Source organism: Desulfuromonas acetexigens (assembly GCF_900111775.1).
Lineage (GTDB): Bacteria > Desulfobacterota > Desulfuromonadia > Desulfuromonadales > Trichloromonadaceae > Trichloromonas > Trichloromonas acetexigens.
Window position 1 is genome coordinate 115343 of the sequence record NZ_FOJJ01000038.1, and the last position, 110704, is coordinate 226046.

106 protein-coding genes and 1 tRNA gene (1 of these 107 only partly in view) are annotated in these 110704 nt (G+C 60.4%); 48 read left to right on the forward strand and 59 right to left on the reverse strand.

From position 1 onward, the window contains the following. The 8 genes from BQ4888_RS14155 to BQ4888_RS14190 form a co-directional block, all read right to left on the reverse strand. Positions 1-603, reverse strand: the 5' portion of a protein-coding gene (locus BQ4888_RS14155; RefSeq protein WP_092057923.1) for a C-GCAxxG-C-C family (seleno)protein. The gene continues 207 nt to the left of window position 1, outside the view; the window shows 603 of its 810 coding nt (coding positions 1-603); the start codon lies at positions 601-603; the stop codon falls past the left edge of the window. Positions 604-1066: 463 nt separating this feature from the next. After that, positions 1067-1558, reverse strand: coding sequence for a thioesterase family protein (locus tag BQ4888_RS14160; protein WP_092057924.1), 492 nt, complete (start codon positions 1556-1558; stop codon positions 1067-1069). Between the two features lie 46 nt (positions 1559-1604). Beyond that, entirely contained in the window at positions 1605-2705 is a 1101-nt protein-coding gene (locus BQ4888_RS14165; RefSeq protein WP_092057925.1) for an ABC transporter ATP-binding protein, read from the reverse strand. After that, positions 2702-3376, reverse strand: a complete 675-nt coding sequence (modB, locus tag BQ4888_RS14170) for a molybdate ABC transporter permease subunit (protein ID WP_092057926.1) — start codon at positions 3374-3376, stop codon at positions 2702-2704. Before modB ends, BQ4888_RS14165 begins: the two co-directional genes overlap by 4 nt. Next, on the reverse strand, positions 3376-4170 hold the full coding sequence (modA, locus tag BQ4888_RS14175; RefSeq protein ID WP_092057927.1) for a molybdate ABC transporter substrate-binding protein: 795 nt from the start codon (positions 4168-4170) through the stop codon (positions 3376-3378). Before modA ends, modB begins: the two co-directional genes overlap by 1 nt. Positions 4171-4180: 10 nt before the next feature. Continuing rightward, positions 4181-4729, reverse strand: a complete 549-nt coding sequence (msrA, locus tag BQ4888_RS14180) for a peptide-methionine (S)-S-oxide reductase MsrA (RefSeq protein ID WP_205748022.1) — start codon at positions 4727-4729, stop codon at positions 4181-4183. Positions 4730-4883: 154 nt separating this feature from the next. Continuing rightward, the gene (locus BQ4888_RS14185) at positions 4884-6581 is read right to left on the reverse strand and encodes a DUF6178 family protein (protein ID WP_092057929.1); all 1698 of its coding nucleotides are present in this window, start codon (positions 6579-6581) and stop codon (positions 4884-4886) included. Between the two features lie 99 nt (positions 6582-6680). Then, complete coding sequence (locus tag BQ4888_RS14190) at positions 6681-7322, reverse strand: LexA family protein (protein WP_240746354.1); 642 nt, start codon at positions 7320-7322, stop codon at positions 6681-6683. Between the two features lie 155 nt (positions 7323-7477). Here BQ4888_RS14190 and BQ4888_RS14195 point away from each other — a divergent pair, with 155 nt between their 5' ends. The 7 genes from BQ4888_RS14195 to BQ4888_RS17880 all read left to right on the forward strand — a co-directional run bounded on the left by BQ4888_RS14195 (position 7478) and on the right by BQ4888_RS17880 (position 14751). After that, on the forward strand, positions 7478-7783 hold the full coding sequence (locus tag BQ4888_RS14195) for a hypothetical protein (RefSeq protein WP_092057931.1): 306 nt from the start codon (positions 7478-7480) through the stop codon (positions 7781-7783). A gap of 232 nt (positions 7784-8015) precedes the next feature. Continuing rightward, on the forward strand, positions 8016-8750 hold the full coding sequence (locus tag BQ4888_RS14200) for an outer membrane lipoprotein-sorting protein (RefSeq protein ID WP_092057932.1): 735 nt from the start codon (positions 8016-8018) through the stop codon (positions 8748-8750). Between the two features lies 1 nt (position 8751). Further along, complete coding sequence (locus BQ4888_RS14205; RefSeq protein ID WP_092057933.1) at positions 8752-9975, forward strand: ABC transporter permease; 1224 nt, start codon at positions 8752-8754, stop codon at positions 9973-9975. A gap of 1 nt (position 9976) precedes the next feature. Next, positions 9977-11209: an ABC transporter permease gene (locus BQ4888_RS14210; RefSeq protein WP_092057934.1), complete on the forward strand. Its 1233-nt coding sequence runs from the start codon at positions 9977-9979 to the stop codon at positions 11207-11209. A gap of 127 nt (positions 11210-11336) precedes the next feature. After that, on the forward strand, positions 11337-12038 hold the full coding sequence (locus BQ4888_RS14215) for an ABC transporter ATP-binding protein (protein ID WP_092057935.1): 702 nt from the start codon (positions 11337-11339) through the stop codon (positions 12036-12038). Then, the gene (locus BQ4888_RS14220; RefSeq protein ID WP_092057936.1) at positions 12035-13255 is read left to right on the forward strand and encodes a hypothetical protein; all 1221 of its coding nucleotides are present in this window, start codon (positions 12035-12037) and stop codon (positions 13253-13255) included. Before BQ4888_RS14215 ends, BQ4888_RS14220 begins: the two co-directional genes overlap by 4 nt. A 98-nt stretch (positions 13256-13353) precedes the next feature. Beyond that, a complete protein-coding gene (locus BQ4888_RS17880) occupies positions 13354-14751 on the forward strand; it encodes an outer membrane beta-barrel domain-containing protein (protein ID WP_092057937.1) in 1398 nt (465 codons plus the stop codon). 135 nt (positions 14752-14886) lie between these two features. Here BQ4888_RS17880 and BQ4888_RS14230 read toward each other — a convergent pair whose 3' ends face one another. After that, entirely contained in the window at positions 14887-15489 is a 603-nt protein-coding gene (locus tag BQ4888_RS14230; protein ID WP_092057938.1) for a peroxiredoxin, read from the reverse strand. 88 nt (positions 15490-15577) lie between these two features. Then, a complete protein-coding gene (gene xerC, locus BQ4888_RS14235; protein ID WP_092057939.1) occupies positions 15578-16474 on the reverse strand; it encodes a tyrosine recombinase XerC in 897 nt (298 codons plus the stop codon). A 130-nt stretch (positions 16475-16604) separates the two neighbouring features. Here xerC and ppc point away from each other — a divergent pair, with 130 nt between their 5' ends. From ppc to BQ4888_RS14265, 6 genes are read left to right on the forward strand one after another with little or no spacing between them, the layout of a single operon-like run. Beyond that, on the forward strand, positions 16605-19400 hold the full coding sequence (ppc, locus tag BQ4888_RS14240) for a phosphoenolpyruvate carboxylase (protein ID WP_092057940.1): 2796 nt from the start codon (positions 16605-16607) through the stop codon (positions 19398-19400). Between the two features lie 38 nt (positions 19401-19438). After that, on the forward strand, positions 19439-19624 hold the full coding sequence (locus BQ4888_RS14245; RefSeq protein ID WP_092057941.1) for a hypothetical protein: 186 nt from the start codon (positions 19439-19441) through the stop codon (positions 19622-19624). Positions 19625-19673: 49 nt separating this feature from the next. After that, positions 19674-20504 (forward strand): alpha/beta fold hydrolase, encoded by an 831-nt coding sequence (locus BQ4888_RS14250; RefSeq protein WP_092057942.1) that lies wholly within the window; start codon positions 19674-19676, stop codon positions 20502-20504. Then, positions 20501-20896 (forward strand): secondary thiamine-phosphate synthase enzyme YjbQ, encoded by a 396-nt coding sequence (locus tag BQ4888_RS14255; RefSeq protein ID WP_092057943.1) that lies wholly within the window; start codon positions 20501-20503, stop codon positions 20894-20896. Before BQ4888_RS14250 ends, BQ4888_RS14255 begins: the two co-directional genes overlap by 4 nt. After that, positions 20893-22035 (forward strand): DUF362 domain-containing protein, encoded by a 1143-nt coding sequence (locus tag BQ4888_RS14260; protein WP_092057944.1) that lies wholly within the window; start codon positions 20893-20895, stop codon positions 22033-22035. Before BQ4888_RS14255 ends, BQ4888_RS14260 begins: the two co-directional genes overlap by 4 nt. Positions 22036-22064: 29 nt before the next feature. After that, positions 22065-23489: a sensor histidine kinase gene (locus tag BQ4888_RS14265; RefSeq protein WP_092057945.1), complete on the forward strand. Its 1425-nt coding sequence runs from the start codon at positions 22065-22067 to the stop codon at positions 23487-23489. A 102-nt stretch (positions 23490-23591) separates the two neighbouring features. On the opposite strand, the gene BQ4888_RS14270 is transcribed toward BQ4888_RS14265, so the two are convergent. After that, positions 23592-25001 (reverse strand): MBL fold metallo-hydrolase RNA specificity domain-containing protein, encoded by a 1410-nt coding sequence (locus BQ4888_RS14270; protein ID WP_092057946.1) that lies wholly within the window; start codon positions 24999-25001, stop codon positions 23592-23594. A 469-nt stretch (positions 25002-25470) separates the two neighbouring features. On the opposite strand from BQ4888_RS14270, the gene BQ4888_RS14275 reads away from it, so the two are divergent. Continuing rightward, positions 25471-25920: a hypothetical protein gene (locus BQ4888_RS14275; RefSeq protein ID WP_092057947.1), complete on the forward strand. Its 450-nt coding sequence runs from the start codon at positions 25471-25473 to the stop codon at positions 25918-25920. Continuing rightward, positions 25880-27250, forward strand: coding sequence for a PGN_0703 family putative restriction endonuclease (locus BQ4888_RS17410; RefSeq protein ID WP_140396669.1), 1371 nt, complete (start codon positions 25880-25882; stop codon positions 27248-27250). Before BQ4888_RS14275 ends, BQ4888_RS17410 begins: the two co-directional genes overlap by 41 nt. A 175-nt stretch (positions 27251-27425) precedes the next feature. Here BQ4888_RS17410 and BQ4888_RS14290 read toward each other — a convergent pair whose 3' ends face one another. From BQ4888_RS14290 to BQ4888_RS18010, 11 genes are all read right to left on the reverse strand, one after another. Continuing rightward, on the reverse strand, positions 27426-27647 hold the full coding sequence (locus BQ4888_RS14290) for a type II toxin-antitoxin system VapB family antitoxin (RefSeq protein ID WP_092057950.1): 222 nt from the start codon (positions 27645-27647) through the stop codon (positions 27426-27428). A gap of 62 nt (positions 27648-27709) precedes the next feature. Further along, entirely contained in the window at positions 27710-28456 is a 747-nt protein-coding gene (locus BQ4888_RS14295; protein ID WP_092057951.1) for an acyl-[acyl-carrier-protein] thioesterase, read from the reverse strand. Positions 28457-28458: 2 nt separating this feature from the next. Beyond that, positions 28459-28755, reverse strand: a complete 297-nt coding sequence (locus BQ4888_RS14300) for a Smr/MutS family protein (protein ID WP_205748019.1) — start codon at positions 28753-28755, stop codon at positions 28459-28461. Positions 28756-28757: 2 nt separating this feature from the next. After that, positions 28758-29153, reverse strand: a complete 396-nt coding sequence (locus tag BQ4888_RS14305; protein WP_092057952.1) for an NINE protein — start codon at positions 29151-29153, stop codon at positions 28758-28760. A gap of 116 nt (positions 29154-29269) precedes the next feature. Continuing rightward, entirely contained in the window at positions 29270-31558 is a 2289-nt protein-coding gene (locus BQ4888_RS14310; RefSeq protein ID WP_092057953.1) for a serine protein kinase PrkA, read from the reverse strand. Positions 31559-31613: 55 nt separating this feature from the next. Then, a complete protein-coding gene (locus BQ4888_RS14315; protein ID WP_092057954.1) occupies positions 31614-33272 on the reverse strand; it encodes a SpoVR family protein in 1659 nt (552 codons plus the stop codon). A gap of 78 nt (positions 33273-33350) precedes the next feature. Next, the gene (locus tag BQ4888_RS14320) at positions 33351-34529 is read right to left on the reverse strand and encodes a DUF444 family protein (protein ID WP_240746360.1); all 1179 of its coding nucleotides are present in this window, start codon (positions 34527-34529) and stop codon (positions 33351-33353) included. Between the two features lie 134 nt (positions 34530-34663). Further along, on the reverse strand, positions 34664-36733 hold the full coding sequence (locus BQ4888_RS14325) for a serine protein kinase (RefSeq protein WP_092057956.1): 2070 nt from the start codon (positions 36731-36733) through the stop codon (positions 34664-34666). 209 nt (positions 36734-36942) lie between these two features. Continuing rightward, positions 36943-37164 carry a NifU family protein gene (locus BQ4888_RS14330; protein WP_092057957.1) on the reverse strand — a complete coding sequence of 74 codons (222 nt, stop codon included), beginning with the start codon at positions 37162-37164 and terminating at the stop codon, positions 36943-36945. Between the two features lie 129 nt (positions 37165-37293). Next, complete coding sequence (locus BQ4888_RS14335) at positions 37294-38463, reverse strand: class I SAM-dependent methyltransferase (RefSeq protein ID WP_240746355.1); 1170 nt, start codon at positions 38461-38463, stop codon at positions 37294-37296. A 223-nt stretch (positions 38464-38686) separates the two neighbouring features. Then, the gene (locus BQ4888_RS18010; RefSeq protein WP_092057959.1) at positions 38687-39118 is read right to left on the reverse strand and encodes a c-type cytochrome; all 432 of its coding nucleotides are present in this window, start codon (positions 39116-39118) and stop codon (positions 38687-38689) included. Positions 39119-39342: 224 nt separating this feature from the next. Between BQ4888_RS18010 and queF the strand changes: the two genes are divergently transcribed. Beyond that, entirely contained in the window at positions 39343-40167 is an 825-nt protein-coding gene (gene queF, locus BQ4888_RS14345) for an NADPH-dependent 7-cyano-7-deazaguanine reductase QueF (protein WP_092057960.1), read from the forward strand. A gap of 166 nt (positions 40168-40333) precedes the next feature. Here the strand turns inward: queF and BQ4888_RS14350 are convergent, their stop codons facing one another. The 5 genes from BQ4888_RS14350 to BQ4888_RS14370 form a co-directional block, all read right to left on the reverse strand. Further along, the gene (locus BQ4888_RS14350) at positions 40334-40876 is read right to left on the reverse strand and encodes a lipocalin family protein (RefSeq protein ID WP_205748020.1); all 543 of its coding nucleotides are present in this window, start codon (positions 40874-40876) and stop codon (positions 40334-40336) included. A 157-nt stretch (positions 40877-41033) separates the two neighbouring features. Beyond that, positions 41034-41360, reverse strand: coding sequence for an addiction module antidote protein (locus BQ4888_RS14355; protein ID WP_092057961.1), 327 nt, complete (start codon positions 41358-41360; stop codon positions 41034-41036). Beyond that, positions 41344-41694, reverse strand: a complete 351-nt coding sequence (locus tag BQ4888_RS14360; protein ID WP_092057962.1) for a type II toxin-antitoxin system RelE/ParE family toxin — start codon at positions 41692-41694, stop codon at positions 41344-41346. Before BQ4888_RS14360 ends, BQ4888_RS14355 begins: the two co-directional genes overlap by 17 nt. A 57-nt stretch (positions 41695-41751) precedes the next feature. Beyond that, positions 41752-42384 carry an HAD family hydrolase gene (locus BQ4888_RS14365; protein ID WP_170232891.1) on the reverse strand — a complete coding sequence of 211 codons (633 nt, stop codon included), beginning with the start codon at positions 42382-42384 and terminating at the stop codon, positions 41752-41754. Between the two features lie 84 nt (positions 42385-42468). Then, the gene (locus BQ4888_RS14370; RefSeq protein WP_092057964.1) at positions 42469-43167 is read right to left on the reverse strand and encodes a glycerophosphodiester phosphodiesterase; all 699 of its coding nucleotides are present in this window, start codon (positions 43165-43167) and stop codon (positions 42469-42471) included. Between the two features lie 111 nt (positions 43168-43278). Between BQ4888_RS14370 and glpX the strand changes: the two genes are divergently transcribed. The 17 genes from glpX to BQ4888_RS17415 all read left to right on the forward strand — a co-directional run bounded on the left by glpX (position 43279) and on the right by BQ4888_RS17415 (position 61567). Beyond that, positions 43279-44232 (forward strand): class II fructose-bisphosphatase, encoded by a 954-nt coding sequence (gene glpX, locus BQ4888_RS14375; RefSeq protein ID WP_092057965.1) that lies wholly within the window; start codon positions 43279-43281, stop codon positions 44230-44232. 125 nt (positions 44233-44357) lie between these two features. Beyond that, positions 44358-45194: a cytidylate kinase family protein gene (locus tag BQ4888_RS14380; RefSeq protein ID WP_092057966.1), complete on the forward strand. Its 837-nt coding sequence runs from the start codon at positions 44358-44360 to the stop codon at positions 45192-45194. A gap of 140 nt (positions 45195-45334) precedes the next feature. After that, positions 45335-46081, forward strand: coding sequence for a YebC/PmpR family DNA-binding transcriptional regulator (locus tag BQ4888_RS14385; RefSeq protein WP_092057967.1), 747 nt, complete (start codon positions 45335-45337; stop codon positions 46079-46081). 94 nt (positions 46082-46175) lie between these two features. Next, positions 46176-46685, forward strand: coding sequence for a crossover junction endodeoxyribonuclease RuvC (gene ruvC, locus BQ4888_RS14390; RefSeq protein WP_092057968.1), 510 nt, complete (start codon positions 46176-46178; stop codon positions 46683-46685). A gap of 46 nt (positions 46686-46731) precedes the next feature. Then, positions 46732-47331, forward strand: coding sequence for a Holliday junction branch migration protein RuvA (ruvA, locus tag BQ4888_RS14395; protein ID WP_092057969.1), 600 nt, complete (start codon positions 46732-46734; stop codon positions 47329-47331). 14 nt (positions 47332-47345) lie between these two features. Beyond that, on the forward strand, positions 47346-48383 hold the full coding sequence (gene ruvB / locus BQ4888_RS14400) for a Holliday junction branch migration DNA helicase RuvB (RefSeq protein WP_092057970.1): 1038 nt from the start codon (positions 47346-47348) through the stop codon (positions 48381-48383). Between the two features lie 54 nt (positions 48384-48437). Continuing rightward, on the forward strand, positions 48438-49763 hold the full coding sequence (locus BQ4888_RS14405) for a GGDEF domain-containing protein (RefSeq protein ID WP_092057971.1): 1326 nt from the start codon (positions 48438-48440) through the stop codon (positions 49761-49763). A gap of 58 nt (positions 49764-49821) precedes the next feature. Further along, the gene (locus BQ4888_RS14410) at positions 49822-52155 is read left to right on the forward strand and encodes a hypothetical protein (RefSeq protein ID WP_092057972.1); all 2334 of its coding nucleotides are present in this window, start codon (positions 49822-49824) and stop codon (positions 52153-52155) included. Positions 52156-52213: 58 nt separating this feature from the next. Beyond that, positions 52214-52753, forward strand: a complete 540-nt coding sequence (locus tag BQ4888_RS14415) for an epoxyqueuosine reductase QueH (protein WP_092057973.1) — start codon at positions 52214-52216, stop codon at positions 52751-52753. Positions 52754-52756: 3 nt separating this feature from the next. Continuing rightward, on the forward strand, positions 52757-52966 hold the full coding sequence (locus BQ4888_RS14420) for a DUF2905 domain-containing protein (RefSeq protein WP_092057974.1): 210 nt from the start codon (positions 52757-52759) through the stop codon (positions 52964-52966). A 77-nt stretch (positions 52967-53043) separates the two neighbouring features. After that, entirely contained in the window at positions 53044-53997 is a 954-nt protein-coding gene (locus BQ4888_RS14425) for a patatin-like phospholipase family protein (protein WP_092057975.1), read from the forward strand. 105 nt (positions 53998-54102) lie between these two features. Beyond that, entirely contained in the window at positions 54103-54408 is a 306-nt protein-coding gene (locus BQ4888_RS14430) for a phasin family protein (protein WP_092057976.1), read from the forward strand. 9 nt (positions 54409-54417) lie between these two features. Continuing rightward, positions 54418-56109 carry an ABC1 kinase family protein gene (locus BQ4888_RS14435; protein ID WP_092057977.1) on the forward strand — a complete coding sequence of 564 codons (1692 nt, stop codon included), beginning with the start codon at positions 54418-54420 and terminating at the stop codon, positions 56107-56109. A gap of 200 nt (positions 56110-56309) precedes the next feature. After that, complete coding sequence (gene lpxC, locus BQ4888_RS14440) at positions 56310-57239, forward strand: UDP-3-O-acyl-N-acetylglucosamine deacetylase (RefSeq protein WP_092057978.1); 930 nt, start codon at positions 56310-56312, stop codon at positions 57237-57239. A 140-nt stretch (positions 57240-57379) separates the two neighbouring features. After that, positions 57380-59632 carry a sensor histidine kinase gene (locus BQ4888_RS14445; protein WP_092057979.1) on the forward strand — a complete coding sequence of 751 codons (2253 nt, stop codon included), beginning with the start codon at positions 57380-57382 and terminating at the stop codon, positions 59630-59632. A 16-nt stretch (positions 59633-59648) separates the two neighbouring features. Then, positions 59649-61016: a sigma-54-dependent transcriptional regulator gene (locus BQ4888_RS14450; protein WP_092057980.1), complete on the forward strand. Its 1368-nt coding sequence runs from the start codon at positions 59649-59651 to the stop codon at positions 61014-61016. 122 nt (positions 61017-61138) lie between these two features. After that, on the forward strand, positions 61139-61567 hold the full coding sequence (locus tag BQ4888_RS17415) for a hypothetical protein (RefSeq protein ID WP_140396670.1): 429 nt from the start codon (positions 61139-61141) through the stop codon (positions 61565-61567). Positions 61568-61689: 122 nt separating this feature from the next. Here BQ4888_RS17415 and BQ4888_RS14460 read toward each other — a convergent pair whose 3' ends face one another. Continuing rightward, positions 61690-63015 carry a citrate (Si)-synthase gene (locus tag BQ4888_RS14460; protein WP_092057982.1) on the reverse strand — a complete coding sequence of 442 codons (1326 nt, stop codon included), beginning with the start codon at positions 63013-63015 and terminating at the stop codon, positions 61690-61692. A gap of 333 nt (positions 63016-63348) precedes the next feature. Between BQ4888_RS14460 and dusB the strand changes: the two genes are divergently transcribed. Genes dusB through ntrC form a run of 3 tightly spaced genes read left to right on the forward strand, consistent with a single transcriptional unit; the run spans position 63349 to position 66890 of the window. Further along, the gene (gene dusB / locus BQ4888_RS14465; protein ID WP_092057983.1) at positions 63349-64329 is read left to right on the forward strand and encodes a tRNA dihydrouridine synthase DusB; all 981 of its coding nucleotides are present in this window, start codon (positions 63349-63351) and stop codon (positions 64327-64329) included. Continuing rightward, entirely contained in the window at positions 64326-65447 is a 1122-nt protein-coding gene (locus tag BQ4888_RS14470) for a two-component system sensor histidine kinase NtrB (RefSeq protein ID WP_092057984.1), read from the forward strand. Before dusB ends, BQ4888_RS14470 begins: the two co-directional genes overlap by 4 nt. 24 nt (positions 65448-65471) lie before the next feature. Then, a complete protein-coding gene (gene ntrC / locus BQ4888_RS14475; RefSeq protein WP_092057985.1) occupies positions 65472-66890 on the forward strand; it encodes a nitrogen regulation protein NR(I) in 1419 nt (472 codons plus the stop codon). A gap of 55 nt (positions 66891-66945) precedes the next feature. Here the strand turns inward: ntrC and dnaB are convergent, their stop codons facing one another. The 17 genes from dnaB to BQ4888_RS14570 form a co-directional block, all read right to left on the reverse strand. After that, on the reverse strand, positions 66946-68316 hold the full coding sequence (gene dnaB, locus BQ4888_RS14480; RefSeq protein WP_092057986.1) for a replicative DNA helicase: 1371 nt from the start codon (positions 68314-68316) through the stop codon (positions 66946-66948). Between the two features lie 63 nt (positions 68317-68379). Then, positions 68380-68826, reverse strand: a complete 447-nt coding sequence (gene rplI, locus BQ4888_RS14485; protein WP_092057987.1) for a 50S ribosomal protein L9 — start codon at positions 68824-68826, stop codon at positions 68380-68382. A 26-nt stretch (positions 68827-68852) separates the two neighbouring features. Continuing rightward, entirely contained in the window at positions 68853-69800 is a 948-nt protein-coding gene (locus BQ4888_RS14490; RefSeq protein WP_140396671.1) for a DUF2232 domain-containing protein, read from the reverse strand. 15 nt (positions 69801-69815) lie between these two features. Beyond that, on the reverse strand, positions 69816-70085 hold the full coding sequence (gene rpsR, locus BQ4888_RS14495; protein WP_092057989.1) for a 30S ribosomal protein S18: 270 nt from the start codon (positions 70083-70085) through the stop codon (positions 69816-69818). Positions 70086-70115: 30 nt separating this feature from the next. Further along, complete coding sequence (rpsF, locus tag BQ4888_RS14500) at positions 70116-70481, reverse strand: 30S ribosomal protein S6 (protein WP_092057990.1); 366 nt, start codon at positions 70479-70481, stop codon at positions 70116-70118. A gap of 130 nt (positions 70482-70611) precedes the next feature. Further along, positions 70612-71706 (reverse strand): redox-regulated ATPase YchF, encoded by a 1095-nt coding sequence (ychF, locus tag BQ4888_RS14505; RefSeq protein ID WP_092057991.1) that lies wholly within the window; start codon positions 71704-71706, stop codon positions 70612-70614. Between the two features lie 78 nt (positions 71707-71784). Beyond that, on the reverse strand, positions 71785-73794 hold the full coding sequence (locus BQ4888_RS14510; RefSeq protein ID WP_092058030.1) for a sodium-translocating pyrophosphatase: 2010 nt from the start codon (positions 73792-73794) through the stop codon (positions 71785-71787). A 35-nt stretch (positions 73795-73829) separates the two neighbouring features. After that, the gene (gene pth, locus BQ4888_RS14515) at positions 73830-74405 is read right to left on the reverse strand and encodes an aminoacyl-tRNA hydrolase (protein ID WP_240746357.1); all 576 of its coding nucleotides are present in this window, start codon (positions 74403-74405) and stop codon (positions 73830-73832) included. A 14-nt stretch (positions 74406-74419) separates the two neighbouring features. Beyond that, complete coding sequence (locus BQ4888_RS14520) at positions 74420-75025, reverse strand: 50S ribosomal protein L25/general stress protein Ctc (RefSeq protein WP_092057993.1); 606 nt, start codon at positions 75023-75025, stop codon at positions 74420-74422. Positions 75026-75081: 56 nt separating this feature from the next. Next, positions 75082-76026 (reverse strand): ribose-phosphate pyrophosphokinase, encoded by a 945-nt coding sequence (locus tag BQ4888_RS14525; protein ID WP_092057994.1) that lies wholly within the window; start codon positions 76024-76026, stop codon positions 75082-75084. A 100-nt stretch (positions 76027-76126) separates the two neighbouring features. After that, positions 76127-76201, reverse strand: a tRNA-Gln gene (locus tag BQ4888_RS14530). Positions 76202-76218: 17 nt separating this feature from the next. Beyond that, positions 76219-77058 carry a 4-(cytidine 5'-diphospho)-2-C-methyl-D-erythritol kinase gene (gene ispE / locus BQ4888_RS14535; RefSeq protein ID WP_092057995.1) on the reverse strand — a complete coding sequence of 280 codons (840 nt, stop codon included), beginning with the start codon at positions 77056-77058 and terminating at the stop codon, positions 76219-76221. A 143-nt stretch (positions 77059-77201) separates the two neighbouring features. Then, complete coding sequence (locus tag BQ4888_RS14540) at positions 77202-78143, reverse strand: cytochrome C (RefSeq protein ID WP_140396672.1); 942 nt, start codon at positions 78141-78143, stop codon at positions 77202-77204. 110 nt (positions 78144-78253) lie between these two features. Further along, entirely contained in the window at positions 78254-79033 is a 780-nt protein-coding gene (locus BQ4888_RS17420; RefSeq protein ID WP_140396673.1) for a cytochrome c3 family protein, read from the reverse strand. A gap of 215 nt (positions 79034-79248) precedes the next feature. Further along, positions 79249-79548 carry a DUF167 domain-containing protein gene (locus BQ4888_RS14560; RefSeq protein ID WP_092058000.1) on the reverse strand — a complete coding sequence of 100 codons (300 nt, stop codon included), beginning with the start codon at positions 79546-79548 and terminating at the stop codon, positions 79249-79251. Continuing rightward, positions 79548-80090 (reverse strand): DivIVA domain-containing protein, encoded by a 543-nt coding sequence (locus BQ4888_RS14565; protein ID WP_092058001.1) that lies wholly within the window; start codon positions 80088-80090, stop codon positions 79548-79550. Before BQ4888_RS14565 ends, BQ4888_RS14560 begins: the two co-directional genes overlap by 1 nt. A gap of 12 nt (positions 80091-80102) precedes the next feature. Continuing rightward, positions 80103-80399 carry a YggT family protein gene (locus BQ4888_RS14570; RefSeq protein ID WP_092058002.1) on the reverse strand — a complete coding sequence of 99 codons (297 nt, stop codon included), beginning with the start codon at positions 80397-80399 and terminating at the stop codon, positions 80103-80105. A gap of 231 nt (positions 80400-80630) precedes the next feature. Here BQ4888_RS14570 and BQ4888_RS14575 point away from each other — a divergent pair, with 231 nt between their 5' ends. Then, complete coding sequence (locus tag BQ4888_RS14575) at positions 80631-81698, forward strand: 3-deoxy-7-phosphoheptulonate synthase (RefSeq protein WP_092058003.1); 1068 nt, start codon at positions 80631-80633, stop codon at positions 81696-81698. A gap of 190 nt (positions 81699-81888) precedes the next feature. On the opposite strand, the gene BQ4888_RS14580 is transcribed toward BQ4888_RS14575, so the two are convergent. Next, entirely contained in the window at positions 81889-82074 is a 186-nt protein-coding gene (locus tag BQ4888_RS14580) for a MerR family transcriptional regulator (protein ID WP_092058004.1), read from the reverse strand. 162 nt (positions 82075-82236) lie between these two features. Here BQ4888_RS14580 and BQ4888_RS14585 point away from each other — a divergent pair, with 162 nt between their 5' ends. Continuing rightward, on the forward strand, positions 82237-83157 hold the full coding sequence (locus BQ4888_RS14585) for a diguanylate cyclase (RefSeq protein WP_092058005.1): 921 nt from the start codon (positions 82237-82239) through the stop codon (positions 83155-83157). 9 nt (positions 83158-83166) lie between these two features. On the opposite strand, the gene BQ4888_RS14590 is transcribed toward BQ4888_RS14585, so the two are convergent. From BQ4888_RS14590 to BQ4888_RS14625, 8 genes are read right to left on the reverse strand one after another with little or no spacing between them, the layout of a single operon-like run. Further along, positions 83167-84711, reverse strand: a complete 1545-nt coding sequence (locus tag BQ4888_RS14590) for a 4Fe-4S binding protein (RefSeq protein WP_092058006.1) — start codon at positions 84709-84711, stop codon at positions 83167-83169. Next, positions 84711-85637 (reverse strand): DUF362 domain-containing protein, encoded by a 927-nt coding sequence (locus tag BQ4888_RS14595; RefSeq protein WP_240746358.1) that lies wholly within the window; start codon positions 85635-85637, stop codon positions 84711-84713. The genes BQ4888_RS14590 and BQ4888_RS14595 overlap by 1 nt, the downstream gene beginning before the upstream one ends. Before the next feature lie 33 nt (positions 85638-85670). After that, complete coding sequence (locus BQ4888_RS14600; protein WP_170232892.1) at positions 85671-86258, reverse strand: glycine betaine ABC transporter substrate-binding protein; 588 nt, start codon at positions 86256-86258, stop codon at positions 85671-85673. Between the two features lie 32 nt (positions 86259-86290). Continuing rightward, positions 86291-86584, reverse strand: a complete 294-nt coding sequence (locus BQ4888_RS14605; RefSeq protein ID WP_092058008.1) for a DUF3467 domain-containing protein — start codon at positions 86582-86584, stop codon at positions 86291-86293. Positions 86585-86627: 43 nt separating this feature from the next. After that, positions 86628-88130: a 4Fe-4S binding protein gene (locus tag BQ4888_RS14610; protein ID WP_092058009.1), complete on the reverse strand. Its 1503-nt coding sequence runs from the start codon at positions 88128-88130 to the stop codon at positions 86628-86630. Between the two features lie 12 nt (positions 88131-88142). Next, positions 88143-89045 (reverse strand): HEAT repeat domain-containing protein, encoded by a 903-nt coding sequence (locus BQ4888_RS14615; protein ID WP_092058010.1) that lies wholly within the window; start codon positions 89043-89045, stop codon positions 88143-88145. Then, positions 89039-89758 (reverse strand): carboxypeptidase-like regulatory domain-containing protein, encoded by a 720-nt coding sequence (locus BQ4888_RS14620; RefSeq protein WP_092058011.1) that lies wholly within the window; start codon positions 89756-89758, stop codon positions 89039-89041. The genes BQ4888_RS14615 and BQ4888_RS14620 overlap by 7 nt, the downstream gene beginning before the upstream one ends. A gap of 38 nt (positions 89759-89796) precedes the next feature. After that, positions 89797-90849: an ethylbenzene dehydrogenase-related protein gene (locus tag BQ4888_RS14625; protein WP_170232893.1), complete on the reverse strand. Its 1053-nt coding sequence runs from the start codon at positions 90847-90849 to the stop codon at positions 89797-89799. A 385-nt stretch (positions 90850-91234) separates the two neighbouring features. Between BQ4888_RS14625 and BQ4888_RS14630 the strand changes: the two genes are divergently transcribed. The 7 genes from BQ4888_RS14630 to BQ4888_RS14660 all read left to right on the forward strand — a co-directional run bounded on the left by BQ4888_RS14630 (position 91235) and on the right by BQ4888_RS14660 (position 101182). Further along, positions 91235-92698: a CRTAC1 family protein gene (locus BQ4888_RS14630; protein WP_092058013.1), complete on the forward strand. Its 1464-nt coding sequence runs from the start codon at positions 91235-91237 to the stop codon at positions 92696-92698. 218 nt (positions 92699-92916) lie between these two features. Then, entirely contained in the window at positions 92917-95340 is a 2424-nt protein-coding gene (locus BQ4888_RS14635) for a spermine/spermidine synthase domain-containing protein (protein ID WP_140396675.1), read from the forward strand. A gap of 138 nt (positions 95341-95478) precedes the next feature. Continuing rightward, positions 95479-96549: a hypothetical protein gene (locus BQ4888_RS14640; protein WP_092058015.1), complete on the forward strand. Its 1071-nt coding sequence runs from the start codon at positions 95479-95481 to the stop codon at positions 96547-96549. Then, the gene (locus BQ4888_RS14645) at positions 96549-97736 is read left to right on the forward strand and encodes a right-handed parallel beta-helix repeat-containing protein (protein ID WP_092058016.1); all 1188 of its coding nucleotides are present in this window, start codon (positions 96549-96551) and stop codon (positions 97734-97736) included. Before BQ4888_RS14640 ends, BQ4888_RS14645 begins: the two co-directional genes overlap by 1 nt. Further along, a complete protein-coding gene (locus BQ4888_RS14650; protein ID WP_092058017.1) occupies positions 97733-98782 on the forward strand; it encodes a carboxypeptidase-like regulatory domain-containing protein in 1050 nt (349 codons plus the stop codon). The genes BQ4888_RS14645 and BQ4888_RS14650 overlap by 4 nt, the downstream gene beginning before the upstream one ends. Then, positions 98757-100142: a NosD domain-containing protein gene (locus BQ4888_RS14655; RefSeq protein ID WP_092058018.1), complete on the forward strand. Its 1386-nt coding sequence runs from the start codon at positions 98757-98759 to the stop codon at positions 100140-100142. The genes BQ4888_RS14650 and BQ4888_RS14655 overlap by 26 nt, the downstream gene beginning before the upstream one ends. Next, a complete protein-coding gene (locus tag BQ4888_RS14660; protein WP_092058019.1) occupies positions 100139-101182 on the forward strand; it encodes a hypothetical protein in 1044 nt (347 codons plus the stop codon). The genes BQ4888_RS14655 and BQ4888_RS14660 overlap by 4 nt, the downstream gene beginning before the upstream one ends. 96 nt (positions 101183-101278) lie before the next feature. Here BQ4888_RS14660 and BQ4888_RS14665 read toward each other — a convergent pair whose 3' ends face one another. The 5 genes from BQ4888_RS14665 to BQ4888_RS14685 all read right to left on the reverse strand — a co-directional run bounded on the left by BQ4888_RS14665 (position 101279) and on the right by BQ4888_RS14685 (position 107708). Further along, the gene (locus BQ4888_RS14665; protein ID WP_092058020.1) at positions 101279-101533 is read right to left on the reverse strand and encodes an addiction module protein; all 255 of its coding nucleotides are present in this window, start codon (positions 101531-101533) and stop codon (positions 101279-101281) included. A gap of 104 nt (positions 101534-101637) precedes the next feature. Further along, positions 101638-103782, reverse strand: coding sequence for a bifunctional 23S rRNA (guanine(2069)-N(7))-methyltransferase RlmK/23S rRNA (guanine(2445)-N(2))-methyltransferase RlmL (gene rlmKL / locus BQ4888_RS14670; protein WP_092058021.1), 2145 nt, complete (start codon positions 103780-103782; stop codon positions 101638-101640). Positions 103783-103904: 122 nt separating this feature from the next. Further along, positions 103905-104324, reverse strand: coding sequence for an FKBP-type peptidyl-prolyl cis-trans isomerase (locus tag BQ4888_RS14675; RefSeq protein ID WP_092058022.1), 420 nt, complete (start codon positions 104322-104324; stop codon positions 103905-103907). A 98-nt stretch (positions 104325-104422) separates the two neighbouring features. Then, positions 104423-105298, reverse strand: a complete 876-nt coding sequence (locus BQ4888_RS14680) for a PHP domain-containing protein (protein ID WP_092058023.1) — start codon at positions 105296-105298, stop codon at positions 104423-104425. 136 nt (positions 105299-105434) lie between these two features. Beyond that, on the reverse strand, positions 105435-107708 hold the full coding sequence (locus tag BQ4888_RS14685; protein WP_092058024.1) for a Tex family protein: 2274 nt from the start codon (positions 107706-107708) through the stop codon (positions 105435-105437). Positions 107709-108149: 441 nt separating this feature from the next. Here BQ4888_RS14685 and BQ4888_RS14690 point away from each other — a divergent pair, with 441 nt between their 5' ends. The 3 genes from BQ4888_RS14690 to BQ4888_RS17425 all read left to right on the forward strand — a co-directional run bounded on the left by BQ4888_RS14690 (position 108150) and on the right by BQ4888_RS17425 (position 110485). After that, entirely contained in the window at positions 108150-108752 is a 603-nt protein-coding gene (locus BQ4888_RS14690; RefSeq protein WP_092058025.1) for a type IV toxin-antitoxin system AbiEi family antitoxin domain-containing protein, read from the forward strand. Beyond that, positions 108749-109699, forward strand: coding sequence for a nucleotidyl transferase AbiEii/AbiGii toxin family protein (locus BQ4888_RS14695; RefSeq protein WP_092058026.1), 951 nt, complete (start codon positions 108749-108751; stop codon positions 109697-109699). Before BQ4888_RS14690 ends, BQ4888_RS14695 begins: the two co-directional genes overlap by 4 nt. Positions 109700-109966: 267 nt before the next feature. Continuing rightward, positions 109967-110485, forward strand: a complete 519-nt coding sequence (locus BQ4888_RS17425; RefSeq protein ID WP_140396677.1) for a hypothetical protein — start codon at positions 109967-109969, stop codon at positions 110483-110485. Positions 110486-110704: the final 219 nt, after the last annotated feature.

Below are 110704 nucleotides of genomic sequence, written 5' to 3' on the forward strand. Positions count from 1 at the left end.
TTTCTCCTCGGAGTTCACCGAAGTTCCGGCGGCACTGACCCAGGTCGATTCCGAGACATGGCACAGAGGCGAATTGGGCACCACCTGCGGTTGGTCGGGATAGGCGCTGATCGCGTCGAAGCGGGGACTGGGCAAGGGGGTATGGGCGTACCAGTGGAAGAGGTTCTGGATGAGCTTTTCGTGGGTGCCCTTCTCGTAATAGGCGACCAGATTGATGATGGCCGCGCAGGCCCCGAGGGCGCCACACAGGGTTCCCTGGTTGGCGTAACCGTTGCTCGCATGATCAAACATCATGTCCGGCATGGTGGTGTAGGGATGCCCGACTTTTTCCCGCAGCAGGCTGAGCAGACCCAGCCAGGCGCCGCTACCGCAGCCGTCCTTGTCGAGATAGTGGTCATGAGCGCGGCGGGCGGCCTCCCAGGGATCGAGTCTGACGTAGGGCCAGGGCAGTTCGGTACTGGGAGAAACCGGTTCGGGTTTCTTCTTTTCCATGCCGGCGTAGAGTTTGCCGCCGAGTAAAGCGGCTCCCGCCGCGATCCCCGAGGCCACAAAGGTTCTTCTCGATACGCCGCGCTTCGTCCCTTCCCCTTCTCGATTGGCCATTTGTCTCCTCCTGATGGCGGAGCCCGACGGAAGGATCCGTCACCCGCTCCTGTCCTGTCGTTTCCCCCGCAATCCCCAACACCCCCTCCTGTCGGGAGCGTGGAACGGGAAAGAACGACTATTCGAGTCGACAATGCCTAAAGCAGTCTTTGTGCCAAAACATTAAAAATAAGATAAATTACTGATTTTATTGATAATAAAGCATTAAACGAGACCAATTAATATTAGCTCTGCCTGAATAGTATATTTTTTTCATACGTAAACAAAAATCTGAACTCGACTACCCTATCCTAAGCCACTGTAATAACTGATCATAAATAAACGATTAACGGTTCTTTATAAAAATGAAGTGTCTATTTTTTTTATACGATCTGGGAAGGAGTGGCTGGAAGCGGAACCCTTGAGGTGTTCTCGCCCGCAAATCATGATGTCCGGCGGGGAAAATGAACGATATTCGATGTCTTTAACTCACCACGTAGGCGGCCGAGCCGGTGGCGATGAGCAGTCCGGATTCGTTTTTCAGCTCCATGCGCGCCGAGGCGATGCGGCCTCCCAGGCGGGTAACCTCGGCGCGGGCGTGAAAACTTTGGCCAACACCGGGACGCAGGTAATCGACACGCAGATCGATGGTGCTGAAGCGACCGAAACGGTTCACCAGCTGATCGGCCGACTCGTCGGCATGTTTTTCCGCCACGGCGACCACCACCGCGAAACCACCCACCGTATCGAGGGCGGTGGCGATGGCGCCGCCGTGCAGCCGATTATGAACGTAGCTGCCGACCAGTTCGGGACGCATGACGAAGGTTAGACCGGGGGACGCGGGGGCGAAGGATTCGACCCGCAGGCCGAGCAGGGCGTTGAAGGGGAAACGCTCCTCGAAAATCTCGCGCAGCAATCTTTCCAGGCGGGTCTGCTCCTCCGGGGAGCGGCGAAGGGGCGAAAGGGTCGCGGACATGGGCAATAACTCCGGGGATGGATGAAGCGGACGGCAACGCCGACCTTCAGGGCTCGTGGGCCGGGGCATCGGCCAGAGGCACGATATCCGCCGCGCGCAGGCACAGGGTCAAAGGATCGCCGACCTGCAAGGGTGAGCGGCGCAGGGAGCGGACCGGAATGCGCATCTGCATCCGCGTTTCCGGCAGGCCGTCGGGAACGACCCAGACCAGCGCCTCGCCGCCCAGTTCCAACACCTCACAGACCCGGCCGGGGATGGGATTTTCCAGATGCTCCCCCCAGGGTTTGTCGGGCCGCACCAAGAGCAGGTTGGAGGGGAGCACCGCCCAGCGCACCGTCGTGCCGACGGCGACATCCGGCGCGGGGGTCAGCCGCAGCCGGTGCGCTCCCCAGTTCAGCAGCGCCGCCCCCTCGGCATCCGTGCCGATGAACTCCCCGGCGAAAACATTGGGGATATCGAGAAGCCGGGCTGCGGACACGGAGGCCGGACGAGCCAGGACCGCCGCCGTCGGCCCCGCCTGCAACAGCCGTCCATGGCGCAAGAGCACGAGGTGGTCGGCCATGCGTGCGGCTTCGTCGAGATCGTGGGTGACGAGCAGGATGGTGGTGCGCAGCTCGGCGTGCAAGCGCCGCAGTTCGATGTAAAGGCGCTGGCGGGTGCTGCGGTCGACGGCGGAAAAGGGCTCGTCGAGAAGGAGCAACTGGGGGTCGCGGGCGATGGCCCGGGCCAGCGCCACCCGCTGCCGCTGCCCCCCGGAGAGTTCGTGGGGAAAGCGGCCTTCCAATCCCTCGACCCGGGCCAGGGCGAGATAATGCCGGGCGCGCTCACGCCGTTGCCCCTTCGGCAGATGGGTCAGGGACATCTCGACGTTAGCCTGCGCCGTCAGGTGCGGAAAAAGACCGTAATGCTGGGAAACGAGCCCGATGGGGCGCAGCCGGGTGGGGAGATGAACGCGCTCGTCGTCCCAGACGGCTTCCCCCAGGCGGATGCGCGCCTGTCGCACCCGCAAGAGACCGGCGATGGCGTGCAGAATTGACGTCTTGCCGCTCCCCGACGGCCCGACCAGGGCGGTGATGCGCCCCTCGGGCAGCTCGGCGGCAAAATCGAGCAGCGGACCCTCGTGGCGGATGGCGACGGAAAGGTTCATGCCCTGCCCCGCCCTTTCAGCAGCCGCTCGGCCAACCCGTAACTGACAGCGATGGTGACGAGGGAAATGACGAGCAGCAGCAGGGCCATGGCCCCGGCCGAAGCCGTGTCGAAGGACTGCACCTGATCGTAGATGGCGATGGCGACGGTCTTCGTTTCGCCGGGAATGTTGCCGCCGACCATGAGGACCACGCCGAACTCCCCCAGGGTGTGGGCGAAGGTCAGCACCGCCGCCGAGAGAATGCCCGGCCAGGCCAGCGGCAGCTCGATGCGCAACAACGCCTGCCAAAAGGTCAGACCGCAGCACTGCGCGGCCTCGCGCACCTCCCGGGGAATGGCGGCGAAGGCCCGCTGCATCGGCTGTACGGCAAAGGGGATGTTGAAGAGGATCGACGCCACCACCAGCCCTTCGAAACTGAAGGCCAGGGTGTGCCCGACCAGCCGTTCGTAATACTGCCCGAACAGGGTCTGCCGACCCATGCTCACCAGCAGGTAGTAACCGATCACCGTCGGCGGCAGGACCAGCGGCAGCGCCAGCAGCCCCTCGATCCAGGGCTTGCCTTTAAAGGAAGTGACCGCCAGCCAGCGGGCGACGGCCAGGGCCAGAGGCAGCAGGATGAGCAGGGTCGCCAGCGCCAGACGCAGAGAGAGAGCGATTGCCGACCAATCCATCAGTCCCCCGCCCCTTCCGGCGCGACGAACCCATATCCCGCCAAAACTTCACGCACGGCCGGCGTTTGCAAATAACGGTAAAAATCACGGCTCACCTGCCCCGCGCCCTTGAGCAGCACCATCCGTTGGCGCAGGGGTTCAGCGGCATGCCAGGCTTGCGGAATGACCGCATACCGGCCCAGTCCGCCCGTTTCCGAGGCTTTGACCAGGGACAGAGGAACGATCCCCCCGTCCGCCGAACCGGAAGCGGCGAACTGCATGGCCTGTGCAGCATTTTCGCCGAAGACCAGGCGCGGCGCGACCTCCGCCCAAAGCCCAACGCTCTGCAGGGCCGCCCACGCCGCTCGGCCGTAGGGCGCGTGCTCGGGATTGGCGATGGCGAAACGCCGCAGGCTGCCCGCCGTCAGCGCGGATTTGAGCCCCCGCAGCTCAGGGTCGACAGCCAGGGACGAGCCCGTGGGGGCGAAGAGTACGATTTGGCCGACGGCGTAAAGCCTCCCGCGATCTTCGGTCAGACCCCGATTGGAGAGCCGGAAAACAAAATTCTCATCCGCCGACAAAAAGATCTCGAAGGGCGCGCCCTGTTCGATCTGGGTCATGAAGGTGCCGGAAGAACCGAAGGAAATCCGCACCTTTTGCCCGGTTTCCGCCGAAAAACGGGTCGCCACCTCGGCCAGGGCGAACTTGAGATCGGCCGCGGCGGCAATCGCCGGAACCTCGGCGGCGGCAAGGGGGAACGCCGGACCGACGCTGAAGAGCAACAGGCAAATGACGATAAAACGGAAAAAATGCATCGGAATTTTCCTACTTCTCCTCCCCGCCCCACATCTGGTCCAGATAGCGCTCCCGGCCGGAGCCCCGGCGGTAGATTTTATAGCGCTGGGGGTTCTTTTTGTAATACTCCTGATGATACTCCTCGGCGGGATAAAAGGTCGTGGCCGGGAGGATTTCGGTGACGATGGGGCCGTCGAAGCGTCCCGACGCATCCATGTTACGTTTGGACTGTTCGGCCAACCGGCGCTGGCTATCGTCGTGATAGAAGATGGCAGTGCGGTAATGCTCCCCCTGGTCGGCAAACTGGCCGGTGGGGTCGGTGGGATCGACGTTGCGCCAGAAGACTTCGAGCAGTTCGCCGAAACCGATGCGCGCCGGATCAAAGAGGATGCGTACCGACTCGCGATGGTCGGTGAAACCCCGAGCGACATCTTCGTAACTGGGGTTTTCCTGGCGGCCGCCGGTGTAACCGGAGGTCACGGAAAGGACCCCGTCGAGTTGCGCGAAGGGCGGCTCCATGCACCAGAAACAGCCGCCGGCGAAGGTTGCGATCGCTTGTGTGGCATCCGGGTTCGGCATCGACTCCTCCTTGTCCAAGGTCAGGCCCGGCACGGGCGTGGCAAGCAGTAACAGCAGAAAAACAAACGACAAACGCATCCTCTACCTCCCAAAATCATTCTCCATCAAACGTCTCAAAAAAGCCGAAGGGAGGCCCCTGAGCGAAGTCGAAGGGCTACTCCTTGACGATCAGCCCACAGCCGTAGCGGGGATCGAGATCCGCGACCTTGAGGCGGCAGAACTCCTCCTCCCAGAGATCGAGACAGTAGGCGCCGAACTCCCCGGAACCAGCCTCGAGCCCTTCCAGAAAACGCAGGGTTTCCTCACGCAAAGCGGCATCGAGCCTGCCCTCCCGGCAGACCCGGCCGTGCAGTTCAGCCAGTTCGGCCCGGGGGATGGGCGACGGAACGAAGGGCCGTCCGAGCACGCGATTGGCGAGGGCGGTGAGAAAGAAATCGGAGAGGGCGAGATCGTCCACATGATCGGGATGGCAGCCGGTCAGGTCGAGATTTTCGGGCGCCGGCAGCTCGAAGCCGAGGCGGCCGTCGAAGAGGCGCATCTGCGCTTCGATCCGCTCCAGCCATTCCCCCGTCAACAGCAGATCCTGGCGGGTGGCGAAAGGCCGCTCGCCACCCCGGTCGGCCTCGACCAGGCCTTCAAAGAAGCGCGGTTTATTTCGCATCAGGGCCTCGACCAGGGCGCGGAAAGGGCCGTCGAGGTAGGCCCCAATCGGCGATTGCCGTATCTTTTTGGCCCGCTGTCCAAGACGCAGGGGCAGGCTGTAACCAACCCGGTAGAGGATTTCGAGATAGACCTCGTCGAAGAGAGAGGTGGCCTTGCCGACCTCGCCGTCGCCAAGCTCTTCGAGAGCCAGGTTCAGATAACGGTAAACCTCTTCGGTAACCGCCTGAACCTGAGCCGGCTCCCCGACATCGACCCGCTCGGCAATCAGGACCTTATTGATCAGATAGGTCAGCTCCCAGGCGACCTGCTCGCTGATGCCGCCGGCCAGGACCTCGGCGAGCAGGTCTTTTGGCCGAGCCGGAGTGAGGTAAAAACCGGGCGGCTCGGCATTATCCACCGGAAACAGGGCGCTTTTCCGATAGGATGCGACGTTGAAGCGCTCGGGATCGATGGGGGCATGCACCGCCAGCGCCTCGAAGGGATCGGGAAAGCCCCGGTCGAGCAGGCGGCCGCGGCGCAGGGCGTAGACCTCTTCTTCGAGGAGCGAATCCTGCTCCCAGCGCACCGATTCGAGCAGATGCTGATAGAAGTCGCCGTCGGCGCGAAGCAGGATATCGAGGATCGATCCGACCAACTTGGCGTTTTTATCGTCCCGGAACTCGATTTCGTAGCCGCCGTCCCGACGTACCGCCTCGATGCGCGCGTCATCCTCATCGATATCCTCGGGGCCGCACAAGATGTTGATGTGCTTCTTGATCATCAGCACCAGCAGTTCGAAGTCGAGTTGGCGAAAGGCCCGCACCACCTGATCATCCCCCGCCTCCAACAGCAGGGCCAGCCACTCCAAGGCGACGACGCCGTCGAAGACATCCCCCCGCCAGCAATCGAGATCGAGGAAGGTGGTGAGCTGTTCGGCGTCTACCATCGGTATCAGGTCGACAGAGTCCTCGTGCCCCAGCTCCTTGATCAGTAGATAGACCTCTTGGGCGGCCATACGCAGGACCAAAGCCTCGGCGTCATCGGCCTCGATCAGCAGGTTGTATTTTTTTCGCCCGTGCTCGCGGCGGATGATATCCAACCGTTCGCTTCGGGACAGAGCGTTAAATTCCTTGGCGCTGATGCGGCGAGACTCGCGCAGCAGCTTCAGATGACCGACCCGTTTTTCCGCCGGCAGTTCAATCTTGTCCATTCGGTCAATCTCCTGAAAAAAACTCGTTCTTCACCACGGCAATCAATGAGAAATCCGTGGAGAATCGGATACTTAAAACATAAAGTTTAAAACTTTAACTCAGATTTTCACCTGACGCCAGATCGCCGTCACCTTGCCGAGAATGCGGGTGTCGGGATCGGGACGAAAGGGGACATAGGAGGCGTTCTCCGCCGCCAGATAGACCTCGTCGCCGCGCAGGCGCAGACGGCGGAAAATCACTTCCCCCCAGCGATTGGTGACCAGGACGATATCTTTGTTTTCTCCGCGCCGTCCGGGTTCGAAGATGACCAGATCGCCGTCGCTGATGGTCGGCGCCATGAAATCCCCCTCGAAACGCAGGGCATAACAGCCCGGCGGCAGACCGGGCAGGCGCAGAACGTCTTCAATCTCGGATGGATCGATCGCGGGAAAGGTCGAAGAAATCCGCTTCAGCAAGGGGATGCCGGAATTTTCCGTAGCGACTTCGGCAGGGCGCGCGGCCCCGACGGTTTTCATCCCGCCCTCCCCGGTCAGAAGCCACTCGCGGCGAATGCCGTGCGTTTGGCAAAGGGCGATGAGCAGGGTGTCGGACGGGGTTTTCTTGCCGCTTTCCACGGCGCTGAGAAAGCCCTGGACAATCCCCAGGGCGGTGGCAAAATCTTTCTGGGTCTGGCCCAGGGATTGACGCAAATTTCGGATGCGGGAACCGACATCCGCGGAAGCGAAGGACTGGGAAAACAAAATATCTCCAAGAAATAAAATATTTTATTGAGATTTTTACGTCTTGACAGAAAAAGCTTTTTCGGTAAAAATTATGTTAAGAAATGACAGTTTAACACCGGATAATTCGAGCCGCAAGAATAATATTTCTCAGAAATATATCGAAGGAGGGAATCATGGGCAGCTGTCACTGGCCGTTGATGGAAATGAGCCGCCTGGTCAAGGATGATCCCCAGGCCAACGCGTTGCTGGACGAATTTTTCGACGCCTGTTTCAGCAGCGTCCAGCCCTTCTCTTGGACTCCCTCCCAGACGGCAACGGAACGGGGGGATAAGCGCATTGCCCAGGCCCTGGAGGCGCTCAACGCCTGGCTACGGGATCACGCTCCCGAGACCGAGCCGCTGACGCCGCCGGCGGAGATGCCTCTGGACGACTGGGCTGAGGAAATCGCCCTGCAGCTGCTGACCAACACCCCCTGCTGAACCACTCTCCTTCACGGGGTCGGATCCTTCGCGATCCGGCCCTTTCTTTTTTTCCGCCCCCCTGTCTTCCGCCCCGCCCCCGGCAGATGCCGACCAAGATCAAGCCGCATTCCTTATAGCACAATTATTGTCAGAACGGGCAAAGAGGATTAAAACCCCGCGCTGATGAAATGGGAATTCGGCGGTATAATGAATGGAAACGCTCTCCTCCCATCCCGAAAGGCATCCGCCCATGCCCTACGTGATCGCGACCTTTGTACTTCTCTTGCTCGGCCTCACTACCCCGGCTTTCGCCCTTGACCTGCGGGAACTGATCCGCCAGGTGGAAACCCAGTATCACGGCAGCTCGGCCCAGGCCCGCGTCTCCATGGAAGTCGCCACCGACAACTGGCGACGGACCCTGGAGATGGAATCCTGGTCCCTGGGGCGCGAGCATTTTCTCACCCGCATCCTCGAGCCGCCCAAAGAAAAGGGGGTTGCCACCCTCAAGGTGCGCAAGGAGGTCTGGAACTACCTGCCCAAAGTCGACCGGGTCATCAAAATTCCGCCGTCGATGATGGGTGGTTCCTGGATGGGGAGTCACATCACCAACGACGACCTGGTCAAAGGGAGTCAGGTCGATGAGGATTACACCTTCGCGCTGCTGGAGGAAACGGCGACCAGCTGGCGCATCGAATGCCTGCCCAAACCGGAGGCGGCGGTGGTCTGGGGCAAGCTGGTCTACGAAATCGAAAAAGCGCGCAAGCTCCCCCTGCGCGTCGATTATTACGACGAGGCCCTGCAACCGGTGCGGGAGATCGTCTTCGACGAGGTGCGAGAGATCGGCGGCCGCGTCCTCCCCTCGCGGATGACCGTGCGCCCCCTCGACAAGCCGGCAGAGCGGACCCTCATGCGCTACCACGACATCCGTTTCGATCTCGCCATCACCGAGGATTTCTTCTCCCTGCGTACCCTCAAGGCCCGCTGACATGCTACTGCGGTTGGCCTTCCGTAACCTCTGGCGAAACAGTCGCCGCACCCTCCTGACCCTGTCGGCGATGGTCGCCTCCTCGGCCCTGCTGATTCTGGCTCTCGGGGTCTTTTCTGGGATGTTCTCCGATATGCTCGCCTCGGCGACCGAGCAATATCACGGGCATCTGGTCCTTTCCCGCCCCGGCTATCAGGACGATCGCGATATGTTCGCCCATTTCGCCGCCGACCTGGACCTGGCAGACCAGCTGCGCCGCCGTCCCGGCGTGCGCGGCGCCTCCCCCCGGTTGCGGGCCTTTGGCCTGGTGGCCCACGGCGACACCACCCGCCCCGCCGAACTGCTCGGCATCGATCCTGAGCGGGAATCGCAGGTCACCAGCTTTTCCCGCCAGCTCATCGCCGGGCGTTATCCGCAAGCAGCCGAGGACGACGCCGCCCTCATCGGCGCGGGACTGGCAAAAAAACTCGGCGTTGCGCCCGGGGATGAGCTGGTCTTTCTCACCCAGGCCGCCGACGGTTCTCTCGGCAACGATCTGCTCACCGTCAGCGGCATTTTCCAAACCGGCGCCGGCAATCGGGATAACGGCCTGGTGCTGGTGCAACTTTCCTGGCTGCAGCGCCTCACCGTTTTGCCCGGGAAGATTCACGAGCTGGCTCTGACCATCGACGAGCCGATGGCCGCCGCCGAACTGGCCGCGAGTCTGAAACCCGTCCTTCCCGACGGACTGGAGTTGCGCACCTGGGGGCAGCTGCTGCCAGAGATGCAGGAAGTGATCGCCAGCTATGACGTCTCCCGACTGATCCTGGTGACGATCCTTTATGCCGCGACGGGGCTGGGCATCCTCAACACCATCTTCATGTCGGTCCTGGAACGGACCCGCGAGTTCGGCATCCTCATGGCCCTGGGGATGAAACCCGGGGAAGTGCGCGGACTGGTTCTGCTGGAAACGTTGGTTCTGGCCTTGATCTCCCTGATTATCGGAGTTGCGGCGGGGATCGCCATGACCTTTTATATGCAGCGGGTGGGAATCGACCTGAGCCCCTATCTCTCGGCGGTCACCTACGCCGGCGGCACCCTGGCGCCACGCCTGACCGCCGTGCTCGACGGCGTGAACCTGCTGGTCCCGGCCGCCGCCCTGCTGCTGGTGGCGCTCGCCGCCGGCTATTTTCCGGCCCGCCGGGCGGCGCGATTCAATCCTGTCGAAGCCTTGCGCGAGGACTGACATGGATCTTCTCTCCCTGGCCTGGAAAAACCTCTGGCGCAACCGCCGCCGCACCCTCATCACCCTTTCCGCCCTGGGGTTGAGCCTCTTTCTGCTGCAAACCTTCCACAACCTCTCCTTCGGAGTCTACGCCCAGATGGTCGACAGCGGCGTCCGCGCCGGCTCGGGGCACATCGCCCTCTATCGCGGCGACTACGCGCAAAGCCGGGACGAACAGCTCAGTTTCGCCGAAGCCGGACTGAGTGCCGCCCTCGCCCGGGAGCCGGGGGTACGCGCCGCCCTGCCCCGCGTCTATCTGCCGGGCTTGGCCCAATCGAGCCGGGAAAGTCGGGGGATTCTGCTGATGGGGATCGATCCCGCCGCCGAGGCCGAGGTTAATCCCTTCTGGAAAAACCTGCCGGAAGAAGAGCGGATCGCTGACCCCGAGGGACGCGAAGCGCTGGTCGGCAGCCGGCTGCTCAAAGAACTGAAACTGGACATCGGCAACAAGTTCGTCGTCACCGTGCAGCATCGCGACGGCGAACTGACCAGCGAATTGCTGCGAGTGCGCGGGGTGCTGCGCACTGGCCTCAAGGAGATCGACGGTTCGATGGTGATGGTCGGCCGTCAGCGCGCCGCCGCCATGGCCGGAATTCCCGGGGAGATTCACGAACTGGCGGTCATCCTGGAGCGGGCCGGGGATCAGTCGCCCCTGCTGCCGAAACTGGCGGCGCTGGCGGAAAAATATCCGCAGGTGCGAGCGGTCCCCTGGGAGGTCGCCATGCCCAACCTCTCCGATGCCATCCGCCTCGACTATGCCGGCCAGAAATTCATCTTCGCGGTGATCCTGCTGATCGTCACCATCGGCGTCGTCAACACCTTGCTCATGACGGTGATGGAACGAATCCGGGAATTCGGCGTGCTGCTCGCCATCGGCGCCACCCCCGGCCGACTGCGCCTGATGATCTGGCATGAGGCGCTGCTCCTCGGGTTGCTCGCCATGGTCCTGGGCACCCTGCTCGGCGCCGCCGCCACCTGGTACCTGGTGGAGCAGGGGCTCGACTTGCGCACCCTGCTGCCGGCCGGACTCGAATTCGGCGGCGTGGTCTTCGATCCGGTGCTGCGCGCGGCCTGGGATCTGCCGTGGATGGCGCGGATGGGCCTTTACGTGGTCGGACTCTGCCTGCTCGCCTCCATCTATCCGGCGATCAAGGCCGCCCGCATCCCCCCGGCCGAAGCGATGAGGCATAGGTGAGGCTCAAGGCTGAAGGCTGAAGGCTGAAGGCTGAAGGTGGGAAGTAGGAAGTGAAAATTTAACCGAAGGGCGGGTTCTTTCAGTCTTCAGCCTTCAGCCTAATCCCCTTAAACCTGACGGAGTCGTCATGTCTCTGATTAAACTGAACAATGTCGGCAAAATCTATCCTCTCGGCAGTCAGCAGGTGGTTGCCCTGGCCGATATCGATCTGGAGATCGGTGCTGGGGAATTTACCGTCTTTGCCGGGCCTTCGGGGAGCGGCAAGACCACCCTGCTCAACCTCATCGGCTGCCTCGACCAGCCGACTTCGGGGAGCATCCGCATCGACGGGCGCGAAACCGGCGGCCGGACGGCGCGGGAGATGGCCGACTTCCGCCTGCATCATATCGGCTTCATCTTTCAGTCCTACAACCTGGTGCCGGTGCTGACGGCGGCGGAAAATGCCGAATTCACCCTGATGCTGCAAAAAATCCCCAAAACCGCGCGACGCCGTCGGGTTGAGGAACTCTTCGCCGCCCTCGGTCTCTCCGGGTTGGAGGATCGCCGCCCCAACGATCTCTCCGGCGGTCAACAGCAGCGGGTCGCCATCGCCCGGGCGATGGCCGCCGATCCCCGGGTGATCCTGGCCGACGAGCCGACCGCCAATCTCGATTCGCAGACCAGCGAAGACCTCTTGCGCCTCATGCGCCGCCTCAACGAAGAGCAGGGAACGACCTTCATCTTCAGCTCCCACGATCCCCAGGTCATCCATCTCGCCCGCCGGGTTATCCGCCTCAAGGACGGCCGCCTGGAGTCGGATCGTCCCCAGTCGCCGGCAGCCGGAACATGAAGAGATTCCGGCCCCTCGCCATCCTCCTCGCCCTGCTCTTTGCCCTGGTTCCGAACGGGCTTCTCGCCGCCGAAAGTGCAAACTGGGAGCTGGGCGGCCATGCCAAGTCGTTGAATCTTTACCGGGAGGGGGATCCGGCGGGACTGATCGACGACAGCTTCGATTCCGCCAACAACCTGCGCCTGGATCTGGCTCGCCCCCTGGGAAAAGAAAGTCGCTTCGAGTTCGCCGTCGAAGGGCAGGCGCGCTACTCTGATGCCGACGCTCTCGGCATGGAACGGGAGAACACCGCCAATCGCCGCCTCGATCTGGAAAAAAGCCGCTGGGAAGAGCGCCGGTTCAGTCAGCGCGGGGAAATCGACCGACTCAATCTCTCGGGATCGCACTCCGGTTTCGCCTGGAACATCGGCCGCCAGGCCATCGGTTTCGGGCGTATCGCCCTCGCCTCCCCCCTCGACATCATCGCCCCCTTCGCTCCCGATGCCCTTGATACGGATGTGCGTCCGGGAATCGACGCCCTGCGCGCCGGCCGCTTCTTCGGCCGCGGCGGGGAAATCGGCGCCGTCGCGGTCTTCGGCCCCCACAAGGAGAGCAACTCCTATCTGCTGCACGGCGAAACGAACCTGGCCGGGGTCGATCTGCTCGCCCTGGGCGGCAACCTGCGCGGACGCGACCTGCTCGGCGGCGGCTTCGCCACGCAATTCATGGGCATGGGCATCAAAGGGGAACTGGCCGGATATCGCGGGGAAGGGGTCGGAACGCCCGACGGCGATCCCCGGGAGGACTTTCTTCAGGGGGCGCTGGAACTCGATTATCGTTTCGCTGCCGGTCCCCTGTGCGCCCTGCAATATCTGCACAACGGCCTCGGCGCGAAAGAGCCCGAGGATTATCCGGCCATCTTTCTCTCCGCACCGATCCAGGAGGGCCTGGGTTACCTTCTCGGCCGCCATTATCTGCTCGCCTCCATCTCCCACGATCCGCATCCCCTGGTCACCCTCGGCGCCCTCGGCATCTGGAATCTGCGGGACGACTCCTTTCTGCTGCGTCCGCTGGCGCGCATCTCCCTGGGCGACAACCTTTCCCTGGAACTCTTCTGGAGCTTCAATCAGGGGGCTTCTCCTAAAGAAAATGAGTCGCCGATTCGGCTAGTTATCCCGCGTAGTGAATTCGGCGCCGCCGGCGACGGTGGGGGCATTCTCCTTAAATATTTCTTTTGAGAAAATCTCTCCGCTTGCAAATTCTAATAAACTTGGTATGATTTCGCCGGTTCCCACCTAAGGGAAGATTGACTAAACTGCTTTGCACGGAGGATCAAATGAAACACATGCTGTACAAACTTCTCGTTGGGCTGCTTGCTGTCGGCCTGACCGCGGGCGCCGCGTCGGCCGAAAACCGCGCCGGTGCCCTCACCATTTCGCCGATGTACGGCGGGTATCTTTTCGAAGGCGATCAGAACTTCGAAGATGACAACACCCCCACCTTCGGCCTCGGACTCGGCTACAACCTGACCAAGAGCTTCAGCCTCGAAGCCGCCGTCAACTACATCGACGACTTTGAAGGCCGCAACAACCAGGGTCAGGCCACTGAAGTCGAAGGTCTGCTCTACCGCCTGGAAGGCCTCTACCACTTCATGCCGGAGAACGCGCTGGTCCCCTACATCGCCGTCGGTGCCGGCAACATCGCGCTGAATCCCGAAGTGGGCCGTCTTGACGACACCTTCGGCGCCAACTACGGCGTCGGCGTCAAGTACTACGTCAGCGAACACGTCGCCTTCCGCGTCGACGCCCGCCACTTCATCGCCTTCGACCAGGGCCTCGACGAAGGCAACCACACCAATAATAACCTGCTCTACACCGCCGGCATGCACTTCCAGATCGGTGGCGAGAGCGCTGCCCCCGCTCCTCGCGACAGCGACGGCGACGGCGTGACCGACGATCTCGACAAGTGCCCCGACACCCCCAAAGGTGTTGTCGTTGACGCCGACGGCTGCCCGGTCGACAGCGATGGCGACGGCGTACCCGACTACCTCGACAAGTGCCCCGACACCCCCAAAGGCGTAGCGGTTGATGCCAATGGTTGCCCGGCTGTCGGTGATGCCGACGGCGACGGCGTTGCCGACGATCTCGACAAGTGCCCCGACACCCCCAAAGGTGTTGTTGTTGACGCCGACGGCTGCCCGGTTGACAGCGATGGCGACGGCGTACCCGACTACCTCGACAAGTGCCCCGACACCCCCCGTGGCGCTGCTGTTGACGCCAACGGCTGCCCGCTCGACAGCGACGGCGACGGCGTTTACGACTACCTCGACAAGTGCCCCGGCACCCCCCGTGGCGTAGTCGTCGATGAAAAAGGCTGCCCGGTGAGCTTCACCATGCAGATCGAGTTCGACTTCGATAAAGCCGACATCCGCCCCATGTACCACAACCAGCTCAAGGAAGCGGCGGACTTCATCAACAAGTATCCGGCCAACCAGATCCTGGTCGCCGGCCACACCGACAGCAAAGGCAGTGATGCTTACAACAAGAAACTGTCCCAGCGCCGCGCCGATAACGTGCGCAAATATCTGGTGAACAAGTTCGGCATCAGCGCCAACAAACTGGTTGCACGGGGCTACGGCGAAAGCCAACCCATCGCTTCCAACGACACCGACGCCGGCCGCCAGCAGAACCGCCGCGTTGAGGTTATCTGCTGCACGGTTATTCCTGCTGAGTAACGCTGTGGCACATGCTTGACCTTGCGGGGGGAGAATCCAGTGGATTCTCCCCCCGCTTTTTTATACGCAAGCGAGCACAAAAAAAAGCGGCCCGATTGGGGCCGCTTTTTTTGTGGAGCAGAAGGATCGAGTCGCTTAAAGCTTGTCGGCTTCTTCGGCCAGATAGGAGGAGACCCCCGCTTTGTCCGCCTTCATCCCCTTATCCCCCTTGTTCCAACCGGCGGGGCAGACCTCGCCGTGTTTCTCGGTGAATTGCAAGGCGTCAATCATGCGCAGCATCTCGTCGACATTGCGCCCCAGGGGAAGATCATTGACCACCTGATGGCGGACGATGCCGCCACAATCGATAAGAAAGGATCCACGAAAGGCGACCCCGGCCTCGCCGAATTCCACGTCATAGGCGCGGCAGATCTCGTGCTTGACGTCGGCCACCAGGGGATAGGCGACCGGACCGATCCCGCCCTCCGACACCGGCGTATTGCGCCAGGCGACGTGGGTGTACTGGGAGTCGATGGAGCAGCCGATCACCTGCACGCCCCGCTCCTCGAATTCGTTGATGCGACGACTGAAGGCGATCAGCTCGGTGGGGCAGACAAAGGTGAAATCGAGGGGGTAGAAGAAGAGGACGACATATTTCCCGGCATAATCGGTCAGGGCGAAACGCTCATTGATGCTGCCGTCGGCCATCACTGCGGCGGCGGTGAACTCGGGGGCTTTTTGTCCAACCAGAACACTCATTGAAATGACTCCTTTGAAGGTGTGTTGAAGAAACGCCCTGATTCTAGCAAGGCGACGACAAGAGTCAAGACAATTAAGACCTTTTTGGTCATTTTTTCCTTCCCCGGGGATGGGCCTTGTCGTAGACTTCCATCAGCCGGGCAACGCTGACCTGGGTGTATTTCTGAGTGGTGGAAAGGGATTCGTGACCGAGCAGTTCCTGGATGGCGCGCAGGTCGGCGCCACCATCGAGGAGATGGGTGGCGAAGGAATGGCGCAGGGTATGGGGGGTGGCATCCTTGAGCAACCTCGCATCGAGCAACTGCTGTTTGAGGTGGCGCTGGATGCTGCGCGCCGTCAGCCGTCCGCCGTTCCGGTTGAGGAAGAGGGCGTCGGTGGAAGCTACGCCCCCCCGCGCTTCCAGGTAGTCGTGGATGGCGCGGCAGGCCTTGCCGCCCAAAGGGACGATCCGTTCTTTGCTCCCCTTGCCGAGCACCCGTACCAGGCCCTCGGCCAGATCGACGGCGTCGACATCGAGCCCGGTCAGTTCGCCGACGCGCAGGCCACTCGAATAGAGGGTTTCAAGAATCGCCTGATCGCGCAGCCCGAGCAGATCCGGACGTCGGGGGGCGTCGAGCAGGGCGAAGGATTCGTCGACGGAGAGGACCGTCGGCAGATACCGTTCCCGGCGGGGGGTAGAGACGAGTTCGGCGGGATTGGCCGCAAGCACCCCTTCCCGCTGCAGAAAGCGAAAAAAACCGCGCAGGGACGAAAGACGACGGGCGATACTCGTTTTCTTGTGGGTCTTGTGCAACAGCGCCAGATAACGGCGCAGAGTGACGACATCAACCGGAAAGAAGCCTTGCCCCTCTTGACGAGACGCGGGCAGTCCGTCGAGAAACGCCTGAAAGGCCAGCAGATCCCGACGGTAGGCGAGCCGGGTGTGCTCGGAGACGCCCCGCTCCAGGGCGAGATGGCGGTCAAAACGGTCGATCAGTTCACGCATGGAAATCCTTTCTTTATCTTCGGAAGATTAGCATATCCAACCTTTCCCCGGGGAGGATTTACATCTCTTCCTTTTCCGTGCATTATTCCTGAGGCGACAATCGTTACCAATACCTTCAAGGAGAGACCTTATGCCGACCGACGAACTCCACTGGTATAGCGAGGACCAGATCGGCCGCCTCGATGAACTGATCTCCTGCGACCCCCGGACCAAGGAACTCCCCCTACGCCGGGATGTGCGCTCTCTCGGCTTTCTTCTCGGCACGGTCATCCGTGAACAGCAGGGAGAAGAGGCCTTCGCCGTCGAGGAGAAACTGCGCCGCCTCTCCATCCGCCACCGGGAACTGGAAAACTCTCTGGAATCCGGCCAGGGCGACGGCGAAGCGGAAGCGGCGCTGCTCCGGGAGGCCGCCGATATCATCGCCGGTCTGAGCGAAACGGAAGCCCATCACATCGTCAAGGCCTTCGCCACCTTTTTCGAGCTGACCAACCTGGCCGAAACCCGCCATCGCATCCGCCGGGGGCGGGCCCACCGGGTGAGCCGGGCACCGGTCAAGCCGGGCACCTTCAAGGCCACCCTGCAGCGCATGAAGGATGCGGGATTAACCCTGGAAGAGACCCTTGACCAGTTGCGCCGTATCGAGATCGTCCCGGTCTTCACCGCCCATCCCACCGAAGTCGCCCGGCGGGTGGTCCTCTTCAAACGCCGCCGCATCGCCGCCGAGCTGGCGAAACTCGATCAACTGCCCCTCTCCGCAGTCGATGCCGCCGCCATCCAGCAGGCGATCCTCGCTGAAATCACCGCCCTCTGGCAGGGGGATGAGGTGCGTCGCAAGCAACCGACGGTGCGCGACGAAATCGTCATGGGACTCGACCATTACCCGGTCTCCCTCTTCCCTCCCATCGCTCCTCTCTACGAGAAGCTCACCCGCCATCTCAACGAGGTCTTCGGTAGCGATCTGGAGCCCGCGCAACTGCCGACCCTGTTGCGTTTCGGCTCATGGATTGGCGGCGACCGGGACGGAAATCCCTATGTCACCCCCGCAAGCACCCGCGAGGCGCTGTCTCTGGCCCGGGAAAAGATCCTTTCCCACTACCTCGACGTACTGGAGCAGCTGCGTCAACTGCTGACCAGCTCCGGCAACCGGGTGGGCATCCATGCGCCCCTGCGGGAGGCGCTGGAGACCTACCGGGCGGCCTTTCCCGAAGCCATGACCGAGGTCGAGGGTCTGCCTGAAGGGGAACTCAACCGCCGCCTGCTGACCCTCATGCGGCGACGTCTGCAACGGACCCTGGCCGACCCCGGGGATATCGAGGCCTACCCGAACGCCGCAGCCTTCGTCACCGACCTCGATCTGCTCAACGCCAGCCTGCGCGCCTGTCGCGGCGAGCGCCTGGCCCGACAACTGATGGAACCCCTGCGCCGGGAGCTGGCGACCTTCGGATTCCATCTGCACAGCCTCGACATCCGCCAGCATGCCCGGGTTCATGCCCAGGCCCTGTCCGAACTCGCCGTCGGCGCCGCGCACGCGGCCCAACCGGAGGGCCCCCGCCCCGCTCCGCCCTCGGAACAGACCGGCCAACTTCTTGACACCCTGCGCGCCCTTGCCGAGTTGAAGGAGGAATTTCCGGCCCAGGCCATCCGCAGCTACATCATCAGCGGCGCTACCTCGGTGCAGGACGTGCTCTCCCTGGTCTGGCTGATGGAGATGGCCGGGATCCATGTCGCCGCCCGCCCGGAAAAGGACGATCCCGGGCTGATGCCGGTTCCCCTTTTCGAATCGATCGACGATCTGCGCAACGCCCCCGCCATCTGCCGCGAACTCTGGAGCCGGGTCGACTACGCCCCCTATCTCGATTCCTGGGACCGCCGGCAGGAGGTGATGCTCGGCTATTCCGACTCGAACAAGGACGGCGGCATGCTCACCAGCACCTGGGAAATTTTCAAGGCCCACCGGGAACTGCACCGCGTCGCCGTGGAATGCAACGTCAAGCTGCGGCTCTTTCACGGCCGGGGCGGCACCGTCGGCCGGGGCGGCGGCCCCACCCACCGCGCCATCGTCGCCCAGCCGCAGGGGGCCTTCAGCGGTTCCTTCAAACTCACCGAACAGGGGGAAGTGATCCACTACAAGTATTCCGATCCCGCCCTGGCGCAAAGGAATTTCGAGCTGATGCTCGCCGCCGCCCTCGAAGCCCTGACCCGTACCGGGCTGGTGGAAGCGGCCGTCGAGCCGGGCTGGGAGAACGCTTTCGAAGAACTCTCACGCATCGCCTTTGCCTGCTATCGGGAAAAGATCGCCGAAAATCCCGACATCCTTCCCTATTTCGAGCAGGCCACGCCGGTCCGGGAATTCGAACTGGCGAAGATCGGCTCGCGTCCCTCGCGCCGAGGAAAACAGGCCAACCTCGACGATCTGCGCGCCATCCCCTGGGGCTTCGGCTGGATTCAGAGCCGTCTGCTGATTCCCGCCTGGTTCGGGGTCGGCACCGCGCTGGAAACCTTCGCCGCCAAAGGCGAGGCCGAGGGTGAGCTGTTGCGGACAATGGTGCGACGTTTTCCGATCTTCATCGACATGCTGCGCAACGTCGAAATGGCCCTGGCCAAGGTCGATATCCCCCTGGCCAGGCACTACGCCGGTCTGATCGAGGATGCCGAACTGCGCGAGCGGGTGCTGCCGATGCTCATCGACGAATTCCGCCGTACCCGGCGCCTGCTGCTGGAGCTCACCGGGCAGTCGCGCCTGCTCGAAACGGATCCCGATCTCGCCCATTCCCTGCGTCTGCGCAATCCCTACGTCGACCCCATGAGTCTGATCCAGGTCGAACTGCTGCGCCGCAAACGCTCCGGCAAGTGGAGCGAGCAGCTCGACTACGTGCTCGCCGCGACCATCAACGGCATCGCCGCCGGTCTGCGTAATACCGGTTAAAAATGCACTTATCGACCCCGCAAGGAGCAGGGTACCGCATGACCGACCACGACGACAAACCACCCTTTCCCGAGCGCATCTCCCTCTGCCTGTTGCTGCAGGCCGGGGAAATGGAGGAACTCGACCGCCGCTCGAGTAGGCCGACGGCGGTCTGCGCCAAGTGCGGGCTCAAAGCCAATGACATCGGCGATCTCTGCCAGGGGCGCCCCTGGCATAAGCGTTGACGCTTTTGCCGAGCCCATGCCATAATCGGACCTCCTCAAGGGAGGTTTCATGATTATCCTTTCGGCATTGATCCTGGTCTTTCTCGCCGTTGTCGCCGGTTTCGTCCTCGCCAGTCATCTCTTCGCCTGGTACGAGCAGGCCAACCTTCGGCCCGAGTTGATGGCGCGGCGCTTCGCTCCGTCTTCCCTCGCCTTCGCCCTGAGTCTGATGCTCCGCGAGACGCTCTGGCTCGTCGTCACCATTCTGCTGTTGCCCTGGGGCTGGCTCCCCCCCTGGCGTCGGCGCATTCCCCGCCAGCGCACGCCGGTCCTTTTTCTCCACGGCCTCTTCCAGAACCGCGCCTGCTGGCTCTATCTGCGGCTGCGGTTGCGCCTGCTCGGCATCCCCTCCCTGCATGCCATCAACCTCCCCCCGTGGAAGGATATCGAATCCCTCACCGAGCGGGTCGCCATCAAGGTGGATGAGCTGCGCCTCGCCTCCGGCTGCGAGCGGGTGCATCTGGTCGGCCATTCCATGGGCGGCATCATCGCCCGCAACTACGTGCAGCTGCGCGGTGGAGCGCCCAAGGTCGAGCACTGCCTCCTGCTCGCCGCCCCCAACGGCGGCTCGAAACTGGCGTCCCTCGCCCTTTCCCCCCTGGCCAAGTCCCTGCTCCCTGGCTCGGAGCTGCTGCGCCGCCTGGCCCAGGCGCCCCTCCCCGCTGACACGACCCTGACCGCCCTTTACAGCCGTCACGACAACATCGTTTTGCCCCCGGCCAACGCCCGCCTCGACGGGGTGGAAAACATCGAACTGGCGGGGGTCGGCCACACCTCCCTGCTCTACCACGAACCGACCCTCAAGGCGTTAGCCGCGCTCCTGGGCGAAAGGGCCGCATGATCACCCTCGACCTCAGAAGCCGCCGGCCGGTGGAAATGATCGACGTCACCGCCCAGGTGCGCGACGCCGTCCGCCAGAGCGGTATCCGCTCCGGCCTGGCCCTGGTCTTCACTCCCCACACCACGGCGGCGGTGACCATCAACGAAAACGCCGACCCCGATGTCGTCGCCGACCTGTGCATGGAAATCAACAAGATCGTCCCCTTCGACGACCACTACCGCCATGCCGAAGGGAACAGCGCCGCCCATCTCAAAAGCAGTCTCTTCGGTGCGAGCGAAACCCTGATCGTCGAGGATGGCGCGCCCGTTCTCGGGACCTGGCAGGGAATCTACTTCTGCGAATTCGACGGCCCGCGCAGCCGCCGCCTGCATATCCAGGTGATCGGCGCATGAGTCTTCGCGTCAGCCTCAAGGCCGCCGCGAGCTACGACCGGGCCGTGGTGGAACAGGCCCTGGCGGACGTGCTCGCCCCCCTGGGCGGGATGGAAGCCTTCGTCCGGCCGGGGCAGCGGGTGCTGATCAAGCCCAACCTGCTCTCGGCCAAGCCGCCGGAAAAGGCCGTCACCACCCATCCCGAGGTGGTACGCGCCGTCATCCGTCTGGCCCAGCGGGCCGGTGGTATCGTTTCGGTGGGGGATTCCCCCGGGGTCGGCAGTCCCCGCCAGGTGGCGGCGCGCTGCGGCATCCTCGCGGTGGCCGAGGAGACCGGCGCGCATTTCGCCCCCTTCCACGAGTCGGTGCGGGTCAAGGCGCAAGGGCGCACCTTTCAGGAACTGGAAATCGCCCGGGACATCCTCGACGCCGAGGTGATCATCAATTTGCCGAAGCTCAAAACCCATCAGATGATGGGCTTCACCTGCGCCGTCAAAAATCTCTTCGGCGCGGTGGTCGGCATGCGCAAGCCGCGCCTGCACCTGCAAGCCGGCACCGACAAGGCCTTTTTCGCCCTGATGCTGCTGGAACTGGCGGAAGAGATTCGCCCGGCCCTCTCCATCGTAGACGCCATCGTCGGCATGGAGGGGGACGGTCCCGGCAGTGGCGATCCGGTTTCCATCGGTGCCCTACTCGCCGGCGTCGACCCTCTGGCCGTCGATACCGCCGCCGCCGAACTGGTCGGCCTGCCCGTGGAACTGGACTGGCCGCGACGGGTGGCGCGGGAGAGCGGACGGGCGGGAACCCGCCTCGAAGAAATCGAGCTGCTCGGCGATCCCCTGGCCACCCTGCGCCTCCGCCGCTTCCGCCCGGCGAAAAAGGGGGATGTAGGCTTCGGCCTGCCGCCCTTTCTCAAGCAGCGCCTGCGCCGCGCCCTGACCGCCCTGCCGGTGGTCGAGGAGCAGCGCTGCACGGCCTGCGGACTCTGCGTCAAGCATTGCCCGCCGAAGACCATGAACCTCGCCGCCGGCAAGGTGCGCATCGACTACTCGAACTGCATCGGCTGTTTCTGCTGCCAAGAACTCTGCCCGCACAAGGCCCTGACCACCCGCCAGGGCACGCTGCTGCGCCTGAGCCAGTGGTTTTCCCGACCGCGCTAGATTCCCACGAACCCTATTCAGGCACCCCCATGAGCCTTTCCACTCCTATCACCGTTTTGATCCTGGAAGACCTGGCCGAAGACCGGGAACTGCTGCTGCACGAACTGCGGCGCCAAGGGCTCGACCCCCGGCCGTTGCCGGTGACCGGCGAAGGGGACTACCGCGCCGCCCTGGAACAGCACCCCGAGGTCATCCTCGCCGACTACCGCCTACCGGCCTTTTCCGCTGAGCGCGCCCTGGAAATCCTCGCCGAGCAAGAGCTGGACATCCCTCTGATCGTCGTTTCCGGCTACATCGGCGAGGAAAAGGCGGTGGAGTTGATGCGCCGGGGGGCCGCCGACTATCTGCTCAAGGACCGCCTCGGCCGCCTCGGCGCGGCGGTGACCCAGGCGATCGACAACCGCTGCCTGCGCCGGGAACGAGAGCTCTCCACCGCCGCCCTGCGCTTCGGCGAGGAACGCTTTCGCCTGGCGCTCAACCAGATCCCCCTCCCCTTCGCCCTTTACGACGAAAACCTGTGCATCCGTTTCGCCAATGAAAGCTGTACCCGCTTTTTCGGCCAGCCCGAGGAACGCATCATCGGCCACGACTGCCGCGACTTCTTCCCCGAGGAAATCAGCAGCCAGCTTTACCCGCACCTACTGGCGGCCCGGGAAAGCGGCCAACCGCGTACGGCGGAATGCCTCATTCCCCTGCCCGACGGCGAGCACAGCTTCCGGATTTCCTACGTCCCATTAGGCCATGACGAAACTCTCGCCGTCGCCGTCGACATCACCGAGTGGCAGCGCATGGAGCGCCTCAAGGATGAACTGCTCGCCTCGGTCAGCCATGAAATGCGCTCGCCTCTGACGGCGATTCTCGGCTTTACCGAATTCATGCAGGGGACCGAAGTTCCCCGGGCGCTCCAACTCGAATATCTCGGCATTATTCGCCAAGAAGGAGAGCGGCTGAAAGAGCTGGTGGAAAATCTCCTCGATCTGCAACGCCTGCAGGCCGGTTTCGACCAGCGCAACCTGACGGCGATTTCGGTCCACTCCCTGTTATCGCGACTGCGCGAACGCTTCCTGTCGCTGCAACCGCAACGGAATTTCCAGCTCAACTGCCCACTCGATCTCCCCCTGCTGCGCGGCAACGAACCCCATCTTTATCGCGCTCTGGAAAATCTGCTGAACAACGCCGTCAAATATACGACCGAGGAAAAGGCCATCACCCTCGGCGCCCGCCTCGACAAAGAAAACATCCTGCTCTGGGTACGGGATCTGGGAGAAGGCCTCGATCCAGCGCTGCACGAAAAGATATTCCAGCGATTTTTCCGCGCCACCAGCGCCGTCGGCGGCACCGGCCTGGGACTGGCCCTGGTCCGGGAAATCGCCCGGGAACACGGCGGCCAGGCCTGGGTCGAAAGCACGCCGGGAGAAGGCTGTACCTTTTACCTGCGCCTGCCCCTCGCCTGAAAGACACCGGGACTTTTCAGAATAAAAAAACGGCGGGGAGGCGGCCCACATGGCCCCTCCCCGCCGTTTTATCGCGGGCCATCTAAAACAAGCCTTCGCCCTTTACAGGGTGAACGATTTGCCCGATTCTGGTATTTCGATCCCCTTCAGCCCCAACTCCTCGCGCAAGATTTTCGCCAGATTGGTCGAGGAATCCTCTTCGCCGTGCACGATGAAGGTGCGTTCCGGCTTCTTCTCCATCACCCGCACGAAATCGACCAACCCGTCCCGGTCGGCATGACCGGAGAAGCCGGTGAGCACCTCGACCCGGGCCCGCACCTCGAATTCCTCGCCGAAAATCCGCACCGGGTTTTGCTTCTCGACCAGTTTCCGCCCGAGGGTGTTGGGCGCCTGCCAGCTGGTCATGAGGATGGTGGTGCGCGGATCGCCGATGCGGTTGCGCAGATGGTGGAGAATCCGCCCCCCTTCAAGCATGCCGCTGGAACTGATGATGATCGCCGGCACCTTGAGATCGTTCAGGGCCTTCGATTCCTCGACCTTGCGGGTGTATTTGAGACGGCCGAAACCGAAGGGATCGTTGTCGTCGTCGGAAAGAAGAAACTCGCGGATCTCGGCATCGAAAACCTCGGGATGCATGCGGAAGACATCGGTGGTGGCGATACCCAGGGGGCTGTCGACGAAAATCGGCAGATCGGGGATGGCGCCGTCGCTGTGCAGCCGGTGCAAGGCATAAACCAGCTGCTGGGTGCGCCCCACGGCAAAGGCCGGAATCAGCAGCGACCCGCCCCGGCTCACCGTTTCGGTGACGATGCGCTCCAGCTCCTTTTCCGAGTCGGGATAGGGAGGATGCAGGCGGTCGCCGTAGGTGCTCTCCATGATGAGGATATCGGCCCCCTCGACGAGCGGCTGGGGATCGCGAATGATGGGGATGTCCGGGCGGCCGATGTCACCGCTGAAAACGAGGCGGCGGCTCTTGCCGGTATCGCGGTCATCAATGTCGAGAATGACGTGGGCGCTGCCGAGCATGTGTCCGGCGTCGACCAGGGTGAGGCGGATGCCGGGGAAAAGCTCGTGCGACCGCCGGTAGTTGAGGCCGACGAACTGCTCCAGGCTGCGCGAGGCGTCGGCCCGGGTGTAAAGGGGTTCGAAGGGGCGCTGCCCCTTCTTCGCCCGGCGCCGGTTGACGTACTCCACGTCCTTTTCCTGGATGAAAGCGCTGTCCATGAGCATCACCGCACACAGGTCGCGGGTCGCCGAGGTGCAGAAGATATCGCCGGTGAAGCCGTTACGGACCAGGCAGGGGATACGCCCCGAGTGGTCGATGTGGGCATGGGAAAGAACGAGCGCGTCGATCTCGTCGCCCCGGCACAGGCCGCTGCGGTTCAACTCGAAGGATTCCTTGCGCTTGCCCTGAAAGAGGCCGCAGTCGAGCAGAATCTTCTTGCCGTTCGCTTCGATCAGATGCTGGGAACCGGTCACGGTCCCGGCGGCGCCTTGAAAGGTAATTTTCATGGATGCTTTCCTCCTTTGAATGAATGACGGATTGAAAACGGTAACGCCGGCGGGAGTGTCGCCCCCCTCCTCTTCGTCGCGAATGATCAACCGGCCCCTCGATAATGTTTATAACATCCCGGCGGCGGGGGAGGCAAAAAAACCAGGCTGGATTCGACTTTAGTTGCTTCAGCGGGTATTTTCCACAACTTGACGGGCGCTGCCCGCCGCGCTAGATTGGCGGGGTATCGTTGTGATGGATTTGCGAGGGAAGATGAGAAGTGACCAGAGAAAAAAAACCATTCAACCGCCGCAGTCGATGAACCAAAAATGGATGGTTGGTAAATTTCTGGGCAACAACGGATTGATAAAAAAAATAATTCGTCAATCAATCAATATGTTAGACATTTTTTTCGACTTACTCTGCTTCGCAATTTGAACAGAATCGACCATTCTGGGTATATATAGTAAAAACCCAGGAGGTGGAACTATGAATCACAAAGGGAATAAACCATTAGGGGCAATTTCTGAACATTGGATAAAAATCATACAGGCTTCATTTTATAGACACGAAAACATACCCGTATGGCTTGTCAAGTTGGCTGTTGGGAAGGGGCAGAAAGAAGTCGAAGGATGGATATTTTTTGAACCTGACTTTATGGAGATACGTTTCGAGAGGCATTTGTCGATGGAGCCACCTGGTTTTCTTTCAGGAAGGTACTTGACACAAGGCGTTAGCGACTCATCCTTGGCACTCCTATATGACAGCCCATGTAAAGAGGATTTAGCCTACATCGAGTCCTACATAAAAAAGTTCATCGAGAAGTGCAAGTTTTGTGTAAGAACACTAATGGACATATCGACCGCAACATACTGGCAGGAGGCTATGTCCTACCGATATGGAATCTCAACTATCCCCATCAGAAGGGAAAGGATATAAAGTGACTCCAATAATACAGGAAATTATATTTAAAAAATCTTACTGGCGCATTCCAACAGTTGAATCAGCTTTTGATGGAATTTTTGAGGGTGTGCTAACCGATGAAGAGAAAAAACAGAAAATTGAACAGGTACTTCAAGAGCGTGAAAAATGGGAACCTTCGCAAAAGGCATGGGCGCAATTAGAAGAAGTAAAAACGGCCATAGGTAAAGAAGTAGAAGTACAAATATGGGACCCAATAATATTTATACTCGAAGAAGAAGGTCCTTCCCCGATCTTGGCCAAATGCACTGGCGTTACTTTAATTTCAAATGAAGAGGGAAAGCAACAAGCGTACCTAACGTTAGAAAGTGTTCGCAGTAAGTCAACCCCCATGGGTTACGACGGCAGATCAAAGCTTAAAGATGGAGGGGAAAAGGGGACATTTATGTTACCTCTAGCAGACATCTATTCAATTAGACTTGGCGACATTAATTCGAAACCGGAAAATAAAAAGATGTCGTCGCCTGCTCTATCGGTAAAAAAACAGCAACGAAAATGGGCTGATACCAAAGGCATTGGCTATGACAAATCTGGCTATACCCATAACCTTAACGACAACCTATTCAGACCCATGTCAACTGCTTCAATATCTGAATTTAGTAAAGGCGACGGTGGGGAACTGGGAAATCCCTACAAACGGGGAAAAATACAAGCACTGCACTCCTCTTCAGCCCTTGCTTGTAATGTTTTCGACTATTGGCGGGGTCGAGATGCCACCATTCTTACTCAATCGCTCGGTTTATCTGCAAAAAATCCGACAAACATCGAATTTGAGCGAAAATTTCCAACAGGACTTCGAGGGAACGCTCCAAATCTTGATGTTGTGATTACCTCAGAAAATAGTTCTATCACAGCGATCGAATCTAAGTTTCTTGAGCCTTATAGTAATCATCATAATGGTTTCAAGAAAAAATATTTCGAATCTTCACCCGGCTTATGGGAGAAAACAAACTTCCACCACTGCCAGAAGCTCGCTTATTTTTTACAAACTGGGGAAATATCGTTTAAATGGCTGCACGCAGAGCAACTGTTGAAACACATTCTTGGCCTTAGTAATTCTGGCTTACAATGGAGACTTCTATATCTGTGGTATGAAATTCCCAGCCGAGAATCCTATGAGCACTTATCAGAAATAATTAAACTCAGTTCTTTCTTGGAAGCTGATCGTATTCATTTCAAATTTATGAGTTATCAAACCCTGTTCGCTGCCATCCAGTCATACGCTGGGGAGATTGACCGCGATTATCTTTCGTATCTTGGTGAGCGTTATTTCAATGAGATTGCATAGAACCGGCTTGGCTATCAAACGTAAACTGGGGGGCGCCATGCAACTCGCGCCCCCTAAAAACTCAACCACCAAGTACGAAAATAGGGTCAGAGATGAAAACGGGGTCGTGTCTTGCGCCGCAACAAATTAACCTAACACCAGCTTTCAATTCTACCGATTTCTTAATCCAGTCAACTCACCCCCTCTGGGGGCTCTGTTCGCGCAGTTCCTTCTCCTCCTCCGCTTCCCAGTCGTAATCGATCTGGATTTTCCCCTTCAGAGCCAGCAGATCTTCGGTCTTCTTCTGCCGGACAAAGGCTTCCATGGCGGTAACAATGGCCGAGGTCTTCGATTTTTCTCCCGAAAGCTGTTGCACTTCGCGCATCAGATCATCGGGTATGTTCAATGTCGCACGCATGATTCACACCTCCTTGCTATGCGAATAGCTTCCATCCCTGTCGGATATTAGTCAAACCACCCCTACCCCCGCCGTTTCCACACCGAGCGCAGCCGGGTCAATTCGCGACCGTCACTGGTGCCGACGAGTTGGTGGAGATAGGTCGGGCGGTCGGTGTCGGGGACGGTTTGCAGGCGGGAGAGGATGCGGTCGCCGTAGGTAACGGGGGCGCGGTAGGCGATTTCGAGTTCAAACAGGCGGCAGTTGGCGTCGATGTCGGCGGGAATGGCTTCGAGCGCCCAGACCGGATAGACGGTATTGTTGACGTGCTGGTTGATGTCGAGATCGCCCCGGCGCACGCGAAAATCGAGTTCGACCTCGGCGTTCTCCACCTTCGGCAGGGTGGGAAAGGCGCTCGCCAGCGCCCGCTCCGCCCGTACCGGGTAGTCGGGCAGGGCGTTGTCCAGGCGCACCGGGCGGCCGCTGGTGAGATCGACCACCGCCCAGGAGGTGGTCGCCTGCGCCACCAGACGATCCCGCTCGTCGCGAGCCTCGAAGTCGCGCAGGGCGAAGAGCCCCTCGCGCCCCGAAGGCCAGGTGCGCACCCGCACCACGGCTCCGGCGCGGGGATAGTAGAGAAAACGCACCTGGGTGCGGGAGAGCACCCAGGTCAGGTTGCGCTCCCGCAGGTCGGCGACGGCAATACCAAGTTCGATAGTGTGGCCGCCGGCGGCATCCTGAAAGAAATCGAGCAGGGTCACCGGCCGCAGCCGGGCGCGCTGATCGACTTCGTAGAAACGTACCGGATAATCCTTAATGAAAACACTCATGCCTACCCTTCCTCCTGCTTGAGCCGAACCAGCGTCGCCCCCCAGCCGCCGCCGGAGCCGTCCGCCAGGCGGAAGGCCGCGACCTCGGGCAGACGCCCGAGAATCGCATGAACCCGTCGTTGCAGGATCCCCTGCCCCTTGCCGTGAATGATGCGCACGTCGAAAATGCCCTTTTCCCGGCAGGCCGCAAGATAGTCGGGGATGAGCGTGCCGACTTCGCGGGGCTGAAAGGTATGCAGGTCAAGCACCCCGTCGATGGGCAGCTCGACCGGCTCCAATTCCTCGAAATCCTCGTCCACCGTCAACTCCGGTTGGCGTCCGCCACCTGGTCGTTCCAGGTCCAGTAGTCGTAGATGTAGCCGACGCCGAGCAGCCCACCGGAGACGAGGTAGAGCAACCCGGTGATCCACTTGCCGATGTACATGCGATGGACGCCGAAGAGGCCGAGATAGGTGAGCAGCAACCAGGCCAGGTTGTAATCGTAGCGCCCCTGGCTGTAGCGGTTTTCGGCCTTGTCGGCCATGGAGGGGATGAGAAAGAGGTCGACAATCCAACCGATGAGAAAGAGTCCAAAGGTGAAGAAGTAGATGGTGCCGGAAATCGGCCGGCCGTAATAGAAGCGGTGCGAGCCGGTGAAGCCGAAGATCCAGAGCAGATAGCCGATGAGATTGCCGTGGGTGCCGTCGAGCAGGGGCATGAGGGAACTCCCAGGTTAGAGGACAAAGGATAAAGGCAAAACAGGGGGATTGTACGCGCGGGGGCGTCGGGATGCAACCCTGCCGACGGTCGCGGGAAGGTCGCGGAGGGAGCGAATCAGGCGGCGAACTGGCGGGCAATGTCGTTGTCGATGACGTAGATGCAGACTTCCTTGGCGCCGTGACGGGTGTACTGGTAGCGGGCGCAGAGGTTGGTGATGAGAAAGGTGACGTCATCGCGGATGCGCTGGTCGTAGGTCTTGAAATCCTCCTTGCCGAAATCCTTGATCGCCCGACGGAAATTTTCGTTTTCGAGGAAGGGGTCGAGGACGCGCTCCTTGAGATTGTGGATGTAGCGCTCGCGCAGGGTCTGATAGAGGCTGGTCTCGATGATCTTGCGCCCTTCGAGCATCATTTCCTGGGTCAGGGCCTTGACTGTGTATTCCTTCTGCACGTCCTTGCGGAAAAGGTGGCGGCTGTCGCTGCTCGCGCCGGAGCCGAGCAGGCGGCTTTCAATGCCGGCAAGAAGTTCTTCGGTGATTTCCAGCTTCTCGCCGGTGAAGGTGCAGACCTCCTTGGATCCGAGCTTGAAGTTGACGGCGAAGAGGTAGTTGCGGATGTCCCGGGAAATCTGCTCCTCGTTGTAAGAATAGAGGGATTCCTTGACCTCTTGCAGCACCGTGTAGTCGTACATGCGCGTCAGCGAATCGAGGATGCTTTCGGTCACCACCGTCGCCAGGTCGGTGCGCACCTTGGTAAAGTATTTCACCAGGATCGACATATCGATGAGCTTGTCCTTGCGCGCGTAGGTCGAGAAGAAGTCGTTGAAAATCTTCAGGGAATCCCGCCCGGAGAGGCCCTTGTCCCCTTCCAGCTCCGATTCGGCGATGATGTTGCGTCGGCGCTTGGCGGTGAGGCGCTTGACATCCTCGTCGTCGAGCCACTTGGGAATGTTGCCGGTATAGATCTCCATCTTCAGCAACATCAGGTTGTCGTCGCAGTAGTGGCGGTACTTGACCGGATGGGCGATCCACTCGCTCATGGCCGGGCTGTGGCTCTTCAGCCGCGTCGAGATGATGACCCGGGCGAAGTTGTGCAGCACCCGGGGGAGGAAGCTGTTGTCGATATGGGTACCGAATGTGTTGCGGTAGATCTCCACCTCGGTGTTGAGGTCGAGGACATAGGGCACCTTGATATATTCGATGCGGTCGAGAAACGATTGGAAGCCCTGGATATTCTGTTTGTCCTCGGGATTCATCAGGGCGATGAAAAGGGAATTGACGTTTTCCTCCGTGTCTTCGACCTTATGCAGCCCTTCGCTGATAATGTTGTGCAATTCGATCAAGCGTTCGGTGTTGTGCGACTTGATGTCCATCAGGGCATAGATGCCATTGTTGGTTTTGGCGTAGCGGGAGAAGAGGTACTTGACCTTGTTGCTGTCGCGCAGCAGGGTATTGATGCGGTTCTGCAGAATGTCGTTGGTCAGGATGTTCTGCTTGACCGGCTTGTCGCCGGGGGTGAAGACGCTGATCCCCTCGCCGAGACTGCGGCTGAACTGATAGGGTCGGGCGAAGATCATGCGGTAGACATCGAGGGGATTGCCGACCTTCTCTAACAGGGCCAGGTAGAGGGAACGGCAGATGGTGCAGGGGGTGCCGCGAAAGACCCATTCGAATTCCTTGTCCGTCAGCAGCCGCTCCCGGGTGGCGGGATCGTCGAAGAGTTGCTCGAAAAATTCGCGACGCAGGGACTTGGGGATCATCAGGATCGGGTTGTCGTGGCTGGGACAGGGGACCTCGACGTAATCCTCGGAAGCGTACATCGCCTCCTTGGTCTCGATCAGCTCGTTCTGGCCGAATTCGTATTCGTCAAGCAGATGGGAGAGCTTGTCGAGAAAGTGATCGGCGTTGCGCGCCGGGATGCTGGCGAGATTCTTCCGGCTCAGGCGCCAGACCACCTCGTAGCGCCGCCCTTCGGCGGTGTTGGCGTAGCGCTCGAACTTGAGCAGCAGATTGTTGAGAAAGGTACTCTTGCCGCTCCCCGGCGGACCTTCGAAGATGTAGATCTTGTTCTGCTGGGCGCCACGCTTGAGCGATTCGACCAGGGAAACGAGGCGGTTGGCGAAAAGACGGTCGGCGAAGAAGGGGTTGTCCGTCCCCTCGACGAAGAGCTTGGAGCAGTTGTAATGCATGTAATGGATCGATTCAGGATCGTTGGGGTATTCGTCGAGACCTTCCGCGACGTGACTCTTCACCAGATCGTGAAAGATCTGAAAGGCGTTGCGCAGCACCCGGTCGGGCTGCTCGGTCAACACTTTGAGAAACTCCTCGAAGGGCATGGGCGCGAGGGGCTCCCACTCGCTCATGCGTTTGACGACCAGATCCAGTGCCTTTTCGATACGATCCATAACCCTATCCCGTGCGCTCGCGCTAGATTTTTCGGAGACGCCTCAACCTCGCGGCTCAGGCCTCGACCGCGCCCAGCACGTAACGGCTGAGCTGACGGTCCTTCATGGTGTAACTGACCCGCTGCCAGCGCAGCTTGCGCGGGGTTTCCGGCTCCGGCGCCGTCGCCGGCCCCCAACCGCCATCCACCTCGGAGGGCCGCTCCCGTTCGACCTCGCTGGTCTCCAGTTGCACCGGCGCGCCCCAGAGAAATTCGATCCCCATCAGGGTATTAGACAGATATTCCCCGATCAGCGGCTTCCCCTCGAAGCGATGATCGAGCTTCAGGGTTTCGCCGGATTCCCCTTTAACCACCTCGATCGCCGGCGGGTGGTAGAGACTGTCGAGGACCATTTTCCGGTAGTCCTCGGCCTTGCGGCTCTTGACGTAGATCTCCCAGGTGCCGCGCTCGCGGTTCAGACGCCGGTCGGCGACGAAGAGCCGGTAGCGGTCGACGAAATCCTGGTCGATGAAGCGGTTGATGAAGAGAAAATCGCTGAGATTCTCGCGGATGGCGAAGATCGTCTGTTTGCCGGCGCCGAGTCCGGCATTGAAGCTTTCCCGCTCATGGCTGTCGCGCAGGCGCTCGAAGTCGTAACTCATCCGCCCCTTGTCGGCCATTTCCTCCAGATACTGGAAGAGGCGCATGCCCAGGGCGTAGGGGTTCATCCCTACCCGCGGCATCGCCGTCACACCAGCGTGGGCGCGGGCGAACTCGATTTCGTGACCGCTGATGCGCTCATCCTCCATGAAGAGCTTTTCGTGCCAGTAGCTGGCCCAACCCTCGTTCATGATCTTGGTGCGGATCTGCGGCTGGAAGTAGACGGAGGTCGAACGCACCACCTCCATCACCGACTTCATCCAGCGGTTTTCTTCCTTGTTGAGAAAGGGGGAGTGGTCCATCAGATATTGCAGCAGATCCCGCCGCCGGGGGGCGGGGGCGCGGCGGCTCTTCTCGTAAAGGGCCTCGAACTCGGGATGGCGGCTCGCCACCTCGGCGAAAAAGGCCGCCTCGCACTGGCTGCCGAACTCGCGCCGGCACTGGTTGTAACGTTCGATCTCCTTGACGTAGAAGCTGATTTTGGCCTTGCTGCGGTTCTGCAGAAAGACGTCGAAATAATAGTCGACCCGGGTTGAGCCGCTGCCGGCGGCGGGGCCGTCAGCCCGCGCCAAGTCGTCGTAGTAGCCGACCAGATTGTCGATCCCCCGGGAGAATTCGATGACGTAATCGACCCACCGCCCCTTTTCGGAACGCAGGCGGTTGATCAGGCGCTTGTCAGCCAGCGCCCGGCCGGTCAGGTCGAAATTCCAGGTGTGCTGGAAGAAGCTGTTGTTCTGGAAGAAATCGATGTGGCCGAGAACGTGATAGAAAATCATCACGTTGAGCCAATCGGGATTGTTGTCGTTGTAGAAGGAAATGGCCGGGCGGGTGTTGATGACCGTCTCGTAGGGATTACCGGGATAGAGTTCGTAGCGCCCCTTCTCCTTGAGCACCTCCACATCCTGCACCCAGTAGTCGTACAGGGTCGGAATCATGACCTTGGGCGAGAGTTCAAGCAGATCGCGATTGGTCACGATATATTCGAGGGTCTCGTTGTCGAAACGCAGCCCGGCCGACCGCGCCCGCTCCTTGCAGCCCTCCATGATCCTCTTGGTATGCTGGTCGATGAGTTGCATAGGTCAGGCCCGAGGATAAAGGAAAAAGGATCGAGGAAAATCGATTCCTCGTTCCTGGTTCCTCGCTCCTTTTTCCTTTCAAGAAATCAGCGTTTTGATCCCCTCGATCAGGCGCGGCTCCTGGGCGTCCTCGCCCATGACGTCGAGCCGGAGCAGCTCGGGATGGGCTTCGAGCAGACCGGAAGAGCGCAGGTAGCGCTGCACCTCGGTCGAGCCGCTGGTGCTCTGGGTGCTGTAGTGCTCGGCGACGGTGATGCCGATGCGGCTGACGTAGCCGAGCATCTTCTTCAACTCTTCGAGCGCCTCGGCGCCGGTGGAATCCCAGTCGTCGCCGTCGGTGCCGTGGAAGACGTAGATGTTGTAATCCTTGGCCAGACTTTCTTTATCGACGATTTCGTTGACCATGCGGTAGGCCGAGGCCACCTTCGTCCCCCCCGCCACCTTCGAGTTGTAGTAGCTGTAGAAGTCCGGCACCTCGCGGGCATCGACGTCATGCAGAATAAAGCGCGTCTCCACCTGCTTTTCGTACTGGTAGAGCAGCCAGCTGTAGATGAGCACATGCTGGGTCACGACAATGTCGGTGGACTTGCCGGCCATGGAACCGGAATAGTCGCGGAGGAAGAAGACCAGGGCCTGGGATTCGTAATCCTTCTCCCGGGACAGGACCCGATAGATTTTGTCGTTGGGGGCGATCAGCAGGCCGGTGGTGTCGATGTTCTCTACGTCGGGGATATTGCCCAAGGCGAGGTTGGTCTTGAGCACGCTGCGCAAGGTCGCCTTCTTGTCGAGGATCTGGCCGAAGCCGCGATTGCGGTCGGTGAGATCGTAGACGTAGCGGGAGAGCGCGCGCTTTTTCCCCTTGTCGCGCAGGTTGGGAAGGGCGAACTGCTCGGAAAGGATGCGCCCGAGATCGTAGGCGCTCGACTCGATCTCGTGGCCGCCGCCTCCGCCCTGCCCAGCTCCGCCCTCCCCCTCGCCCGGCGCGGGCCGTACCGGCGCCTCGCCGATGACCTCGCCTTCCTCGCCCTCGCCGGAACCGCCGTCCGGCGCCCCCTCTTCCGGCGGCTGGAAGGTCGGATCGTGCATCAGCTTCTCTTCGACGGTGGTCGGCACCACCACGACCTTGTCGTCCCCGCCCCGGCCGGGTCGGATCATGCGCCCAACGCGGATCTTGCGGGGAAAGCCGTCCTCCTCCCGGCGCTTGTCACGCTCCAGCAACTGGTCGAGGGAACGGGCGCGCAGGGCATGGGAGGCCATGCCGGCGGCCGCGCCCGGCAGGGCGCAAATCACGGCCTCGGCCAGCCACTTCCGCCAGCGTCGCCCTTCCTCCGGAGCGACCGCGAGGGGCGGCGCCAGGGGATTTTTCTTTCCGAAATCGCCGCTCATGCGCCCTACCCCTCATCCTCCTGGGTACAGAAATACTCGATCGTCTTCTGGGCGCAGGTGCGGCAGTAGCCGAGTTTGCCCAGCATGGTGTCGATCATGCGGTCGTAGAGCTTCTGGTTTTCCTCGTTGGTGCGGTTGGCCAGCGCCCCGATCAGGCTGCCGGCGCCGGCGATATCCGACTTGAGGCGCACGTCGGTGACCGCCTTGACCAGTTCGAGGTTATCCATGAAATCGTAATTGGGATCGACGGAGATCTTCTGCCCGTAGATCTTGCGTACCGAGGTGCGAAAGGCGTCGCGCTGCTCCTCGGTTTTCAGACCGAGGCGGTCCTCGACGTTGTGCACGTAACGTTCATCGATCTTCAGCGCCCGCAGCTCGCCGGTCTGGGGATCCTTGTACTTCCACATTTTGTCCGGCCCGAGGTTCTCGGCGTCGATGCCGATGATGGTGTTGACGTAGTTCATCACGTCCTTGCGGATGGCGTAGGGCTCGTCCATGTAGGCGTTGAACATTTCGGTCATCACCCGTTCCCGGTAGAGGCCCCGGGCGACCTTGAGATCCTCCAGATACTTGGCCCGGTCGTGGGCGTCGGCGACGTAGTCGAGAATCACCCGCTCGATGGCGCCAAAGACGTCGTAGGCAACCATGCAACGCCCCTCGTTGGTCTCGGAACTCTCTACCAGCAGCTGGATCGCCCGCCCGAGGTTGCGCTGGCCGAGGCCGCGCTGGCCGAAACGCTTGGTGATGTCGGGGTCCTGATTGAGCTTGTCGATCACCTCGGCCAGAGCCTTGAGGCTCTTCTCGCCGGCCACCTCGCCGGCCGCCAGCTTCATCGTTTCCACCGGCGTCAGTTTTTCCGAGTGGGGCAGCCGCGAGAGGATTACGCCGATAGAGGCGGCGTAGTTGAGATTCGGATCCTGATGGAGGTCCTCGCGGGTCAGGGTGGTCTTGGTGTCGCTGCCGATGGCGTAGGCGGTCAGGTGCTTCTGCATGCGGTAATTGGTGTTGTGGGAAACGTAGCAGATGCGGCAGCGGTCGACGATGGGCGCCTCTTCCTTCTCGGCGAGAAAGCGGTTGAATTCGGCGTTGTTGCTGGTGGCGATGATGAGGGAATCGATGGGCCAGCGGTAGCCATCGATCTCGATCACCCGGTTCTGGATGACGCCGAGGTAGACCTGCACCAGGTCCTTCTTGTTCTTATAGATTTCGTCGGAGAAGTGGATGCCGCCCCCCGCCACCCGCGCCAGGGCGCCGCGCCGCAAGTCGAAACGGTAGGGGTTGTTGGTGTCGCTGATATGGAGCAGGCGCTGGATCGACTCCTCGCCGAGCAGGTCGACGGCGCTGGAGGTGATCTTGTCCTTGGCGGCGTACTTGCCGGTGACGGTGCCGAGGCTTTCGGTCAGCGGGACCGGCACCACCTTGATGAAGCCGAGCATGGCGTCGAGATCGCCACCGGCATGGGTACGCAGATCGTTCCAGATATAGGCGCTGCACGCCCCCAGGGGGCGATAGTTGAGATAAAGATCGTCGAGGGCTTTATCGGAAAAACCCTGGCGGGCAAGAAATTCGCGGGTTTCGGCCGGGCTGTCGAAGAGATTCATGGCCAGGATCAGGGGATCTTCGTAGGTCTGCGATTCGATCACGCCGATCCGCCCGTAGCTCCCCAACTTATCGAGGCCGACGAACTGGAAGGTATATTTGCGGTTTTCCTCCCGGGCGATGAACTCGCGGTACTTGCCACAGAGAAACTCGACGAAGTAAGTCTTGCCATTGCCCGGTTCGCCGACCAGGACAAAGGCCATCTCTTTCGACGAACCGCCCTCGGCGGCATCTTTGACGAAGGAGACGAAACTGTTGATCTCGTCGTACATGCCGATGACGTGCTTGCGCCCCTCGCGGAAGATCTGGAAGTCGTAGGTGGTCTTGCCGTTGACCACGACCTTTTCGATGGGCTTTTCAAGAATCATGCGGGCCACGCCCTGAAAGGCGTTCTCGAAACGGCGCGTTCCGTCCTTGACCGCTTGCAGGTGATGCAGCAGCGAACCCGGCTCCCCTTTGTTTTTTCGGTTGGTCATTTCGCCTATCCCCCGTTGTTCAGTTGGCTATTATCAAAGGCCAATCTCATTAGCTTCTGCATACGACTAAACTGGCCTTAATTATGTTACTAGAGGAAATCGGTTTGGAAAGTGGGAAAGACTTTTTTTCCGTAACAGCACGCATAAACGCGAAGAGGAGCCGCCAGGGCTCCTCTTCGTGGGACATCGTCAATTTTTCGGGCAGGAAATCAGGCCTGAACCACTTCCTTGACCCCGGGCACCTTCTCTTTCAGGGTGCGCTCGATCCCCATTTTCAGGGTCATGGTCGACATCGGACAGGACCCGCAGGCACCTTGCAGACGCACTTTGACGATGCCGTCTTCGGTCACGTCGATCAGTTCCACATCGCCACCGTCGGCCTGCAGAGCGGGACGTACCAGGTTCAAAGCCTCTTGCACTTTCTGTTTCATCGAAATTCTCCTCTGGTCTTAAATCACTGAAAAAAATCCCCTGACGGGGCGCTTGAAAACAACACTTCCGTAAATTCTTTCTCGATATCCGGACTGATCAAAGATGGGCGTTTTTCATCGGCCCGCCCCCTAGAACATCGGCGGCAACGGCAACTCTGCCAGACTCCGCGCGCAGAGCAGCTTCGGCTCGCCGACTTCCTTGCCCTGCACCAGCACCTTGAAGGTATCGCCCATGCCGCCGTCGGGCATGATCAGATTCTTCAGGGTCAGGCGCAAGACCCGCGCCTCTTTTTCATCGGCGGCGTGGGCCTCCATCTCGACCAGCACGTCGACAAAGCCGAGGCCGATGAGAAAGCGGCACTGCTCGCCGAAAAAGAACGGCGTCAGCCCCTGCTCTTTCCCCACCCGCTCCAAGGTGGTGAAATCGATATGGGCGGTGATGTCCTGATTGCCGACCCCCTGGTAGGGATTTTCGTTGGAGGTATGGCGGTGGTAGCACATCAGGGTGCCGCCCTGGCGCCAGGGGGCGTAGCGATCCGCCGCCGGATAGCCGTAATCGATGGTGATGACGAAGCCGCGCTTGAGGACGGCGCCGACCCGGGCCATCCAGCGCGGCGCCTCGAGATTGACTTCGGTGCGCTGCCCGTCGATCAGAGTCACCCCCAGCCCGGCAAGATGCGCCTCGATTTCGGGCGTGGACGGGGCGCGCAGCTCCTCGACGAAAGCGCCCTCCCGGTCGACAACATAGATCTCTTGCAGGCGACCGTCCCGCTGCTCCACCAGATGCACGGGGAAGGCATCGACCAGCTCGTTGGTGAGAAAGCAGCCTTCCATCCCCGCCAGCTCATCCAGCGTGCACCAGCGCAGATGCGCCTCGTGCTTGGCGAGCAGGGTCTTCTGCCGCTGCTGATGATCGGGACTGATCTCCACCAGGGCGTACTGCAGGGCCTGATAAAACTCCGGATGCTCGGCGGCGGCCGCGTCGAGAATGTCGAGACACAGATGCCCCTCCCCCGCCCCCTGTTCGGCGATGGTGAAAGGCCCTTTGCCGAGCAGGTGCCACATCTCCTCCAGCTGCCGGCAAATCAGCCGACCGAAGGCCGAATGGACGCTGGTCGAGGTAAAGAAATCCCCCCCCTTGCCGATGCGGTCGCGGGGGGCCATGTAATAGCCGTATTCGGGATGATAGAGACAGTGGCCCATGAATTCGGCGAAGGTGATCCCGCCGCCGGCGTCGATCCGCTCACGGATAAAGGCTTCCAGCTCCGGCCGACCGGCCACGGACATTGGTTCGTTCATTGCTAAACACCCTTGGTAAACGTAATTAAAGCCGGGATTTTACATGAGGGGGGAAGGGATGACAAGAACGGAGTTGTGAAGAATTTCCGGATAACGATGGGAATGATCGGGGCGGTAGCGCCTCCGGGCGAAAGACGCGCCCTGCCATCCGTCGTAAGATAGGGGATACGCGTTACGTTATTGCGAAGAAAATACGCTTTGCAAACGACAACCTCCACCTCTTTCACGGTTTCAAACTGATAATATATCGGCTCAAGGCCTCAAGCTGTCGATCGTCAAACACATGCCCGTAAGAGGGCATGCCACCCGGTCGACCCTTACGGATACTCTCGATGATCTCTTCCCGGGAATTGCCATAGGTCAATTCCGAACGCTGGAGCGATGGGCCCCTTCGGCTTCCGCGACCGTTTCCGCCCGATCCATGGCAGGAGGTGCAAAGGTCGGAAAACAGAACCGCCCCCTCTCTGAAAAGCTCAAGATCGGTTGAGCCGGCGGGCGCAGCAGTGGCCGGCGGTGGGGGTTGTTGAGTTACATTCCGGCGGGAATCTTGATCGCAGCCGAGCAAAAGGCCCAAAAGGAGGGCTGGAGAGATGATCGTCAGGAGAGTGCGACCGTTGAATAGCATCAAAAAAACCCTCAGGAAAAGTCGGAACATTTTTCAACCTCTTGCGCAAACGTAATGTGAGTTTGAATTTTACATGAGGGGGGAAGGAATAACAAGAACGGTGTTGCGAAAGGAGTTGCCAAGCAAGTGGCCGGAAATTCCCCTTGACGAAAAAACCGTTCGACTATAAACACAAGGCATCTTCGCCTCGCCATCCCGCCGACCAACTTCCGACAACACCTCTTGGCCTGGCCGCCGCGCCACAAGGACACATCATGACGCCACTGGATCAGCTGCCGCTCGGACAACCGACCCAATATACCGATCGCTATGACAACCGCCTGCTCTGCCCGGTACCGCGCAGTCTCAAGCGGCAGGAACTTGGCCTTGGCGAACCCCTGCCCTTTGTCGGTGAGGATCAGTGGAACGGCTACGAACTCTCGTGGCTCAATCCCAAAGGCAAGCCGGTCGTGGCGCTGCTGCAGCTGCGCATCCCCTGTCACAGCCCCAACCTGATCGAATCCAAATCCCTCAAGCTCTATCTCAACAGCTACAACCAGACGCCTTTCGCTACGGAGGTGGCCGTGGCCGAACAACTGCGCGCCGACCTGAGCGCCGTCGCCGGAGCCGAGGTCGCGGTGGCCCTGAGCCGCCCGGACGACCTGGAACTCTGGCAGATCGTCCCTTTACCGGGACAGAGCCTCGACGATCTCGACATTACGGTCGACCGTTATCAGGTGGACAGCGATCTGCTGTATTGCCTGCCCGATGCCCCCGAAGTCGAGGAACGCCTTTACAGCCATCTGCTCAAAAGCAACTGCCTGATCACCTCACAACCGGATTGGGCCAGCCTCTGGCTGCACTACCGCGGCCCGGCCATCGATCACGCCGCCCTGCTGCGCTACCTGATCTCCTTCCGCCGACACAACGAATTTCATGAGCAGTGCGTCGAGCGCATCTTCTCCGATGTACTGCGCCGCTGCCGCCCCGTGCAACTGAGCGTCTACGCCCGCTACACCCGCCGCGGCGGACTCGACATCAACCCCTGGCGCAGCACCCACACCCCCCAAGCGCCCAACTGGCGACTGGCCCGGCAATAAGACCCACCCGCTCTCAACCCCGCGATCTCTAAAGCAGCGGCGGCCCCAACACCGGGGTCGCGGCCCCAACACCGGGGTCGGGTCTTGCTTCGCCACAACTTCTCCCGGATCAATTCCAACCAGAACGCCGGTCGCGATTTCGCCGGATCATAGAGGCGGGCGAAACCTATTGTACCGGGGATGAGTCCGCCGCCTGCTCGACAAAAATCAATCCGCTGGTATCGAAACCCGCCTGGCGGGCCTTTTCGATCAGCATATCCACAGTCTCTCGCTCCAGTGTCGGCTGCCGGGAGAGAATCCACAGATAGGAGGTATCGGGACCGCTGATCAGGGCGTAGCGGTAGTGTTCCTGATCGAGGTTGAAGATAATGTAGGAGGCGTAAAAGGGACCGAAAAAAGAAACCTTCAGAAAACCCTCCGTTGGATTGCGCACAAAACGCGCCTTGCCTTCCGCTTCCTTCCACTTCCCCTCGGCCTCGGAGTAGCCGCGATTGATAACGCGAACCGAGCCATCCTCGCGCAGAGAATATTCCGCGCTCACCTTGCTCAAGCCCCGCTCGAAGGAGTGATCCAGCCGGGCGATTTCATACCAGCGCCCGAGATAGCGCTCCAGGTCAAAGGGCTCGACCGGCACGACCCCATCCGGCATACCGACACAGCCCGTCAGCATGGTAGCGATCAGGACAAACCATTTTTTCAGACGGATCATAAAAGCCTCCGGGTGCTGAAACACGCTTGCAATGAGTCATGTCAATTTTTCAACGGCATATTGGGGCTCCCGGCCCCTTCAACTTGACAACTTGAAAGCCTGCCCTTTGCCCCCCCTAACGGCTTAAACTCCCCGCACAGAACTTCATCCGCAATCGTTATTGCGTACAGTCACATCCCGCATCACAAATAGGCGCCTCGGCTTGGACCGCCAGCTTCAAACCCATGGAATGGAGCAGCATAAAGAGGCTTTTGATCTCCGGATTTCCTCTGCGGGAAAGCATCCGGTACATACTTTCCCGGCTCAGGTTGGCTCTGGCGGCAACGGCGCCCATTCCGCCATTGGCCTCGGCGACATTACGCAAGGCCAGAAGAAAAACCTCCCGCTCACCTTCCTCAATGGCGGCATTCAGATAGGCGGCCGCCTCGCAAGGGTCCTTGAGCGCTTCGATCAGGTCTTTTTGATACTCAGTGGACTTGGCCATGGTCTCTTCTCCGCTGATAATCCTGCCAATACTCTTTTGCCTTGGCGATATCCCTCGTCTGCGATGACTTGTCTCCCCCCAGAAGAAGGAGAACAACATGGGCACCGTCAAGGGCAAAATACACACGATAACCAGGGCCGAAATCGACCCGCAGTTCCCTTACCCCTTCACCAACAGAGCGGTTATCTCCCAAATTGCCAAGCCTGGCCCGATCCAATCGAATACGAAGCTTCGCCCTGCCGGCAACATCACGCATCCCCTCCAGCCAATCCTTGAAGGGTCGATTCCCGTTTTCGTCGATGTAATATTCGATATCGTAAGGGTATGTTTGCATATCAATGTAACCTATAAGCTACAATCTGTCAATCGCCCCATCTCACAGCCCCACCAATTACGGAATCATCCCCAACCACTGATGAATGCGCAGCAGGTCGGCGGTTTCGGTGACGAGGAGGGTGGGAATGCCTAGCATTCTCGGAGCTTTGAGGTCGACGGATTCGCGGTCGCCGACGAAGAGGAAGCTTTCCGGCTCGCCGCCGATGTCTTCAAGAATGCGTCGCAGGGTGTCGACGTCGGGCTTGGGGGTCCAGTTGAATTCGATGGTGTAGAGGCGCTTGAAGTAGCTTTCGACCCCGAGCAGGGCGAGGATTTTTTCGGAGAGAGCGAGGTTGTTGTTGGTGTAGAGATAGAGATCCCAGCCTTCGGCCAGGGATTCGAGCAGGGCTTGCAGAATGGGGTCGGTACTGAGGAAGTTTTCGGGACGGACCTGGGTCTGCATGGCGCGATGAAAGTCGACGGCCTCGATGCCCAGGGTCTGGCAGGTGCGGGTCAGCGTCGGTTCCTCTTCAAGCATTTCGGCCAGACGCCGTTTGGACTTGCGCAGTAGGGCGCGGCCTTCCTTCAGCCCCACCCCCCGGGAATCGGCCACCAGCCGCGCGGCCATGGTCTGAATCTCGGCGGCGAGACCGTCGTCCGTATAGAGGGTGCCGTCGAGATCGAAGACGATAGAACGCACCTGACTCATATCACCCAGCATCCAAAAATTCCTTCCCATATAAGCAGGTTACGCGACGGCCCAGCCTAGCAGGCGCGACCGGCGCTGTCAATTTCACTGCCGCCCGACAGCGAGCGGATCGTTGGTGAAGAGCCCGTCGATGCCGAGGCGGCGTAGGGCGCGAATGCGGCCGGGATCGTCGAGGGTCCAGGGGTAAACCGCCAGCCCCGCACGTTTGCAGGCGGCGAGCAGCGGACGGCTGACACAATCCTCCCGGGGATGGAGACTTTCGGCGCCGCAGGCCAGCGCCCGCCGCAACACCCGATGCCAACCCTCCTCTTCGAAGAGAAAGCCGAGGGGCAAGCGGGGCTCGGCCCGCCGCAGACTTTCGAGCAGCCGATGATTGAAGGAAGAAACCAGCACCCGCGCCCGGGGATAACGGGGGAGCAGATCGAGCAGCGCGCGCCCGGCCGAGGCGTCCTTGATTTCGATATTGAGGCGCAGGCGGTCGTCGGCCCAGTCGAGCACTTCGTCCAGCACCGGAATCGGCTCACCGGCAAAACGCGGGGCAAACCAGCTTCCGGCATCGAGGCGGCGCAGTTCCGCCAGGCGCAACTCGGCGACGGCGCCACGGCCGTCGGTGGTACGCTCGACGCGCTCGTCGTGAATGACCACCGGCACGCCGTCGCGGCTCAGATGCACATCCAGCTCGATGCCGTCGGCCCCGGCGGCTTCGGCGGCGGCGAAGGCGACCAGGGTATTCTCCGGCGCATCGGCGGCGGCCCCCCGGTGGGCCCAAATGAATAATTCCATCGTGTCTCCCCGCGCCCCTGGCGCGAACCTGGCGAATCTTGTTTTTCTTGAGCAATCGTGCCATGATACCGCTCGATTAATAATACCGCAAGGACCTCAGGGAGGGTTTACATGGATCGCAATCTGGCATTGGAACTGGTACGCGTTACCGAAGCGGCGGCCCTGGCCAGCAGCCGCTGGGTCGGCAAGGGGGACAAGGTCGCGGCGGATGACGCCGCCACCGAGGCCATGCGCCGCGTCCTCGGCTCGATGGAGATCAACGGCACGGTGGTCATCGGCGAGGGGGAGATGGACGAAGCGCCGATGCTCTACATCGGTGAGCAGCTCGGCAGCGGCGCCGGACCGGAGGTGGACATCGCCGTCGATCCTCTGGAAGGTACCAGCATCTGCGCCAAAGGGATGAACGGGTCCATCGCCACCATTGCCCTCGCCCCGCGCGACGGCTTTCTCCATGCTCCGGATATGTATATGGAAAAACTCGTCGTCGGCCCCCTGGCGAAAGGCGCCATCGACATCAACGAAACCCCGGCGGTCAATCTGCGCCGAGTCGCCGAGGCCAAGGGCCGCCGGGTGGAGGAGCTGACCGTGGTCATCCTCGACCGCCCCCGGCACGAGCGCATGGTCACCGAAATCCGCAAGGCCGGCGCCCGCATCCACCTCATCAGCGACGGCGACGTCGCCCCGGCCATCGCGGCGGCGGTGGAGGAGAGCGGCGTCGACCTGCTCATGGGCATCGGCGGCGCCCCGGAAGGGGTGCTGGCAGCGGCGGCCCTCAAGTGCCTGGGCGGCGACATGCAGGGGCGTCTGGTCTTCATGAGCAAGGAAGAGCGCAACCGCGCCCAAGGGATGGGGATCAACGACTTCGACCGGGTCTACGGCATCGACGACATGGCCAAGGGGGATGTCTTCTTCGCCGCCACCGGCATCACCAGCGGCGACCTGCTCAAAGGGGTGCGCTATTTCCCCGGGGGCGCCTCTACCCACTCCATCGTCATGCGTTCGAAAAGCCGCACCGTACGTTTCATCGAGGCCCGGCATCATTTCGAGCACAAACCGGGTCTTTAATCCATTGGCTCGGAATTGTCGACGGGAAAAACCTCCGACGGCAACTTATGGCTTTTCATCCCTTTTTCAAATTGCTATGATGGCAAGCCGATTTTGCGGACACCCCGGCAGAGCAAGGAGCAGCAATGGCGATCATCACAATCTCTCGCGAAATGGGCAGCTCGGGCATCCCCATCGCCCACAAGGCCGCGGATAAACTCGGTTACACCTTGATCGACGGCGACGCCATCCGCAAGGTTGCCGCCGACTACGGGCTTTCCCCCGAGGCGCTGGAAAACGCCGACGAAAAGCCGCCGGCCTTCGTCCAGACGGTCGATACGAAGACCGAGGCCAATTTTCACCGCATTCAGCTGATCATCCTCGAATACGCCCTCAAGGGGAATGTCATCATCTACGGGCGCGGCGGCCAGGATCTACTCAAGGATATCGACAGCGTCCTGCGGGTGCGCATCATCGCTCCCTTCGAAGACCGGGTCGAGCGCTGGGCCGAACGGGAATGGCTCGATCCTGATCTCGCCCGGGTGCTGGTCCGTAAATCTGACCAGCAGCGCGCCGGCTTCATCAAATACTATTTCGACCGCGACTGGAATGATCCCCTCGCCTACGATCTCATCATCAACACCCTGAGCCTCTCCGAGGAAACCGCCGTCAAGCTCATCTGCGACGCCATCAAGGACCGCAACCTGAACGAGCGGAAGGATCACTGCAAGAAGATCCTTCAGGATCTGATCATCCGCAAGAAGATCGAGACCACCCTCTTCGCCAAGGGGACAATCTGCGGTCTGCACCAGTACCATTTCCATGTCAGGGTCAGCGATGGCCAGGTCACCCTGGACGGCTACCTGCACAGCCGCGAGGACCTCAAAACGGTCCTCGACGTGGTCGCGGGCGTCGACGGTATCAAGGGCGTGACCAACAACCTGGAGTTGCGCCAGTTCCAGGCCAACCCCCGGGAGCACTGATCAATCCTAAGTTTCGAACATTTTCGCGAAAGCCGGCGACCCCGCCGGCTTTTTGCATCCATTTCACCATAAATCGAGAAACCGGCCCTGCGGGGCCTTGATCTGTAACGAATCGAATCAGCAAGGAGCAGGGTACGACCATGGCAGGACATAGCAAATGGGCCAATATCAAGCACCGCAAAGGCGCTCAGGACGCCAAGCGGGGTAAAGTCTTCACCAAACTGATCAAGGAAATCACCGTTGCGGCGAAAATCGGCGGCGGCGATCCGGAAGGGAATCCGCGCCTGCGCACGGCTATCGACAAGGCCAAGGGCGAAAACATGCCCAAGGACAGCATCGAACGCGCCGTCAAAAAAGGGGTCGGCGATCTCGACGGTGTCAACTATGAAGAAGGCACCTTCGAGGGCTACGGTCCCGGCGGCGTGGCGGTCATCGTCGAGTTCATGACCGACAACCGCACCCGCACGGTCGCCGACGTGCGCCACATTTTCACCAAGCACAACGGCAATCTTGGCGTCAACGGCTCGGTCTCCTTCCTCTTCGACCGCAAGGGGCTGATCTCCTTCACCACCGACAAGGATTTCGATACCATCTTTGAAGCGGCACTGGAAGCGGGGGCCGAGGACGTTAAGGATGAGGGAGATGCCTACGAGGTCATCACCGATCCCGTCAACTTCATCGAGGTACGCGAGGCCCTGGCCGCCGCCGGTTTGCAGTGGGACAACGCCGAAATCACCATGATCCCGCAGACGATGGTGGCGTTGGAAGGCAAGCAGGCCGAGCAGATGCTGAAGATGATGGATAAACTGGAAGACAACGACGACGTGCAGAACGTCTACGCCAACTTCGACATCTCCGATGACGATATCGAAAAGATGATGGGGTAGGAGGAAAACAGACCGAAGACTGAAGGCTGAAGACTTAAAGGGAACAACCAAGATTCTCCTTCAGCCTTCAGTCTTCGGTCTTCCGCCTCGACTTATGCGCATTCTAGGGATCGACCCGGGCAGCCGCGTGACCGGCTACGGGCTCATCGAAAAGCAGGGAAGCCGCCTGCGACACATCGACAACGGCGCCATCTTCACCCGCTCCGATGACGAACTGGCGCTGCGCCTGAAGCAGATCTACGATGGGTTGCTCGGCATCATCACCGAGTATCGCCCGGAAGCAGTGGCGGTGGAGCAGATCTTCGTCGCCAAGAACGCGCTTTCCGCCCTCAAACTCGGCCATGCCCGGGGGGGCGCGCTCCTCGCCGGGGTCAACTCGAACCTGCCGGTCTTCGAATATTCGGCCCTGCAGGTCAAGAGCGCCGTGGTCGGCTACGGCCGTGCCGACAAGGCGCAGGTGCAGCAGATGACCCGCACCCTCCTCGCCCTGCCGGAAATCGCCCAGGAAGACGCCGCCGACGCCCTGGCCGTGGCCATCTGTCATGCCCACAGTTGCGGTCTGAACCAGCGCCTGGCCAACGCCCTGGCCGGAAAATCTCGTTAGCCTTCGGTCTTCAGCCTTCAGTCTTCAGCCTTACCAACAGGTCCCCATGATCGCCCTGCTCACCGGAAAACTCGCTTATAAATCGATCGACCACCTGATTATCGACGTCGGCGGCGTCGGCTACCGGGTGAAGATCCCCCTGTCGAGTTTCTACGTCCTCCCCGAAGCCGGTGAGGTGCGACTGCACATCTTCACCTACGTCAAGGAAGACGCCATCCATCTCTACGGCTTTCTCACCGCCGAAGAGAAGGAACTCTTCATCCTCCTTCTCTCGGTTTCGGGGGTGGGACCGAAGCTGGCGGTGAACATCCTCTCCAACATCCCCGCCGCCGATCTGCGTGCGGCCCTGAGCCAGGGGAACGACAAGCGCCTGGCGGCAATCCCCGGCATCGGCAAGAAGACCGCCGACCGCTTGATTCTGGAACTGCGGGAAAAGGTCGGCAAGCTTGCGGCCGCAGCCGGCACTGCCTATCCGAGCGCCCCGCCGACGCGGGCGACAGACACCCTGGACGATACCCTGTCGGCCCTGATCAACCTGGGCTACAAGGAAGCGCAGGCGAGAAAGGCCCTGGAAGCGCTGGAGTTGGCCCCCGACACCCCGGTCGAAGAAGTCCTCAAGGGCGCCCTGAAAATTCTCCTCAAATGATGTGAAAGCGGCCCATGAGCGAACGGATCATCAGCGCCACGGAAAGCGGCGACGACAATTCCTTTGAAAACGGTCTGCGCCCCCGCAGCCTCAAGGAATACGTCGGTCAGTCGAAAGCCAAGGAGAATCTGCAGGTCTTCATCGACGCGGCGCGTAACCGTCAGGAGGCCCTCGACCATGTGCTCTTCTTCGGTCCACCGGGTCTCGGCAAAACCACCCTGGCCAACATCATCGCTTACGAAATGGGGGTGCACATCAAAAGCACCTCGGGGCCGGTGATCGAGAAACCCGGCGATCTGGCGGCGATTCTCACCAATCTGGAAGTCGGCGACGTCCTCTTCATCGACGAGATCCACCGCCTCTCGCCGGTCGTCGAAGAAATCCTCTACCCGGCCATGGAGGATTACCAACTCGATATCATCATCGGCCAGGGCCCTTCGGCGCGCACCATCAAACTCGACCTGCCGCGCTTTACGCTGGTTGGCGCCACTACCCGCGCCGGGCTCCTTTCCTCTCCCCTGCGCGACCGCTTCGGGGTCATTGCCCGCCTGGAATTCTATTCGGACGAGGAGCTGACCACCATCGTCCGGCGCAGCGCCGGGCTGCTCGGCATTCCGACGGATGCGGACGGTGCCGCAGAGATCGCCCGCCGCAGCCGGGGGACGCCGCGCATCGCCAACCGCCTGCTGCGCCGGGCACGGGATTTCGCCGAGGTCACGGGGGACGGCGTCATTTCCCAGGAACTGGCGGATCTGGCCCTGGGGCGGCTGGAAGTGGACCGGCGTGGCTTCGACCACATGGACCGGCTGCTCCTGCTGACCATCATCGACAAGTTTGCCGGCGGACCGGTCGGCCTGGAAACCCTGGCCGCCGCCATCGGCGAGGAAAAGGATACCATCGAGGACGTGATCGAGCCCTTTTTGCTGCAACAGGGCTACCTCAACCGCACCCCCCGAGGGCGTACCGCCACCCCCCTGGCCTACACCCATTTCCACCGTCCCCTCAAAGGAGGGGACGGGCCGCTCTTTGTCAGTCCCGAAAAGACATCCTGAGCGACGACCGGACGACATCCACGGGAGGGGGATCATCATCACGGCAAGGCGCCCATGCACGGACATTCCTTCACCCTGGTCAAAAAAGTCGCTGCCGGCTACCTGCTGCTGGTCCTCTTCTGTCTGGTTGCCATCGGTTACGCCCTGACCGGCCTGCACCGGCAAACCAAGCACTCGCAAGCGCTGGTCGACATCGAGTTCAAGGCCTCGACCCTCTTGCGTTCCCTGCGCCAGAACCTGCTGACTCAGGAACGCCTTTTTCGCCAGGCGCTGGTGCTTCGCGATGAAGAATTGGGGCTCCTTTTTCTGGCGCGCAACGAAGAGTTCGGCGAACAATGGCAACAGCTTGCGGCCATTCCGGGAAATGCTTTTGTCGATCTGCAGCAAGCGGTAGCGCTCTATCGGGCAGCGCAAGCCCCCTGCCGGGAACTGCTGCAAAAAGCGCGTTGGGATGAAACCGGAAGCTGCACCGAAGAACTGGGGCAGGCCCGGGACAACCTTCTTGGCACCCTCGACCGGAATATCGCTGACAGCGAAGGGGCTATCGATCGCCAACTGGCGGAACTGACCGCGCAGAGTCGTCGCGCCTACCGCATTACCGCCCTCTTGGCCTTGCTCGGCATCGGCCTGTCGGCCCCGGTGGTCGCCACGGTGGTGATCGGTATTCATCGTTCGGTGAGGGAGTTGCTGGAAGCCACCCGGCAGATCGCCGAAGGCCGTTTCGATCCAAGCATTCCCCTCGACCGCCGCGACGAATTCGGCCAACTGGCCCGGGAATTCGCCCGCATGGGAGAAAAACTCCGGGAACTCAAAGAGAGCTCTCTCGACGCCAACCCCCTCACCCGCCTGCCGGGGAATCTGGCGCTGGAACGGGAACTGACGGCACGCATCGAGAGTGGCGAGCCCTTCTCCCAACTCTATTTCGATCTCGACCATTTCAAGGTTTACAACGACCGTTACGGCTACCAGGCGGGGAGCGAGATCATTGCCCGGGTCGGCACCCTGATCCGGGAAACACTGGAGAGCCTGGGCGGAACCGACGACCTGCTTGGCCACATCGGCGGGGACGACTATGTGGTGCTGACCGTGCCGGAACGGGCGGAGGCGATCGCCCAGCAGGTCATCCGCGACTTCGACCGCATGATTCCGAGTTGCTATTCGGCCGAGGATGTCGCCGCCGGCGCCTTTACCGGCGTCGATCGTTATGGCGTGGAACGGGTCTTTCCGCTGCTGACCATCTCCATCGCCATCATCGACTCGCAAAATCTCGAAACGTCCTCGGCCGCCGCCATCGGCCGGGAAAGCGCCCGCATGAAGGAGCACCTGAAGTCCCTTCCGGGCAGCAACTATCTCCGCAACCGCCGCCATCGCCTAGGCTGAACCCGGCCTTTTAAGCGGCTGACTCCCACGCCCTTGCGGGCACCATCGCGACTCCCCTATGAATCAGGAACATCTCCAGCGTTTCGCCGAACAACTGGCGCACTGGGCCGGACAGGCCCTGGCGGAAGGCCGTTTTCCCTTCCGCCGCGTCGATCTCCATCCGCCCCTGCTGACCGAGGCTGGAGAAGAATCCCCCGCCCTGGTCTTGTGGATCAACCGGGAAAGCCACATGGCCGGCGGCCTGCTTCTGATTCCGCAAGGGTTGCCGGCAGAGGTGACCGAGAGCGGTCGCCGCTGCGCCGCCGCGCTCGGCTTGCGCCACTTCGCCGTCTGGGCCCCCCATGAGTTGAGTATTTGGGAAATCCGCGCCGACAGCCTTGTCCGTCATCGGGACATTCCCCTTTCCGGGGATCATCCCGGCGCCTTCCAGCAGGCCTTGTGGCAATTGCTGGAGGCGCTCAAACCCCTGTCGGTAATGGGCGCCGTTCCCGCCGCAGACCTGGATGGGAGTTATCTCGCCAACCTCTGGCGCGCCGCGCCAAGGGACAGCCGGGACGCCCTGGAAGAAGGCTTCCGCACCCTCAGGGCGACCCAGCGGGAAGTCGGCGAAGATCCCCGGGAACGGGCCTGCGACAAAGGGGTCTTGACCCTGCTCAGACTTCTGGCTCTGGCCGCCTGCGACCGGCTGCCCAACGGCGGCCCGCCAGAAGGGCTGGAAACCGCCCTGAGCGAAACCCTGAGCGAGCTTCCCGAGGGGCTGCGGGAGTCGCTGGCTCCGGCTCCTTGGGAGATGCCCCTGCCCTTCCCGGTAGCGGTGCGCTTTCACCACCTGGCCCGCCGTTTGGGGCAACTGGATGTGGGGCGCGATCGCGAACGACTGATCCGGGCCCTGGATCTTTTCGCCGCCGGGGAAGATCTCGGCGCCGGGACCGACGACGCCCCGCTGCCCGACTGGGATGAACCGGTTTTGCTGCTGCATCCGCCTCTGAGTACGGCAAAAGAGGGCCGGCGGGCACTCATGGAGGTCGGACGCGCGCCCCTGCTCGCCCTGCTCGCCCTGCGCCGGGAGCTGACCGGTCTGCCGCCGGCGCTGCGCCAGAGCGAGGATATTTTCTCTCTGGCGCCGGCCGTTGCGCCGCGCCTGATCCGGGGCAGACTTGACGAGCGGCGTATTCCCGATCGCGAGGAGCGCGCCATACTGACCACCCGCCTGCGTTCTTCCTGGCCTACCCGCCGCTTTCGTCTCGACGCCAAGGCTCCGCGCTGGCACTGGGAGTTTCTGCACCTGCTCGGCCTTGCCGCCGAAGAGGGGCACATCATCCTCGACACGCCGAGGGGCTGGCTGAACGCTCCGGCGGGCGCAGCCTTGGTGGAACTGCTGCGGGAAGAATTCACCCTGGTCGAAGTGACGCTGACCGGCGCCGGGGGACTGCACCTGGAATTGGTGAAGGCGCGCCGACCGGAGCAGGGGACGCGCTTTCTCCGGACGGCCGGGGAACGCACCCTCCCTTGGCGTGAGCTGGTCGCGGGGCACCGCGCCCTCCTGACCCTGGCCCTGACCCTCGACGATGGCCTCTTCGCCCTGCTGGAAAGCGGGCGGCTCGCCATTCCCACCCCCGATGACTGGCCGGCCGATCGAGGGACGGAAGTCTTTCTCTTCAGCCGTTCGACCCTCGGCCGCCATCTCTGGTCCATCGTCGCCGGCGACCGCCCCCTGCCGGAGGTCGGCACCCTGTGCGAATGCGCCCGGCGTTTCGGCCTGCCCCTGCCGGGGCGGGAGGTGCTCGATCAGCTGCGTCTGCTCGACTGGCACCGCGGGCGGCCGTTGCCCGCGACCGAGCTGCTCGATCAGGCCGTCGAGCGCTGGCTCGGCTCGACCCGGCCCGCATCCGAGACCGGCGATGTGCCTCCGGCGTCCCCCGCCCCGCCCCGCCCGACGCCCCCTTCGGCCGCGCTTTTGGCGCGGATCGTCGCCCGGGTCTTTGTCGACGGCATCCCGCGTTTTCCCGAGCATTATCTCTACGACCATTACCGGCCGGAACTCGTCGATTATCGGATGACCCCGCCGTTGGCCCTGCGGGAAGAGTTTTTCGGCCGCTTTACCCTGGTCGACGGCGACGACAAAACCCTGATCGTCGACGGCGAGGAGACCGCGCAGGCGCTGCTGCTGGCGGCGGCGGGCGGCCGCCGGGAGGTCGCCCTGCCCCGCGAGCGGGCGTTGACGGAAGCGATCCTTGCCCGCTACCGGGCCGACCTGCGCGCGCTCCGTGGGAAGTTGATCCAAGCCTGCCATGCCGCCATCCCGCAGGCCGCGACGGCGGATCGTATGGTCGAGAAACTGTGGCGGGATCAAAACCTGCCCCCGGCGTCCTTCCTGGGCGAGGCCGATTGACAAAGGACCGACAAGGGACGAAAATGGGCTTTCTCATCAACCCAGGAATCGAGCTGTCATGAACATTTTGCTGCACACCTGCTGCGCCAACTGCGCCATCTATCCCGTCGATCGCCTGCGTGACGCCGGCCATGCGGTGACCGGTTATTTTTATAATCCGAATATCCATCCCTACCTGGAATTCCGCCGCCGCCTCGATACCCTCAAGGAGTACGCCGAGTTGCGTGACTTACCGGTTGTTTATCGGGAAGACTATCAGCTCGCCGAATTTCTCGGCGCGGTCGCCGCCGACCCCGCCAATCGCTGCGGCTACTGCTATCAAGTGCGGCTCGCCGAAACGGCAAAGGTCGCGGCGGAGCAAGGGTTTGACGGCTTCACCTCGACCCTGCTCTACTCCCGCTTCCAGAAACACGAGGAGATCCGCCTCGCCGGAGAGGATCTCGCCCGCCGTTACGGCCTGACCTTCATCTATGAGGATTTCCGCAAGGGCTGGAACCTCGGTGTCGCCGAATCGAAACGCCTCGGTCTCTACCGCCAGCAATATTGCGGTTGTATCTATTCGGAATACGACCGTTACGCGCCGCGCCCAGGGAAGTGACCGATGCCGCCGGGCCGTCTGCTCATCATCCTCGGGGTCGTCCTCATCCTGGCCGGCCTGCTCCTGACCTATGGCGGACGCATCCCCTGGCTCGGCAAATTGCCGGGGGATATCCGCATCGAGCGGGAAAACTTCTCCTTCTATTTCCCCCTGGCCACCAGCCTGCTGGTCTCCCTCCTCCTCTCCCTGCTCTTCTGGCTCTTCCGCCGCTGACGCCCCTTGCCAAGACCCGGGGCGACTCCTATAATGACCCGACCTTTTAATCTTCTTCTCCCGGAAAGCCTCTGTCTATGACCACCCCCGCGATTCCGCACAATTCGATCGGCCTGGCCCTCGGCAGCGGGGCCGCCCGGGGACTGGCGCACATCGGCGTGCTCAAGGTGCTCGAAGCCGAAGGCATTCCGATCGGCTGTATCGCCGGCACCTCCATCGGTGCCCTGATCGGCGCCCTCTACGCCGCCGGGGTGCCGCTGACGCGGATGGAAGAGGTGGCGCGCAATGTCGACTGGCAGCAGATGGCCGGACTGATCGACCCGATCATCCCCACCTCCGGGCTGATCGACGGCAAGAAAGTCGCCCACTTCATCTCCGAACTCTTGCCGGTGGAAACTTTCGAGGAGTTGCGCATGCCCCTGGCGGTGCTCGCCACCGACGTCGAAAGCGGCGAACTGCTGGTCATCCGCCGCGGCCTGCTGCGGGAAGCGCTGCGGGCGGCGATCTCCTTCCCCGGCATCTTCACGCCGGTACACTTCGCCGGACGTTTTCTTGTCGACGGCGGCCTGTGCAATCCGGTCCCCGTGGATGTCGCCCGCGACCTCGGGGCAACGCGGGTGATCGGCGTCTGCGCCATCCCCGAAGTGGAGAAACGCCCCCAGGAGGCTTTTCTCCCCAATCCCCGCCGGGATCAGCCGCGCAAAAATCCTCTCTTCGATTTTTTCGATTCATCGATGGTCGAGAGGCTGCTGCGCGATCTCTGGCCCCTGGGCGAAAGCGACGAACCCCGCCATCTGGAAAAGGGCCGTAAGCCGCCGGGGCTGCTGCGCATCTTCGCCCAGTGCATCGCCATCATGGAGAACGAAATCAACAGCCTGCGCCTGGCCCGGGATGGGGCGGACGTGTTGCTGCGCCCGGAACTCAACGGCGTTACCCTGCTCGAATTCAACAAGGCCGATGAGATCATCCACGCCGGCGAAGAGGCTGCGCGCGCCGAGCTCGCCGCCATCCGTGCCCTGACCGGCCATTGAAACCTTTGAAATTTATGTTATTTTTAGGCCAGCATAAAACCTGAAGAGCGGCGCCTCGCGCTGCTGAAACGGAACCGTCCCCCCTCATTCACCAAGGAGAATGCCATGTTTGAACTGATCGAAAAAACCCTGCTGGCCGGCATGGGCGCCGTCTCTCTCAGCCAGAAAAAGGGCGAGGAACTGATTCAGGACCTCAAACAGCGCTTCAACGTCACCGAGGAAGAGGGCAAAGCCCTGCTCGACAAGTTGCAAGGCGCGGCCAAGGATACCCAGAAGAAGCTGGAGGAAATGGCGTTACAGGAAGTGAAAAAAGCCTGTGAGCGGATCGGGGTGGCCACCGGCGAGGAGCACGCCGCGCTCAAGCAGCGCGTCAAGGATCTGGAAGAAAAACTCCGGGCTCAAGGGGAATAATTCGCCTCCATGCTCTCCTTTCTGCGGCTCAACCGCAATATCCGAACCATCCGCCGTTATCGCAACGTGCTTGGTATCCTCATCAAGTACGGCTTCGGGCATATTGTCGAAGAGCTTAACCTCAACTACTATCTCGAACTGGGCCGGCGCATCGTCACCTTGGGGACGGCCCCCAAAGAGATCGAGCGACTCAGCCAGCCGGAGCGGTTGCGGCTGGCCATGGTCGAGCTCGGCCCAACCTTCATCAAACTCGGCCAGATCCTCTCGACTCGCCCCGATATCATCCCCAAGGAATATGCCGACGAATTCGGCAAGCTGCAGGACAAGGTTCCCTCCCTCCCCTATGAGGAAATCGAGGCCTACATTCGCGAGGAGCTCGGCGCGCCTGCGGATGAGCTTTTCAGCGAACTCTCCCCCATTCCCCTGGCCGCCGCCTCCATCGCCCAGGTGCACCGAGGGCGGCTGAAGAACGGCGACGAGGTCGTCATCAAGGTACGTCGTCCCGGGATCAAGCAGGTCATCGAGACCGATGTCGACATTTTGCTGGGTCTGGCCTATCTCATCGAAAACCACATCCCCCAGGCGGACATCTACGATCCGGTCGGGGTGGTCAAGGAATTCCGCCGCACCATCAACCGCGAAATGGACTTCACCCGCGAAGGCCATACCATCGACCGTTTCGGCAACAATTTCGCAAACTCCGACACCGTGCACGTGCCCAAGGTACATTGGCCCCTGACCGGCGAGGGGTTACTGACCATGGAGTACATCGACGGGATCAAGGTTTCCAATATCCGGCGGCTGCAGGAAGAAGGGTACGATCTCAAGGCGATTGCCCGTAACGGCGCCGACGCCTTTCTCAAGCAGGTGCTGGTCGATGGCCTTTTTCACGGCGACCCCCACCCCGGCAACTTTTTCATCCTGCCGGGCAACAGCATCTGCATGCTCGATTACGGTATGGTCGGGCGGCTGGACAACGAAGTCAAATACCAGCTGGTCGATCTCTTGCTGGCGATTCTGCAGCGGGATGTCGACACCGTCATCACCCTGCTCCTCTATTCTGGCGACATCGCCGAGGATATCGACAACAAGCAGCTCAAGCGCGACCTGACCGAACTGATCGACAACTACTATGAAATCCCCCTGCAGGAAATCAACGCCGGGCGCCTGCTCACCGAATTCATCGAAATTCTCACGGTCTACCGGATCAAATTCCCCGCCGACCTGATGCTTCTCGGCAAGGCGCTGATCACCATTGAGGGGATCGGCCGACAACTCGATCCCGCTTTCAACATGATCGACCACTTGCGCCCCTTCATGGAAAAACTGGTGCGCGACAAGGTCACCCCCAGCCATCTTTCCAAGGAAATGGTCCGAGTGGTGCAATCCTACGGCGCCCTGGCCAAGAATCTCCCCCGGGATCTCAAGGAGTTCATCAATCGCGTCAATCGCAACAAATTCAAGATCGATCTGGAGCACCGCGGCCTGGAAAAGCTCATCACCGACCTCGATAAATCGAGCAACCGCCTCTCATTCAGCATGCTCATCGCCGCCCTGATCATCGGCTCGTCGCTGATCATGCAGACCGACAAGGGCCCCATGCTCTTCGGTTTTCCCATGCTCGGCTTTCTCGGCTACTCCATCGCCGGCTTTCTCGGCCTGTGGCTGGCCATCGCCATCCTCCGCTCGGGACGCCTCTGACCCCTCCCACATCCTGTGGCACTGTGGCCACAACGCCACAAGAGATCGTGTGCATCTGCAACACCTCTCCAGAGCCGACTCACCATCGATAATATTTTCCCTATACATTTCGGCTACTTAAAAAAGTTCATCAGTTGGCAAGACCCTTGCATTAATAAAAATCGCAACCTGCGATTCAGTATGCCAAGGGAGATTCCCAGATGATCTATCAAAGCACCATTGCCAAAGCCATTACCCTCGCCGGAGTCGGCCTCCATTCGGGCCGGACCATCCGCATGCACCTGCGCCCCGCGGAGGCCGGTAACGGCATTGTCTTTCATCGTTCCGAAGGGGAGCGCACGGTATCCATCGAAGCGATCTCCGCCAATGTCGTCGATACCCGCCTGGCCACCGTCATCGGCAAGAGCGGCCTGACCGTTTCGACGGTAGAACACCTGATGGCCGCCCTTTGCGCCCTGGGGATCGACAACCTGCACATCGATATCGATGGACCGGAAGTTCCGATCATGGACGGTAGCGCCCATTATTTCGTCAAAGCGATCCGTAAGGCGGGCCTGCGTTCCCTCCCCCGCAGCCGCAAGTTTCTCGCCATCCGCAAGCCGCTCACGGTCATCGACGGGGAAAAACGGGTGACGGTCATTCCTTCCCGCTTCTTCCGGATCACCGCAGACATCGCTTTCGATCACCCGGCGATCGGCCTGCAACATCGTTCGGTGAAAGTGACGCCCGACTTCTTCCGCCGGGAACTGGCCGCGGCCCGGACCTTCGGCTTCCTCAAGGAAGTGGAATATCTCAAGGCCAACGGCCTGGCTCAGGGCGGCTCCCTGGAAAACGCTGTGGTCATCGGCGATGAGGGGGTTCTCAACCCCGAAGGCCTGCGTTTTCAAGACGAATTCGTCCGCCACAAGATCCTCGATGCCATTGGCGATTTCAGTTTGGCTGGTTTCCCGGTTCTGGGCCACTTCAAGACCTTCAAGTCGGGGCATGACATCAACCATAAAATGATTGAGAAGATTCTCGCGACCCCCGATGCCTGGCATCTGGTAGAATTCACGGAAAAGGACCTGCAGGAAGCATTGCTGGCCGCGCCCCCCGCGCTTGCCGCCGGGCTGGCCCTTTCCGAAGCCTGATCCTTTCCGGCGAACAGAACAAAAAAGGCAGCCTCTGGCTGCCTTTTTTGTTCCGCATCGGGGCCGTTCGACGAAACCTTGCCAAACACGTTGATATTATTTTAGAATTGCATATTTGAGTCGTTTATTCGAGGCCTCGCATGTCCACCCCCCACGTTCCACAATCAGACCCGACGGAAAACCGGAAACGGCGCCGCGAATGGTTGCTGATCCTCGCCCTCCTCGTCCTGGTCGCGATTTTTTCCAACTTCGAGTCGCAACTTCTCGATCTTTCGTCGAAACTTCCCCTTTCCAACACGATCCTCGTGCTGGCCTTGATCAACGTCAACATCCTGCTGATCCTGCTTTTTCTCTTTCTGGTCTTCAGAAATCTTTTCAAGCTGATTCTGGATCGACGCAGCAATGTCCCCGGGGCGCGACTCCGATCCAAGCTGGTGGTCGCCTTTGTTTCCCTCTCCCTGATTCCCACCCTGCTGCTCTTTTTCGTTTCCGCCGGGTTCATCACCAGCTCCATCGAAAGCTGGTTCAATACCCAGGTCGAAACATCCCTCCAAGAGGCTCTGGAGGTCGCAGAAATCTATTACGAGACTTCGGCGGCCAATGCCCTCTACTATGCCGAGCAACTGGCGAATACCATCCGACAGGAGAAGCTGCTCAATGAGGAGAATCTGCCGCGCCTCAAAGAGCTGATCAAAACCAAGCAGCAGGAATACAATCTCGGCGTCGTCGAGGTCTTTTCTTCCACCTATGAGGAACTGGTCCGCGCCGCCAACCCGCAGATCCCGACAGCGGAGTTCACCGATCCCGGCTCGGAGAATATCCGCGAGGGGCTACAAGGCAAACGCTTCACTCGTATTACTCCCATCGGCAAAGCCGATCTGATCCGTGGCATCGTACCGGTTCGATCCAACTGGAATCCCGAGGATGTGGTGGCGGTCGTGGTCGTCAACTACTACGTCCCCCATTCCCTGGTCAAGAAAATGAAGGAGATCTCGTCTTCATACGAACAGTACAAAGAAACCAAGCTCCTCAAAAACAAGATCAAAAAGGGTTATGTCGCGGTTCTATTGCTGATCGCCCTAGTCATCGTCTTTCTCGCTACCTGGTTCGGCTTTCGCCTGGCGAGAGGCATTACCGTCCCGATCCAGGAGCTGGCCCAAGCCACCAGCCGGGTCGCCGACGGCGATCTCACGGTGCAGATTGAACAGCTGGGGGACGACGAAATCGGCAGTCTGGTCAAGGCCTTCAACCAGATGACTGACGATCTGCGCAAAGGGCAGGAAGAAATCCGTAAAGCCAACCAGGACTTACAGGCCACCTATGCGGAAATAGATCAGCGTCGCCGTTATATGGAAACCGTCCTGAAAAATGTTACCGCCGGGGTTATCTCCGTCGACCAGGACGGCTTTATCAGCACCATCAACAAGTCGGCGGAAAATCTGCTCAAGATCCAGCCAGGGCAGATCGTCGGCCGCAGTTTCTGGGATGTGGTCAGCGTCGAACACCTGCCCATGGTCAAGGAGTTTCTCAAGGATCTGAAACTCTCCGGCAAAGATTCGATTCGCAAGCAGGTCACGATCCCCGTGCAGGAGAACCGGGTGACCTTCCTCTTCAACATTACGACCCTGCGGGATGAAAATCAGGAATTTCTCGGCACGGTCGTCGTCTTCGACGACCTCACCCACATCATCAAGGCCCAGCGCATGGCCGCCTGGCGGGAAGTCGCCCGGCGCATTGCCCATGAGATCAAAAACCCCCTGACCCCCATCCAACTCTCGGCGCAACGCCTGCGGCGCCGCTATCTCGATCGTTTCAGCGATGACGACAAGGTTTTTGACGAATGCACGCGCATGATTGTAACCCAGGTCGACGAATTGAAGAATCTGGTCAATGAATTTTCCAACTTCGCCCGGATGCCGGCCGGGAATCCGACCCTGAACAATCTCAATGAACTGATCAGCGAAACCCTGATTCTCTACCAGGAAGGACATAAAGATATCCGTTTCATCTTCGAGCCCGGCCGCGAAATCCCCCCCTTCAGTCTCGACCGGGAACAGATCAAGCGGGTCCTCATCAATCTCTTCGAAAATGCCATCAGCGCCGTGCAGGAAATAGCGTCCCCCACCATTACCGTGGAAACCAGCTACAACCCTTCCCTGCAGATGGTTACTTTCGCCGTGATCGATAACGGCTGCGGGATCCATCCCGACGACAAGCCCCGACTCTTCGAGCCTTATTTTTCCACCAAAAAAACCGGATCGGGACTCGGATTGGCGATTGTTTCTACCATTGTCTCCGACCATCACGGCTACATCCGTGTCAAAGACAACCCTCCACAAGGAACAAAATTCATTGTCGAGCTGCCCGTGAGCGAAAACAGCCTACCGGCTTGAACTAAAAAGGACGACCATGAAAACGATACTGATCATTGATGACGAAGAGAGCATTCGCGAAAGCCTGATGGGAATTTTGCAGGATGAAGGATTCCGGACCTTGTCGGCCGAGAGCGGTGAACAGGGATTGGGCGTGCTCAGGGAGGAAGATCCGGACCTGATTCTGCTCGACATCTGGATGCCGGGGATTGACGGGATCGAAACCCTGCGAAAGATCCGCGAGATCACCCCAGATCAGCTGGTCATCATGATGAGCGGGCACGGTACTATTGAAACCGCGGTGAAAGCGACCAAGCTGGGCGCCTATGATTTCATCGAAAAACCCCTGTCCCTGGAAAAGCTGCTGCTTTCGGTACAAAATGCCCTGACCATTGGCCAGTTGGTGGAGGAAAACCGCACCTTGAAAGCACGCATCGCCAAGGAACACGAGATGATCGGCAATGGCGAGGCGATCCGACTGCTCAAGGAACAGATCAGTATCGCCGCACCGACTTCGGGATGGGTCCTGATTACCGGCGAGAACGGGACCGGCAAGGAGCTGGTGGCCAGGTCCATTCATGCCCATTCGCAACGGGCGAACAAACCCTTCGTCGAGGTCAACTGCGCGGCCATCCCCGAGGAGCTCATCGAATCGGAGCTTTTCGGCCACGAAAAGGGCTCCTTTACCGGCGCCACCGCCCTGCGCAAAGGTAAATTCGATCTGGCCCACGAAGGCACGTTATTCCTCGATGAAATCGGCGACATGAGCCTGAAAACCCAGGCGAAAGTTCTCCGCATCCTACAAGAGAAAAAGTTTGAACGGGTGGGGGGGAGCCGGACTATCGAAGTCGATGTGCGGGTCATCGCAGCGACCAACAAGGATCTGGAAGCGGAAATCGTCAAAGGAAACTTCCGGGAGGATCTCTATTACCGGCTCAATGTACTCCCCTTCGAGGTTCCGCCACTGCGGGAACGAAAGGAAGACATCCCCCGACTGGTCGATCATTTTCTGCAATTTTTCTGCGGCAAGGAAAGCCGGGAGATCAAGACTCTGACGCCGGAAGCCATGGCGGCCCTGGTGAACTATTCCTGGCCCGGAAATGTACGGGAACTGAAAAATATCGTTGAACGCCTCGTCATCATGGTCCCAGACCAGCTGATTTCCGAAAAACATCTTCCGGCGGCTCTCATCCCGAAAAAAAACGAAACAGCGAAATCCGGTGTCACTCCAGCGCTGGAGGCGGGCACCTTTCGAGAGGCCAAGGAAGAGTTCGAAAAGGAATATCTGCTGCAGAAACTCGAGGAAAACGACTGGAACATTTCCCGTACGGCCGAGGTCATCGAGATCGAGCGTTCCAACCTGCATCGCAAGATCAAGAGTTTCGGGATCGAACTAAAGAAGTGACCGAGGAGCAATCGTCCGGAAGATCGGCGGCGGACTGTTCGACAAGAAGACACCTGCCGCTTGGCGGCACATGATCCAACCTGACAAAAGGACCAGCTGAACATGCTATTCGAGTGCGAACAATGAATGATGCGAATATTGATGAAATCCTCTGCCGTCAATGCCAAGGTCGCTGTTGTCAGGGGCATCCCGGAGTCTGGAGCGACCCACAACGTTTCTTCTTGATTTTTACTTCTGGCCAAGTCCCTAAAATCCAAGAACTGGTCAAGGTTCTCACCGAAAACCATCTTGCATTACGGGACGTAGGCGGCATCCTTATCCCCGCTCCGCAGGCGACGGAGCAAGGCTGCGCTGAAATGGGCCCAGAAGGCTGTTCCTTCCCCCCAGAGAAACGTCCCTGCCAGTGCTTGGCATTGATCCCGGATCTGGAAACCCTGTTGGACGACATGATCCACTGCAGCCTGCCGCCGGAGTACGGTTCCGGAACCGCCCGGGAGAATTGGCGTCCCTGGCAGGAACTGCTGCAAAAGGTCAAGAAATCAATAAATTGACCCACAAGACCTGACAAAGAGGCTACGGCGCCGGTTCCAATGCAACCCCATAAAAAAAGCGACCCTGTTGCCAGGGTCGCTTTTTTTATTCAACCGTTGATCTTTGCGATCAACAAGCCATCTTACTTGCGGCCACCTTCAGCAGCCCACTTCTCGAGCATCGCGGTGGTGACGGACTTCGGACGCTCGATAGCGTAACCGAGACCACGGTCCCAAGTGATGTTGGCCATGCAACCGAGGGCGCGGCCCACACCGAAGAGAACGGTGTAGAAGTCCCACTCACGCAGACCGTAGTACCACTGGATAACACCGGACTGAGCGTCGACGTTCGGCCAGGGATTCTTGGCTTTGCCGTGCTCGGTGAGAACGCCAGGAGCGGTTTCGAAGATCATGGCAACCAGCTTGAAGAGTTTGTCGTCCTTCAGGCCCGGGGTGTTGAGGCAGAACTCACGCTGGGACATGTAGCGCGGGTCGGTCTTGCGCAGAACGGCGTGGCCGTAGCCCGGAACAACCTGACCGGCGTTGAGGGTATCCCACAGAGCCTTGGTAACGAGTTCCTTGGTGGGCTCGACGTCTTTGCAGTATTTCTCCTGGAACTTGAGGGTCCAGTCGAGAACTTCCTGGTTGGCCAGGCCGTGCAGCGGACCGGCAAGACCGTTGAGACCGGCCGAATAAGCATAGTACGGGTCGGACAGCGCCGAGTGGACCAGGTGGGTGGTGTGAGCGGAAACGTTGCCGGACTCATGGTCGGAGTGGAGAATGAAGTACATACGGGCAACGTCTTTGTACTCTTCGCACTGGCCGATCATATGGGCGAAGTTGGCGCCCATGTCCAGATTCGGATCGATGGCGGTCTGGAAGTCGCTGCGATACTTCAGGTTGTAGATGAAGGCGGCGATGATCGGAATACGGGCGCAGAGATCGCTGGCGTCTTCGTAGACGGATTCCCAGGCGGTCATCTTGTTGAATTTGCCCGAGTTATAGAAAGCGGCGAACTTGGAATCCTTCTGCAGAGCCAGGATACCGACGGAGAGCATGACCATCGGATGGCTGTCGCGGGGCAGGGCGCGAATGGCGTCCCATACGTAGGAAGGAACGATCTGGCGAGTCTTCCACTCGGCGACGACGGCGTCAACCTGAGCCTGGGTCGGCACGTCGCCGGTCAGCAGGAAGTACCAGAAGGACTCGACGGTGGGGTACTTGGAGCCTTTGGCCTTGGGCAGGGCTTCGAAGGTCTCGGGGATGGTTTTGCCGCGGAAACGGATGCCTTCCTGGGGATCGAGATAGGAGATGTCGGTTACCAGACAACGGACGTCACGGGCGCCGCCGATGCACTGGTCAATCGTCACCTGGTCGATGACAACCTTGCCGAATTCCTTGACAAGCTTGGTGGTGCGGGGGCGATGGTCTGCGATCTTCTGAGCCAATACTTCCTTGAGTGTCGCCATGCTTCTCTCTCCTTTGGTGAAATAAATACGATGGGCAAAACCCACCAGGCCAAACTGCCCTTTCCAACAAAACCAAATTTGAATCGCATCCCGGAGGCGTACACACGGCGCATAACCGTGGCGAAAGGATCGGGGCAGCCAAGAAAGCCGGGCCAATCTTGGCTCAATCTCATTTACGCATGGTAAGTTCTAGCAACTGAGCTCGCTATTGTCAAGCACTATTTTGTATACGGTATACATCCGGGACGCTTTCTTGAATGGTATTTTCGCTTTGGCTTTCCCTTGACTGCATGATAGAATGCACAAAATTTATGCACAGAAGATACCTTTCCCATGATTATTCACAAATTATCTCTCGCAAATAATATCTGGCTGGCGCCTATGGCCGGGATCAGCAACCTGCCCTATCGGCGCATCATGAAAAGCTTTGGCGCTGGTTTGGTTTTCAGTGAAATGATCAGCGCTAACGGCCTCTGTCGCGGCGGTAAGCAGACCCGGGAACTGCTCATCTCCAGCCCCGACGAACGCCCCCTGGGCATTCAACTCTTTGGCGAAGACCCTCTCGTGCTGGCCCGGGCTGCCACCTTGGCCGAGGGGGACGCCGACCTGATCGATATCAACCTGGGGTGTCCGGTGAAAAAAGTGGTCCGCTCCGGTGCCGGCAGTGCGCTGCTGCGGAACCCCACTCAAATCGCTGCCATCGTCGCCGCGGTCCGCCGTGCGACCCACCTGCCTCTGACGGTCAAGATCCGCTCCGGTTGGGCCCTGGATTCTGTCAATTATCTGGAAACGGCGCACATCGCCGAAACCGAGGGGGCGGATGCCGTCACCCTGCATCCCCGCACCCGCTGCCAGGGTTTTTCCGGGCATTCCGACTGGGAGCATCTGCGCAAACTCAAGGCGGCCGTCAAAATCCCGGTCATCGGCAGCGGCGACATTTTCACCGCCGAGGATGCCGTACGGATGTTGCAGCAAACCGGATGCGACGGCGTCATGATTGGCCGGGGGGGCTACGGCAATCCCTGGCTGATCCGCGACATCAAAACCCGTCTCGACGGGCGACCAGCGCCGCCACCGCCGCCCTCCCCGACCGAGCGCATGGCGGTCGCGTTCCAGCACTTGCACCTGCATTTCGAAAGCTTTGGCCCCCGAAAAACGCTTCTCGACATGCGCAAACATCTGTGCTGGTATTCCCGGGGCCTCGCCGAGGCAGCGACCTTTCGCGCCGCCATCAATCATGCGCGAACCATGGGCGAGATGGAAGACATCATGAGGAATTTTTTTCTCGCCGCCCAGTCACGGATCGAAGGATGAAGCAGACAACGGAAAGCAACAGCAACCTCTATATTCAGATTCTTGAAAATATCGACCGGGCCGTGATTGCCCTGAGCGCCGATGGGATTATCTCCCTCTTCAACCCGGCAGCTCAAGCCATGACCGGCCTATCCGAACGCCAGGCACTGGGCAAAACGTTCGACCATCTTTTCAAAGGGCAACAGAGCCTGCGCTACCTGGTGTCGACGGCTTTGACGGCGGGGCGCTCCGTTTCTGACCATGAGGAAATTTACCTCTATCGCCCCTTTTCCCCACCGCTACCGGTAAGCGTCAGTGTCTCCCCCCTTTTGACCGAGGCAGGGGCCCCCGACGGTGTGGTCCTGACCCTGCGCGATCTTTCCCGGATGCGTGATCTGGAAGAGGCCGTACGCCAATCGGACCGACTCTCACAACTCGGCACCCTGGCCGCCGGCCTGGCCCACGAGATCAAAAATCCCCTTGGCGGCATCAAGGGCGCGGCACAACTTCTCGATCTGGAGCTACCCGGCAAGAGCCCCTTACGGGAATACACGGCGGTGATGATCCGCGAAACCGAGCGAATCAACACCATCATCGAGGGCTTGCTCGACCTTACCCGAACCCGCCAGCCGCACTGGGTGGGGGTCAACCTCGGCAAGATTCTCGGGGATATTCTGCTGCTGCAGAAGAACGCTCATCCAGGAAAAGAGATCGACTTTCTGTTCGATCTGGACCCGAGCATTCCCGAATTCCGCGGCGATGAAGACCTTTTGACCCAACTCTTTCTGAATCTGGTCAAAAATGCCGCTGAAGCCATCGCCGACGGGGGGGTTGTGCGGATCGCCAGCAAGATCGTCGCCGACTATCATCTCAATCTCCCGACTGGACGCCCTGCCCCCTTCGTCACCGTAGAGATTCGCGACAACGGCAGGGGGATCGACCGGGAAGATCTGGAGCGCATCTTCACCCCCTTCTACACCACCAAACACTTCGGAAGCGGGTTGGGTTTGCCCCTTTGTCAGAAAATTGTACGCCAGCATGACGGCATGCTCAAGGCCGTCAGTGAGCCCGGCTCCGGAACCCTCTTTTCCGTCTCCCTGCCATTAATTCCGCCTCCGGATTCCGGACAGGCCGGATAGGTCAATTATCCACGGAGGTCCAACATGTCCATCCATAGAATCCTGGTTGCCGATGACGAGGAGAGCATTCGCTGGGTTCTCGCCAAGTCTTTGGGCAAACTCGGTTACCAGGTCGAGTTGGCAACCAGTGGCGATCAGGCCCTGACCTTGCTTCAGGAAAAACCCTTTGACCTGGCAGTCCTCGACATCAAAATGCCGGGACTTTCGGGGCTTGACCTGCTCAGCCGTATCCACCAGGAACGTCCGGCTCTTCCTATTGTGGTCATGACCGCCGAATCGACCATGGCGAACGCCGTCGAAGCGATGAAGCGGGGAGCCTACGACTATCTGACCAAACCTTTCGACTTGGAGGCCCTCGACGCCATCATCCTGCGCGCCAATCAGGCCACGGAAATGGAACCCCCGAGTAAGACGGAACCGCCTCCCCAGCCCCTCGACCGTACCCTGATCGGGCGCAGTCGGCCGATGCAAGAAGTCTACAAGGTTCTCGGCAAGGTCGCCGCCTCCGACGTCACCGTACTCATTACCGGGGAATCGGGAACCGGTAAGGAGTTGGTGGCCCGGGCTATCCACGGGAACAGCGCCCGGCTCAACAAGCCCTTTCTCGCCCTCAACTGCGCTGCCATTCCGCGCGAACTCCTGGAAAGCGAGCTTTTCGGCTTTGAAAAGGGGGCCTTTACCGGCGCCAACGAGCGCAAGATCGGCAAATTCGAGCAGGCCCACGGCGGCAGCCTTTTTCTCGACGAAATCGGCGACATGCCCCTGGAATTACAGGCCAAGCTCTTACGGGTGCTACAAGAAAAGGAGATCACCCGTACCGGGGGGGTCACCAATATCTCCGTCGATGTGCGGATCATCGCCGCCACCAACCAGGATCTTCAGGAACAGGTGCGCGCCAAGGGTTTTCGCGAAGACCTTTACTACCGCCTGAATGTCATTCCCATCAGCCTCCCCGCCCTGCGCGAGCGAGCCGAGGACATCCCCCTGCTGGTCGATTTTTTCCTGCGCCAATTACAGGCCAAACAGAACCTCGCGGCGCGGGCCTGCAGCGCCGAAGCCCTGGCCGGGCTACAACACTATTCCTGGCCCGGAAACGTGCGGGAACTGGAAAACGCCATTCAGCGCGCCGCTCTTCTCTCCCCCAACCCCCAACTGACCCTGGACGATTTCCCCTTTCTGGCAACAGCCTGCGGAGGCGACCAGGACGAATCCCTCGAAGCGTTGATCGCCCGCAAACTGAACTGCTCACTGATGCAGATGAATGTCCAGGAACTGGACAACCTCTATGATATGGTCCTACATCAGATGGAACGGCCTCTGATCAACATCGTTCTCGACAAAACGAGGGGAAATCAGGTCAAAGCCGCCGAAATCCTTGGTATCAATCGCAATACCCTGCGAAAAAAAATCCAGACCTTGGGGATCGACCTGAAAAAAGACTAAAAAAGCCCCGGAGAATAAACTCCGGGGCTTTTTTACGAGGAATTGCACGGGGGACTCAGTAACCGCCTTCCCGTTTACTCTGGTTTTCAAACCGGGTGAACTCCCCGCGAAAGGTGAGATGCACGCTGCCGATGGGACCGTTACGCTGTTTGCCGATAATGACCTCAGCGTCTTTGTCGTGCCCCTTGTCGCAGGAATTGTCCCGACGTTTGCATGCCTCGCAGTAGACGGCGTCACGATAGATGAACATGATCACGTCGGCGTCCTGCTCAATCGCCCCGGACTCCCGCAGGTCGGCCATCATCGGACGCTTATCGGTGCGGCTTTCGAGGGAGCGGTTAAGCTGGGAAAGAGCAACGACCGGCACGTGGAGTTCCTTGGCCAGAGCCTTGAGGGAGCGGGAAATTTCGGAAATCTCCTGCTGTCGGCTCTCGGCGTTGCGTCCTTGCATCAGCTGCAAATAGTCAACGACGACCAGACCCAAGTCATGTTCCGCTTTGAGGCGGCGGGCCTTGGCCCGCAATTCGAGGACCGAGATACTCGGGGTGTCGTCGATGAAGATCGGCGCCTCACTGAGCAGCCCGGCCCCATTGGTCAGTTTGGGCCAATCCGATTCACCAAGGTGGCCGGTACGCAGACGGCTGGCGTCGACCCGGGAAACGGAACAGAGTAAACGCTGCACCAACTGTTCCTTCCCCATCTCCAGGGAGAAGACGATACTGGGCACCGGCTTGGCGGCGTGCAAGGCGGCATGCTCGACGATATTGAGACAAAAGGCGGTCTTGCCCATGGAGGGGCGGGCGGCGATGATGACCAGATCCCCACCCTGCAAGCCCGCCGTCATCAGGTCAAGATCGCTGAAACCGGTGGGAACCCCGGTGATCAGTTCTTTGCGGTCATAGAGTTTTTCGATGGTTTTGAAGGTATCCTTCATGATTTCCCGGGTCGAGAAATAGGAAGGCTTGGCCTTGGAACCGGCGATTTCGAAGATGGATTTTTCGGCCCAGTCGAGATCCGCTTCAACATCCCCCCCCTCGTAGCCGCGGGTGGCGATCTCGGTAGCGACTTGGATCAACCGGCGCGACACCGCCTTGTCCTTGACCATGCGGCAGTAGTAGACGATGTTCGCGGCGGTGGGGACGTAATCGACGAGGGTCGCCAGGTAGGCACTACCGCCGACCGCCTCAAGATCACCCTTCAACTGGAGGGCAGCGGTCAGGGTCACGAGGTCGGCAGGTTCCCCTTTGTCACTGAGATCGATCAGGGCGGAGAAGATTTTGCGGTGGGCTTCACGATAGAAGTCCTCGGGGCGGAGGATTTCCAGCGCCTTGTTGAGGGCTTCATTTTCCAGGAGGACGCCGCCGAGCACGGACATCTCCCCTTCCAGACTCTGTGGAGGAAGGCGATGAGCAGGCAGTTCTACCATGGGAGGGTGTAACTCCGGATGGACGAAGCGGAGCCGGTAACCGGCTCCGCTTCGTCTTCGGTTTTATTCTGCGGCAGTAACGATGACCTTGATCGAGGCAACGACTCCGGCCGGCAATTTCACCGGAACCTGATAATCGCCGAGCGCCTTGATCGGCTCGTCGAGAACGATCTTCTTACGATCGACCTCAATCCCGGCTTCGACCAGCTTAGCGCCGATTTCCATGGAAGTAACCGAACCGAAGAGCTTGCCGTCCTCACCCGCGCGATGGGCGAAGGAACAGGTCAGAGCCTCAATCTGCTTTTTGAGCAGTTCGGCGCCCTGAGTCAGTTTCTGAAGCTTGCGCTCCAGCTGACGCTTGCGATGTTCGAGTTCCTTGACGTTCCGCGGATTGGCTTCCACGGCCATTCCGCCGGGAATCAAAAAATTGCGCGCATAACCGGGCTTGACATTGACCATCTGGCCGATCGTGCCAAGTTTTTCCACATTTTCGGTAAGAATGATATTCATGAATCGTGATCTCCTCTATTAAAGATCTAGGTCTTTTTTTCTTTAGGGTTACGAAAATCCAGCCACAAATCAAAGATGCCGATACCGGTGACGACAGCCGGCAGGGGATTGACGATAACCAGCATCATATACCCCATCACCCGCAGGAAAGGCGCGGTGCCGCGACGCTGGAAAAAATGCGCCACCACCGCCATGCCCTGCAGAAAATAGACCGGCAAAAGCAGGGTCAGAAGGTTGACAGAGAGCTGTTGAGCCAAACCGGTCGCGAAGAAAACCCCAAATCCCCCAAGGATAACCCCCCAGATCAGGACTTCCGGAGCCTTCCAGAGATAGAGGGGAGGGCCGGGAATCCGATAATGACCCTGGGATAATCGCGCCAGGAGAATGACCACCAGCAACAACAAGGCACTGTTAGCGACCATGATCAACGCGGGATAGGCCGCAAGGAGATAGTCGGCGGTGCCGGCGGTCAGCGCCTTGAGCTCCTCCGCCTGGGTCGGAGTCAGTTCCGCTTGCTGATAAAATTCGTCAACCTTGGCCAACTCGCCCTGGATGTAGCCGGAAACCACCTCTGTTGTGGCTTGATCACTATACTGAGCGTAAGCGAAGAGTAATGATACCGAGAGCAGCGTTCCGATCAGGGCGGTTGCCCCGATCGCTCGATCCCAGGGCTGACCTCGCAACAGGAAACGGGGGAGGATCAGAGAAGCCAGGCCGAATTGCAACAGGTAAAGGAGTCCGCCGCCGGGGCCATCGATCAACCACAAAGTTCCGGAAACAAGAAAGACAACGCCTAGGCCAGACGCCAGACCACGGCGCATCTGCACGTAGCCAGCAGGCAACGGACTGAGCATTGCCAGCACCATGCCGGCTGGGCCGAGGACTCCTGCGGCCCAAAGCAGGCCCAGGGTTGCGGCAGCTCCGAGTAACTGGTACAGAGCCGCCGGTCCGGGAGTCCCAGGGGTAAAGCGCACCGGTTCGTCCCCTGACTAATCGACGTTGTGGGCCGAAGTGAAGGGCAGCAGCGCGATGTTACGGGCGCGCTTGATCGCTTCGGTCACCTTGCGCTGATGGATAGCGCAATTCCCGGAGATACGACGGGGAACAATCTTGCCCCGCTCGGAGACGAAATAGCGCAGGGTCCGGATCTCTTTGTAATCGATCTTCAGGGTTTTATCGCCACAGAAGCGGCAGCCTTTACGACGGGTGAAACGGCGACGGGGCGCAGCCGGACGAGACGGTTTGTTGGGATAGCTCATATCTACAATCTCCTTTTAAGCGGGAATGGATTACTCGTTGTCCTCGACTTCTTCCTCAACATCCTCGGCGCCTTCGGTCTCACCGGCAGCAGGGACAGTCTCCTGATAGCCGTTCTCGAGAAGAACCGTCTGGAACTTAATGACGTTCTCGTTGATCCGCATACGGCGCTCAAGCTCGGCAATGACATCGGCAGCCGCTTCATACGCCATCAGGACATAAGTGCCGCGCCCTTGTTTTTTGACCGGATAGGCGAGTTTGCGAGTCCCCCATTCATCGACCTTCAGGACATTGGCCTTGAGACCCTCCAGGATCCCCTTGAATTTTTCGACGATAGCCTGGTAGCCATCGCCGACAATCTCGGGATGAACGATGTAGATAGTTTCGTAGGTACGCATTGATGGAACCTCCTCATGGGTTATTAGCCCCGGACCACCCCGGAGCAAGGAGCAGGCGCTCGGCGCCGGCAAAAAATTGAACTTGATTTAATAACACAATCTGCTGGTAAATGCCAGCAGATTTTCCCTGTCAGACGTTGAAACGGAAGTGCATGATATCGCCATCCGTAACAACATATTCCTTCCCTTCCAGGCGCATCAGACCCTTCTCCTTGGCCCCGGCTTCACCGCCACAGCGGATGAAATCGTCAAAGGCAATGACCTCGGCGCGGATGAAGCCCTTTTCGAAGTCGGTATGGATCACCCCGGCAGCAGCAGGGGCTTTGGCGCCGCGCTCAACCGTCCAGGCGCGCACCTCCTTAACCCCGGCGGTGAAGTAGGTGAGCAGCCCCAGTAACCGGTACCCAGCTTGAATCACACGGTCGAGACCCGACTGGTCAAGACCCAACTCCTGAAGGAATTCGGCCTTACCCTCATCGTCCAGTTCGGCGATCTCCGCTTCGATCTTGCCGCAAATGGTGACCATTTCGGCTCCCTCGGCGGCAGCAAACTCGCGCAGACTGGCGACATAGGGGTGGCGACCATCCAGATCATCCTCCGCGACGTTGGCAACATAGAGCAGAGGCTTGGCGGTAATCAGATGCAAATCCCGCAGGACCAGACGCTCTTCATCGGTCAACTCCGTCGCCCGTGCCGGCCGCCCTTGATCGAGGCATTGCTGAACCGCCTGCAAGACCGAGAGCTCGGATTGGCTCTTCTTGTCGCCGCTCTTGGCCTGTTTCTCGATACGCGTCATCCGTTTCTGCACGGTATCGAGATCGGCCAGATTAAGTTCGGTCTGGATGACCTCAACGTCCCGCATCGGGTCGATGGAACCGTCGACATGGACCACATTGTCATCGTCGAAACAGCGGACAATATGAGCAATAGCATCGACCTGCCGGATATGCCCGAGAAACTGGTTGCCCAGCCCCTCGCCGCGGCTCGCCCCCTTGACCAGACCGGCAATATCGACAAACTCGATGGTGGTCGGCAAAATCGCCTTGGGACGGACGATTTCCGCCAGCATGTTCAGCCGGGGATCGGGCACCCCAACCACACCGACATTCGGCTCGATCGTGCAGAAAGGGTAGTTGGCCGACTCAGCGCCAGCAGCGGTAATCGCATTAAAAATCGTCGATTTGCCGACATTGGGCAATCCGACAATGCCACATTTAAAACCCATGGGTTAATCAATCTCCGGAAATAAGGATAGCCGGAGCTAAAGCCCCGGCTATCCAGGTCATTCGATGTCGTTACAGGATCACACCAGCAGCGGCGCGATAACCAGGGAAACAACGCTCATCAACTTGATCAAAATGTTCATGGAGGGACCGGAAGTATCCTTGAAGGGGTCGCCGACCGTATCGCCGACAACCGCGGCTTTGTGCGCTTCGCCGCCTTTCTTCTCCCCTTCCAGTTCCCCCTTCTCGATGTACTTTTTGGCATTGTCCCAGGCGCCGCCACCGTTGGACATCATCAGCGCCAGCAGAACGCCGGAAAGGGTAGCGCCGGCGAGCATGCCCCCCAGGGCTTCCTTACCGAAAACCAGACCCATGAAGACCGGAGCGACGACTGCGACCACCCCAGGCAAGACCATTTCCTTGAGAGCAGCCTTAGCCGAAATATCGATGCATTTCTGTGAATCGGGCTTGACCCCTTCCTCGCCGGCGAGCAGGCCCGGAATTTCCCGGAATTGACGACGAATCTCGTCGACCATCTTACCGGCGGCGCGACCAACGCTGGTCATGGTCAAGGCCCCGATAAAGAAAGGCAGGGTGCCGCCGATAAAAAGCCCGACCACGACCCGGGGTTCAATCAGGTTGATGGCTTGAAGTTTAACGGTGGAGGCGTAAGCGGCAAAGAGCGCAAGGGCGGTCAAAGCCGCGGAACCGATGGCAAAGCCCTTGCCGATAGCGGCGGTGGTATTGCCGATGGCGTCGAGGCCGTCGGTGATTTTACGAACTTCGGGACCGAGGGCGGCCATTTCCGAAATGCCGCCGGCGTTATCGGCGATGGGACCGTAGGCGTCAACGGTCATGGTAACGCCAACCGTCGCCAGCATGCCGACCGCCGCAATACCGATACCATAAAGGCCGGCACAGGCGTTGGCGATAAGAATCGCAAGTGCGATCATAACGACCGGAGCGACGGTACTTTCCAGTCCGACGGCGAGGCCGTGAATGATGTTGGTGGCGGGACCGGTCTTGCTCGCTTCGGCAATACGGGTCACCGGAGCTTTCGCAGTATAGTACTCCGTGATCTGGCCGATGGCGATCCCCGCCAGGGTGCCGATGAGAATGGCCAGGAAGACGCCAAACTTGAGGCTGGAGAACATAACGACGAAGAAAGCGAAGAGCAGGAAGAGTCCGGCGGCCACGAAAGTGGTGTAATGGAGAGCCTTGGCCGGATCCTTGCCGCTGAATTTCTTCATCGACCAGATGCCGATAACCGAAAAGACCAGACCGATCATCGACAGACCCAGGGGCATGAAGAGAGCACTGGCCATCGTTTGCTCAGGTGTTCCGGAGCCGATCTTGGCCAGCAGTTCCGGGCTGGCGGCAGCGGCGATGGCGATGGTGGCGATGATGGCACCGACGTAGGATTCGAAAATATCGGCCCCCATACCGGCGGTATCACCGACACAGTCGCCGACGTTGTCGGCGATAACCCCGGGGTTGCGCGGATCGTCCTCGGGAATCCCGGCCTCAACCTTACCGACAAGGTCGGAACCGACGTCGGCGGCCTTGGTGTAGATACCCCCACCGACCCGGGCAAAGAGGGCGATCGACGATGCGCCCATGGCGAAGCCGTTGATGTATTGAACAGTGGTAGGATCACCGCCGAAATTGATAAAGGCAATACCGACGCCGACCAGGCCGAGAGAAGCAACCGCGAGACCCATAACGGCCCCGCCATTGAAGGAAACTTGCAGAGCCGCGGCTTGACCTTGGGCGCGAGCCGCCTCGGAGGTGCGAACGTTGGCACGGGTTGCCGCCTTCATCCCGATGAAGCCGCAGGTCATGGAACAGGCGGCGCCACCGACAAAACAAAGAGCCGTCCAAAAGCCCATACTGATGGCGATAAGCAGAAAGACGATGCCGATAAAAATACCGAGAACCTTGTATTCACGGGCCAGAAATGCCATGGCACCGTCATGAATGGCCTCGGAAATCTCCCGCATCCTATCATTGCCAACAGGCTGAGATTTCACCTGTTGATAGATCAGGAGCGCGATGGCGAACCCGACCAGACCCAGAATCGGAACAAGCATTTGCATTTGTCGTACCCTCTCTCTCTGTCTAGTTATTAAGGACCGATTTCTCGTCGGTTGAACTCATTCATAGCCAGTTGCGGCCCCCTCATCACAACCGCTTCAACGGCACGGACGGCATCATCAATCAGGGGGTCCAGGGTTTTACGTTCTGCTGTTGCAAAGCTACTCAATACATAACGCGCCACGTCGCCGCCAGGTTGCGGCCTGCCGACGCCGAATTTAATGCGGATAAAATCTGACTGACCGAGAACCTGACAGATGTGGCGTATCCCATTGTGGCCGCCGTGCCCGCCACCCAGACGAATCCGCAGAGCGCCAAAAGGTTGATCGATATCGTCATGAACCACGATCAGATCCTTGGGAAGAACCGTCAGAGACTTGGCTGCCGAGGCTACGCTCGCCCCGCTGAGATTCATGAACGTTTGCGGAAGCAACAAGGTCGCCTCTTCGCCGGCCACTCGACCCATCCCGTAGAGACCCTGATGCCCCTTCTTTTTCAAGGGAACACCAAAAACTTCGGAGAGGCGTCGAACCACCATAAACCCAATATTGTGCCGGGTCTCGGCATACTGTTCGCCGGGATTTCCCAGCCCCACAATAAGCTTCAAGAGCAGCTGCTACCTTACTCTTCTTCCGTCTCTTCGGTAGATGTCCCTTCGGACTCTTCGGCCTTATGGCCGACGCAGGTAATTACGGTGAAGTTCACCTCATGGGGAACCTCCACACCCGCCGGCAGGGTCAAGTCGTCGATGTGAAGGACGTCGCCGATTTCCAGGGCCGTTACGTCCACTTCGATGGCGCCGGGGATCGCATTAGGGAGGCAGGATACTTCCAGTTCCTTACGAATGACCTGAAGGGTGCCGCCGACCTTCTCGCCTGCGGACTTGCCGAGCGTGTGCACCGGAACCATAACATTCACGACGTGCGTCATATCGATGACCTGAAAATCCGCATGCATATAATCGCGACGGATGGGGTCAACCTGAAGGTCCTTGAGGATAACCACTTTACCGGCATACTCCGTCTCCCCTTGTAGGGTAATCAGGGTATTCCAGCCGGCCTCAGTGGAGATCGCCGTTTTCAACTCCTTGGGAGTCACCGCGACCGTCGCGGGGGTCAGGCCGCGGCCATAAACAACGGCGGGGATCATGCCTTGACGGCGCAGGGAGCGGGCAACGCCCTTACCGGATCGATCACGCTGGGTAACTTTGAGTTCTGCAGTAGCCATATCTTGTATCCTCCACTTAGGTGATGAGCGAACGTCTATCTAAAACTTCGAATTTTTCAGACAAAGAGAGAGCTGACCGATTCGTCACCATGAATCCGACGAATGGCCTCAGCCAGCAAGCCCGCGACAGAAAGCACCCGCAGCTTACCGCAGAGCTTAGGCTTCTCCCCCAGGGGAACGGTATTGGTCACAACCACTTCCTCCAGGCAGCTCTCGTTAATACGATCCAGGGCGGGACCGGAAAGAACCGGATGGCTGGCACAGGCATAAACCTTGTGTGCCCCTTTATCTTTCAGTGCCTGGGCGGCCTGACAGAGCGTACCGGCCGTATCGATCATGTCATCAACGATTACGCAGGTTTCCCCGGAAACATCACCGATAATATTCATTACTTCAGAAACATTCGGTCCGCTCCGACGTTTGTCGATAATCGCCAGCCCGGCATCGAGTCGCTTGGCGAAGGCGCGAGCCCGCTCCGTACCACCGGCATCGGGAGAGACGACGACCAAACGTTGATCGGGAAAACGCGCGTTGAGATCATCAAGAAGAACTGGCGCCGCATAGAGATGATCGACGGGAATATTGAAAAAGCCTTGAATCTGCCCGGCGTGAAGATCCATCGTCACCAGACGATCCATCCCGGCCACGGAAATCAGATCCGCCACCAACTTACTGGTAATCGGCGTACGCGGTGCCACCTTGCGGTCCTGCCGGGCATAGCCAAAATAAGGGATCACTGCGGTAATGCTCGCCGCCGAAGCCCGTTTCAAGGCGTCCGTCATGACGAGCAGTTCCATGAGATTGTTATTGGAGGGCGCACAGGTCGACTGAATCACATAGACATCCCGACCGCGAACATTTTCGCCGATCTCCACCATGATCTCGCCGTCGGAAAAATTTTTCACATTGGCACTTCCCAAAGGAACCGCAAGGTGACCGCAAATTTCCCGAGACAGAGACAGATTGGAGGTGCCGGAAAAAATTTTTAATTTATCCACCATGTGACCTCTCTTACGTCCAAAAAAAAACTGTAGGCCATGGCGAACCATGACCTAGGCAAAACCCCAATGAAGTCGTTATCTTCATCAAACCGGAAGAACGTGGCTGGGGCGCCAGGATTCGAACCTGGGAATGCCGGAATCAAAATCCGGTGCCTTACCGCTTGGCGACGCCCCAACAAATTGTTCTGTCCATCAGATGGGCTGTACGACAAATACCTTCCACCCGGACTCTGATTCAAAGGCCCGAGCGGCCTGCCGCGCAACCTCCCGCTCCCGAAACACTCCGAAGACCGTAGGACCGCTACCCGACATGAGCGCCCCTTCGGCCCCGAGGTCGAGCATCCGCCGCCGAATCTTGGCGACAACGGGATAATCTCTCAGGGTTACCTGCTCAAGATCGTTGTGTAATCCGCCGATCATGTCTTCCAGCGTTCCGGAAAACCTCGGCAGTCTAGCCACATCCCTAGCGGATGTCAACTGTAATTTTCCATAAACCTGCGCCGTTGAAACACTGAAACCCGGGTTCACCAGCAGATACCAGACATCCTGAAATATCGAGGTTTTCTCCAGCTTCTCCCCGATACCAGTGGCCCAGGCGGTCGACTCGAAAACAAAAAAGGGGACATCCGCTCCAAGTTGCAGGCCAAGATCCATCAATTCTTCCCTGGAAAGCCCGGTGTCCAACAATTCGTTCATAGCCACAAGGACGGTGGCGGCATCAGAGGAGCCTCCGCCGAGACCCGCCGCTATCGGAATCTCCTTGTCGATATGGATTTCGACTCCGTCGGTGCACCTCGCAATCTCCAGGATTTTTCGGGCAGCCCTGGCGGCAATGTTCTCTTCGCCGGCGGTCAACGAAAGTCGCGGGCAGAAAACCCGCACCCCCGGTTCGCGAGTCAAGACGATACGGATCCGGTCATAAAGCGAAATCCGCTGCATCAGCATGCACAGTTCGTGATAGCCGTCCGCACGTTTGCCCAGAACATGCAAGCAGAGATTGATTTTAGCGGGAGCCGACCACACCTTTTCCACCAGAAACCCTCCTTCGGGAAGTGCGGTACCTTAAAAAATCCACCTCGCGCTGTCAATGGCGAAAAACGAAAAAGGACCGCGAAGTGCGGTCCTTTTTCGTGTGCAACAACTCTAGGCCGAAGCCTTTCGTTCATCAACCCTTACTACTGGGTCTTGACCGGCGGATCGTGGGGATCCAGGTGACAGGTCAGACAATCGGGGAACTTGGTATGCAGCGCGGCGTTATGCGGCATCTCGCCATGGCACTGGCTGCACTGGGGAATCAGCGCATGCTGTTCATGGCAGGCCACACACGAAACCTGAGCATGCTTGCTCTGGCTGCCGGACCAGACACCATAGACGCTGGAATGACAACCGGAACAGGTTTTCAGCTCGGTGTTCTCGGTGAAGACAATCTGCCGGGGCTTATGTACCGGATGACAGGGCAGACAGCTTTCCAGAGGCTGCTCGGGATAGTGCCCCTCGTGACAAACAAAGCACGACGGAATATTGCCGTGGCGCTCGCTGTGGCAATCGACACAAGCGACCATGGTGTGCTTGCTCGGGAACTGCTGGAGCTCGGCAGCCGGACCGGCGTGACAAGAAGCACAGTTCTGGGTCAGACGGTCGGAGAGGGGCACACCCACCGGCTTATGGGGATTGCTGTGACAGGAAAGACATTCGGTCTGCGTGGGGCCATGGGGCAGCGTGTGACAGCTTTCGCACTTGGGCATAATGTCAGCCCAATTGTTGCGATTGGGATTATAGGCATGGTAAACGACGTGACAGTTGACACAGTCAAACTGATGACGACCGCCCTCGTTCTTGAGCGCCTGGAAGTAGGAGGTGTGGCAGGACCCGCACTGAGCCGTGGTCATCTTTTCGACAGGAGCGGCATAGGGGTTGCTCACCGAAGGAGCACTTGCGGCAGGCGCGGGAGGTGCGGGCGCAGGCGCGACAGCGGGAACGGGCGTCGCCTCGGTCGCGGGCGCCGGTGCCGCCTGGGACTCGGCAACGGGTTTGACGCAGGAAATCGACAACATTACCACAGCCATAACCGCCAAGAGCGTTATGACTCTGCAACCCTTTTTCTTCTCTCTCTCCATGGAAACCTCTCTTTCGCTTCGCGACATTTGAAGTGCGCCAAAGGCGCCCACATAGAAAATAATCGAACAGCCACCGGCGTATGCGGGTGGCTGTTCGATCCTGACACGATTTACTTATTCAGATCATGGGCGATGCTGTGGCAATCGCCGCAATTGGGGAACTTCTCATGGATACCGCCCGCATGGGGAGTACCGTGGCAGTCGGTACACGCAGGCACCATTTTATGCTGTTCGGTGTGGCAGGTCACACAGGCAACATCCTTGTGTTTGTAGGGGCTGGCCATCAGCAGTTGATTGGCGGTCTGATGGCAGGCGGCGCAGTGGGCGTTGGCCGTTTCCGCGCCATAAGTCACGGTCGCCGGCATATGCGCCTTATGGCAGATACCGCAGTCGGCCTGAGTCTGCTGTGCCGAGTGGGGTTCATGACACTTCACGCACTCAGGAATCACACCATGCTGGTCGGCATGACAGAAGCTGCAGGCAAGCAGCGTATGCTTGCTCGGATTGGCATCCAACTGCGCCTTTTGGGAATCGTGGCAGGAGAGACAGGGCGCGGTCATATCCCCGGTCAAAGCGATTTCCAGAGGCCGGTGCGGGTTATGGCAGCCCATGCACTCGGGCAGCTCGTAATGGGGCTTGCCTTCATGGCACATACTGCACTCAGGAACATTATCCGCAACCTGCGGCGGATGACCGATGTGGCAATCCTGACAGGAAACGGCCGTCTGATGCTTGGCCCCGGCGGCGGCGATATCGGCCGGCTCCTTGTCGTGACACTTAACGCAGTCACTGCTGGACAGAGTGGAATCCTGCGCCAACGCATTCCCCGCAAAAAGCAGCAGAGACAGTCCACAAAGGACCAGTAGTTTACAACCCAAACCCTTCTTCATCGTACCTCCCTTTCAACAACTCCCTAGATAAAGTCCCAGGCTACCGGCCCGAAAAAGACGCATGTCGATCGGGCTCTCGCCTGGAAAAATGTTTTGTCTCGGCAACATTCCAACCAATATCGACACATTAGAGCGAGCCGATACTAGCAAAAAAGGGCCGGACTGTCCACCGGTAAATCGTCCCCCGAAACCGACTGCATCCCGCCATTAAAGGGCTATTTAATCATTGTTTCAATGCGCTTACGCACTTCATCGACAGCACAACCACTGATCAGCAATCGCTTATGGCGGGAACGTTCGCCGGCGACCAGCTGAACATCCCCCCGGGGAACGCCCAACAGTTTGGCGATATACTCCCGACACAAATCATTGGCCGCACCCTCCACCGGCGGTGAAGTCAACCGGACCTTGAGGGCGCCGTCCCGAACTTCCACCAGTTCGTTTTTGCTCGCCCGAGGCTGAACCCACAGCTGTAAAACGACGCCGGCGGACTCCTGGCGAGCAAAGGGAGACATCAAAAACCTTCCAGTTCCAGCTTGTCGTCCCCCGCCGAAGGCTTCTCCTCGCTTGCGTCCCCAGCCTCCAACTCACCGAACTCTCGGCCGGCCAGCGACAGCACATCCAGATCGAGCAGGCGCATATGACTCTCCACCAAAGCGCGCAATCCAGCCTCAAAGGCAATTTTCTGCCGCTTGATCTCCTGAACTTCACTCACCAACTGAATGCGCCGATCCTCAGCGTCACGCACGATTCGCTCGGCCCGCAAGTGCGCGTCGGCGATGAGAATCTCCCCCTCGCGGCGAGCGTTGTTCTTCATATCCTCAGACATCTGCTGCGCCGTCATCAAGGTCTGCTTGAGCGTGGATTCACGCCCGCGCATTTCTTCCATGGTTACCCGTGCGCGCGCCAACTCCTCTTTCAGCCCCTGGTTGACCCGGGTCAACCGCTCCAGTTCGTCGGAGATGAGTTCGAGAAAGTGATCGACACCGGTCTTTTCATACCCCAAAGGCCGGGTTTTGAAGCGATGCTGCTGAATGTCGATCGGAGTGATGCTCATGTCTGCTCCCGGTTAGAGGCTGTACGCCACCCGTGTCAGAATGATCATTACGATTCGCTGCAAAAGAAAAACTCCAAAGAGCAGGATAATCGGCGAAAAATCGATCGCACCGAAACTGATCGGCAGCGCGCGGCGAATGCGGTCGAGAAGGGGATCCGTGGCGCTATGCAAAAAACGCACGATCGGATTGTAAGGATCGGGATTCACCCAGGAGATAATCGCCCGGGCGACGACAATGTAGATATAGAGGGTTGCAATCAGATTGAAAACCTGGGCCACCACCATAATCAGTTCACCAAAAATTCCCATTTGCATCTTCCCCCGTGAAATCAGGTACAAGGAGCGGTCATTAAGTGGTCACTTATACAGCAAGCAACGAAAGGGTGTCAAACCCTTTCCCCCCCCAGGGGCGTCGAATCGAAAACGGTGACCATGACGCCGATTAGAATTTTGACTTTTCCCCTAAAAACCGCTAGATTGTGCGGCCATAACGACGCACCGGACAGGGGCGATTTTTCAAATGACCACAAAGGGGAATCCATGAAACGCACCAACAACCTACGCATTCGCCGCACGGCACCGATCATCGCCCCCGCCGACCTGAAACAGGTCTTTCCACTTTCCGAACATGGCGCGGAATTCGTCTACCAGGCCCGGGAGCAGATTACCAACATTCTCAATCACAAAGATCCGCGGCTGATGGTCGTTGTCGGTCCTTGCTCCATCCACGACCCCAGGGCCGCCCTTGAATACGCCGAACGCCTCGCCCGTTTGAACCAGCAACTCTCCGACCAGCTTTTCCTGGTCATGCGCCTCTACTTCGAAAAGCCCCGCACGACCATCGGCTGGAAGGGGCTGATCAACGATCCCGACCTCAACGGCACCCACCAGATCTCCAAGGGACTCGGTGTCGGCCGCAGTCTTCTTTGCGCCATCACCGAACTGGAACTTCCCGTCGCCTGCGAAATGCTCGATCCGATCACCCCCCATTATCTGGCTGATGCCATCAGCTGGGGAGCGATCGGCGCCCGCACCACCGAATCCCAGGTTCATCGGGAAATGGCCAGCGGACTCTCCTTTCCTGTCGGCTTCAAAAACGGCACCGACGGCAATCTGCAGATCGCCATCGACGCCATGAACGCCGCCTTGCACCCCCACAACTTTCTCGGTATCGATAATGACGGCCGCAACGCCATCGTCTCCACCGCCGGGAACAGCGACGTGCATATCGTGTTGCGCGGCGGCAACCATGGTCCTAACTTCCAGGCCGAGGACATTCGTGGCACCGAGGAAATGCTCGGCAAGGCCGGTCTGCCGATTCGGATCATGGTCGACTGCAGCCATGCCAACAGCAACAAGGACCACGAAAGACAGGAAGCTGTCCTCAAGGATGTCATCGAACAGATCGGCGCCGGCAACCGCAGCATTTGCGCCGTCATGGTCGAAAGCAACCTCGAACCGGGCAATCAACCGACCTGCGAGGACTTTTCCAAACTCAAATATGGCGTTTCCATCACCGACAAATGCATCGGCTGGGCAGACACCGAACGGATGCTGCGTTACGCGCACCAGACTCTCAAAGGCTACGGCGGCAGAAAAACCGAATAAAAATATTTTTGTACTCAGCCCGACAAAAAAACACGGGCCCGAGGAGCGAAGTTTCGCAACCCTGGCGTAGCCTGAAGGCGGATTGCCATAAAAGAGAGTGGAGCATTGCCCAAAAGGGGCATGCTCCCGACATTTGTCAAATACCTGACCTTCGCCCCGTCACTTCCGGTGACGGGGCGACATTGGTACGTCAGCTTTTGGGCGTATTCCCCTGCAAGACCAAGCGAACATCGTCGACGTTGACCTTGCAGATTTTCTTCCCTTCCCGTTCGACCCGGACCAGGCCTTCTTCCACCCACTGCGTCAGACGTCCCCGCCCGATGCCGAACTGCCCCTCGATCTCTTCAGGCGTGTACCAGGTCTTCATTAAAGCCATAAGCACCTCCCTTCCCCTTCGTTCCCGTTGACAAACCCCTCTCAGCAAAAAATCAAAAGCTATTTTCGGCACCTGAATTGCATTCCGTTTAATTCTTTACAAAGGTAACGGAACCCTTTAGATTGAAAAAATCATTGAACCCTAACCAACCATGCTGAATCTATGGAAACTTCGGTATTAGTTATTGACGATTCACCAGGAGCCCGTCACCAGATTCTCGACGGGCTGAAGTCGGCCAATCTCTTCCAGGTTTATCATGAGGCGGAAAGTGTCATCGATGGCTTCAAAGTCGCTCTGAGCGAACCCTTGGACGTCATCCTTTGCGACCTCGACATGCCCGGTATGGATGGTTTCAAATTTCTCAGCATGATCAAGACCCGCAAGGAACTGCAGGATATTCCTGTCATCCTGGTCACCGGCGTCAACGATCAGGAGAGCAAAATCCGCGGGCTGGAACGGGGCGCCAGTGACTACCTCACCAAGCCCTACGACCCCGCCGAACTCATCGCCCGGGTCAAGGTGCAATTGAAAATCAAGACGCTGCAGGACAGCCTGAAAAAAAGCAATCAGGCCTTGATGGAACTGTCCAACACCGACCCCCTGACCCACCTGAGCAATCGGCGTTTCCTGATGAAAACCCTCGAGAAGGAATTGCAGCGCTGCGAGCGTTCGCAGAAACCGATGGCCCTGATCATGGTCGACGTCGACCATTTCAAGCCGGTGAACGACACCTACGGCCACCAGCAGGGTGATGTCGTCCTGCAAACCCTGGCCGATCAGATGAAGGCGCACCTGCGCGATTACGATCTGGCCGCTCGCTTCGGCGGCGAAGAATTCGCCCTGGTTCTGCCCGAAACCGCCCTGACCGAAGCGGTGCAGGTCGCCGAGCGTCTCCGCATCGCCATCAGCGAATTGAGAATCCCGGCGGATCACAATGAAATCCGTCTGACCATCAGCCTCGGCGTGGCGACCTATCCCCACCCCAAGGTGCGCACCGTCGACAACCTGATTCTCGAAGCGGACCGCGCCCTCTACAACGCCAAGGAAAGAGGGCGCAACCGCGTCGAAACCATCTTCGGCTAACCCCCCTTCTCACGCCCACAGATCACGGGCACGCCGGCTTTCCCCTTCATTGATGACCCGTATGGCGCTTGCCCCCTCCAGGGGGCAGCGGGTTTCGCAGATTCCACAACCGACGCAACGCGATTTGATTAACCGCGGTACCTTGAGTCGCCGCATCTCGCTCCCGACCAACACTTCCCGCTCATCAAAAACGATCGCCTTCTCCCCTGTCGGGCAATGTTCCTCGCAGACCAGACACTCTTCCCCCCGGGCAAAGGGCAGACAGCGGTCCGTATCGAAAACGGCGATGCCGATCACCGCTTTCTGCTTCTCCGCCAGATTCAGCAAGCCGATGGCGCCGGTCGGGCAGACCTGGCCACAGAGGGTGCAATTGTATTCGCAGTAACCGATACGCGGCACCAGCAAGGGGGTATAGAAGCCACTCAGTCCCGCCTGCAGCAGCGCCGGATGCAAGGCCCCGCCGATACAAACCTTCATGCATTCGCCACAGCGGATGCAGCGGCGCAGAAATTCGGCCTCGGCCAGTGAGCCGGGAGGACGCAGCAGATAGGGGTCGCGGTTCCAGAGGTTCGGCGCGCTCCCCGTCACCGGTGCTACCAGAGCACCGGCCGCCAGGGACGTCATCAGTCCGCGCCGGGTCAGATCGACCCGTCCGCCAGCCGTTGGCCGTGAACCCAGGGTAAAAACGACGCGATTGGCGGGACAGAAGCCGGAACAGTCGAGACAGAGCAGACACTCATCCTTGCGATGGGCCGTTTCGGTCACGGCGCCGCTGCGGCAGTCACTCAGGCAACGCCGACAATCGTCGCAGACTTTCGCCGGCACCCGTGTCGTCAGGCTGTGCCGGGAACAGAGGCCGAGCAAGGCGCCGAGGGGGCAGAGATTCTTGCACCAGAAACGGCGCTCGACCCGCTCCAGCAGCAAAATCCCGAGAAAGATCGCCAGAGTCAGAAGCGCGAGTTGGTAAGCAGGGGGATGAAAAGCCAGCAGGTGATCACGGAAGAAGTCGTAGGAGCCGTTGACCAGCGGCGAAACGAGGGGGACGGGATGCTGGTAAAAAAAGTCGAAGACCGAGTTGGCAACCAGATTGAAGGCCGGATTGAAGGAAAAAGTCAGGCTGCGCAGGAAGATCGACAGGGGGTCGAGCAGGCCGAAGAGCTGCACTCCGAAGAGCGCCGCCGCGGTCATGGACAACAGTAGATAGTATTTGACCCGCCGCCAGGCGGGGCGAGGGCTTATGCGACCGCGGCCGACGAGCTTGCCGACGCCGTCAAGGGTGGTGCCCAGGGGGCAGATCCAGCCACAGAAGAAGCGCCCGAAAAGGGCGGTCAGTGCCAATAGCAACAATGCCGGCCAGAGCAGCAGCCAACCGAAAGCTCCCGGTGCCAGGGCATCGGCCAGGGCCGCCAGGGGATCGATGCGGAAGAGCAGGCTGACCGGATAGCGCAGGGTATCGCTCCCCCGGTATTCGGTCTGCAAAAAGAGCCAGAGAAACGCGAGCAGGCAGAGAATCTGAAAGGCCATGCGAACATGGCGCCAAGCGGGAAAACGCATCAGGCCAGCCGCCCCGGACTCAGATCGAGACTCCCCAGACCGCGCCGGGCGCCGGCGACGATGGTCGGGATATCCTCCGGCCGGTGGCCGAAGAGGGTCGCGGCGTAGGCGTCGGCGGCAACGATGTCCGCCGAGGCGATCAGGGTATCGAGCAGCCGCACATCCTCCAGCCGCCCCCCCTGCGGACCGTTGGCGACGAGGATGCGGGTGGCGTCGACCAGGGTCAGGGTCGAGTGGACCACCGAATTGATGTCAGCCAGCGACTCGGCGATATTCTGGTGCAACCGCCCGCGATTGCCGCCGATCACCCCCATGATGTTCTTCATGCCGAGGGTCAGGGTAGAGATGCCGTGATGTTTGGCCACCGGCAGATTGATGAAACAATCGGCGTCGAGAGCCGGCTGGTAGAAGGACCAGCGGGTCAGATCCTTGCCGTTGGCGATATCCAGCTCCCGGTAGGCGCGCCGATCCATGTGCTCGATCTTGACCCGCTCCGATTTCATCCCCTCCACCACGTCCTGAATACCGCTCTGCACATAGCAGCGGCGGGGATCGTTGCAGGTGCGGTCGAAGACCCGCACGTCCTTGGCCCCCGCCTCCAGGCAATGCTCGATGACCGCCCGGACCACCAGCGGGTGGGTATTGGCCCCCTGCTCCACCGTGCGATCCCAGCCGATATTGGGTTTGACCACCACCGTCTCGCCGCGCTTGACGAAGGTCGCCATGCCGCCGAGCGCGCCGAGGGTTTCTCCCACCAGCGCGGGGATGTCCTTGCCTTTACGCACCGCCAGTTTCGCCCCGCCGCCCTCGGCGGCTCGAGCCGGAAAACTCAGCAGATCGAGCAGCGGCACGCCGCCGACGGCGGAGGAAACCGCGGCTACTTGCAGCGAGCGCCTGACGAATTCGCGACGATCCATTCGCGCCATGCCTCTTCTCCTTTTATCCGGGTTTCGACTCGATCAGATGAAACGCCCCGCCTTGAGAAAGGAACGCGCCACCTCCCGCGCCCCTTCCTGGGCAAGACGCGCTTCCAGACCCTGCATGGCTTCCGGGGAGATCGCTCCCCCCAGCTTGTTGATCAGTCGGGCCAAAGCGGGAAATTTCTTCAGGGTGTCCTTGCGCACCACCGGCGCCGCCTGGGCCGGAACCCCGGCGGGAACAACCCGGGGCTCTTCGAAACCGAGGGGATCGAGCCAGACCAGATTGAGCTCCTGATTGTAGCGCTCCTTGACCGCCTGATAGAGGGCCGCGGTATCGGACAGCGCCTCTCCTTTGAGCACGTCGAGCTGGCCGACGCCGGTATATTCCACATAGAGATCGAGTTCCGCCTTCAGCAGCGCCCCGTGGGTCGCGGCGGTATCGTCGAATTTCACCACTTTGACCGAGGTTCCGGTGCGCTCGGCGATGAGGATCGCCAGCATTTCCGCCAGCAGCTCCTGCTGCGGCGTCCCCTTGGCGCCGATCACCAGGGTTTTGCCGACACAGGCCGCGACCGGCTGGGCCAACCCCGCCAACAAGACCAGAAGAACCCCGAACAACCCTGCCATCCTTATAAATCCAACCATGATCAGACTCCTTGTCAATGATAGTGATCGTCCGGCGCGACGGAGGTCTTGGACGCCTCGGCCTTGCCTCCGGCGACGGCCAGATTCTGTTGCAAGGCGCGCAGCAGACCTTCGGCCTGGGCGGGCGCGAGAATCACCCGGCTGCGCACCTTGGCCCGCCGACCTTGCGGCTGTACATAGATAAAATCGAGAGTGAACTCGGTTTCGTTATGATGAACCAGCGCCAGATTGGCGTAGACCCCCTGGGCGATCTCATCGTCCAATTGAATTTCCAGCTTCGGCTGTTGCTCCTTCTCTTCCTGGGACATACCGACCTCGTGGTTGGAGAAATTCGACAGTGGCGGGCGCCATTCAACGGAGAAAGAGCCACTGGACGACCGTGCCAATATACAGGGCGCCGCAGCAAAGAACAACCAGCCCGGCCGCGCCCTGACCAAACCGGGAAGAAGAGAGAATTCCCAAGCGGTCCGCCATGCGCCGCACCGCAAGCAGGGCGCCGGCGAATCCGGCAAGGAGGATCGCCAAAACCAGCCACTTGAGGAGGTCCAAGGGAATCAATATCCCAGGGGGCGGCGCCAACTGCATGACATTCATCGCCAGATAGCTCTTGACCCCGCTCGGATCCTGCAGGGCATAGGGCAGAAAGCCTGCCTTGGCATTGACCTTGACCAGCCCCATGACGAGATGGGCAGCCAGCAGCAGAGGGAGACAGGGGAGCGCCAAGGCGCCGAGACCGGCCCGGAAGCCGGGCTCCTCCTTGGCCACGGGAAGGCCTGCGGCGGCCGGGGGCTCGGCTTGCGGGTCGAAGCGCAATCGCCCGAGCTTGAGCAGCAGCCAACCCGGCAACAAGAGCAGAACCGGCAGCGCCAGCGTCACCCAGAGGGTCGCCAGCAGATAGTAGCCGGCGGTTTCCCAACCGAGCAGGGCCGCCGCCTGTTCCGGCAACCAGAAGATCGTTTCCCGCAACTCGACGTAAAATTTGGTGAAGTTCGCGGTCAGCAACCCCAACAGCACGAGCAGAAAAAAATTCTCCGAAACCGACAGGCTTCCGGGGACGAGATCGGCCAGCCAGCCGCGCCCGCCGAGACACAGATTTTGGTGAGGGCAGTTGCGGGCGCATTGCAGGCAGAGCTGGCAGGCGGAACTGTCGCGCACTTCCGGGGGCAAGAGATCGACGGGGCATTCCCGCCGCCGTCCATGCCAGTAGAGGACGGCACTGCCCAAGCTCAACCGCGTCCAGTGCCGCCCGCCGGAGACGCATTCACGACCGGCACAGCCGGCGCAGACAGCTTCATCCGCCACCCGCAGCTGCCAAGGCGCGATCCGCGCATAGAGGCCGAGGACGGCCCCGGCCGGGCAGAAGAGGGAACAGAAAGCCCGTTTGCGAAAGACCAGTCCGAGCAGCAGCGCCAGAAGCAACATCAGGCCGATGAGCCGGGCGGTGTAATCGGGGTAACGATGGATGGCGAAGAGATAGACTGCCAGCTGTAACAGCACCAGGGTCAGGGTCACCGGTACGAAGTTGTCGAGCCAGCCCGGCAGCGGTCGGGCCAGGCCAAAGCGGGCCATCACCTCGTTGAGCCAGCCGACCGGGCAGACGGCGCACCAGGCGCGACCGAAGAAAAGGGCGAGAAGAACGACGGCGAACATCCACCAAACCCAGAAAAGCTGAGTGGTGAGATTGCCGTACATGAGCGGATCCGGCACCGCCACCCCGGGGATAGCGTGCTGGTGCCAGCCCCAGGCGAGCATTCCCAGCAACAGGGCGAAGAGGCCCAGGCGACAGAGGCGCAGCGGCCAGGGGGAAAGGAGGAGCGCCCCGAGTCCGCGCCATTGGAGTAGATTCCTCAGCACGACCGCCGCCGATCAGTGATAGATGCTGTAGGGCAAAACATATTCCCCCGTTTCGTCACGATATTTGACATGCCGCCCGGTGATCATCTCCAGGGAGCGGGCCGACCATTCCCGCACTACCGGCACCTCATCCTCCAGGGCTCGCTCCAGGGCCGTCGCCGCAACCGGCCCGCCCAGGGTGCCTAGGGCCATGGCGGCGTTCATGCGCGAGCGCCAGTCGTCATCACCGAGGGCTTCGACGAGGAGCGCCTCGGCTCGGGGATCCTTGAGTTTGCCCAGGGCCGCCAGAGCCTCCTGGCGGGCCGGGCCGGAAGCCACCGCAAGGAGCGCCGAGAGCGCCCTGGCATCGCCGATGTCGCCAAGGGCGCGAATCGCCCCAGGCAGCGCCTGTGCGGAAGCGACGGGGAGAAAAGTCAGCAGGGGATCGACCGCCGCCTGATTGAATTTGATCAGGGAGCGCACGGCATAGCGGCGCACCTCGGCATCGCCGTCATCGAGGGCCAGCAGCAGAAAGGGGATCCCCTCGGCCGCACCGATCTCCCCCAGCGCCCAGGCGGCGACGTAGCGGCGCGGCCAGTCGTGGCGAGCCAGCACCGCGCCGATCGGTTCCACCGCCGCGCGGACCTTGAGGGTGCCGAGGGCGGCGATGACATGCTCGCGACGGATGCGGTCGGGATCGGCGACCGCCTCCAGCAGATAGGGAACCGCCGCCTCCCCCAGTTCCAGCAGCAGCGGATAGACCCGGTCGTTGACCTGCCGTTCGCTCACCCCGAGCAGCTCCACCAGCTCGCGAAAGGCCGCCGCCTCCCCGCCCCGGGCGCGCCCCTTGAGCTCTTCCAGATCGAGCGTCCGGCTGCGTTCGCAGCCCGACAGCAGCAGAAACAGCAGGCACAGAAACGCCGCGAACCTCACCATACCTTGGTCACCCGGATATCGACCCCTTGCAAAATTTCCTTGGCGCGCACTACCACCGCCGAGGGCTCGATCGTCCCCTGATCGTAACGGCCGTAGAGATCCCCCAGCTTGGGGGGGCCGCCGAACTTGTCCCGGGCCGCCAAGTAATAGGTGCCGCCACGCGGCAGATAGATGAGATAGCGGCCGTCGGGACCGGTCTTTTCCGAAACGAATTTGGGCCGTTCGGACATCTGCACATGATCGTAGACATGCACCCGCGCCCCTTCCACCGGCTTGCCGTCGGCATCGCTGATGGTGCCGGAGATGCCGGTATCGGTAACGGCGGCCTGCTCGGTAAGACGCCGTTCGTCCCCCTCCTTGACCGGCGCCAGCAGGGTCAACTCGGCGGTTTCGCCGCGCACGGTCAGTTGCAGCATCTCGCTCTTGTGATCCCCGGCCAGCACCGGGCCGTTGGCGTCACCATTCTTGCGCTTGCGGGCGACGGCGATGTAGTCCCCCTCGGGAAGTTGCAGGTCGAAACTCCCGTCCGGGCCGGTCGCCCGCGACAGAGCGTAGGCCGGACCGTAGAGGTCCATCCCCGGCTTGTAGACGTAGAGGGTCGCCCCTTCCAGGGGGGTGAGTATCCGGCCGTTGATCCGCCCCAGCTTTTCCTCGCCCTCACTCTGCCGCTCACCGCAGCCGGCCAATACCGCCAAGAGCAGCGCGATAAGCATTGCCCCACCTCGAAACCGCCGTCCCATCGCCAAACATTTCATTGTTCTCGATCTTCCCTTTCCGCCGCGCCGGGTGCTTGCAGCACCAGCCGCTCCGACAGCACTGACGCATAATGTTCAATGAGGGTATTATCCATGATCGCCAGCCCGAAGGCTACCCCCTGCTTGTCGCCGGGGACAAAGCGGACATCGCGGGGATCATCCGTCTCCAGAGAGCGGCGGAGAATCACCGTCCAGCGCCCGTCCTCCCAGGTGCCGACGGCGCGGACATCGGCCCGGCTGCCGGCGGGGTGTTCGGTGAGAAAGCCGGGGGCGGTTGTGCCGGGGGGGAGAAAGGTCTCGCCCACGACCTGGCCGTCCTGATCGTAAATGGGCGCATCCCCTTCGGCAAAAGGAAGCAGGCCCCGTTCCGGGGCGAGCCGGGCCCGGGAGTTTTCCTGAAAGATCTCCCCCGGCACATCCCCTTCCATGCCTTTCGCGGACAGGGTGCGGTCGTCGGCGAAGCCGAAGCGCCCGGTGCGTCGCGCTTTCCAGTTCCACAGATCGAGAGCCGCTTCCTCCGCCGCCAGCTTCATGCGGTTGTTGGCGTGAAAGTTGTCCCCATGCACCCCGAAATCCTCGATATGACAGGCCACCGCGCAGGTGAAGGGGGCGAAACGGCCGCCGCCGTCCCAGGCGATCCCGAACCCGTCCTCGGCGTTCCCGCCGTTGAACCAGCGCTCGCCGTCGAACGACCAGCCGCGGATATCTCGATCCTCGGTCGGGTCCGGCCAGCTCAGGCGCAGGAAAAGTTCGCTTTCGGTATAAAAGGCCCGCAGATCGACAGCCAGGGGGTCGGGGAACTTGCCGCCGTGATGGCAGGAAGCCGTGGTCGCATGCACCGTATCTTCATCGATATTGGGGATAAGCCTGGAAACATGCTGCCGTCCGCCCTTGACCGTGACCTGCCGGGGCAGCGCCCGTTCCCAGTCCGCCGCCGTCGGCGCTTCGTCGAGAAACAGGGCGTAGAGGCGATCGGCGGGCAATTCCCGGCAGCCGCCAAGAACGAGCGCAATCAGAAGCAGTAAACGGGAAAAACCGGTCAATCGCAAGAAAGCCTCCGAGGATATGGCCCCACGCATTCATCCACCTTTGTCAAAGAGCAATTACCATACCACGGTCGGGGCGGGAGTAACCACCCCCAAACCCTCGCCGTGGCGGCCTGGATAACCTGAGCAGACAGGTTCCTGACAGTCCCCTCCCGGGGCTGACAAAAATCCGCAAGCCGCCCATCCCCATGCTAACCGGAGCAGCAAGCGAAAGGTCAGGTCGAAACCGGTGCGAATATTGCAATATGAAGGATGAATTTGCCCCTGTCACCGGGCATTTTCCCGTGTATAATAGATCCCATGCGGGGATGGCGGCGCCTAGGCGCCCCGCCCTCCGGCGATTTGACCAGTCGCTGTGTCATTTTATCCGTGAAAAGGAGTCCGCCCCATGGTTAAAGCCTTGAATCTTCCAGGGATCGTCCTCGCCCTGCTGCTTGCCGCCGGGCCGGCGGCGGCCGCTGAATTTCTCGACATTTCCCAGTCGGCCGGGGTCGCCGACGACGGTCTCGGCAAAGGCATCGCCTTCGCCGATATCAACAACGACGGCCTGGTCGATTTTTACGTTTCCAACAAGGGGGGGGCGAACAAGCTCTACCGTAACCAGGGAAACGGCAGCTTCGTCGATATCACCGCCGATGCCGGCGCCGGCATCGACCACCCCGGCTTCACCATGGGCAGCGTCTTCGGTGATTACGACAACGACGGCCTGATCGACCTCTACCTGGCCACCGGCGGCCAGTATGAAATCGAAGCCAACCGCCTCTTCAGAAATCTCGGCAATGGCACCTTCGTCGACGTCACCGACAAGGCCGGGGTCGGGCTCAAAGCCTTCACCTACTCGGCCTCCTTCGTCGATTACGACAATGACGGCGATCTCGACCTCTATTGCGCCAACTACGGGGTCGGCGCCAAAAACGTCCTTTACCGCAACAACGGCGACGGCACCTTCACCGACGTGACCGACATCGCCGGGGTCGGCGACCCCTCCTGGAGCTGGATGGGCGTGTGGGCCGACGTCAACAACGACCGCCTGCCCGATCTCTACGTGGTCAACGGCCGCTATCCGGCCGGGGAGCCGAACCGCCTCTACCTCAACAACGGCAACGGCACCTTCAGCGACGTCTCGCAGAAGTCCGGCACCGCCGATCCCCACTGGGGTCTGGGCGCGGCCTTCGCCGACGTCGACAACGACGGTGATCTCGACCTCTTCGTCTCCAACTACGTCGGTCCCAACGGCCTTTATCTCAACGACGGCAACGGCGTCTTCAACAACGCCTCACAGGGACTGCGGGGCGCCCATGAAGGCTGGGGCAAGGGTCCGACCTTCGGCGACATTGACCACGACGGCGACCTCGACCTCTACGAAGGGGACTGCAAACTGGCCAACCAGCTCTACCTGGGCGACGGCCGGGGAGGCTTCGACAACATCGCCGACCGCCAGCCCCAGCTTAAGTGCGAAACGGTGCGCACCAAGGGAACGGCCTTCGCCGACATCGACAACGACGGCGACCTCGATCTCTACGTGATCAACTGGGGCGCCCCCAACAAACTCTACGAAAACGACCAGAACGACCGGAACTGGCTGAAGGTCAAGCTGACCGGCACCCGCTCCAACCGCGACGCCTACGGCGCCAAAGCCAAGATCTTCGACCCGGCCACGGGCAAACTGCTGGCCATGCGTGAACTGCGCTCGGCCAACGGCTTCTGCGCCCAGGAACCCCAGATGCTGCACTTCGGCCTCAAAGGCGGCCGCAGCTATGACCTGCTGATCGAATTCCCCAGCGGCGTCGACCTCAAGCTGGCGGGGATCAAACCGGGCCAGACCCTCGACATCGTCGAACCGGCCCAATAACGGCTTTTGCTTACCACAGGGACACAGAGAGCTCAGGGGTTGAACAAAGAAAAAACCTTACCAATCGAGGAAACCCCTCTGTCGAGATTCAGGCTTCAACTGTCTTTTCTCCGTGTCCCCAGTGTCTCCGTGGTGCCATTGTATTTTCAGGATAAATGAACAGATGAGCCGCCGCCCAGGCGGCTTGTCTATTTCCGGAAGCGGACGCCACCGACCCCATGAGCGAAACACCCGCCCTTTCCCATCTCTGCCGGGGAATGTTCCTCCTCTCCATGGCGACCCTGATGTACGAGCTGATCCTGACCCGGATCTTCTCCGTACTCATGTGGTACCACTTCGCCTCGCTGGCCATCTCCCTCGCCCTCTTCGGGCTGGGGGCGGCGGCCCTGTGCGTGCAGCTTTTGCCCCACTACTTCCCCGAGGGCCGACTGGAAGAACTGGCGGCCCGTTACGCCCGGTTTTTCAGCCTGTCGATCCTCGCTTTTTTCGCCATCTTCGTCCTCTTCCGCCTGCAACCGCAATTCGCTTTCAAGGTTCTCTCCTTCTTTCACCAGCCCTTTTATCAACCCTTTCAACAGGGCTTTCACGATCGCGCCATCCCCGGCGCCCTGCTCCTCGGGCTGGCAGCCCTCTACCTAGTCACCGCCCTCCCCTTTTTCTTCAGCGGCCTGACCATCACCTTGCTCCTTTCCCGACGCCTGGCGCAGATCAACCGCCTCTATTTCTGGGATCTACTCGGCGCCGGCGTCGGCTGCCTGGCGATCATTTTCGTGCTCAAGCTGGTTGGCGGCATTACCGGCATCCTCGCCATCGCCCTCTGCGGTCTGCTGGCGGCCATGGCCTTCGCGCCGCGACGGCGGCGCCTCCTCAACCTGACGCTGCTGGCGACCCTGCTGCTCGCCGGTGTCGGTAATCATCTCGGGGATTTCGCCGAGATCCGTTTCGCCCGGGGACGCTACGAGCCCCATCTGCTCTGGAGCGCCTGGAATTCCTTCTCCCGGGTCGCCGTCTACCCCGCCCAGAGCCAGGAGATGGAACACGCCTGGGGCATCTCCCGCGCCTACCGGGGGCCGATTCCCGACCAGCTGGGAATGGTGGTGGACGACAGCGGCTACACCACCCTCTTCCGCTGGGAGGGGGAAAAGACCCTGGACTATTTCCGCGCCAACCTCATCGCCCTCCCCTATGCCCTGAAACCGGAAGCGGATACCCTGATCATCGGCCCCGGCGGCGGCCGCGACCTGCTGGCGGCGCTGGCCATGGGCGCCCGCCATATCACCGCCGTAGAACTCAACGGCCTGATCGTGCAGGGGGTCAACAACATCTTCGGCGGCTTCACCGGCGAACTCTACCGCCATCCGAAAATCCGTCTGGCGGTGGACGAAGGGCGCAGCTACGTGCGCCAATCAAAGGAGCTCTTCGACGTCATCCAGGCCTCCGCCGTCTTCGGCCGCAGCGCCCCCGCCGCCGGCGCCTTCACCCTGGCGGAAAACAACCTCTACACCCTGGAAGCCTTCGAGGACTACTGGGAACACCTCACCCCTGACGGAATTTTGACCATCAGCCGCTTCATCTTCGAGCGGGAGACCCTGCGCCTTGTCTCCCTCGGGCTGGAGCTGCTCAAACGCCAGGGGGTGGCCAACCCGACGGCGCACCTGGCGGTGATCAAGGAACGGGGGCTGGCCAACTTCATGCTCAAGCGCAGCCCCTTCACCGAGGAGGAGATCGCCCTTTTGCGCCGGGAAGTCCGCGACCGCGAATTCGAAATCGTGTTGCTGCCGGATCGTCCGCCGGGCGAGGACGCCTTCGGGCGGCTCGTCGCCTCGGGGGGCAGCGCCGAATTTTACCGGGATTTTCCCTTCGACATCCGCCCCGTCGACGACGACCGGCCCTTCTTCTACTACATGTACAAACCGGCCGATTTCCTGCGTCTGCTCACCTTCCCCGAAAAGAGCAATTTCGAGGATCGGGCGGTGCTGACCATCCGCAATCTGCTGGTGGTGGTGACGGCGCTGGTTCTCCTCTGTCTGCTCCTGCCCCTGGCCGTCAAGCGCCGGGACGATCTTCGGGAAGCCGGCAGCGGCCGGCGCATGCTCTATTTCGCCTGCCTCGGCCTCGGCTTCATGCTCATCGAAATCGGCCTGCTGCGCCGCTTCATTCTGCTCTTCGGCCCGCCGATCTACGCCCTGGCAGTAATCCTCTTCGCCCTGCTGATCTTCTCGGGTTTCGGCTCGCTGCTGGCGGAACGGATCGCCCAGGGACGGGAACGATCCGCCCTGATCCGCATCCTCTTGGCACTGGTATTGCTGTCAAACCTCTACATCTTCGCCTTGCCGCCGCTGCTCGCCGGTTGGGTCGCCTGGCCCCTGCTCGGACGGGTGCTGTTGAGCGTCGCCCTGCTCGCCCCCCTGGGCCTGCTCCTCGGTATGCCCCTGCCTTTAGGGATGCGCCTGCTGCACCGGGACGGAAGCACGGTGGCCTGGAGCTGGGGGATCAACAGCGCCACCAGCGTCCTCGGCGCGCTGCTGGCGACGGTGCTGGCGATGAATGTCGGCTTCACCTGGACGCTGCTCGCCGGGGAAGCGGTCTATGCCCTGGCGTTGCTCAGCATCTTGCTGCCGGGATACGAAAGAAAAACCTGAAGGGCGGCCTCTCGCACGCTCATTGCCTTCGCTGGAGCACGCAGAGGAGACGGAGAAAAACAAATGATTTCCCTCAGCGTTCTCCGCGTGCTCTAGTGAGCGGAGCGAACGGGCGCGAGATCGACGTTAAGGCTCAATATGAGAATTAGTCTCTATCTTCCCATCATCCTTACCCTTTTCCTCGCCGCCTGCACCCCTTCCGGGGAGACGGGGCTGGAAGGGGTGGTGCTCTTTGCCGAGCGACCCCTGGCCGGGGCCGAGATCGAGGTCTATCTGCGCGCGGAGAAGGACCGCGGTACCCAGCCCTTCACCAGCGTCTCCAGCGACGAACAGGGGCGCTATCGTCTCAACCTGCCGCCGGGGCGCTACTATCTGATCGGCAAGAAACAGGAGGAAACCCCTGACGGCCGCCGGCGCATGCTCTTCGGCGAGTGTCCGGCCAATCCCCTGGAGGTCGCCCAAGGCATGAGCCGGGCGCCGAATTTCAGTCTGCGTGAGATGGGGCGTGACGGCGAACTCTCCGGCCGCGCCGACACCGGCGTCAGCGGTCGCCTGACCCTCGCCGGGGCGCCTTTGCCCCGGGGCTTCGTCTATGTCTACACGGAAAACGCCGCCGGACTGACCGGGCCTTCCTACGGTGCCGCCGCCCAGAGCGGCGCGGACGGAACCTTCATTCTCAACCTGCCGCCAGGGCGCTATCACCTCGTCGCCCGCCAGCGCGCCGACGGCTCCCGCGTCGGGGAAGTGGCAGGGGGGGATCTCAACGGCGCCTACCCCGGCAATCCCGTCGAAGTCCAGGCGGGGGTTATCCTACCGCTCGGCGACCTGCCCCTGACCCCGGTCGATGGCGAGCGTCACGCCGCCCGTCGGGCTTCCGGCCCCTTCGCGGCCACCGAGACCCTCCTGCGCGGCCGGATCGTCGATGCCGACCAGCAACCGGTGACGGGAATTTCCGTCTTCGCCTATCTCGACAGCCGCATGGTCGGCAAGCCCAAATACCGCTCGGCCCCGTCCGCCGCCGACGGCGCTTTCGTCCTCTATCTGGATGACGGCGGCACCTACTACCTGGGCGCCCGCGCCGCCCTCGGCGGGCCGCTGGAACCGGGGGAGCGGGTCGGCACCTACGACGGTGATCCCCGTCACGCCGTCGCCGTCGCCCGGGGGGAAGAGCGCGACCTTGGCGCCATCGTCGTGCGGGAGGTCTGGTGATGATCCGGCTGGCGCTGATCTGTTGCCTGATCTGGCCGGGAATGGCCGCCGCCCTGAGCATCGAGCAACCGACCGTTTGGCGGGGGGAGTTGCGTTTCAGTGAAACGGTGCGGGTCGCCCCCGGCGCGGCGCTGACTGTGGAAGCCGGGACAACCGTGCATTTTTCCGGCGGAGCGCTGGAAGTGGCGGGACGGCTGGAAGCGACAGAGGCCCGTTTCACCGGCCCGAACTGGCAAGGGATCGTGCTCAAGGGGGTCGACAGCGACACCCGCCTGACGGATTGCCTCATCGACGGCGCCGACACCGGCGTCGAGGCGATCGGCGGCGCGCCGCGCCTGGAGCGACTGCATCTGCGCGGCAACCGCATCGGCGCGCAACTGGGGAAAAAGAGCACCGCCATCCTCCGCGACAGCCACATCGAAGAGAACTCCCGGGCTGGACTGATCGTCAAGGACGGCGCCGCGCCGACGTTGACCGGCAACCTTTTTGCGGGCAACGGCCTCTTCGGTGCCTACATCGTTCAGGCCAAGCCCCAGGCCTTTCGCGACAACCGTTTCGCCGGGCAGCCGACCGGGCTGAAGATCGCCAACCTCGGCAGCGACCCGGAAATCATCGGCAACCACTTCGAAAGAAACGAGGTCGCCATCCTCGTCGACAAGGCCGCCCGCCCAACCCTCACCGGCAACATCCTCACCGGCAACGGCATCGCCCTGCACCTTTACCGCCGCGCCGACGCGCGGGTGACGGGGAACCGCTTCGCCGACAACAAACTCGCCGTCCTGGCGGAATATTCCTCCTATCCGAAGATCACCGAAAACGATTTCAGCGGCAACGAACGTTCGCTGAAGCTCGCCTTTCAGTCCTCGGCCTGGGAAGCGGCCAACGGTGCCGCCGCCCGCGCCCAGGAATCCCGCCAGGGAGTCTTCGGTCAGGGGAAGCGGCCGGACGACGGCGAGCGCCGTTGGCCGCCGGCCCCCACGGACGGGACCATCGACGCCCGGGACAACTGGTGGGGAACGGCCGGGACCGAGGAACTGGCCACGGCGGCGGGAAAAGACAATCCCTCTTTCATTCTCGACGGCCGCGACACCCCGACCTTCCGCGACGGGGGCAAGGACTACCCCCTCGACCGGGTGCTCTTCAGCCCCTGGCGCGACCGCGCCGCAACCGGAGATTTATCGCCATGAATCGCCTCTGTTTCGCCCTTTTCTTCATCCTTCTTGGCAGCCTTTTCGCCCTGCCGGCCCGGGCCGAAAGTGGCGTGCAAGGGCGCGTCGCCTGGCGCGGCGAGTTGGTCCCCGGCTTACGCGTCCATGCCTATCACAGCATCCCCGACATCGCTTCCGGCAAGGTGGTGGCGGTTTCCTCCCCGGCGGAACAGGACGGCACCTACCGCCTGCTTCTGCCCCCGGGCGACTATTACCTGACTGCCCGCGATTTCGACGGCGCCCCGCTGCCGGGCAAACATTTCTGCTACTATAGCGGCGCCCCGGTGCGAGTGGCGGACGGTGCCTTCACCAACGTCGGCTTCAACCTCATCCGCATCCCCGCCGAGGCCGCGCCGATTCAGGGAGAAACGAGCGGCATCCGCGGGGAGATCAGCTTTCAGGACGAACCGCTGGAGCAGTGCTATCTTTATGTCTACAAAGATCCTTCCAAGGACTTCAAAGGTCCGGCCTATTTCGTCCAGCCGGTGGCCAAGGGGGATTTCCGCCTGCGCCTGCCCCCCGGCGACTACTACCTGCTCGCCCGCAAGCGGGCCAAGGGGGGGCAATACGGTCCCATCGAAATCGGCGATCATTTCAATTACTACTACGGCAACCCGGTGCGGATCGAAGCCGGGCAAACGCGGGAGGTTCGCATCGAAACGATCACCCGCTTGTCGATGCTCGAAGAGGGGGAGAACAACGAGCCGCGCCGCATCACCGGCAAGCTGCTCGATCCCGAGGGAAAACCGGCGAGCGGTCTGCGGGTTCTGGCCTACCGGAACGGGGCAATGACCGGTACCCCCTACATCCTCTCCGCCCCGACCGGCACCGACGGCCGCTTCGAGCTGCCCCTGCCCGACGACGGCCCCTGGCATCTACTGGCGCGGGAGCATCTCGGCGGGCCGGCCGCGGAAGGGGAATGGCTCGGCCGTCACGGCGGCGGCGCCGGGAAAGCCGTTTCCCTGCAGGGCAAAAAAATTCTCGATGAGGTGACCATTCATGTGGCACGGAAAACCGACCCTTAGCCTGCTGACCGTCCTCCTGCCGGCCATCCTCCTTTTGGTCGTCGCGCCCGCTTTCGGTGAGACCGTCTCCGGCAAGCTTGCCGGCGCCCCCCGCTGGTCCGGGGAGATCCGCCTCGCCGAAACGGTGGTCGTCCCCCCCGGCGTAACCTTGAAGATCGCGCCGGGCACCCGCATCCGCGCCGAGCGCGCCAACGCCGTCCTGATGGTCAACGGCACCCTCGACGCCCGGGGCACGGAGAAAGCGCCTATCGTCTTTTCCGGTCCCGCCGACTGGGAAGGGATCTCCTTCTTCGAAGCGGCCGAGGGCGGCCTCCTCGAACAGGTACGCATCGACCACGCCGCCGTCGCCGTCAGCAGCATCGCCGCCAAATTCGTTCTGCGCGGCTGCCGTTTCACCGGCAACGGCACCGCCGTCAAGCTGTTGCGCGAATCCTTCCCCCTGATCGAGGATTGCCGCTTCGCCGACAACGACATCGCCATCGACAACGAAATGAAGTCCGTCGCCACCGTCCGCGGCAACCGCTTCAGCGGCCACAAGAAATCGGCCATCGTCGCCTCCCACGGCAGTCGCGGGGCGATCACCGGCAACCGTTTCGAGAAGAACCGGCAGGCCATCGCCTTGGTGCAGAAATACCCCGATCCGGTGGAAAACAACGACTTTATCGACAACGGCGTCGGCATCTTCTGCAATCAGACGCAAAACACCCCGGCGATCCGCCACAACCGCTTCGAAAAGAACGAGACCGCCCTGATCAACTTCTCTTTCGCCTATCCCGCCGTCGAACACAACCGCTTCATGGACAACGGCACCGCCGTGCGCAACGATCAGTTCGCCTCGCCGAAAATCTTCCGTAATCTCTTCCGGGGCAACGGCACCGCCCTCTTCAACGACCGCAAATCGGACCCGGAAGTGACCCGCAACCAGTTCGAAAAGAACGATCTCGTCCTCTTCTGCGACCACTCTTCCTATCCCCTCTTCCGCGACAACAACCTGCTCGGCAACCCCCAGGCGGTGCGGCTCGGCATCTTCCAGAGCGCCGACTGGGAAGCCCGCTCGGGATCGAAGAAGATCGTCCAGGAAAAGGCGCGGCAGCTCAACAGCCGCAACCCCCTGATCGAGCGGATTCCCAGCGATTTCCGCGACCGCGTTGAAGTCGCCGGCAACTGGTGGGGAGAGAATACGGAGCGGCTGCGTCAGGCCGCCGCCGAGGCCAATCTCGACCTTTTTCACGATCGCCTCGACCAGCCGACCGTCACCTATGAAGGCTACGGCGACGAAGCCTACCGCCTCGACCAGGTGGTCTTCCAACCGGTTCTCGACCAGGCCGTCGCCGATACTCTGCCGGAGGCCCAACCATGATCCGTCACGCCCTCTTCGCCCTGACCCTCCTGCTGATCGCCTTGCCGGCGGTCGCCTCCGCCGCCGTCGAGGGGCGGGTAGTGCTGGGGGACGAGTCGGTGCCCGGCATCCGCGTCGCCGCCTATGCCGGGGCCGACTTTTCCGGCGCGCCCCTGGCCCTTTCCGCGCCGAGCGACAGCGAAGGCAAGTACCGCCTCGATCTCCCCCCCGGGCTCTATTCCCTTTACGCCCGAGACGACGACCGCAAGCTCTTCGCCATCTGCGGTCGCAACCCGGTGGCGGTGGCCGGCGAAGCGGTCTGGGCCGGGCTCAGGGCGGTGACCGTCGATCCCGTCGTGATCCTGCCCTACGACGACGAATACAGCGCCGCCATCGAGGGAACGGTGCTGCTCGACGGCAAGCCCCTGGCCGACGCCTACGTCTATCTCTATCTCGACGCGAGCGAGGATCTCAAAGGCAACGGCTACCGCATCAGCCCGCCCACCGACGCCGACGGCCGCTTTGCCTTCGATGGACTGCCCGAAAGCGGCTATTTCCTCGTCGCCCGCCAACGCCAAGGGGGGGGCAAGGTCGGGCCGGTGCGGGAAGGGGACGCTCTCGCCATCCATCCCGGCAACCCCCTCGCCGCCCGCGCCGGGCAGAGCCTGCGCGTCACCTTGCACGCCGTGCGCAAGAACCAGGAGGCCACCGACAGCGAAACCTTTGTCCGCGCCTCGGGGATGGCCATTCGCGGCACCGTCGTCGATGGCGAAGGGCGCCCCGCCGCCGGGGTGCATGTTTTCGCCTACACCGACCGGGTCATCGGCCACCAGCGGCCGTCGGCCCTCTCCCCCCCCACCGGCGCCGACGGCCGCTTCACCGTCAACCTCAAAGAACCGGGGATCTACTACGTCGGCGCTCGGGAAGAATACGGCGACTCCCCCGCCCCCGGCGAACGCTTCGGCATGTACGAAGAGAGTGCCGATCATTCCCTCAAAATCGAAAAGGACAGCCTGATCGAGGATGTAGAGATCGTCGTTGAGCCGATTGAGCTGAACTAGACAAAACCAAGCCGGAGACAAAACGGGGGCCCGCCAGTGAAGAGCGGACCCCCGTTTTTTGTATTGTGTTTCTGATTTCGCCGGTGTACGTGATTTTTAACGTTCAACGGATGGGAAAAGGTCCTCTGGCTCCAAAAGGAAACGCGCAAAAACCTCGGCCGCCGGTTTCGATTTGAGTTCGCCGGCCTCGAATGCGTCTATGCGGTCCTCGACCTCCGTCGCCCATAAAGCGTCGATAGTCTGCCGCTCGGGAAAAGAGAAACTCGCCAAAATTCTCTCGACCAATTCCGCGCGCTCCACCGGCGAAAGGTTCAAGGCATCGCGGAGAATTTTCTGGGCATCGGCTGGCATGGGTGACTCCTTTTGACCAGATGAGAATTGCCGGGGGATACACATAACCCAGTTACCGATAGTAAATCATCGCCCCATCAAATAAAAGAACACATTACCTTTTTCTACCCCTTCCGAATCCGCCAACAATTATGAATGCGTGGGTTGCGTTCGAAATCCTTGGGGATGGTTTTTCGGGTGATGTCTTCGATGAGCAGTTCCGGCAGGGCCTCGGCGTCCATCTTGAACTTGCGGTTGTTGTTGGAGAAGATCAGCGTTCCGTCCTGGGCCAAGAGCGCCGCCGTTTTACGTAGCAGTTCGACGTGGTCGCGCTGCACATCGAAGGTGCCCTCCATGCGTTTGGAGTTGGAGAAGGTCGGCGGGTCGAGAAAGATCAGGTCGAATTCCCCTTTGGCGCGTCCGAGCCATTCGAGGCAGTCGGCCCGCTCCAGGCGGTGGTTGCCGCCGGAGAAGCCATTCAGGGCGAGATTCTTTTTCGCCCAGTCGAGGTAGGTCTGGCTCATGTCGACGGTCAGGGTCGACGCCGCGCCGCCGAGGGCGGCTTGGACGCTGGCCGCGCCGCTGTAGGCGAAAAGGTTGAGAAAACGTTTGCCCGCAGCCAGTTCGCCGAGCAGCAGCCGGGTCGGCCGGTGGTCGAGAAAGAGGCCGGTGTCGAGGTAGTCGGAAAGATTGACCAAGAGCCGCGCCGCCCCTTCGCGCACCTCGATGAATTGCCCCCGTTCGCCGAACTTGCCGTACTGCTCGGTCCCCTTCTGCTGCTTGCGCACTTTCAGGAAAATCCGTTCGCCCGGCACCTCCAGCACATCGGGCAGCACCGCCATCACTTCACGCAGTCGTTGCGCAGCCTTGCGCTCGTCAATCTCCTTCGGCGCCTGATACTCCTGCACATGCACCCAGCCGTCGTAAAGATCGACCGCCACCGCGTACTCGGGGATATCGCCGTCGTACAGCCGGTAACAGGAGATCCCCTCCTGTTTTGCCCACTTGCCGAGGGTTTTCAGGTTTTTGCGCAGCCGGTTGGCAAAACTGGTCGCCCCTTCACTGAGTCGCACAGGTGACGGACCGCGATGGCGATCGACGAAGTTTTCGGGCTGCACCTCGATGTGCAGCAGCTTGCATTCGAGGGCGCCGTTGTAGAGGGTGTGCATCTTTTTCGCCCGCAGGCCGAGCTTCTTGCCGAGTTCGACGTTGCCGGTGAAGATCGCCGCCTTCCAGCCGACGAACTGTTCTTTCAGCCGGTCGCCGAGGGTGCCGTAAACCTCTTTGAGCGCCTCGACCTCGCCGAGCCGTTCCCCGTAGGGGGGATTGACCACCAGCAGCCCGTTGGCGAATTCTCCAGATGGCACGACCAAGGCCGCCACTTCGCGCCGTTCGACATGGATATGCTCGCGCAGCCCGGCCTGGTCGATATTGGCCCAGGCGGCGCGGATCGCCTTGTGGTCGGCGTCATAGCCGACGATGGTCGGAATCCGTGCTAGACCGTCGGCGCGACGACCTTGCGCCTCTTCCATCAATTGCTGCCAAAGCGCGGCATCGTGCCCACGCCAGCGCAGGAAACCGTAATGGGGACGGAGCAACCCGGGGGCGATATCCCCGGCCATGTACGCCCCTTCCAGCAGCAGCGTCCCCGAGCCGCACATGGGATCGACCAGTGCCCCGCCCCGTGCGGCGATTTCCGGCCAGCCGGCGCGAATCAGGATCGCCGCCGCCAGATTCTCCTTGAGCGGCGCCAGCACCCCTTCGTCGCGATAACCGCGCCGGTGCAGGCTGTCGCCGGAAAGATCGAGGCTCAAGGTGGCGGTATCGCGCAGCAGATAGAGATTGATCCGCACATCGGGCCGTTCGGCATCGACCGAGGGGCGGTCGCCGGTGCGGTCACGGAACTGGTCGACGACGGCGTCCTTGATCTTGAGAGCGGCGTAGTGGGAATGGGTGATTTTCGAACCGGAAACGCTGGCATCAACCGCCAGGGTACTCTCAGTGGAAAGGTGCTCGCTCCAGTCGATGGCACGCACCCCGGCGTAGAGTTCCTCCGGCGAAGTCGCCGGAAAGGTCGCCAGCGGCAGCAGCACCCGGCTCGCCAGGCGCGACCAGAGACAGGCGCGGTAGGCGATCGCCAACGGGCCGGAAAAAGCGACGCCGGAACGCCCTTCGGCGACTTCGAAAGCGCCGAGGGCGCGCAGTTCGTCGGCGAGCAGCGGCTCGATCCCCTTGGGCGCGGTGGCGAAAAAATGGCGGTGGCTGGTCATGGCGTTCCGTTCAAAATGGCGAGGGCGACCAATCCGGCCGCCCTTTTATCATCGATTTACTGAGCAGGAAGACGGCGGCCCAAGGTTTCTTCCTCACGCCTCCCCCCTCCCCCCTCACGGATTTACTGCAACTGAATATTAAACGTCAGATCCTTCCCGGCCAGGGGATGGTTGGCGTCGAGGGTGATGTTAGTGTCAGTGACCTGGGTGATCTGCACCAGCATCCCCTCCCCCTGCTCCTCGCCGACCTGCAACTGCATCCCCACTTGCGGCTGCATGTCTGGCGGCAGCTGGGTGCGGGGAACTTCCAGTACCATCTCCTCGCGATAAGGACCGTAGGCCTCCTCGGCGGGAATGATCACGGTCCGCGACTCGCCGGCGCTCATGCCGAGCACGGTCTTCTCGAAACCGGGAATGAGTTGGCCTTCGCCGAGGGTGAATTCCAACGGCTCGCGCTCAAGGGAAGAATCAAAGACGGTGCCGTCCGCAAGGGTTCCGGTGTAATGAACTTTGACGGTATCGCCGTTTTTTACCTGGGACATGAAAGCTCCTAAAAGTTTGAAGACTGAAGACTGAAGACTGAAGACTGAAGGAAGCATAAGCGGCGCTACCATAACACAGAGGGGCGGATTGGGGCAAATCAGCCCTGGGCCGTGCGGCGTTTTTCTATGACGGCGCGGATTTCTTCGACGCAGGCGTAGGGGATTTTCAGATTGCCCCGGCCGCCGCCGATGACGATTTCGCCGCCTTCGATGCCGTGAAAATCGCTGCCGCCGGTGACGATCATCCCCCGCCGCCGGGTCTGGGTGATCATCCAGTCGATGTCGTCGTTGCTCGCGCCGGTGTTGTAAGCCTCGACGCCGTCCAGGCCGAGGGCGGCGAAGGTGTCGAGCAACGCCAGCAATCCCTTGCGGTCGACCGGAATGAAGGGCGGATGGGCGAGTACCGTCACGCCGCCGGCGCGATGGATGAGGTCGATGGCCTCGGCGATGGGAAAGTAACGTTTTTCCACGTTGCAGGGGACGAGATAACGGACGAAGGCCTCATCCTTGGTCGCCACATGGCCGTCGTCAAGCAAAGCCATGGCGATATGCGGTCGACCGAGAGTCCCCCCGGCCTTGGCCTTCACCGCCGCAATATCGATCGGTGCGCGCCCCTCGGACAGAAGCTTCTCGTTAACCCGCTCAACGATCCGCTCGTTGCGACTTTCGCGGAACTCGCGGAAGGATTGAAGTGCCGCGCGCAAGTCGGCATCCCGATGGTCGAAACCGTAGCCGAGCAGATGGATGTCCTGGATCGCCTCCCAGACCACCGACAACTCGACCCCGCTGATGACTTCAACGTCTACCTCGGCCCCGGCCACCAGCGCCGCGTCGATGCCGTCGATGTTGTCGTGATCGGCCAGCGCCACCGCCGCCAGTCCCGCCCGCGCCGCCATGCTCACCACCTCGTCCGGCGGAAAAACCCCGTCGGAGCACGTTGAATGGAGGTGTAAATCCACCAGTTTCCGGGTCATGAAAAATCCTTTCAAAATCGCCCTCTCGCCCGCTCCTTGCCGCTAAATCGCGTAGGATGCGGTGAATGCAATGAACCGCATCACTTCGTCCGATGCGGTTCGCCACGCTCACCGCATCCTACAAAATATCCCCAAATTACCGCTTCTTCACCCGAAAGCCCGCCTTTTCCCAGGCGTTGCGGTCATCGGCGGCGGCGGGTTTCTTTTTTTCCACCGGCTTGGCCGCTTTGGTGATTCCGGTCCCTTCCAGCGCTTCCTTGATCGACAGGGAAATGCGCTTGCGGGGGACGTCGACGGCGAGGACTTTGACGCGGACGATTTCGCCGACTTTGACCGCTTCGTTGGGGTCCTTGATGAACCGGTCGGAGAGGTGGCTGACGTGAACCAGGCCGTCCTGATGGACGCCGATGTCGACGAAAGCACCGAAGGCGGCGACGTTGGTGACCGTTCCCGGCAACACCATCCCTTCTTGTAGATCGGATATTTCCTGCACGTCGTCGCGGAAAGCCACCGCCTCGAAAGCGGCGCGGGGGTCGCGCCCGGGCTTTTTCAGTTCTTCGAGAATGTCCCGCAAGGTCGGCAGGCCGACCGTCTCGCTGACGTAGCGTTTGAGGTCGACTTTGCCGGAAAGGGCCGGGTCGCTCGCCAGTTGAGCCAGGGAAACGCCGAGGTCGGCGGCCATGGTTGCGACCAGCTTGTAGTTCTCGGGATGGACGGCGGTGTTGTCGAGGGGATGGGCGCCGCCGCGAATACGCAGAAAGCCGGCGGCCTGCTCAAAGGCCTTGGCGCCGAAGCGCGGCACCTTGAGCAGCCCCTTGCGGTCGGCGAAGGAACCCTGCTCGTCGCGATGGCGGACGATCGCCTTGGCCAGCGACTCGCCGATGCCGGAGACGTAGGCAAGGAGCGCCCAGGAAGCGGTATTGAGATCGACGCCGACATAGTTGACGCAACTTTCGACGGTGGCGTCGAGGGCTTTTTTCAGGGCGCTCTGGCTGACGTCGTGCTGGTACTGGCCGACGCCGATGCTCTTGGCGTCGATCTTGACCAGCTCGGCCAGGGGATCTTGCAGGCGGCGGGCGATGGAAATGGCGCCACGAATGGTCAGGTCGAGGTCGGGAAACTCCTCGCGGGCGATGTCCGAGGCCGAATAGACGCTGGCCCCGGCCTCGTTGACCACCACCGTGGTCACATGCAGCCCCGCCTCTTTCAAGGTGTCGCGGATAAAGCGATCCATCTCGCGACTGCCGGTGCCGTTGCCGATGGCGACCATCTCAATAGCGTGGGCCTGCACCATCCGCAGCAGATCCTTTTTCGCCTGCGGCACCCGGGATTCGCCGGTGTGGGGGTAGATGGTGACATGTTCGAGAAACTTGCCGGTGCCGTCCACCACCGCCAGCTTCGAGCCGGTGCGCATCCCCGGATCGACGCCGAGCACCCGCTTGCCCCCGGCCGGCGGCAGCAGCAGCAGATTCTTGAGGTTCTGAGCGAAAACCTCGATGGCCGCCTCGTCGGCCTTCTTCTTCGCCTCCAGCCGCAATTCGACCTCGATGGAAGGCGCGATCAGCCGCCGGTAGGCGTCCTCGGCCACCGCCTCCAGCAGCGGCCGGAAGATGCTCGCCCCTTTCAGCAACCGAGCCTTGAGCCGCAACAGGATTTCCGCCTCAGGAGCGGTAATCGACAGGCGCAGCACCTCTTCCTTCTCGCCCCGACGCATGGCCAGCATCCGGTGCGAGGGGATGACTTTCAGCGGCTCCTGATAATCATAGTACATCTCGAACTTGGTCACCGCTTTGGCCTGCTCGGCGGCCACCAGCGAGCAGAAAATCCCCTGCTCCCAGGTCAACTGGCGCACCAGGGCGCGGGCGTCGGCATCCTCGCTCAGCCCCTCGGCGAGGATATGTCCGGCCCCGGCCAGGGCGGCGGCGGCATCGGGCACCTCTTTTTCCGGATCGACGAAGGGTGCGGCGGCCTCCTCGGGGGTGCCGCATTGCAACTGCTGGGCGGCGATCAGCGCGGCCAGCGGCTCCAAACCCCGCTCGCGGGCGATGGTCGCCTTGGTGCGGCGCTTCGGTTTGTAGGGCAGATAGAGATCTTCCAGCTCGGTCTTCTGCCGGGTCGCCTCGATGCGGCCTTTCAATTCCGGCGTCAGCTTGCCTAGCTCTTCGATGGTCTTGAGGACCGTGACCTTGCGTTCCTCCAGCTCGCCGAAATAGGCCAGCCGCTCTTCCAGAGAGCGAATCTGCACCTCGTCGAGTTCGCCGGTGCGTTCCTTACGGTAACGGGCGATAAAGGGGACGGTCGCCCCCTCGCGCAGAAGTTCGACGGTGTTGTCAACCTGGGGAAATTTAAGACCGGATTCCTCGACCAGATAGCCGAGTACCCGGGAAAGCTGCTGGGGAGTCAATGCCATGGGTGGTTCCTTTTTGTGGAGATGAGATAAAAACCGGCCTCGCGCCCGCTCCTTGCAGTCGGATCGCGTAGGATGCGGTGAATGCAATGAACCGCATCATTTCATCCGACGCGGTTCGCTGCGCTCACCGCATCCTACAAGACTCCGTGTACTCTGCGAGCTCAAGAGAGCGAAGCGAACGGGCGCGAGGCCGACTCTGATTTTCAAAGGGGCGGGATTGTAGCATGGGGGCAAGAGGAAGAGAAGCCCGTTCGCCGGGCGGCGGTTTCTGTGGGACGGAGCAGACCGACCGCGCTAGATTTATTCTTGGCATAGGTGCAACGAAGGAGGTGTTTGCGAACCTTTCCGCATGAATGTTGCCTGTTTTAAATATTGCTGGATTGTTACAAATACAAGGTATATATATTTTAAACACGATAATTTGGAACAAGAGGCGGCATTATGAATCTCACGGCGGAACAGAGAATCCTTGATCTTTTCGGCAAACAAAGCGTGGTTCGCTCCCGCGACCTGGAACAGTACGAGATTTCTCGCATGGAGATCAGTCGGCTTTGTAAGCGGGGAGTGGTCCAGCGAGTCGGGCGTGGTCTCTATCGGCTAACAACCGCAGGGATCACGGAACATCAGACTCTGGCCGAAGTTGGCAAAGCAATACCTCACGGCGTCGTCTGCCTCCTTTCCGCACTACGCTTTCATGATCTGACAACCCAAGCGCCATTCGAGGTCTGGATGGCAATTGACGTCAAAGCTCATCTTCCAAAAACCAGTCTGCCGATAAAGTTTGTCCGATTTTCCGGCCCCTCGCTCAGGGAAGGGCTGGAAGTACACCAGGTGGAAGGGGTGGAGATAAAGGTTTACTGCCTGGCCAAGACTGTTGCCGATTGTTTCAAGTACCGCCACAAGATCGGGCTTGATGTCGCGCTTGAGGCACTGCGTGAAAGCTGCAAAAGTGGTCGTTGTACAATAGATGATCTCTGGCGTTATGCGAAGGTCTGTCGGGTAAGCAACGTCATGAGGCCGTATCTGGAGGCACTGTCCCTATGACTCGGCAACATAGGCCCAATATCGCGGCATCGGTTCGCCAGCGTCTGCTTGACCAAGCCAGATCGAAACGGATCGATTTCAACCTCCTTCTTACCCGGTACGGCCTGGAAAGATTTCTGTACCGGCTGGGGTGCTCCGAATACCGGGAACGCTTCATCCTCAAGGGAGCAATGCTCTTCCCTCTATGGGGTGTTGTCAGTTACCGTTCGACACGGGATGTCGATTTGCTTGGTTACGGAGAAAGCGAGCTGGCCGCGCTGGTTGAAGTGTTTCGCAGGATTAGCCGGACAGAAGTGGCGGATGACGGCGTGATCTTTGACCCGGCAAGTGTCCAGGCGGAAGACATCAGGGATCAAATGGAGTATGCCGGCACAAGAATCAAGCTCAACGCGGACCTTGCCGGTGCTCGAATTCATCTGCAGGTTGATATCGGTTTCGGCGATGTGGTCACACCGGCCGCGGCTACTGCCGATTATCCCACCGTGCTCGATCAGCCGGCTCCACATATACGTGTGTATCCACGCGAAACGGTCGTTGCAGAAAAATTCCAGGCGATGGTTCACTTGGGCATTGCCAACAGCCGCATGAAAGACTTCCATGATCTGTGGGTTCTCGGAAGCCAGTTCGATTTCGACGGAGCAACACTGACAGCCGCGCTTGTCCGAACCTTTGAGCGAAGAAACACGCCCTTGCCGAACACGGTCCCATTGGCTCTGACCCCTGAATTCTTCCTTGACGACCGAAAGATCAGGCAGTGGAAAGCATTTCTCAATCGGGCGGGGTTGGAGATAAAGCCTGAGTTGTCTGAGGTTGCGGCATTTATTGCCGGGTTTGTCATGCCCTTGATAGATAGCGGTTCTCATCGGGGAGCACCCGATGGGGCATGGTGGCAAGCAGGTGGCCCATGGCAGGCGGGCCTCGCGCCCACTCGCCATGCGCTCATTTGAGCATGAAGGGAATACAGAAAAGCTGGTGAGGGCGGGCGCGAGGCCGACTCTGATTTTCAAAGGGGCGGGATTGTAGCATGGGGGCAAGAGGAAGAGAAGCCCGTTCGCCGAAAGGCGGTTTATACGGTTGACGATCCGAAACGCCTGCGCTAGATTGGCGAAGTTTCATTTGCGCCCACTTGCCGGAGAGTATCAGACAAGAAAAACAGTTGAACACCTGAAACCCTATTTCGAGGGTGTTCTGCAGCTACCAAAAGGAATATTAAAATGAAGTCTCTTTTCTCAACATTGCTCATCTTGCTCACAACAGGTTGTAATGCAAACCTTGCCCAAATCAACAATTCATTAGAAGGCGTGAATCATGTTTTTGCCGGAAACATGGCTATTTCAAACATAAATCAAGCACAAGAAATAGATATTATGCCCATGTCGAATGCAGAAGATGAAAACTTAAGAGTTGCATTAAATGAAGCAAAGAACAACATTTACGGATTCTTGACAACAAATTCATGCATTAAAAGTCATAACGGCAGTATGTTAAATAAATATGCAGCACCTGGTAAAGTCTTCCCTAGTCACAACTACACAAAAGCACCTATACCAACCACAAAGTACCATGACAAAAATTCTTGCATGAAAATAAGAGACATAAGTTCCATAAAAATGCCCGCGAAAAACGCTTTATCTTTCGAAGTTGTATACATCTCAGAAACAAGCGGAGAATCGGTGAAATTTGATCATGAGTTAGTGAGGAAAGCCGATTCACAATGGTTATTTACTAAATAACAACATCTATTTGTCAATAAAACTAGGGGAACGGCTTCGAGAATAAAGGCCAGAAGCGGGTAGAGTAGAGGGCAGGTTTACACAACTTTAGACTCGGCTTATCCGTTTCCGTCCCTTTCGTCCGACGGTGTCTAAATGGCCTTGCCGTGGCTGTTTGGACCAGCCCTCCCTCATCAAACCGTGCGTGCGGTTTTCCCGCACACGGCTTTCCGATGTTCT

Bases quoted from the DNA above. Each gene is read 5' to 3' on its own strand.
- BQ4888_RS14270 (WP_092057946.1), bottom strand. From the start codon at position 25,001: ATGAAAATTACCTTTCAAGGCGCCGCCGGGACCGTGACCGGTTCCCAG.
- BQ4888_RS14585 (WP_092058005.1), top strand. From the start codon at position 82,237: ATGGAAACTTCGGTATTAGTTATTGACGATTCACCAGGAGCCCGTCAC.
- BQ4888_RS14415 (WP_092057973.1), top strand. From the start codon at position 52,214: ATGAACATTTTGCTGCACACCTGCTGCGCCAACTGCGCCATCTATCCC.
- ppc (WP_092057940.1), top strand. From the start codon at position 16,605: ATGCCGACCGACGAACTCCACTGGTATAGCGAGGACCAGATCGGCCGC.
- modA (WP_092057927.1), bottom strand. From the start codon at position 4,170: ATGCATTTTTTCCGTTTTATCGTCATTTGCCTGTTGCTCTTCAGCGTC.
- BQ4888_RS14470 (WP_092057984.1), top strand. From the start codon at position 64,326: ATGAAGCAGACAACGGAAAGCAACAGCAACCTCTATATTCAGATTCTT.
- BQ4888_RS17880 (WP_092057937.1), top strand. From the start codon at position 13,354: ATGAAACACATGCTGTACAAACTTCTCGTTGGGCTGCTTGCTGTCGGC.
- BQ4888_RS14165 (WP_092057925.1), bottom strand. From the start codon at position 2,705: ATGAACCTTTCCGTCGCCATCCGCCACGAGGGTCCGCTGCTCGATTTT.
- BQ4888_RS14595 (WP_240746358.1), bottom strand. From the start codon at position 85,637: ATGGCGCGAATGGATCGTCGCGAATTCGTCAGGCGCTCGCTGCAAGTA.
- BQ4888_RS18010 (WP_092057959.1), bottom strand. From the start codon at position 39,118: ATGTTCCGACTTTTCCTGAGGGTTTTTTTGATGCTATTCAACGGTCGC.
- ntrC (WP_092057985.1), top strand. From the start codon at position 65,472: ATGTCCATCCATAGAATCCTGGTTGCCGATGACGAGGAGAGCATTCGC.
- BQ4888_RS14695 (WP_092058026.1), top strand. From the start codon at position 108,749: ATGACTCGGCAACATAGGCCCAATATCGCGGCATCGGTTCGCCAGCGT.
- BQ4888_RS14265 (WP_092057945.1), top strand. From the start codon at position 22,065: ATGAGCCTTTCCACTCCTATCACCGTTTTGATCCTGGAAGACCTGGCC.
- BQ4888_RS14275 (WP_092057947.1), top strand. From the start codon at position 25,471: ATGAATCACAAAGGGAATAAACCATTAGGGGCAATTTCTGAACATTGG.
- BQ4888_RS14680 (WP_092058023.1), bottom strand. From the start codon at position 105,298: ATGACCCGGAAACTGGTGGATTTACACCTCCATTCAACGTGCTCCGAC.
- BQ4888_RS14250 (WP_092057942.1), top strand. From the start codon at position 19,674: ATGATTATCCTTTCGGCATTGATCCTGGTCTTTCTCGCCGTTGTCGCC.
- BQ4888_RS14620 (WP_092058011.1), bottom strand. From the start codon at position 89,758: ATGCTTATCGCGCTGCTCTTGGCGGTATTGGCCGGCTGCGGTGAGCGG.
- BQ4888_RS14575 (WP_092058003.1), top strand. From the start codon at position 80,631: ATGAAACGCACCAACAACCTACGCATTCGCCGCACGGCACCGATCATC.
- BQ4888_RS14560 (WP_092058000.1), bottom strand. From the start codon at position 79,548: ATGTCTCCCTTTGCTCGCCAGGAGTCCGCCGGCGTCGTTTTACAGCTG.
- BQ4888_RS14260 (WP_092057944.1), top strand. From the start codon at position 20,893: ATGAGTCTTCGCGTCAGCCTCAAGGCCGCCGCGAGCTACGACCGGGCC.
- dusB (WP_092057983.1), top strand. From the start codon at position 63,349: ATGATTATTCACAAATTATCTCTCGCAAATAATATCTGGCTGGCGCCT.
- BQ4888_RS14245 (WP_092057941.1), top strand. From the start codon at position 19,439: ATGACCGACCACGACGACAAACCACCCTTTCCCGAGCGCATCTCCCTC.
- BQ4888_RS14450 (WP_092057980.1), top strand. From the start codon at position 59,649: ATGAAAACGATACTGATCATTGATGACGAAGAGAGCATTCGCGAAAGC.
- BQ4888_RS14215 (WP_092057935.1), top strand. From the start codon at position 11,337: ATGTCTCTGATTAAACTGAACAATGTCGGCAAAATCTATCCTCTCGGC.
- BQ4888_RS14665 (WP_092058020.1), bottom strand. From the start codon at position 101,533: ATGCCAGCCGATGCCCAGAAAATTCTCCGCGATGCCTTGAACCTTTCG.
- BQ4888_RS14305 (WP_092057952.1), bottom strand. From the start codon at position 29,153: ATGCCCCTGCTCGACGGCACCCACGGCAATCTCATCGGCTATCTGCTC.
- BQ4888_RS14255 (WP_092057943.1), top strand. From the start codon at position 20,501: ATGATCACCCTCGACCTCAGAAGCCGCCGGCCGGTGGAAATGATCGAC.
- BQ4888_RS14370 (WP_092057964.1), bottom strand. From the start codon at position 43,167: ATGGAATTATTCATTTGGGCCCACCGGGGGGCCGCCGCCGATGCGCCG.
- ruvB (WP_092057970.1), top strand. From the start codon at position 47,346: ATGAGCGAACGGATCATCAGCGCCACGGAAAGCGGCGACGACAATTCC.
- BQ4888_RS14315 (WP_092057954.1), bottom strand. From the start codon at position 33,272: ATGCAACTCATCGACCAGCATACCAAGAGGATCATGGAGGGCTGCAAG.
- BQ4888_RS14335 (WP_240746355.1), bottom strand. From the start codon at position 38,463: ATGAACGAACCAATGTCCGTGGCCGGTCGGCCGGAGCTGGAAGCCTTT.
- BQ4888_RS14630 (WP_092058013.1), top strand. From the start codon at position 91,235: ATGGTTAAAGCCTTGAATCTTCCAGGGATCGTCCTCGCCCTGCTGCTT.
- queF (WP_092057960.1), top strand. From the start codon at position 39,343: ATGACGCCACTGGATCAGCTGCCGCTCGGACAACCGACCCAATATACC.
- modB (WP_092057926.1), bottom strand. From the start codon at position 3,376: ATGGATTGGTCGGCAATCGCTCTCTCTCTGCGTCTGGCGCTGGCGACC.
- BQ4888_RS14360 (WP_092057962.1), bottom strand. From the start codon at position 41,694: ATGCAAACATACCCTTACGATATCGAATATTACATCGACGAAAACGGG.
- BQ4888_RS17415 (WP_140396670.1), top strand. From the start codon at position 61,139: ATGAATGATGCGAATATTGATGAAATCCTCTGCCGTCAATGCCAAGGT.
- BQ4888_RS14460 (WP_092057982.1), bottom strand. From the start codon at position 63,015: ATGGCGACACTCAAGGAAGTATTGGCTCAGAAGATCGCAGACCATCGC.
- BQ4888_RS14385 (WP_092057967.1), top strand. From the start codon at position 45,335: ATGGCAGGACATAGCAAATGGGCCAATATCAAGCACCGCAAAGGCGCT.
- rplI (WP_092057987.1), bottom strand. From the start codon at position 68,826: ATGAATATCATTCTTACCGAAAATGTGGAAAAACTTGGCACGATCGGC.
- BQ4888_RS14420 (WP_092057974.1), top strand. From the start codon at position 52,757: ATGCCGCCGGGCCGTCTGCTCATCATCCTCGGGGTCGTCCTCATCCTG.
- BQ4888_RS14655 (WP_092058018.1), top strand. From the start codon at position 98,757: ATGTGGCACGGAAAACCGACCCTTAGCCTGCTGACCGTCCTCCTGCCG.
- BQ4888_RS14540 (WP_140396672.1), bottom strand. From the start codon at position 78,143: ATGGAGAGAGAGAAGAAAAAGGGTTGCAGAGTCATAACGCTCTTGGCG.
- BQ4888_RS17420 (WP_140396673.1), bottom strand. From the start codon at position 79,033: ATGAAGAAGGGTTTGGGTTGTAAACTACTGGTCCTTTGTGGACTGTCT.
- rlmKL (WP_092058021.1), bottom strand. From the start codon at position 103,782: ATGACCAGCCACCGCCATTTTTTCGCCACCGCGCCCAAGGGGATCGAG.
- BQ4888_RS14295 (WP_092057951.1), bottom strand. From the start codon at position 28,456: ATGAGTGTTTTCATTAAGGATTATCCGGTACGTTTCTACGAAGTCGAT.
- BQ4888_RS14210 (WP_092057934.1), top strand. From the start codon at position 9,977: ATGGATCTTCTCTCCCTGGCCTGGAAAAACCTCTGGCGCAACCGCCGC.
- msrA (WP_205748022.1), bottom strand. From the start codon at position 4,729: ATGCCGAACCCGGATGCCACACAAGCGATCGCAACCTTCGCCGGCGGC.
- BQ4888_RS14160 (WP_092057924.1), bottom strand. From the start codon at position 1,558: ATGTCCGCGACCCTTTCGCCCCTTCGCCGCTCCCCGGAGGAGCAGACC.
- BQ4888_RS14525 (WP_092057994.1), bottom strand. From the start codon at position 76,026: ATGGTGGATAAATTAAAAATTTTTTCCGGCACCTCCAATCTGTCTCTG.
- BQ4888_RS14330 (WP_092057957.1), bottom strand. From the start codon at position 37,164: ATGAAACAGAAAGTGCAAGAGGCTTTGAACCTGGTACGTCCCGCTCTG.
- ychF (WP_092057991.1), bottom strand. From the start codon at position 71,706: ATGGGTTTTAAATGTGGCATTGTCGGATTGCCCAATGTCGGCAAATCG.
- BQ4888_RS14230 (WP_092057938.1), bottom strand. From the start codon at position 15,489: ATGAGTGTTCTGGTTGGACAAAAAGCCCCCGAGTTCACCGCCGCCGCA.
- BQ4888_RS14445 (WP_092057979.1), top strand. From the start codon at position 57,380: ATGTCCACCCCCCACGTTCCACAATCAGACCCGACGGAAAACCGGAAA.
- BQ4888_RS14365 (WP_170232891.1), bottom strand. From the start codon at position 42,384: ATGAGTCAGGTGCGTTCTATCGTCTTCGATCTCGACGGCACCCTCTAT.
- BQ4888_RS14350 (WP_205748020.1), bottom strand. From the start codon at position 40,876: ATGATCCGTCTGAAAAAATGGTTTGTCCTGATCGCTACCATGCTGACG.
- BQ4888_RS14615 (WP_092058010.1), bottom strand. From the start codon at position 89,045: ATGGTGAGGTTCGCGGCGTTTCTGTGCCTGCTGTTTCTGCTGCTGTCG.
- ruvA (WP_092057969.1), top strand. From the start codon at position 46,732: ATGATCGCCCTGCTCACCGGAAAACTCGCTTATAAATCGATCGACCAC.
- BQ4888_RS14645 (WP_092058016.1), top strand. From the start codon at position 96,549: ATGATCCGGCTGGCGCTGATCTGTTGCCTGATCTGGCCGGGAATGGCC.
- BQ4888_RS14310 (WP_092057953.1), bottom strand. From the start codon at position 31,558: ATGGATCGTATCGAAAAGGCACTGGATCTGGTCGTCAAACGCATGAGC.
- BQ4888_RS14570 (WP_092058002.1), bottom strand. From the start codon at position 80,399: ATGGGAATTTTTGGTGAACTGATTATGGTGGTGGCCCAGGTTTTCAAT.
- BQ4888_RS14425 (WP_092057975.1), top strand. From the start codon at position 53,044: ATGACCACCCCCGCGATTCCGCACAATTCGATCGGCCTGGCCCTCGGC.
- BQ4888_RS17410 (WP_140396669.1), top strand. From the start codon at position 25,880: ATGGAATCTCAACTATCCCCATCAGAAGGGAAAGGATATAAAGTGACT.
- BQ4888_RS14320 (WP_240746360.1), bottom strand. From the start codon at position 34,529: ATGGCCTCCCATGCCCTGCGCGCCCGTTCCCTCGACCAGTTGCTGGAG.
- BQ4888_RS14660 (WP_092058019.1), top strand. From the start codon at position 100,139: ATGATCCGTCACGCCCTCTTCGCCCTGACCCTCCTGCTGATCGCCTTG.
- BQ4888_RS14410 (WP_092057972.1), top strand. From the start codon at position 49,822: ATGAATCAGGAACATCTCCAGCGTTTCGCCGAACAACTGGCGCACTGG.
- BQ4888_RS14435 (WP_092057977.1), top strand. From the start codon at position 54,418: ATGCTCTCCTTTCTGCGGCTCAACCGCAATATCCGAACCATCCGCCGT.
- BQ4888_RS14675 (WP_092058022.1), bottom strand. From the start codon at position 104,324: ATGTCCCAGGTAAAAAACGGCGATACCGTCAAAGTTCATTACACCGGA.
- BQ4888_RS14205 (WP_092057933.1), top strand. From the start codon at position 8,752: ATGCTACTGCGGTTGGCCTTCCGTAACCTCTGGCGAAACAGTCGCCGC.
- lpxC (WP_092057978.1), top strand. From the start codon at position 56,310: ATGATCTATCAAAGCACCATTGCCAAAGCCATTACCCTCGCCGGAGTC.
- BQ4888_RS14510 (WP_092058030.1), bottom strand. From the start codon at position 73,794: ATGCTTGTTCCGATTCTGGGTCTGGTCGGGTTCGCCATCGCGCTCCTG.
- BQ4888_RS14195 (WP_092057931.1), top strand. From the start codon at position 7,478: ATGGGCAGCTGTCACTGGCCGTTGATGGAAATGAGCCGCCTGGTCAAG.
- rpsR (WP_092057989.1), bottom strand. From the start codon at position 70,085: ATGAGCTATCCCAACAAACCGTCTCGTCCGGCTGCGCCCCGTCGCCGT.
- BQ4888_RS14650 (WP_092058017.1), top strand. From the start codon at position 97,733: ATGAATCGCCTCTGTTTCGCCCTTTTCTTCATCCTTCTTGGCAGCCTT.
- BQ4888_RS14590 (WP_092058006.1), bottom strand. From the start codon at position 84,711: ATGCGTTTTCCCGCTTGGCGCCATGTTCGCATGGCCTTTCAGATTCTC.
- BQ4888_RS14600 (WP_170232892.1), bottom strand. From the start codon at position 86,258: ATGGCAGGGTTGTTCGGGGTTCTTCTGGTCTTGTTGGCGGGGTTGGCC.
- ruvC (WP_092057968.1), top strand. From the start codon at position 46,176: ATGCGCATTCTAGGGATCGACCCGGGCAGCCGCGTGACCGGCTACGGG.
- BQ4888_RS14685 (WP_092058024.1), bottom strand. From the start codon at position 107,708: ATGGCATTGACTCCCCAGCAGCTTTCCCGGGTACTCGGCTATCTGGTC.
- BQ4888_RS14200 (WP_092057932.1), top strand. From the start codon at position 8,016: ATGCCCTACGTGATCGCGACCTTTGTACTTCTCTTGCTCGGCCTCACT.
- glpX (WP_092057965.1), top strand. From the start codon at position 43,279: ATGGATCGCAATCTGGCATTGGAACTGGTACGCGTTACCGAAGCGGCG.
- BQ4888_RS14635 (WP_140396675.1), top strand. From the start codon at position 92,917: ATGAGCGAAACACCCGCCCTTTCCCATCTCTGCCGGGGAATGTTCCTC.
- BQ4888_RS17425 (WP_140396677.1), top strand. From the start codon at position 109,967: ATGAAGTCTCTTTTCTCAACATTGCTCATCTTGCTCACAACAGGTTGT.
- BQ4888_RS14580 (WP_092058004.1), bottom strand. From the start codon at position 82,074: ATGGCTTTAATGAAGACCTGGTACACGCCTGAAGAGATCGAGGGGCAG.
- xerC (WP_092057939.1), bottom strand. From the start codon at position 16,474: ATGCGTGAACTGATCGACCGTTTTGACCGCCATCTCGCCCTGGAGCGG.
- BQ4888_RS14380 (WP_092057966.1), top strand. From the start codon at position 44,358: ATGGCGATCATCACAATCTCTCGCGAAATGGGCAGCTCGGGCATCCCC.
- rpsF (WP_092057990.1), bottom strand. From the start codon at position 70,481: ATGCGTACCTACGAAACTATCTACATCGTTCATCCCGAGATTGTCGGC.
- BQ4888_RS14405 (WP_092057971.1), top strand. From the start codon at position 48,438: ATGCACGGACATTCCTTCACCCTGGTCAAAAAAGTCGCTGCCGGCTAC.
- BQ4888_RS14565 (WP_092058001.1), bottom strand. From the start codon at position 80,090: ATGAGCATCACTCCGATCGACATTCAGCAGCATCGCTTCAAAACCCGG.
- BQ4888_RS14520 (WP_092057993.1), bottom strand. From the start codon at position 75,025: ATGGCTACTGCAGAACTCAAAGTTACCCAGCGTGATCGATCCGGTAAG.
- dnaB (WP_092057986.1), bottom strand. From the start codon at position 68,316: ATGGTAGAACTGCCTGCTCATCGCCTTCCTCCACAGAGTCTGGAAGGG.
- BQ4888_RS14220 (WP_092057936.1), top strand. From the start codon at position 12,035: ATGAAGAGATTCCGGCCCCTCGCCATCCTCCTCGCCCTGCTCTTTGCC.
- BQ4888_RS14185 (WP_092057929.1), bottom strand. From the start codon at position 6,581: ATGGACAAGATTGAACTGCCGGCGGAAAAACGGGTCGGTCATCTGAAG.
- BQ4888_RS14430 (WP_092057976.1), top strand. From the start codon at position 54,103: ATGTTTGAACTGATCGAAAAAACCCTGCTGGCCGGCATGGGCGCCGTC.
- BQ4888_RS14325 (WP_092057956.1), bottom strand. From the start codon at position 36,733: ATGACCAACCGAAAAAACAAAGGGGAGCCGGGTTCGCTGCTGCATCAC.
- BQ4888_RS14605 (WP_092058008.1), bottom strand. From the start codon at position 86,584: ATGTCCCAGGAAGAGAAGGAGCAACAGCCGAAGCTGGAAATTCAATTG.
- BQ4888_RS14690 (WP_092058025.1), top strand. From the start codon at position 108,150: ATGAATCTCACGGCGGAACAGAGAATCCTTGATCTTTTCGGCAAACAA.
- BQ4888_RS14355 (WP_092057961.1), bottom strand. From the start codon at position 41,360: ATGGCCAAGTCCACTGAGTATCAAAAAGACCTGATCGAAGCGCTCAAG.
- BQ4888_RS14290 (WP_092057950.1), bottom strand. From the start codon at position 27,647: ATGCGTGCGACATTGAACATACCCGATGATCTGATGCGCGAAGTGCAA.
- BQ4888_RS14640 (WP_092058015.1), top strand. From the start codon at position 95,479: ATGAGAATTAGTCTCTATCTTCCCATCATCCTTACCCTTTTCCTCGCC.